Raw genomic sequence first — 112,857 nt, 5'->3', positions numbered from 1 at the left:
AGGAATGGTCGCATCGCGAGGGCGGCGCCAACAAGGCGCAGGCGATCGCCGGCCGGGCGATGGGCGCCTTGTCGCAGTTCAAGGATGCGCTGATCTTCGCGGTGATCCCGCCGGCGGTGCAGGAATTGGGCAATGCCAGCGGCTTCGATCTGCAATTGGTCGACGAGGCGGGGATCGGCCACGAGAAGCTGCTCGCGGCGCGCAACATGCTGCTCGGCATGGCGTCGCAGGACAAGTCGCTGATCGGCGTGCGCCCCAACGCGCTCGACGACGCGCCGCAGCTCAAGATCGAGGTCGATCAGGACAAGGCACGCGCGCTCGGGCTCGACCTGACCGCGGTCAACAACACGATCTCGACCGCCTGGGGCGGTGCCTATGTCAACGACTTCATCGATCGCGGCCGCGTCAAGCGCGTCTATATCCAGGCGGATACCGCCTATCGCCTGAAGCCCGAGGACCTCGGCAACTTCTACGTGCGCAGCGAGACCGGCACGATGGCGCCGTTCACCGCGTTCTCGACGATCGCCTGGGCGCAGGCCCCGGCGCAGCTCACCCGCTATAACGGCCTGCCGTCGATGGAAATCCTCGGCCAGCCGGCACCGGGCGTGTCGTCCGGCGCGGCGATGAAGGCGATCGAGGCGATGCACGCCAAGCTGCCGCCGGGCACCGGGCTCGAATGGACCGGCCTCAGTTACGAGGAACGGTTGTCGGGTGGCCAGGCACCCGCCTTGTACGGCCTGTCGCTGCTGATCGTCTTCCTCTGCCTCGCCGCTCTGTACGAGAGCTGGTCGGTGCCGATCTCGGTCATGCTGGTGGTGCCGTTGGGGATCATCGGCGCGCTGCTCGCGGCGACGCTGACCGGGCTCAACAGCGACATCTATCTGCAGGTCGGCCTGATCACGACGATCGGCGTCTCGGCGAAGAACGCGATCCTGATCGTCGAATTCGCGGAGGAGCGGATCAACGAGGGGATGCGACCCTTCGAGGCGGCGGTGGAGGCGGCCAAATTGCGCCTCCGCCCGATCCTGATGACGTCGCTGGCGTTCATCTTCGGCGTGTTGCCGCTGGCGATCTCGACCGGCGCGGGCGCGGGCGGACAGAATGCGATCGGCCGCGCGGTGGTCGGCGGCATGCTGTCGGCGACGATCCTCGCGATCTTCTTCGTGCCGATGTTCTTCATCGTCGTGCTCCGCCTGTTCGGCCACGACGAACATGGCAAGCGCGGCGAGAAGGACGCGGCGCATGACGATCGTCCCGACGACGACCGGCCGCATGACGACGGCGCACACGGGCCGACGCCCGCGCCGCAGGGAGCCTGAGTGGTGATGACGAGCAAGATCCTCCTCGGCCTGCTGGGCGCGACCGCGCTCGCCGGCTGCAACCTCGCGCCGCATTACGTGCGGCCGGTGGGCGAAGTGCCGGCGGCGTTGCCGCAGGGCGGCGTCTATCCGGCGGCGGCGACCGACGCGCCCGACGTGACCACGATTGGCTGGCGCGATTTCTTCACCGACGAACGGCTGCGCAACACGATCGCGCTGGGGCTGGAGAACAACCGCGACCTGCGCGTCGCGGCGGCCAACGTGCTCCAGGCGCGCGCGCAATATCGCATCCAGCGCGCCGATCTGGTGCCGTCGACCAGCCTGTCGGCGTCGGGCACCTACACCAACAACATCCAGGGTGCGGCGAGCACGCTGGGTGGCGCGGCGAGCGGCGGCACCGGCAGCGGTGGTACGGGCGGCACGGGCGGCACGGGCGGCACGGGCACGGGTGGCACCGGCACCGGCGGCACCGGGACGGGGGGCACGGGATCGAATGCGGGCGGCGGCACCGCGGGCGCGATCGGATCGAGCTCGTCGAACTTCGAATTCTATTCGGTCAACGCCGGTTTCTCGGCGTTCGAGCTCGACCTGTTCGGGCGGGTGCGCAACCTCAACCGCGCGGCGCTCGAGCAATATTTCGCGACCGAGGAGGCGCAGCGGTCGACGCGGATCAGCCTGATCGCGGAAATCGCCAACGCGTGGCTGACGCTGGCGTCGGATCAGGACCAGCTCGCCATCTCGCAGCGGTCGCTGGCCTCGTTCGCGCAATCGCTCGAGCTGACGCGTGCGCAATTCCGCATCGGCGTCGCCTCCGAGCTTGAGGCGCGGCAGGCGGAGACGACCTATCAGGGCGCGCGCAACGATATCGCCGTGCTCAAGACGCGGGTGGCGCAGGACAAGAATGCGCTCGACCTGCTCGTCGGCACGCCGGTGGCGACGCCCTTGCTGCCGCAGGGCCTCGGCAACGGCGATGCGGCGCTGCAGGTGCTGCCGGCGGGTCTCGCCTCGGACGTGCTGCTGCGCCGGCCCGACGTGTTGCAGGCGGAGCATCAGCTCATCGCGCAGAACGCCAATATCGGTGCGGCGCGGGCGGCGCTGTTCCCGCGCATCTCGCTGACCGCGACTTTGGGGACGATCAGCTCCGCGCTCAGCGGATTGTTCGCCGGCGGCAGCTTTACCTACACCGGCGCGCCCTCGGTCTCGCTGCCGCTGTTCGACGGCGGCCGCCTGCGCGGCAACGTCGACCTCGCCCGCGCGCAGCAGCAATCGGCCGTCTCGACCTATGAGAAGACGGTGCAGACCGCGTTCCGCGAGGTCGCCGACGCGCTGGCGCAGCGCGGCACGATCGACGAACAGGTAGCCGCGCAGAGCGCGCGCGTCGAGGCGGCGAACGTCGCGCTGCGGATTTCGGACGCGCGCTACCGGGCGGGCGTCGAATCGTTCCTGACCACGCTCGACTCGCAGCGCACCGCTTATGCAGCGCAGCAACAGCTGGTGACGACGCGGTTGAGCCGCGGCAGCAATCTGGTGGAATTGTACCGGTCGCTGGGCGGCGGACTGGACGTGGACGATCCGCAGGTCCGGCCGACCACCGCCGCGAAGTGAGGTGAGGGGGGCTCCCCCGCCGTGAATGCCGCTTCAGTGTTCCCGCGGAAGCGGGAACACCTACGGCGGGTGGTGCCTGGAACGCCTGCCGTCCGCCCGATCGGGAGCGGCAACATGGCTCGATCGCTGCCGCTCACGGTCAAACCCGATCGGCTCTGCGAGATGTCCGCACAAGTCGGCACAAGCCGGCATAATGCACCAAGGCTGTACCCCGGCGAAGGCCGGGGTCCAGTTGGAAGAGCGGTTGTAAGTTACCGCAAACCTTCACCCAACTGGGCCCCGGCCTTCGCCGGGGTACTGAAGCGCTTCGCAGAACGCTCGCTGCGTCGCGGTGGATCGCTACCCGGCGTGCAAATTGCCGCATACCATCCGCGATCACGCCCCTTGCCGCCAAACCGTCAGGCCGCGCAGGCCTCCGGAACGCGGATCGGCGCGAGGCTGTCGAGGAATTGGCGAGCGCTCGCGTCCCAGGTGAATTGTGCGGCATAGTCCACGCAGGCGCGCCGGCTCCGCGTCAGCGCCGCCGCGATCGCCGTTTCGAGATCGTCGTCGATCGCGCCGACTTCGGCGTCGAGCACATCCACCGGCCCCGGCGCGGGCAGCGCCGCGACGGGGGTGCCGCAGGCGAGCGCCTCGATCATCACCAGCCCGAACGTGTCGGTGCGGCTCGGAAAGACCAGCACGTCGGCGCTGCGATAGGCGGCGGCGAGCGCCTCGCCGAACCGCGGCCCGAGGAAATGCGCATCGGGATAGCGCGCGGCGAGCGCCGCCCGCGCCGGTCCGTCGCCGACCACCACCTTGGTGCCCGCCACCTGCGTCTCGAGGAACGCCTCGATATTCTTCTCGACCGCGACCCGGCCGACGTAAAGCTGGATCGGTCCGGGCAGCGCGGTGATCGCGGGATCGACCGCACCCTCGGCGGAAAACACGGCGAGATCGACGCCGCGTCCCCATCGGCGCAGCCGGGTGAGGCCATGCGCGCGCAATGCGGCATCGACGGAGGGCGTCGAGGTCAGGATCGCGTCGGCGGGGGCGTGGAACCAGCGGATGTAGCGCCAGATCCATTCCGCGCTGACGCCGGTCCGCGCGGCGACATAATCGGGGAATTGCGTGTGATAGGCGGTGGTGAAGCGCAGCCCCTTGGCGAGGCACCAGCGCCGCGCCGCGACGCCGAGCGGCCCTTCGGTCGCGATATGGATCGCATCGGCGTCGAAGGCGCGGATCAGCCGGCCGATGCTGCGCCCGCCGGCGAGTGCCAGGCGGATCTCCGGATAGCTCGGGCAGGGCAGGCTGGCGAAGCGCTCGGGCGAAACGACGAGGAGTTCGTGCCCCTGCGCCTCGACCTCGCGTTTGATCGCGCTGAGCGTGCGGACGACGCCATTGACCTGCGGCTGCCAGGCGTCGGTGACGAGCGCGACCCGCATCAGGCGGCGATCGTCCCGGCGCGGGTCGCGGCGCGCTCCGCCGCGACCCGTGCGGCGATCTCGTCGCCCCACAGCAGCAATTCCATCCGGCCGTCGAAATGCTCGACCAAGGCGGTGCAGCCTTCGACCCAATCGCCGTCGTTATAATAAGCCACGTCGCCGATCTGGCGGATCTCGGCGGTGTGGATATGGCCGCAGACGACGCCGTCGACGCCGCGCGATCCCGCGGCATGCGCCACCACTTCCTCGAAGCGCGAGATGAAGGCGACCGCATTCTTGACCTTGGCCTTGGCGTGCTTCGACAGCGACCAATAGGGCATGCCCAGCCGCCGCCGTCCCGCATTGACCCAGCGGTTGAGGACCATGAGCGCGGTATAGGCGCTGTCGCCGACCAGCGAGAGCCAGCGGTGGGCGAGCGTGATCGCGTCGAATTCGTCGCCGTGCAGCACCAGCAGGCGGCGACCGTCGGCGGTGGTGTGGATTGCCTTGCGGCGGATCTTGACGCCGCCGAAATCCATGCCGGCGAACTGGCGGAACACCTCGTCGTGGTTGCCGGGGATATAGGTGACGCGGGTGCCGCGCTTGGCGCGCTTCATCAGCCGCCAGACGACGTCGTTATGCGCCGCGGGCCAGTAGAATTTCTTCTTGAGCCGCCAGCCGTCGATCATGTCGCCGACCAGATACAATTGCTCGCTGTCGACATGGTCGAGGAAGTCGATCAGCATGTCGGCGTTGCAGCCGCGCGTGCCGAGATGGACGTCGGAAATCCAGATGGTGCGGAAGCGCCGCCGGGCGATGTCCGACCGTTCGGCGACGATCGGCCGCTGCGGCAGAAAGGCAAGAACGTCGGCGCTGCTCACATCTTTGGTGGTCATCATCGGCCCCCGGGGACCCGCTGTCCCCGATGCCGACATGCCAGATGGATGTGACGCTGCGATCACGGCAGCGTGACGATCATGTTGCGATCCGGATCGGACCGAAAGCGTCGGGCGGTCCGGTCAGGCGAGCGTCCCGGCGCCGCCTTGCGCGATTACGGCGGCTTACACCGCCATCGTCGTGCGCAGCACGGTGAGCAGCGCCCAATAGAGGCCGCCGGCGAGCAGCATCGCCGCGGGCAGCGTCATCACCCAGGCGAGCGCCATGTTGCGGATCGTCCGCCATTGCAGCCCGGCGCCGTTCGCCACCGAGGCGCCGGCGACGCCCGAGGACAGGATGTGCGTCGTCGATACCGGCAGGTGACCGAAGCGGTCGGCGAGCAGGATCGTCGCCGCGGTGACCAGCTCGGCCGACATGCCCATGCCGTAGGTGAGATGGGTCTTGCCGATCCGCTCACCGACGGTGACGACGATCCGCCGCCAGCCGACCATCGTGCCGAGCCCCAGCGCGATCGCGACGGTCACCTTGACCCAGAAGGGAATGAAGCGCGTGCCCTTTTCGAGCGCGCCGCTGTAGCTCTTGATGCCTTCGATGTCCTGCGCGGTGAAGCGGCTCTGCGCGCCTTCGTCGGCGACCACCATCTTGCTGGCGTCGAGCACCAGATACATGTCGCCGCGCAGATTGGGCGTCGCCGCGGCGGGCACCTTGTCGAGCGAACCGTAGCTGGCCAGCCGGTCGCCGACGTCGCGCGACAGCGACGACAGCGCGCCATAGACCGCGGGCGTATCGATGTGGCGGGTGGCGAGACCCTTCGTCACCGTCGCGCGTGCGGCGTCGATCGAGCGCGGCTCCGGCCCCGGCTGGCGGGCGAAGATCGCCTCGGCCGAGCGTGCCTGCGCGACGAAGGCGGGCATCGCGCTCTGTGGCACCGTACGGTTCAGCGCGTAGGCGGTGGGGGCGCAGCCGATCAGGATCAGCATGATGAGCCCCATGCCCTTCTGCCCGTCGTTGCTGCCGTGCGCGAAGCTGACCGCCGTGCAGGTGAGGATCAGCGTCGTGCGGATGCCGCGCGGCGGCGGCGCGTCGGTCCGCGGTGCGCTGTAGAGTTTGGGATCGCGCATGAAGCGCTTCATCACCAGCAGCAGCACCAGCGCGCCGGCGAAGCCGATCAGCGGGCTGAACAACAGCCCTGACAATACCTTCTGCGCCTGGCTCCAGTCGACCCCGGAGGTGCCGCCGAGCCCGCGCGACAGCAATTGATTGGCAAGGCCGACACCGAGGATCGAGCCGATCAGCGCATGGCTCGACGAATTGGGCAGGCCGACATACCAGGTGGCGAGGTTCCACAGCACCGCGGCGAGCAGCAACGCGAAGATCATCGCGAACCCGCCCGCCGAGCCGATGTGGAGGATCAGTTCGATCGGCAGCAACGTGACGATCGAATAGGCGACCGCGCCCGACGACAGCAGCACGCCGAGGAAGTTGAAGAAGCCCGACCAGACCACCGCGAGCGGCGCCGGCATGGCGTGCGTGTAGATCACCGTCGCCACCGCATTGGCGGTATCGTGGAAGCCGTTGACGAATTCGAACCCGAGCGCGATCAGCAGCGCCAGCGCGAGGAACAGGAAGACGCCGGTCGCCAGCGTCTCGCCGACCTCGGCGGTATCGGAGATGACGCTGCCCCCGGCATAGCCCAGCGCGCCGACGAGGACGGCGAGGAAGATCCATCGCCCCGCCGGGTGCAGATGCGCATCAAGGCGCGGACCGTGCGAGGAGGTGGGTGCGGACGCGGCGGAAACCGTTGTAGCCATGTCGGCGCGGTGCACCGCGGATGTGACGGGTTCGTGACAAATCGACGCAGCGCATAACCGTCGGCGGCGCCGTCGGGCCGCAAAACCGCGCCGTGGATCGCGGCCATCGCCATCGCCGGTGCCTTAACCGGTGAATTCGCTCGGAAAACCAAAGATGGCTTCGGCCCTACATTCGTGTGACGGATTTTGCGTCACGTCGCGTCGTGTGCCGCCTCCGTCTGCATCCTCGTCAGTGTCGCCGCATTCTCGCTTTTCTCGGGGCGGATATAGATCGAGGACAGCGTCGGGACCGCCTCGCGCAATTGGTCCTCCATCTCCTCGATGATCGTCTCGCCATCGCCCATCGTGACGGTATCGACGAAATCCGCGCTGACCGCGACGAAGATCGCATCCGGTGCGGTGTGAATCGTGCGGACGTGGTTGACGGCGCTCACCGCCGGATGCGCCGCGACGATGCTGCGGACGGTTTCCACGACATGCGGATTGGCCCGCTCGCCGATCAGCAGGCCCTTTGCCTCGCGGGCGAGCAGCATCGCGACCAGCCCGAGGATCAGGCCGATCAGGATCGAGGCGACGCCGTCGATGCGCGGATCGGCGAAGGCATGGCTCGCCCAGACGCCGATGCCGGCGATCACCAACCCGGCGAGTGCGGCGGAATCCTCGAACAGCACGATGAACCCGGCCGGGTCCTTGCTCTGGCGGATCGCGCGCCACCAGCCGCTGTCGCCCTTGGCCTTGGCGAATTCGCGCATCGCGATGAACCAGGATGCGCCCTCCATCGCAAAGGCGATGGCAAGCACGATATAATTGACCAGCGGATCGCGCAGCGGCTCGGGTTCGAGGATATGCAGATAGCCTTCGTAGACCGACACGCCCGCGCCGACCGCGAAGATCAGGATCGCGACGACGAACGCCCAGAAGTATAATTCGCGGCCATAGCCGAAGGGGTGGATGGCGTCGGGCTGCCGCTTGGCGCGATGCTGGCCGTAGAGGAGCAGGATCTGGTTGCCGCTGTCGACGCAGCTATGCACGCCCTCGGTCAGCATCGACGAGGAGCCGGTGATGCCGGCGGCGACGAATTTGGCGACGCCGATCCCGAGATTGGCGGCGAGCGCGCCGTATAGAACGATATTCTCGCGAATCCGCGCGGTCAGCCCCTGAGTCATCCCTGCTCCCTGTCGGCAATGTCGATACCGCAGGGGAGGGTACGCGCGAACGGGTAATGTGGCTCCCGTCACAGGGCAACACGCCAGAACGGGAATGGCCGCCGGTGTACGAAACACCGGCGGCCACCTTTCCTCCCCAGGAAACTCTCGACAATTCCGTTAGCTACAGACGCGAGGCGGCGGCAGGGGTGGCGACGGGCAGGCGAGGTCGTCATGTCCACCGTGCGGACATGTCGCTTCGTCAATGTGTAAGGAATTGACAAAAGGCTTGCCGTACCCGATCCTCGATCGTCTGGAGGGGTGCCGATGGCCGAGCGTAAATTGTTTGCCGGCCATGCGGTGCGCCGGCTCCGGCGACAGGCGGGCCTGACGCAGGCGGCGATGGCCGAGGCTTTGGCGATTTCGTCCAGCTATCTCAACCTCGTCGAGCGCAATCAGCGGCCGTTGTCGGCGACTTTGCTGGTTAAGCTCGCCGAATCCTACGACTTCGATCCGCGCGCGCTTACCGCGGGCGAGCCGGGCGGCGGCGAGGCGGCGATGCGGCGGCGGCTGGCGGACCCGATGTTCGCCGATCTCGAGATCGATCGCAACGAGGTCGGCGAATGGCTTGCCGGCGCCCCCGGTGGCGCCGAAGCGTTCGCGCGCGCCTATGACCGGCTCGGCGCGGGGGGCGGCAGCGGCGTGTCGGACGGCGTCGATCCGGTCGCCGAGGTGCGCCGCGAGATCGAGCGCTGGCGCGGCCATTTCGCCGATCTCGACGGCATCGCGGAGGCGCTGGCGGATGAATTGCGGCTGGGGGCGGGCGACCTTTACGGCGCGATCGCCGAGCGGTTGCGCGTCAAGCATCAGCTCACCATCCGCATCCTGCCGATGGACGTGATGCCCGATCTGTTGCGGCGGCTCGACCTCCACGCCCGCCAGCTCCAGTTGAGCGAGGTGCTCGATCCGGCGTCGCGGACCTTCGCAGCCGCCTATCAGCTCGCGCAGATCGAGGCGCGGGCCGAGATCGACGCGCTCGCCAAGGGCGCGGACTTCGCCGATCGCTCCGCCGAGCGGCTGTTCCGCCGCCATCTCGCCAGCTATTTCGCCGCGGCGGTGATGATGCCCTATGCGCGCTTCCTGCGGGCGTGCGAATCGACGGGCTATGATCTGGAGCTGCTTCAGCGCCGGTTCGGGGCGGGGTTCGAGCAGGTCGCGCATCGGCTGACCACCTTGCATCGTGTCGGCGCGCGGGGGCTGCCGTTCTTCCTGATCCGCATCGATCGCGCCGGGCAATGTTCGAAGCGCTTCTCGGGCGCGAGCGCGTCGCCGCTCGCCGAGGCGGAGGGGCGTTGCCCGTTGTGGCGGCTCCATCACGCCTTCGACCGGCCGGGGAGCCTCGCGGTGCAGCTCGTCGAGCTTGAGGATGGCGCGCGCTGGCTGACGATCGCGCGCACGGTGACGCCGCAGCGCCGCCGTTATGGCGGCGTCCTCGCCGAATTCGCGGTCGGGATCGGTGTCGCGGCGGAGCTGGGCGGGGCGCTGGCGGTCGCGCGGGGCGTCGATCTGAAAGGGGATGCGACGCCGATCGGCCTCGGTTGTCGCGCCTGCCACCGCACGGACTGTCCGCAACGTTCGGCGCCACCGGCGGGGCGGGCGCTGCTGATCAACGAGCGCGATCGTGGGGTCTCGGGCTTCACCTTCGCCGGCGATTGATGAAAGATTGCGTACAAGGCGACAGGGAATGAGCCGCTGATTTGACATCGTGACGCGATCTTCACTGCTAATACCACAGTCCTGCGTGTAAGTTTGAATACAGCTCTCGCATCGAACCCAAGCGAGGATGTGGACATGACCTACCAGCAGCAGATCGGCACCGCGACCCGCCTTATCGGCGGACAGGCGACCTGGGGCGGGATCGACGCCGAAGCGGTCGCGCGCATGCGGCTCCAGAACCGTTTCCGCACCGGGCTGGACATCGCGCGCTACACCGCCGCGATCATGCGCCGCGACATGGCCGCCTATGACGCCGATCCGTCCGCCTACACCCAGTCGCTCGGCTGCTGGCACGGCTTCATCGGCCAGCAGAAGATGATCAGCATCAAGAAGCATTTCGGCACCACCGACCGGCGCTATCTCTATCTGTCGGGCTGGATGGTCGCGGCGCTGCGCAGCGAGTTCGGCCCGCTGCCCGACCAGTCGATGCACGAGAAGACCAAGGTTCCGGCGCTGATCGAGGAACTCTACACCTTCCTCCGGCAGGCCGACGCCCGCGAGCTCAGCCTGTTGTTCCGCGATCTCGATAAGGCGCGCGCCGCCGGCAACGCGGTCGAGGCGCAGCGGCTGACGCAGGCGATCGACGGACACCAGACGCATGTCGTGCCGATCATCGCCGATATCGACGCCGGCTTCGGCAATGCCGAGGCGACCTATCTGCTCGCCAAGACGATGATCGAGGCGGGCGCGTGCGCGCTCCAGATCGAGAATCAGGTCAGCGACGAGAAGCAATGCGGCCATCAGGACGGCAAGGTCACCGTGCCGCACGAGGACTTCCTCGCCAAGGTGCGCGCCTGCCGCTACGCCTTCCTCGAACTCGGCGTCGACGACGGGATCATCGTCACCCGCACCGATTCGCTCGGTGCCGGACTGACCAAGCAGATCGCCTATTCGAAGGCGCCCGGCGATCTCGGCGACCAATATAACGGCTTCCTCGATTGCGAAGAGGTCGATGTCGCCCAGGTCGGCAACGGCGACGTGGTCATCAGCCGAGACGGCAAATTGCTGCGGCCGAAGCGGCTGCCGTCCAACCTGTTCCAGTTCCGCGAGGGGACGGGGGCGGACCGCTGCGTGCTCGATTGCATCACCAGCTTGCAGAACGGCGCCGACCTGTTGTGGATCGAGACCGAGAAGCCGCATATCGAGCAGATCGCGTCGATGGTCGACCGCATCCGCGCGGTCGTCCCCGATGCCAAGCTCGTCTACAACAACAGCCCGAGCTTCAACTGGACGCTCAACTTCCGCCAGCAGGTCTACGATGCCTGGGTTGAGGCGGGGCGCGACGTGTCGGGCTATGACCGTGCGCGGCTGATGTCGGTCGACTATGACGCCACCGACCTCGGCGCCGAGGCGGACGAGCGCATCCGTACCTTCCAGCGGGATGCGGCGGCGAGGGCGGGGATCTTCCACCACCTCATCACGCTGCCGACCTATCATACCGCGGCGCTGTCGACCGATGCGCTCGCCCGGACGTATTTCGGCGAGGCGGGGATGCTCGGCTACGTCGAGGGCGTCCAGCGCCGGGAAATCCGCGAAGGCATCGCCTGCGTGAAGCACCAGAACATGTCCGGCTCCGACATCGGCGACGATCACAAGGACTATTTCGCCGGCGAGGCCGCGCTCAAGGCCGGCGGGGCACACAATACGATGAACCAGTTCGCGGCGTGACGTCCCCGCATGTTGGACGACGTGGACAACATGGACACCTTAATGGAAACGATCGCCTCCCGATCGTTTCCATTTCTTGTATGATGAGAAAGAGCCGGAGCCGGATGTATCAGGACCGCCGGATGTAGGACAGGCTCGGCGCCCGGTTCGCGCAAGTGTGTCAGGCGCCGGCGTTGGTCAGGCGTTCGAGTTGATCCTTGCTGAGCTCCAGTTCCATCGCCGGGAGCAGGTCTTCCAATTGCGCCACCTTGGTCGCGCTGGCGATCGGTGCGGTGACGCCCGGCTGCGCGATCAGCCATGCCAGGGCAATCCGCGCGTGGCTCGCACCGGTTTCCTCCGCGATGCCGTCCATCGCCGCGAGGACGTCGGCGCCCTTGCCGTCGAGCAGCTCGGTCATGCGGCCACCGCGGACGCTCTGGCCGAGGTCGTCCTTGCTGCGGTATTTGCCGGTGAGGAAGCCGGAGGCGAGGCCGTAATAAGGCAGGACGCCGATGTTCTCGGTGACGCAATAATCCTGCAGCTCGCCCTCGAACTTGTGGCGGCTGACGAGGTTATATTCGGGCTGGAGCACGTGATAGCGCGGCAGATCGTGCGCCTTGGCGGCGTCGATCGCCGACTTCAGCCGGGCGGCGTGGAAGTTGGAGGCGCCGATGACGCGGACCTTGCCGGCGTCGACCAGTCTGCCGAAGGCTTCGAGTACCGCCTCCTGCGGCACGCCATCGTCGTCCTGATGCGCGTAATAGAGATCGATGCGGTCGGTGCCGAGTCGCTTGAGCGAGGCTTCGGCGGCGGCGGCGATGCGGGCGGGGGCGAGCTTCTCGCCACCTTCGCCGGGGAGCATGCCGACCTTGGTCGCGATCAGCACCGAATCGCGCTTGCCGCTCGCCTTCAGCCATTCGCCGATCATCGTCTCCGACTCGCCGCCTTGATGGCCGTCGACCCAGGCCGAATAGACGTCGGCGGTATCGATCATCGTGCCGCCGCCGGCGACGAAGGCGTCGAGCACGGCGAAGCTCGCGGCACGGTCGGCGGTCCAGCCGAAGACGTTGCCGCCGAGGACGAGCGGGGCAATGCGGAGATCGGTCGAGCCTAAGCGGCGCAGGGTCATGGCTGGGCGTCCGTGTCGTTGGAGGTGACGGCGTCGAGGTCGATGCTGTTGGCGTCGAGCATCGCGGCGGCGTCGTTGAGCTGAGCGGCTTCGTCGGCGCTGACCGCGCCGGGATCGTCGCCACCGCCGCGCGAACAGGCGGCAAGCAGCGCCAAGGGGAGGACGGCCGCCGCCAGCAGGCGCGGCCGGCGATCGTCCCCCCGCGGCATCAGTTCTTCAGCGAGCGGCCGGCCCGCTCGAGCGCGTTGCCGGTGGCGTCGGCGGCGCGGTCGGCGCCGTTGCTGATCGCATCGCCGGCGCGGTCGAGGTGATCGTCGGCATGGGCGGCGGCGTTGTCGAGATGGTCGCCGGCATTGTCGATGTGGCGCTCGGCCGAACCGAAGGCGCGGTCGGTGGCGGCGTCGACGTCGCTGACCGCGTTGCGGGTCGTCGCCTCGGTGTCGGCGGCGATCGAGTTGGCGGCTTCCGCGGTCTCGTTCTGCGAGTTCTGGCTGCACGCGGCGAGGCCGATTGCCCCAAGAAGCATGGGCGGGGCGGCGAGGATCAGCAGGCGCTTCATCGATAATCTCCCGGTAAGTTCACTAACCTCGCGCAAACGCGGGTCGCGCGCTTCGGGTCCGCGTTGACCGCATATAAAGATATCTTTATATGTTGATGCGACATGACCCTTGCGCTCGATATCTTCCGTGCCTTAGCCGACGCCACGCGGCTGCGCATCTTCTCGCTGCTGCGCACGATGGAGCTGTCGGTGGGCGAGCTGGCGCAGGTGCTGGGGCAGAGCCAGCCGCGGGTCAGCCGGCACGTCAAGATCCTCTGCGACGCCGGCCTGGCCGAACGCCGCAAGGAGGGCAGCTGGGTGTTCGTCGCGCTCGGCCGCGCCGCGGCGACCGGGCCGGTCGCGGTGGCGATCGACCAGTGGCAGAAGAGCGAGCCCGATCATTGGGCGGTCGCCGACGCCGCGCGGCTCGCCGCGGTGCGCGCCGATCGCGCGGCGAGCGCGGCGCAATGGTTCGAAGGCCATGCCGACGAATGGGATGCGATCCGCTCGCTCCATATCGCCGAGAGCGAGGTCGAGGCGGCGATGGCGCAGGTGCTGGGCGATGGCCCGCTCGGCAGCCTGATCGACATCGGCACCGGTACCGGGCGGATGCTCGAATTGTTTGGCGACCAGGCGGAGAGCGCGCTCGGCATCGACCGGTCGTCTGAGATGCTGCGGCTGGCGCGTGCCAAATTGCACGACCGTGCCAATACCGAGCTGCGCCAGGCGGACCTGTACGCGCTGCCGATGGCGGACGGCGCGGCGGATGTCGCGATCCTGCACCACGTGCTGCATTTCGCGCAGCAGCCCGGCGCGGCGATCGCCGAGGCGGCGCGCGTGCTGGGGCAGGGCGGGCGGTTGCTGATCGTCGACTTCGCGCCGCACGATCGCGAGGATTTGCGGACGCGCGACGCGCATACCCGGCTGGGCTTCGCCGACGACCAGATCGCGGGCTGGTTCGGCAATGCCGGGCTCGCGCTCGCACGGACCGAGACGCTGAAGGGCGGCGAACTGACGGTGACATTGTGGCTCGGACGCAAATCGGGTGCGAGCCTGCGTGAGGTGCCTATGACGAAGGTCGGGAAAAAGGTTGGGGCGGCATGACGATTTCGGTGAACCAGCTCGAAGAGGCGCAGATCGCGCTGAAAGCGCCGCTGTATGCGGACGTGGCGGGGGATATCGACGTTTCGTTCGAATTCTTCCCGCCGAAGAACGAGAAGATGGAGGAGCAGCTTTGGGACGCGGTGCGGACGCTGGAGCCGCTCGGCCCGAGCTTCGTGTCGGTGACCTATGGCGCGGGCGGCTCGACGCGCGAGCGGACGCACGCGACGGTGGCGCGCATCCAGCGCGAGACGAGCCTCGCGGCGGCGGCGCATCTGACCTGCGTCGAGGCGACCAAGGCGGAGATCGATTCTGTCGCAGAGGAATATTGGGCGGCGGGCGTGCGCCACATCGTCGCGCTGCGTGGCGATCCGCCCGCGGCCGGTGCCAAATTCGCCAGCCATCCGGGCGGCTATGAGAATGCGGCGGCCTTGGTCGCAGGGCTCAAGCGGCTGCACCCGTTCGAGATTTCGGTGGCGGCCTATCCCGAGCGCCACCCGGATTCGCCCGACATGGCGGCGGATATCGACAATCTGAAGGCGAAGTTCGACGCCGGCGCGACCCGCGCGATCACGCAATTCTTCCACGAACCAGAAACCTTCTTCCGCTATCGCGACCAGGTGGCGGCGGCAGGGATCGATGCCGAGATCGTGCCGGGGATCATGCCGGTGACCAATTTCGCCAGCGTCGTGCGGATGAGCAAGATGTGCGGCACCGAGGTGCCGGCGTGGATGGCGCGGCTGTTCGACGGGCTGGAGGATCATCCGGCTTCGCGGCAGTTGATCGCGGCGACGCTGGCGGCGGAGCTCAGCCGCAAATTGTACGCCGGCGGGGTGAAGTCGCTGCATTTCTATACGCTCAACCGGGCGGAACTGGCGTTTGCGATCTGCCACCTGCTGGGGGTGCGATCGAAGCCGGTGGCGAACGTGGCGGCCGCCTAGCAAATTCCTTCCCGGCACGGGGAGGGGGACCAGCCGCAGGCTGGTGGAGGGGGCTCTCCACCGGCGACACCGTTTGTGGAGAGCCCCCTCCACCCCTCGGCTATCGCCGAGCGGTCCCCCTCCCCGTGCCGGGGAGGAATTGGAAGTGACATGACCATACGCGACACATTCCTCGGCGAAGCCGCCAAGCGTATCCTGATCACCGACGGGGCGTTCGGGACCGAGATCCAGAATTGGAAGCTGTCCGAGGCGGATTATGCCGGCACGCTCGGGCTCACCCACGACCAGAAGGGCAACAACGACATCCTCGCGCTGACCAAGCCGGAGGTGCCGGAGTCGATCCACCGCGCCTATTTCGCGGCGGGGGCGGATATCGCCGAGACCAACACCTTCTCCGCCAACCGGATCAGCCAGGCCGATTACGGCGCCGAGCATCTGGTCCGCGAGATCAACGTCGAGAGCGCGAGGATGGCGCGGCGGGTCGCCGATGAATTCCAGGCGAAGGATGGGCGCCCGCGCTTCGTCGCCGGGGCGATCGGGCCGACCAACAAGACGCTGTCGCTGTCCCCCGACGTCAACGATCCCGGCTATCGCGAGATCGACTTCGACTATCTGAAGGACGTGTATCGCGAGCAGATCGATGCCCTGGTCGAGGGCGGCGCCGACTTCGTCCTGATCGAGACGGTGTTCGACACGCTCAACGCCAAGGCGGGGATCATGGCGGCGCTGGAGGCGGGCGACGCGCTGGGGCGCGACCTGCCGATCATGATGTCGATGACGCTGACCGACCTGTCGGGACGCAATCTGTCGGGCCATACCGTCGAGGCGTTCTGGCATGCGGTGCGCCACGCGCGGCCGCTGACGATCGGGCTCAATTGCTCGTTCGGCGCGGAGCAATTGCGGCCGCACGTGAAGACGCTGAGCGAGATCTGCGACACGCTGATCATGGTCTATCCCAATGCCGGCCTGCCCAACGAACTGGGCGCCTATGACGAACAGCCGGCGACCACCGCTGGGCTGGTCGGCGAATGGGCGAAGGCGGGGCAGGTCAACGTGCTCGGCGGCTGCTGCGGTTCGACGCCGGCGCATATCGCGGCGATCGCCGAGATGGCGCAGGGCGTGACGCCGCGGCCGGTGCCGGTGGCGCCGGTGCGGACGCGGCTGGCGGGACTCGAGCCGTTCACGATGGCGGCATAAAAAGCTCCTCCCCGGAACGGGGAGGGGGACCAGCCGCAGGCTGGTGGAGGGGGCTCTCCACGAACGACAGCGCTGGTGGAGAGCCCCCTCCACCCCTCGGCTACGCCGAGCGGTCCCCCTCCCCGTGCCGGGGAGGAATTGAGAGAAACCGATGACCATTTCCTCCGCCCAGTTCGTCAATATCGGCGAGCGCACCAACGTCACCGGCTCGGCGCGCTTCAAGAAGCTGGTGATGGCCGGCGATTACCCCGCCGCGGTCGCGGTGGCGCTGCAGCAGGTCGAGGCGGGCGCGCAGGTGCTCGACGTCAACATGGACGAGGGCCTGCTCGACGCGCACGAGGCGATGACGACCTTCCTCAAGCTGATCCAGGCCGAACCCGATATTGCGCGCATCCCGGTGATGGTCGATTCGTCCAAGTGGGACGTGATCGAGGCGGGGCTGAAATGCGTCTCCGGCAAGCCGATCGTCAATTCGATCAGCATGAAGGAAGGCGAGGAGGCGTTCCTGCATTATGCGCGCAAGTGCATGGCCTATGGCGCGGCCGTCGTCGTCATGGCGTTCGACGAGGTCGGCCAGGCGGATACCAAGGCGCGCAAGGTCGAGATCTGCTCGCGCGCCTATGAGCTGTTGATGGGGATCGGCTTTCCGCCCGAGGATATCATCTTCGATCCCAACGTCTTCGCGGTCGCGACGGGGATCGAGGAGCATAACAATTACGGCGTCGACTTCATCGAGGCGTGCCGCGAGATCAAGGCGCGCTGCCCGCACGTCCATATCTCGGGCGGCCTGTCGAACCTGTCGTTCAGCTTCCGCGGCAACGAGCCGGTGCGGCGCGCGATGCACTCGATCTTCCTCTATCATGCGATCCCCGCGGGGATGGACATGGCGATCGTCAACGCCGGCCAGCTCGACGTCTACGACACGATCGATCCGGAACTGCGCACCGCCTGCGAGGACGTCATCCTCAACCGCGATCCCGAGGCGGGCGACCGGCTGGTCGCGCTGGCGGAACGGTATCGCGGCACCGATGCGGTGGCGGAGAAAGCGGCGGCGGAATGGCGCTCGCTCCCCGTCACCAAGCGGCTGGAATATGCGCTGGTCAAGGGCATCGACGCGCATGTCGTCGACGATACCGAGGAATGCCGCCAGCAATTCGCGCGCCCGATCGAGGTGATCGAGGGACCGCTGATGGACGGGATGAACGTCGTCGGCGACCTGTTCGGATCGGGCAAGATGTTCCTGCCGCAGGTGGTCAAGAGCGCGCGGGTGATGAAGAAGGCGGTGGCGCATCTGCTGCCGTTCATCGAGGCCGCCAAGGAGCCCGGCGCCAAGGGCAAGGGCAAGATCGTCATGGCGACGGTGAAGGGCGACGTCCATGATATCGGCAAGAATATCGTCGGCGTCGTGCTCCAGTGCAACGGCTTCGACGTGGTCGATCTCGGCGTGATGGTACCGTGGACGAAGATCATCGCGGCGGCGAACGAGAACGACGCCGACATGATCGGCCTGTCGGGCCTCATCACCCCGAGCCTCGACGAGATGGTGACCGTCGCCGAGGAGATGAAGCGCGCCGGCATGACGATGCCGCTGCTGATCGGCGGCGCGACGACGTCGAAGGTGCATACCGCGCTGCGCATCTCGCCCGCCTATGACGGGCCGATCGTCCATGTGCTCGACGCCAGCCGCGCGGTCGGCGTCGCGACCACTTTGGTGTCGGACACGCAGCGCGACGCCTATGTCGCGAGCGTCGCCGAGGATTACGAGAAGGTACGGGTGGCGCGGGCGAGCAAGGGGCAGAACGACCTGCTGCCGCTCGCCGAGGCGCGCAAGCGTGGCTTCGCCGCGGACATGGCGCTGAAGGCGCCGCCGGTCGCCAAACCGGGCATCCACGTGTTCGACGATTGGGACCTTGCCGGCCTGCGCCAGTATATCGACTGGACGCCGTTCTTCCGCGCGTGGGAATTGGCCGGCAATTTCCCGGCGATCCTCACCGACGAGGTGGTCGGCACCAGCGCGACCGGCCTTTACGAGGACGCGCAGGCGATGCTCGATACGATCATCGCGGAGAAATGGCTGACCGCGAAGGGCGTCGCCGGGCTGTGGGCCTGCCATCGCCACGACGACGACGTCTGGGTCCATACCGAGCATCGCGAGTCGCATCGCAGCCCCGACGGCGCGAGCATTCCCGAAGGCTTCCACATCCCCAATCTCGATCGCACGCACGAGGCGAGCGTGCGGCTGCCGTTCCTGCGCCAGCAGATCGCCAAGCGCGAGGGGCGGGCCAATATGTGCCTCGCCGATTTCATCGATCCGGCGGGCGACTGGATGGGCGGCTTCGCGGTCGGCATCCACGGCATCGACGCGCATATCGCGCGCTTCAAGGCGGACCACGACGATTACAACGACATCCTGCTGAAGGCGCTGGCGGATCGCCTCGCGGAGGCGTTCGCCGAGGCGCTGCACGCGCATGTCCGCCGCGACCTGTGGGGCTATGCGCCGGACGAGCAGCTCACCAACGAGGCGCTGGTGCGCGAGCAATATCGCGGCATCCGGCCGGCGCCGGGCTATCCCGCCTGCCCCGAGCACAGCCTCAAGCGGATGCTGTTCGACATGCTCGACGTCGAGGGCAATGCCGGGCTGGAGCTGACCGAGAGCTTCGCGATGCTGCCGACCGCGGCGGTGAGCGGCTTCTACTTCGGCCATGCGCAGTCGGAATATTTCGGCGTCGCGCGGATCGGGCAGGATCAGGTGGCCGATTATGCCGCGCGGCGCGGCGTGGATATCGCGCAGGCGGAGCGCTGGTTGCGGCCGAACCTCGACTAAAGGGCGACTCTCCTCCCGTTAGGCGGAATCGATAACCATCGTCGTAGTCAAATTCCTCCCCCGCCAGGGGGAGGTGGCATGCCGCAGGCATGACGAAGGGGGAGGAAAGCGAAACGTCGGTTCCGTGTCCTCCCCCTCCGTCACGGCTTCGCCGCGCCACCTCCCCCTGGCGGGGGAGGACTTACTATAGTCCACAAGCTGAACGTCGATCCCGTCTCAGAACCCGCGCGTCTTCAGCGCCGGATCGCGCTTGAGCATCGGGGCGACGATCGGGATCGTCATCATCGTGCTCGCCACCGCCATCAGCAGCAGCGCGGTGAACGTCTCGTTGGTGATGATCTTCTTGTCCAACAGGATGTTGACGAAGATGATCATGATCAGCGCCTTGGTCTGGAGCAGCCAGCCGATCGCGCGGGCGTCGCCTTTCGGCCATTTGAGGATGCGGCCGGCGAGATGGATGCCGGCGAGCTTGCCGCCGACCGAGGCGGCGAGCAGCAGCGCGGCGGCGGCGAACACCGCCGAACCGCCCATGCCCCATTGCGTCTTGAGCCCGGTCGAGAGAAAATAGACCGGCATCACCGCGAGCAGGATGGTCTGGCGGAAGCGGTCCATCCGCGCCTCGCCGAACCAATGCGCATCGAGCACCGCGCCCGCCAGGAAGGCGCCGACCATGAAGTGCAGCCCCGCCCAGTCCGCCGCGAAGCCGCACAACGCCAGCCAGATCAGCCCGACGTACCAGCGGTCGTTCTCGCCGAGCGTGCGCAGCAGCTTGCGGATCGCCCAGGTGGCGAGCGCGAAGCCGACGAGGAAGCCGCCCTGCCGCCCGACCCGCTCCCAATCGAGCAGGATCAGCGCGAGCACGCCCCAGATCGCGATATCGTCGAGGCTGGCGTAGCGCAGCACGCGCTGGCCGAGCGGCGCGCGCAGGACGTCGAGCTTCTCCATCAGCAGCACGAGGATCGGCAAGGCGGTGACCGCGCAGGCCATGCCGATGCCGAGCACCACCTGCCATTCGGCGCCCGCCACGCCGCGCCAGCCGGGATAGCGGAGCATGATCAGCGCCGCGACGCTGCCCGCGACCAGCGGCACGCCGAGCGCGAGGCCGGCGGTGACCCCGGTCTCGCGCCGCCGTCGCCACGCCTCGCCGAGGTCGAGTTCGAGCCCCGCGACCCAGACGAACAGCATCACCGACCACCAGGCGATGCCGTTCAGCGCGCCCATCGTCGGCGCGGTGAACACGAAGGCGTAATAGTCCGGGAAGAGCGCGCCGAGCACGCCCGGCCCGAGCAGGATGCCGCCGATGATCTGCACGACGACCAACGGTGCCCAATAATCGGTGCGCCCGACCCGCCAGACCAGCCACGGCAAAGTGAAGATGATGAGGATCGCGAGGAGGAAGACCTCCGTCGGTGACATGGCGTGCATTTCATCCTCCCGCGGCGATCCCCCGATCGCCTTATCGTTACGGCGGCGATAGCCGATCCAAGGTTGGGACCGCAATCATTGCGAAGTCGCGGGTCATTCCGGGACAGGCGGGCGTGCGGATCGCAGCGGCGGCGGCGCGCTTCAGGCGATAGGATGCGGCGATGACCCGCATGATCCTCGCGCTCGCGCTGCTCGCCGCCCCGGCCTCCGCCCAATCGGGCAAGCCGTTCACCATCGCCGAGACCGGGCAGGGCTTCGACGATCTGCAGGCGGCGGTGTCGTCGGTGCGGATGGGGACCGCAACGATCCGCATCGCCCCCGGCGTCTACCGGCAATGCGCGGTGCAGCAGGGCGGCCGCATCACCTTCCAGGCGGTGACGCCGGGCACCGCGATCTTCGAGAAGGAGACGTGCGAGGACAAAGCGGCGCTGGTGCTGCGCGGGCAGGGATCGGTGGTCGATGGGCTGGTGTTCCGCGGCTATCGCGTGGCCGACGGCAATGGCGCGGGCATCCGTACCGAGATGGGCGACCTGACCGTCACCAACGCGATGTTCCTCGACAGTCAGGAGGGCATTTTGGGCGGCGAGCCGACGGGGCAGCGGATCAGCATCGACCGTTCGACCTTCGCGGGGCTCGGCCAGTGCGACGAGGCGGTCAATTGCTCGCATGCGATCTATCTCGCCAATCGCGGGCAGGTGACGATCACCCGCTCGCGCTTCGAACGCGGCACCGGCGGCCATTACGTCAAGCTGCGCGTGCCCAACGTCGTCATCACCGACAACAGCTTCGACGATACCGCCGGGCGGAAGACCAATTACATGATCGACCTGCCCGAGGGCGCGCGCGGGCTGATCGCGCGCAACGGCTTCGTCCAGGGGCGCGGCAAGGAGAATAGCAGCGGGCTGATCGTGGTGGCGGCGGAGGCGAAGACCTATCCGTCGGCAGGGCTGCGCATCGAGGACAATGACGCGCGGCTGGCGCCGGGCGCACCGGGCAATCCGGCGTTCGTCGCCGACCTCAGCCACGAGCGGCTGGCGGTGGGCGCGAACCGGCTGGGGCCGGGAATACGGATGTTCGAGACGCGGTGAGCGTCGGGGGGATCGGTAGCTACTGAAATTCCTCCCCCGCCAGGGGGAGGTGGCAGGCCGAAGGCATGACGGAGGGGGAGGACACGGAACAGACGTGTCACCTACCTCCCCCTCCGTCACGGCTTCGCCGCGCCACCTCCCCCTGGCGGGGGAGGAATTGGACTGAACGTCGATCCGCCCTAGCGGTCGCAGCGCGCGGCGCGGACGATCACCGCGGTCGAGAGCAGGATCGACGACACCAGCGCGCCGACCGACAGCAAGCCGCCCGGCGTCATCGTCAGCTCGGCGCGCAGCCGGCTGCGCTTGCCGATGCGGAGCGCGATCGCGGCGCGCTGGACGGCGGGGCGATGTGGGAGGGCTGGGGGTTCCATGCCGGCTCAACGATCGGCCTGCGGCGGCGTTCAATCGGTACGGGGCAGCCGCCGCGGATCGATCACGACATGGCGGATGCGGGTGCGGTTCCAGGTGTAGCTGACGTGGACCAGACCGTCTCGGGTCTGGATGACCGCGGGATAGGCATAGCCGTCGGGGCGCGGTTTGCTTTCCAGCGTCAGCACGTGATGCCAGCGGATGCCGTCGTCGGAGAGGGCGACGTCGAGCGGATAGCGCGGGCCGTCGCCGGGCCGGTCGGGCCAATGCGCGCTGTGGTTGTAGACGATCAGCTGCCGGCCGTCGGCGAGCGTCACCGCATCGGTGCCGGCATTGGGATTGGGCAGGTCGATCGCGGCGAGCGGCGACCAGCTGCGGCCGTCGTCGCGCGACCAGCTCATCGCCAGTGCTCCCTGCCGCGTGCGCGCGACGAGTTCGAGGCGACGATCGGGAAAGGTAAGGACGCTCGGCTGGATCGCCTCGATCCCCATCGGCGAGGGGATGGCGGGTTCGACCTGCCACGTCCGTCCGGCATCGGCGGAGCGCTCCATGCGGATGAACCAGCGATTGTGTTCGGGCGTGCCCTCCTCGCGGCTGGACGGGGCGAGCCAGGCGCCCCCGGGCGTCACCACCGGCTTGTTCTTGATCGGGCCTAGCGTGCCGTCGGGCAGGCGGCGCGGCGCGCTCCAATGCCGGCCGCCGTCGGTGGAGACGATCACCATCCCCCACCATTCGCGCGGGTTCGGCCCGACCTTGTAGAACAGGTAAAGCGGCTGGCCCGCGGGCTGGAACAGCACCGGGTTCCAAGTCGGGAAGCGCCGGCCGTCGGCGGTGCGGCCGTCGGCGACGCTGACCGGCTTGTGCCAGCCGGACCGGTCGTGGCGGGCGAACCAGATGGTGACGTCGGGCCGGCTCTCGCCGCTGCCGCCGAACCAGGCCGCGGCGATCCCGCCATCCGGAAGCGCGACCAATGTCGAGGCGTGCGCCTGTGGATAGGGCGGCGCGGGATCGATGAACTCGCTGCGCAGGATTGGCGTGGCGGTGACGGTGAGCGAGGCGGCGAGAGCGAGGAGCATGGCGGGGTTTTACGGCGTTCGGCTGCGGGGGCCATGGATTGTCGATGGCGGGTGCGTTTTCGGCCGTCGATTGGGTGGGGCGTGACGAGGTGGGGGTGGGACTCACCTGCCCTTCGACAGGCTCAGGGCGAACGGTTGGGGGCGGCCTGGAAGGTGGCGTGATCCTCTTTAGGTCGCGAATGTCGGTCTGCCCGGCACTTAGCGTACCCCGGCGGAGGCCGGGGCCCAGGTGGGCGGAGGTCTTTGATACCTCACAGCGGCTTTCCCAACTGGGCTCCGGCCTTCGCCGGGATACATCGGTGTTTCGCGGGGCTTCCACCGCAGTCTCCGGGTGCGGCTCACCGCGCGCAGGTGTCTCCTGCGCCGGGGTCGAGGTCGAGGCAGCGGCCGTCGAGGCCCTTGACCGGCAGGCCGATCGTCGCTGCCAGCGTCGGGGCGATGTCGACGGTTTCGACCGACAGCGGTTGTTCGAAGCCGGGCATGGTCCGGCGCCAGAACAGGATCGGGACGCGGCGGTCATAGTCCCAGGGGGAGCCGTGCGTCTCGACATAGCCGGGGCCGGGCGATTCGATCGTGGTGATGCGCGGCTTGAGCAGGACGAGCAGGTCGCCCGACACCTGCGGGTCGAACGAGGCGCGGGCGCGTTCGAGCAGCGTCCACGTCTCCGGCGGCGTGGTGGCGAGCGGCTGGGCGGCGATCTGCGCCTTGGTGAAGGCGGCGGCGACCTGCGGCTGCGCGGCGAAGCGCTTCTGCGCCTCCGCCAGCACGCGGGCGCGGTTGGCGGGCGACAGGCTCTTGGCGAGATAGACGTCGCCCTCGGCGCCGACCAGCACCGGCCCCTTGAGGCCGAGCGCCGCCGATACCGCGGCGTCGACCGCCTTGATCGAGGCGTCGGCGGAGACGTGCGCGTCCATCGGCATCGCATGCTGCTGCTGCCGCTCGGTCATGTCGTGCGCGCCGTGGTCGGCGGTCAGCACCACCTCGTAATCGAGGTTCCAGCTGTCGAGCGCGGCGAAGAAGCTCGCGAGCGTCTGGTCGAGCTGGTCCATCTGGATGCACATCTCGGTACCCTGCGTGCCGAGCGAATGGCCGATGTAGTCGGTCGCGGAGGCGCCGATGTCGATGATGTCGGTGGTCTGGCCCTGGCCCAGCTTCATGTCCTGGATCAGGCCGGCGGCGATCGCGAAGACCGCGGCGTCGCTGGCGGGCGAGGCGCGGAACGCCTTGAGGTCGCCCGCGGCGCGCTCGAACCGGCCCTGGCCGTAGACGGTGCCGGCGACGGTGATCGGCCGGTTGAGCGGCTGGCAGAAGGCGGGGAGCGGCAGCGCCTCCTGCGGCTTGGCGATCAGCGCGGCGACCGCGTCGCGACCGCGCTGCACCGCGCGCGGCACGGCCCGGCCGGCGTAGGTCGCATAGGTCTTGCCGTCCCACCACCAGAGTTCGTCGACCTTGTGGCCGCCCATCATCACCGCGGCGCGATCCTTGCCCGCGACCGAGACGACGCGGGTGGCGGGGCGCGCCGCCTTCATCATCTCGCCGAGCGTCGGCACCTTGAGATGCTTGTCGCTGACGACGTAATTGTTGTGATCGGTGCCGGCGACGGTTTCGTCCTCGGTGCAATAGACGGTCTTGTCCGGCCGGGCGATCGACTGGTCGATCCAGTTGTTCGCGACGATGCCGGTGTGCGTCGGGCGCATGCCGGTGAGGATCGTCGAATGGCCCGGGCAGGTCTCGGTCGCGGCATGGCTCTGATAGCCCGAGGGGAAGACCGCGCCGGTCAGCAGGCGCGCGAAGCCGCCGGTGAAATGGTTGCGATATTGCTGAAACAGATCGGCGGAAAACTGGTCGACCGAGATCGCGACGATCAGCCGCGGCGGCGTGGTCGGCGCCGGTGCCGGGGTGGTCGCCGGAGCGGGTGCTGGCGGCGCGGGGGCGGGGGCCTGCTGGGCGGCGGCGGGGGCTGCGGCTGCGGCGGAGGCGAGCAGGGCGGCGGCGATCAGCGCTTTCATCGGGAACACTCGTTTTACGGGGCCGACACCGCTATGGCGGTGGGCGATGGATCGGGCAACTAGGGTCGGGCGGCGCGCCGCCGATGGAGCGATGCGCGTGCTGTGTTGCGCGCTGATGACGCTGACGGCGATGCTGTGGGCAAATCACGCGCAGGCGGACCTCGCGCCGGCGGGCGGGCCGAAGCATCTCGGCATGCGGCTGGTCGCGGAGAGCGATACGCCGCGGGCCGGTGCGCCGGTGACGCTGGCGATCGACACGCGGCCGGCGCCGGGCTGGCACGGCTATTGGCGCAATCCCGGCGATGCCGGCTTCGCGCCGTCGTTCGCCTGGGACCTGCCGAAGGGCGCGGCGATCGACGGCGAGCCGCAATGGCCGGTGCCGACGACGCTGCTGATCGCCGGGCTGATGAACTACGTCTACGAGGCGCCTTATGCGCCGCTGGTGACGTTGCGGGTACCGGCGGGGCTCGCCCGGGGCACGGCGCTGCCGGTGAAACTGGCGATCAACTATCTCGTCTGCACCAATGCGATCTGCGTGCCCGAGGAGCAGGAGCTCGCCCTCGACCTGACGGTCGGCGACGGCGCGCCGTCACACGGCGCGGATTTCGACCGCTGGCGCAGCGCGATCCCTAAGCCGCTCGACGCGGCGGGGACGTATCAGCTCAAGGACGGCAAGCTCGTCATCGCGGTGCCGTTGCCGGCGGCGGCGAAGGTGGAGAATGCCGCTTTCTTCCCGTTCGGGCCGGACATGGTGAAATATGCCGCGCCGCAGACGGTGACGCGCGACGGCGACCGGCTGCTGATCGCCACCGAGGGCGCGCCAAAGGGGCGGATCGCCGGCGTGCTGCGCATCGGCCCGGACCTTGGCCTCAGCATCCACGCCGATGCCGGGACGGTGGCGCAGGCGAGCGACCGCAGCGGCTGGGCGGCGGCGCTGCTCGCCTTCGCGGGCGCGGTGCTCGGCGGGCTGATCCTCAACGTCATGCCCTGCGTGTTCCCGATCCTCAGCCTCAAGGCGCTGCATCTGGCGCGTGGCGGCGAGGACGAGCGGGCGGCGCGGATCGATGCGCTCGGCTATATGCTGGGTGCGGTGCTGATGTGCGTCGCGCTCGGCGGGTTGATCCTCGGGTTGCGCGCCGGCGGGTCGGTGGTCGGCTGGGCGTTCCAGTTGCAGGACCCGCGGATCGTCGTGCTGCTGATCGCGCTGACCTTCGCGATCACGCTCAACCTCGCCGGACGGTTCGAGATGCCGGTGCCGCAATTCGCGTCGCATGGCGGAGCGGCGGGGTCGGTGGCGACGGGGGCGCTGGCGGCGTTCGTGGCGACACCGTGTTCGGGTCCGTTCATGGGTGCGGCGCTGGGCGCGGCGCTGGTGCTGCCGTGGCCGGCGGCGCTCGCGGTGTTCGCAGGGCTGGGTCTGGGGCTGGCGCTGCCGTTCCTCGCGATCGGCTTCGTCCCGGCGCTGCGGCGGCGGCTGCCGCGGCCGGGGTTGTGGATGGAGCGGTTCCGGCGCGTGCTGGCGGTGCCGATGGCGCTCACCGTGCTGGCGCTGCTGTGGCTGGCGTGGCGGCAGGCGGGGGCAACGGGGCTGGCGATCGGCATCGCGACGATGGTCGTCACCGGTGTGGTGCTGAGCCTCGGCGGGCGGCGGCAGAAGCGCGGTCATGGCTTCGGCTGGGCGCTGGCGCTGGCGGCCCTGGTGGCGCCGGCGGGGCTGGCGGCGGCGCTGACCGGCGGCGCGGCGAAGCCCGCGGCGGTCGGCGGCGATGCGTTCAGCGAGACGCGGCTCGCGGCGTTGCGCAAGGAGGGGCGGCCGGTGTTCGCCTATTTCACCGCCGACTGGTGCCTGTCGTGCAAGGTCAACGAAGCGTCCTCGATCGACACCGCGGCGACGCGCGCGGCGTTCGCGAGGAACAAGGTCGCGGTACTGGTCGGCGACTGGACCGATGGCGATCCGGCGCTGGGGCGGTTCATCCAGGCGCATAATCGCGCCGGCGTGCCGCTGTATCTCTATTACGCGCCGGGTGCGGCGGAACCCCGCGTCCTGCCGCAGGTGCTGACGCCGGGGATGCTGGCGGCGCTGAAGTAACATGAATCCTCCCCCGCAAGGGGGAGGTGGCGCGCCGAAGGCGTGACGGAGGGGGAGGAAAGGGTGGGAGCCCCGGTATCTAGGCTCCCACCCTTTCCTCCCCCTCCACCATTCGGCTGCGCCGAACGGTCCCCCTCCCCCTGGCGGGGGAGGAATTTAGAGAGTTAATTCCGTCCTAACGCCTCTTGTGCGGCGCGGCGATTCCCCGCAGCATGGAACTTGCATCACATGGAGGGCTTTACCGTTCCGATGGGGAAACGACCGGCGTTCGATGAGATCATGGGGATGGACGGCGACACGCCGCCGCGTTCCGCACTGGCTGCTTTGGGGCAGTGGCTGCAGGATACGCCCGACGACGAGCTGCGCCGGCGGCAGGAGGCGGCGGAGAATACCTTCCGCCAGCTCGGCATCACCTTCGCGGTCTATGGCGACACCGACACGCGCGAACGGATCATTCCGTTCGACATCGTGCCGCGCGTCTTCCTGGCCGACGAATGGTCGCGGCTTTCCGAAGGGCTGGTACAGCGGGTCGAGGCGATCAACGCCTTCCTCGACGACATCTATGGCGAGCGGCGCATCCTCAAGGAGGGCGTGCTGCCCGAGGATCTGATCCTCGGCAATCCGCAATTCCGCCCCGAAATCGCCGGTATGCGGCCGCCGCACGGCATCTGGGCGCATATCTGCGGCATCGATCTGGTGCGCACCGGACCGGACGAATTCTACGTGCTCGAGGACAATGCGCGCACGCCGTCGGGGGTGAGCTACATGCTCGAAAACCGCGAGGCGATGGTGCGACTGTGCCCCGAGCTGTTCCGCGAATATCGCGTCGAGCCGGTCGACAGCTATCCCGACCGGTTGCTCGAGACGATGAAGTCGGTCGCACCGCGCGGCGGCTCGTCGGGGCCGGTTTGTGTGGTGCTGACGCCGGGCCATTATAATTCGGCTTATTACGAACACAGCTTCCTCGCCGATTCGATGGGGATCGAGCTGGTCGAGGCGGCCGATCTGGTGGTCGACGACGATATCGTGTGGATGCGCACGATCGCCGGGCGGGTGCGTGTCGACGTGATCTATCGCCGGGTCGACGACGATTATCTCGATCCCCTGGTCTTCCGCGCCGATTCGATGCTCGGCGTGCCGGGGCTGATCGCGGCCTATGCGGCGGGCAACGTCGCGATCATCAACGCGCCCGGCAACGGCATCGCCGACGACAAGGCGATCTACAGCTATATGCCGGAGATCGTCCGCTTCTATTCGGGCGGCGAGGCCAAGCTGCCCAATGTCGAGACGTGGCGCTGCCGCGAGCCGCAGGCGCTGCAATATGTGCTCGACCATCTCGATGAGGTGGTGGTGAAGCTGGTCGACGGGTCGGGCGGCTATGGCATGCTGGTCGGGCCGACCGCATCGCGCGGCGAGATCGAGGCGTTCCGTGCCGCGCTGATCGCCGAACCGCACCGCTATATCGCGCAGCCGACGCTGGCGCTGTCGACGGTGCCGACGCTGGCGGACAGCGGGCTCAGCCCGCGCCACGTCGACTTCCGCCCGTTCGTGTTGAGCGGATCGAAGGGCGTGCAGGTGGTGCCGGGCGGGCTGACGCGGGTGGCGCTCAAGGAAGGCTCGCTGGTGGTGAATTCGAGCCAGGGCGGCGGCACGAAGGACAGTTTCGTGCTGATGGCGGATGGCCAGCGGCAGACGCAATCGATGGGCGGGATGACGCAGTCGCAGGGGTTCCGGGCATGATGCTCTCGCGGACGGCGTCGTCGCTCTACTGGCTAGGCCGGTATATCGAGCGCGCCGATTTCTTCGCGCGGCTGATCGAGGCGACGGTGCGGCTCGACGTGATGTCGTCGCGGCCGGCGGGGGAGGTGGCGTGGTCGTCCGCGCTCGCCGTCACCGATACCGAGGCCGATTTCGCCGCTTATGGCGGCGAGCTGACGCAGAGCGACGTGGTGCGGTTCCTGACGCTCGACACCAGCCATGGCGGCTCGGTGATCCGCTGCCTCGACCGCGCGCGCAACAACGCCAAGGCGGTGCGTACCGCGCTGAGCCGCGAGGCGTGGACCGCGATCAACCGCGCGTGGCTGGTGTTCGAGAACCGCCACCGGATCGGCGAGACGCAGGCGACGCTGAGCCTGGTCGAGGCGGTGAAGAACGAGACGCGCGGCTTCGAGGGCGCGGTCCACCAGATGCTGCGCAACCAGTCGCACTGGTTCATCCGGCTGGGGCAGGCGGTGGAGCGTGCCGACAACAGCGCACGGCTGCTCGACGTCAAATATCATATCCTGCTGCCCGAGGGCGAGACGGTCGGCGGCGTCGTCGATCGCGACCAGTGGACGACGATCCTGCAGACCGTGTCGGCGGTGACCGCCTATCGCTGGCTCTATTCGGACGGGCTGACGCCGGCGAACGTCATCGACCTGCTGATCGCCAGCCGCGAGCTGCCGCGCAGCCTCGTCGCCTCGTCGGAGATCACCGTCGACATCCTCGGCCTGCTCGCCGAGCGCACCGGCAGCCATGGCGAGGCGGACCGGATGGCGCGGATGCGCGCGGCGCGGCTCGGCCGCACCCGCTCGGGCGAGGTGATCGCCAGCGGGCTGCACCAATATCTCCAGGCGTTCATCCGCGAGAACGGCCAGCTGCACGAGGCGATCGGCCGCCAGTTCCGGTTCGTCTGATGCGCCTGTCGATCGATCACCGTACCGTCTACCGCTTCAGCACCGCGCAGAGCCGGCTGGTGCAGATGCTGCGCATGACGCCCGAGAACAGCCACGACCAGACGGTGGCGCGCTGGCGGATCGACGTCGATTGCGACGCCAAGATGCGGCGCGGGCGCGACGGCTTCGGCAATGCGGTCACGATGCTGTATGCGGAAGGACCGATCGCCGACATCGAGATCGCGGTGCGCGGGGAGGTGCTGACCAGCCATTCCGACGGCGTCGTGCGCGGCGTCAACGAGGTGCTGCCGCCGGCGGTGTTCCTGCGTGCGACCGAGGCGACGCCGCGCGATCCGGCGATCGCCGCCTTCGCCGCCGAGGCGACGGGCGCGGCGGACGGCGCGGTGAGCAAGCTGCACGCGCTCAACCGCGCGGTGAACGCGCGCTTCGCGGTCGATCGCACGCGGCCGGAGCCGGGGCTGAGCGCCGCGGCGGCGTTCGCGCGGCCGGCGGCGACCTCGCGCGACCTCGCCCAGATCTTCACCGTGGCGGCGCGATCGCTCAGCCTGCCCGCGCGCTACGTGTCGGGCTATAGCGTGGTCGAGGGGTCGCTGCGGCCGACGCCGCACGGCTGGGCGGAGGCGCATGTCGACGGGCTCGGCTGGGTCGGCTTCGACCCGTTCACCGGACGCTCGCCGCAGGAGGAAAGCGTGCGGGTCGCCGCGGCGCTCGACGCCTCGGGCGCGGCGCCGGTGGCGGGATCGCGGCTCGGCGAGGGCGAGGAGGAACTCGACGTCGCGGTGACGGTGTCGGCGGCGCAATAGCCGGGCGCCAGCGGCGCTTATCGGTGCTTTAATTCCTCGCTCGCTTTAGCGGGGGAGGGGGACCAGCGAAGCTGGTGGAGGGGGCGTCTCCGCACACGGCACACTCACCGTATCCTCCCCCTCCGTCACCGCTTCGCGGCGCCACCTCCCCCTGGCGGGGGGAGGAATTGCAAGCGAGTTCAGGCCGGCCCCTGCTAAAGTTTCCGGCGCGAAGGCACTGACGCAGGCCAGCTTCGTTGAGGGCGGGAACCATCCCTTCGATGCGAGATACCCCGATGACCGATACCCTGGCCCTGAACCCCGGCAACGGCGGCGAGACGCATCAGCGCACCGATGCCGATCATCCCGTGCTGACCACCAACCACGGCACGCCGATCTCCGACAACCAGAACCAGCTCAAGGCCGGTGCGCGCGGTCCGGTGCTGCTGGAGGACGAGGTCTATCGCGAGAAGATCAATCATTTCGACCACGAGCGCATCCCCGAGCGCATCGTCCACGCGCGCGGGTCTGCGGCGCACGGCTATTTCGAATGCACCGAAAGCCTCGCCGACATCACCGTCGCCGACCTGTTCCAGAAGAAGGGCCAGCGCACCGAGGTGTTCACCCGCTTCTCGACCGTCGCGGGCGGTGCCGGCTCGGTCGACACGCCGCGCGACGTGCGCGGCTTCGCGGTCAAATTCTACACGCGCGAGGGCAATTGGGACCTCGTCGGCAACAACATCCCGGTGTTCTTCATCCAGGACGCGATCAAATTCCCCGATCTGATCCACGCCGCCAAGATGGAGGCCGACCGCGGCTATCCGCAGGCGGCTACCGCGCACGATACCTTCTGGGACTTCATCAGCCTGATGCCCGAATCGACCCATATGATCATGTGGGCGATGTCGGACCGGACGCTGCCGCGCACCTTCGCCAATATGGAGGGGTTCGGCGTCCACACCTTCCGCTTCATCAACAAGGAGGGGAAGAGCACCTTCGTCAAGTTCCACTGGAAGCCGAAGGCGGGCCTCGCGTCGACGATCTGGGACGAGACCGTCAAGGTCGCCGGTGCCGATCCCGACTTCCAGCGCCGCAACCTGTTCGAGAGCATCGATCGCGGCGACTTCCCGACCTGGGAGTTGGGCGTCCAGCTGTTCGACGAGGACTTCGCCAACAGCCAGCCTTATGACGTGCTCGACGCGACCAAGATCATCCCTGAGGAAGTGCTGCCGGTGAAGATCGTCGGGAAGATGGTGCTCGATCGTTATCCCGACAATTTCTTCGCCGAGACCGAGCAGGCGGCGTTCGTACCGAGCCATGTCGTGCCGGGCATCGGCTTCTCCAACGATCCGCTGCTCCAGGGGCGGCTGTTCTCCTACACCGATACGCAATTGTCGCGGCTGGGGTCGGTGAACTTCCACCAACTGCCGATCAACTCGGCCAAGGGTCGCGCCGCGGCGGCGGGCTGCCCGTTCATGAACCAGCAGCGCGACGGTCACATGCAGATGGCGGTGCCCAAGGGCCGGGCCAATTACGAGCCCAACAGCCTCGCCCAGGTCGGCGAGGAAGGCGGCGCGCGCGAGGATGCGGACAAGGGCTACAAAACCTTCCCGTCGGAAGAGCAGGGCCAGAAGCTGCGTATCCGCCCGGAGAGCTTCGCCGATCACTACAGCCAGGCGCGCTTGTTCTTCCGCTCGATGGACCCGGCGGAGCAGGCGCATATGGCCTCTGCCCTGGTGTTCGAACTGTCGAAGGTCGGGCTGGAGCATATCCGCATTGCGATGATGGCCAATCTGCGCAACGTCGACGAGGACCTCGCGGCTCGCGTCGCCGACGGGCTGGCGATGGACCTGCCCGAGGCGTCGCCGACCGCGGCACCGGTGCTCGACATGGAACCGTCGCCGGCGCTGCGGATCATCCGCGGGCCGCTCGAAAGGCATACGCTGGAAGGGCGTTCGGTCGGTATCCTGATCGCCGACGGCAGCGATGCGGCGGCGCTCGCCTCGCTCAAGGCGGCGGTGAAGGAAGCTGGCGGTCGCGCGGTTGTGGTCGCGCCCAAGGTCGGCAAGGTGCCGCTGTCGGATGGATCGTCGGTGGCGGCGGATTCGCAGCTGTTCGGCCAGCCCTCGGCGACGCTCGACGCCTGTGCGGTCATCCTGTCGGAGGCGGCGACCGCCAAGCTCGTCAAGGAAGCCGCCGCGGTGCAATGGGTGATGGACGCCTTCGGGCATCTCAAGGCGATCGGCTTCAACGCCGAGGCCAAGCCGCTGCTCGACAAGGCAGGTGTCGAGGCGGACGAGGGCGTGACCGATCTCGGCGGCTTCGTCGAAGCGGCGAAGCAGCGGTATTGGGACCGCGAATCGAAGGTGCGTACGCTGGCGTGATGTCGCTGCTCCGGGCTCCTGAGTAAGCGGGAGCCCGGCGGGACGAACGCACGTCTGGCAACCACACGTCTATCCCGTCATGCGGGAATTGATCCGGCATCCCGCTTCTTCCCGCCGTTGCGAAGAAGCGGGACCAAGGCTCAAGGCCGGGGTGACGGGGTGGATTTGGGACCAGTCCCGGTTAACCCGATCATAAGCCGGGGCCTCTATCGCCGGTCGCGTGAAGCGCTGGCGAAATTCGATAATCGGACGGGGGTTTTTGGGGCTGGCGTTGCTGGCCGCATCGTCGTGTGCGCCGCATCGCGAGGCCGCAACCGCCGGCGGACAGGCGCAGCCGGTGGCGAACCCGCGGCAGTTGCTGCATGCGCTGGCACTCGATACGCCGGGGCTCGCGGGTTTGCCCGCGACGTTGCGGGCCTCGGTCGGCGATGACGCCGCGCCCGCCTTCGTGCAGGCCGCGCCCGCCTTTCTCGCACAGGCGCAGAGCCAGGACGATGCGGCGCGCGCCGCCGACTGCCTGACCGCAGCGGTCTATTACGAAGCGCGATCCGAGCCGCTCGACGGCCAGCGCGCGGTCGCGCAGGTGGTGCTCAACCGCGTGCGCGATCGCGCCTTTCCCCACAGCGTCTGCGGCGTGGTGTTCCAGGGGTCGCAGCGGCGCACCGGTTGCCAATTCTCCTTCACCTGCGACGGATCGATGGCCTATCGCCGCGATCCCGGCGCCTGGCAACGTGCGCGCGCGGTGGCCGAGGCGGCGCTGGCGGGCAGCGTCTATGCGCCGATCGGGGCGGCGACCTTCTACCACACCAATGCGATCCTGCCGTGGTGGGCGCCCAGCCTCGCCCGCATCGGCGCGGTCGGCGCGCATATCTTCTACCGCTGGCGCGGCGCGATGGAGGGGGCGCTGAGCTTCCGCGCGTCCTATGCCGGGGTCGAGCCGCTGCCGTTGCAACCCGATATCGCCGACGCGGCGGTGCAGACCGCGGCGCTGTATCGCGACAGCGGCGAGGACGGCGGCGTCACCGTGCACCGCGGTCAGGTGGCGGCGATCGTCCGCCCCGACGTGCCGGCCGGCGCTGCGGCCCCGGCAGCGGCCGCGCCGCGGATCACCGTCGCGGCGGGGGTGCGCGTCCATCTCGGCAGCGTCGCGCCGCAGCGCTTCGTCACCGAGGGGGCGACGGTCGGGGAAGAGAGCGACCCGACCTGATCCGTCCGCTCAGGCGGCGGTGAGCGCCGGCTCGCGGGCCGGTGCGGCGACGACATCCTCGTCGGTGAGCAGCCGCCAGCCGTTCGGCCCGAGCACTTCGAGCGGACGGTAGCGCGTCTTGTAGGCCATCCGCGCCGAGCCCTTTACCCAATAACCGAGATAGACGAACGGCAGCCCCGAATCGCGGGCGCGGGCGATATGATCCATGATGATGACGTTGCCGAGTCCGGGCCGTGCCTCCGCACCCTCTTCGTCGGCGGCGAAGAAGCTGTAGATCATCGACAATCCGTCCGCCTGCCGATCGGTGAGGCAGGCGCCGACCAGCTCGCCGCGCGACCCGTCGGTGGTGCGGGTGCGATATTCGACGATCACCGAATTGACCGGCGAATGTTCGATCATGTCGGCGTAATCGTCCTCGTCCATCCCGGCCATGCCGCCGCCGGGGTGGCGCGCGGCGAGATAGCGGCGCAGCAACTGGAATTGCTCATCGGTCGCCCACGGGCGGCATACGGCGATCTCGAGATCGCCGTTCCGGCGCAGCAGCTTGCGCTGGCTCGCATTGGGCGCGAAATCCTGCGTGACGATGCGGACCGAGACGCAGGCGGTGCAGCCCGCGCAGGACGGACGATAGGCGACGCCCTGCGACCGGCGAAAGCCGATACGGCTCAGCGCGTCGTTGAGTTCGCCGGCGTGCGGGCCGCTCAATTCGGTAAAGACCTTGCGCTCCTGACGCCCCGGCAGATAAGGGCAGGGCGCAGGGGTCGTGACGAAAAAGCGCGGAAAACGGAAAGGCGCAGTCACCGCCGGCAATCCCCTGGAACGTGCCACGCGCGATGCGGTGCCGTCGATCTATGAATGCACCGCGGCGCGCTGCAAAGTGGCATTCGGGTCAAAAAAGGTTAATTTTTGGCTAAGTGTGTTGCCGCAACCATAGTCGGCTCCAAAACGGGACGATGTTGCGCTGCAGGAACAAAGTTGGTAACCGGTCGTTCCCGGTATCCATTCCGCTTGGAGTTTTGTTTATGTCGAAGTCTTTCGCTGGTTCGCTCGCCGCCTTGGCGATGATTGCCGCTCCGGTCGCCGCTAGCGCCGCGCCTGCCAACCCCGCAGCGTCGCTGTCGGTCGCCAAGTCGGTCCGCGCCAGCGCGCCGTCGTCGAAGAAGAGCGAACTGGCCGGTGGCGGTCTGCTCGCAGCGCTCATCGTTGCCGGCGTTGTCGCGATCGGCGTCGTCGCTGTCGTGCAGGACGGCGATTCCGACAGCAACTAAGCTGACGGTTCGACCTGATGAGACGGGGGCTGCGCCACGGCGCGGCCCCCGTTTTCGTGTGTGCGGTGGTTTGTGCGCCGCCAGGGGAGGTCGGGGTAGCTTGATCGTTGAGCTTCCACTCTATCCTCCCCCTCCGTCAGCGCTTCGCGCTGCCACCTCCCCCTGGCGGGGGAGGACTTTCAATCGGATATTCTATGATTGGTGCGTCAGGGCGACGGCGAACCCATTCCTCCCCCGCCAGGGGGAGGTGGCGCGGCGAAGCCGTGACGGAGGGGGAGGACAGGGCGGGAGCGTCGTTATTCATCCTCTCCAACCTGTCGCGAGCGCCCAGACGCCGTTACGCCTGCTCGACCATGCTCGTCTCGTAGCCGCCTTCGCGCAGTGCGGCGATCAGGCGGTTGAGGTGGTCGCGGTCGCGCGCCTCGCATTCGATCTCGGTGAACAGGCCCTTGGCCGGTAGCGAGGTGAAGATGCGCTGATGATAGACTTCGATGATGTTGACGCGCTGCGCGTCGAAGATGCGCGCGACGTTGAACAGCGCGCCCGGCTGGTCCTGTAGCCGCACGCGCAGCCGCGCCAGCCGCCCCGAGCGGGCGAGGTCGCGCAGCAGCACGTTGGCGAGCAGCCGCGTATCGATATTGCCGCCGCACAGGATGATGCCGACGGTGCGGCCCCTGAACCGCTCGGGATAGGCCATCAGCGCGGCGAGGCCGGCGGCGCCGGCGCCCTCGACCACGGTCTTCTCGATCTGGAGCAGCAGGCTGACCGCTTCCTCCAGATTGCGTTCGCCGACCAGCACGATGTCGTCGACCAGCTCGGCGACCATCCGCGCGGTGATGCCGCCCGGCTCCTTGACCGCGATCCCCTCGGCGAGCGTATCGCCGGCGCAGGGCAGATCGGTGCCGTTGATCCGGTTGTACATCGAGGGGAACAGCTCGGCCTGCACGCCGACCACCTCGATCGCATGATCCGCGGCGCGCGCGACGATCGACGTGCCCGATATGAGGCCGCCGCCGCCGATCGGGATCAGCAGCGTGTCGAGGCCCGGCACGTCCTCCAGCATCTCGACCGCCGCGGTGCCCTGTCCGGCGATGACGCGCGGGTCGTCGAACGGGTGGACGAAGGTGAAGTCGCATTGCGCCTCGAGCACGCGGGCATGCGCATAAGCGGCGTCGAACGTCTCGCCCTCCAGCACGACGTTGGCCTTGTGGCCCTCGGTCTGCATCACCTTCACCGTCGGCGTGGTGCGCGGCATGACGATCGTCGCGGGGATGCCGAGCCGGTTGGCGTGATAAGCGAGGCCCTGCGCGTGATTGCCCGCCGAGGCGGCGATGACGCCCTTGGCGCGCGCCTCCGGCGACAATTGCAGCAGCGTGTTGAGCGCGCCGCGTTCCTTGTAGGCGGCGGTGAACTGGAGGTTCTCGAACTTGAGATAGACCTTGGCGCCGGTCATTTCGCTCAGCGTCTTGCTGATCAGCGTCGGCGTGCGGACGATCGCGTCGCGGATGCGGGCATGGGCGGCGCGGACGTCATCGATGCTGACGGGCAATGCGGTTGCGGCGGGGTTCGAGGCCATATCGGTCCCGCTAGACCATCTGGTGCGGCGGGGGAACACCGCTTATGCGGGACGGATGCAGGCACGGTTTTTGAACGGACGCGCGCGTCGCCGCGCGATGGCGATGCTACTGGCAGCGGCGGCGATGCTGCCGCTGGCGGCGGGGGCGGACGGCATCGTCGATAACGTCAACGGCCTGACGCTCGACAAGGACGGCAAGGTCGTCCGCTTCCAGGCGATGCTGGTCACCGCCAACGGGCAGGTCGGCAAATTGCTCGGCGCCAAGGACAAGCGCCCCGACAAGCTCGACTGGCGCGTCGACTTCAAGGGCAAGACGTTGCTGCCCGGTATGATCGACGCGCACGGCCATGTCATGGAACTGGGCTTCCGCGCGCTCGAACTCGATCTGTCCGACACCAAGAGCCTCGCCGAGGCGCAGGCGAAGATCGCCGATTACGCCCGCGCCAATCCCGACAAGGCGTGGATCATCGGCGGCGGCTGGAACCAGGAGGCCTGGGGGCTGGGTCGCTTCCCGACCGCGGCGGACCTCGACGCGGCGGTCGGTGACCGGCCGGTGTGGCTGGCGCGCGCCGATGGGCATGCGAGCTGGGGCAACAGCGCCGCGCTGAAGGCGGCGGGCGTCACCGCCAAGAGCGTCTCGCCCGCCGGTGGCCGGATCGAGAAGGGGGCGGGGGGGCAGCCCGCCGGCGTGTTCGTCGACGCCGCGCAAAGCCTCGTCGCCAAGCTGGTGCCGCAGCCGCTCGGCAAGGATCGCAACGCCGCCTTCGTCAAGGCGCAGACCATCCTGCTCAGCTACGGCGTCACCGCCACCGCCGACATGGGGACGAGCATCGAGGATTGGCTGACCTATCGCCGCATCGGCGATCTCGGCGGGCTGCGCGTGCGGATCATGAGCTATGGCATGGGCGTCGACACGACGGTGCAGATCGGCGGCACCGGGCCGACGCCGTGGCTGTACGCGGACAAGCTCAAGCTGGTCGGGGTGAAGCTGTACGCCGACGGCGCCTTGGGGTCGCGCGGGGCGTGGCTGAAGGCGCCCTATGCCGATGCGCCGGGCCAGTCGGGCGCCGGCTTCATGAGCGACACGGTGCTGCGCAATCTGATGAGCCGCGCGGCGATGGACGGCTATCAGGTCGCGGTGCACGCGATCGGCGACCGCGCCAATGCCGAGGTCCTCGATGCGATCGACGAGATGGCGCAGACCTATAAGGGCGACCGCCGCTGGCGCGTCGAACATGCGCAAATCGTCGATCCCCTCGACCTTCCGCGGTTCGGCAAATATGGCACGATCGCCTCGATGCAGCCAACGCACGAGACCAGCGATCGCGTGATGGCGGAGGCGCGGCTGGGGCCGCAGCGGCTGGCGGGGGCCTATGCCTGGGCTTCGATGCTCAAGAACGGCGCGAAGCTGGCGTTCGGATCGGATTATCCGGTCGAGCGGCCCGATCCCTGGGCGGGCTGGGCGGCATCGTTCACGCGGCAGGGCGCCGACAGCCAGCCGTTCGGCGGCTGGCGCCCCGAAGAGGCGGTGACGCGCGAACAGGGCTGGTGGGGCTTCACCGGCGGCGCGGCCTATGCGGGCTTCGCCGAGGATCGCATCGGCCGGCTCGCGCCGGGCATGCAGGCGGACTTCATCATCGTCGACCGCGATCCGCTGCTCGCCTCACCGACCGATCTGCGCGCCACCAAGGTACAGGAGACGTGGGTCGGCGGGTATAAGGTCTGGGAGCGGAAATAGCCGCTCCCCGGGCAGGTCAGAGCGCGGCGCCGCCGGCGTCGATCATCTCGAGCGCATGGGCGAGATGGACCGCGGCGATCTGTGCCGAGAAGGAGGACAGGCCGTCGAGCAATTCGAGCGCGTCGGTGATCAGGAACTTGGCCGTGACGGCGGCCTGATTGGTTGCGGTATCGATCGTCGTCGGCATGAGCTTATCCCCCCTCGGTTGGTAAGCCCTGATTATTATACGATTCTCTAAAGCGGAATTAACGTTTGGGCAGCCACGCTTTCTGATCTCGATCAAGGTTTGCGCCGACGGTGATGGAGCGGGTCGCAACGGGAGCGACCGCAGCGCAACAAAAAGGCTGCGGCATCGGGGATGCCGCAGCTCTTGTTCGCCGGACGTGGAGCAATTGTCAGATCAGGCGACTGCGCCAATTTCCTCTGGTTCGCGAAGCACATAGCCGCGGCCCCAGACCGTCTCGATATAATTTTCGCCTTCGCAGGCGAGACTCAATTTCTTGCGCAGCTTGCAGATGAAGACGTCGATGATCTTCAGCTCGGGCTCGTCCATGCCGCCGTAGAGATGGTTAAGGAACATCTCCTTGGTCAGCGTCGTGCCCTTGCGCAGCGAGAGCAGCTCGAGCATCGCATATTCCTTGCCGGTCAGGTGGACGCGGCTGCCGTCGACTTCGACCGTCTTGGCGTCGAGATTGACCGCGAGCTTGCCGGTACGGATGACCGACTGGCTGTGCCCCTTCGAGCGGCGGACGACGGCGTGGATGCGCGCGATCAGCTCTTCGCGATGGAACGGCTTGGTGACGTAATCGTCCGCGCCGAAGCCGAAGCTGCGCACCTTCGAGTCCATCTCGTTGATCCCCGACAGGATCAGCACCGGCGTCGCGACGCGGGCGACGCGCAGCTTCTTGAGCACGTCATAGCCGTGCATGTCCGGCAGGTTGAGATCGAGCAGGATGATATCGTAATCGTACAGCTTGCCGAGATCCAGGCCCTCTTCGCCCAGATCGGTGGTGTAGACGTTGAAGCCTTCGGTCCCGAGCATCAGCTCGATCGCCTTGGCGGTGGTCGGCTCGTCCTCGATCAACAGCACTCGCATCGCGTCGTCCCCTGCTGGCCATACCCTGAGCACCCCTGCTGCACGGCTCGACCCGATTCATTAACCAAAGAACATCTGAAGGCAAAAGGTTAATTAGGGTTTAATCCCGCGGGGTCTCCGATCACATGGGTTAGTCTTTTTTTACATCCTCGTCGGGATCGGTCGGCGTAAGGTCCGGCCCGAGCAGCGTTTGATGGCGACTGCGCGGAATATCCTCGCCCAATACCTCGCGCAGGTAGAGGCTGCGCACGAGCGTAAAGATTACCACGAGCAGCGCCGCGGAGAAGAACAGGCCGAAGATGCCGAAGATCACGCCGATGCCGATGATCGCGAAGACGGTGATCGCCGGCGGGATCGAGATGACGCGCGCCTGCACGTAGGGCGTGATGAAATTGGTCTGGATCAGCCGCACGACGGCATAAGTGACGAGCGTGCCGATCAGCGGCCCGGTACCCTGCGTCGCGGCGAGGCCCAGTGCCGGGACCATCGCCGCGGTCGGGCCGATATAAGGGATGAACTCCGACAGGCCGGCGAGCAGGCCGAGCGCCGCGGCGGACGGCACGCCCGAGATCCACAGGCCGACGCCGACCAGCACGCCCATGCTGGTCATCAGAATCAGCGACGAGCGCAGCCAGAGCCGCAACGTCGAGCCGACGTCGAACAGCGCATCCTCGATCGCCGGACGCTTGCCGCGCGGGATCAGGAACAGGAATCCGCGCTGGTAGATACCGGGATCGGCGGCGAAGAAGGCGGCGCCGACGAGCAGCAGCAGGCTGTTGAGCAGCAATTCGCCGCCGCCCTGCACCAGCCCGCTGACGTCCTGCGCGGCCTGCGATCCGGCATAGGCCTGTTGCACCGCGTCGACGATCTTGGCGCCGACCGGGCTGCGCGAGGCCCAGGCGGCGAGCTGGTCGAGCAGGCCGGGCAATTGCGTGACGAGCACGTTGACCTGTTCGCGGAACTGCACCCCGAACAGCCAGACGAGGAAGCCGACGATGCCGAAGGCGGTGGCGATGCCCAGCCCGACCGACGCCCTCTCCGGAACGCGCAGATGATCGCGGTAGAGATCGGCGATGGCGTGGATGGCGATCGCGCCGAGCATCGATCCGAAGGCGAGGATGAGCAGATTGCCCGCCTTGAACAAAGCCGCGGCGACCGCGGCGATGACCAGGATGTAGACGATGCGGCGGATGAAGCGGGCGTCGTCCGCATCGGGTGCGAGACGGTTCACGCGCGCGCCCGGCCGGGAGATCGTACGCTGGCGGCAATGGTCACGTCCGTCTCTCCCCCGCGCAACGATTCGGCGCGCCGCAGCGTAACGTATAATCGCACGAAACGGCCGCAAGATCGTCGCGCGGCGCACCCGCCGCCGCGGCACAGCGCGCTCGCGGGGTTTCGCCATCGCGCCGGCGGCTGTACGGAGCGGCCCAACACCATGGCATCGCATGCGTTTGCCAGCGTTCTTCCTCTTACCGAAAGAGCCCGTCATGAAACTCTGCCGCTTCGGCCAGCCCGGCCAGGAACAGCCCGGCCTCGTCGACGATGCCGGTCGCATCCGCGACCTGTCGGGCATCGTCGCCGACATCACCGTCGATGCGATCCCCACGGTGCGTGCCGCCGATGTCGCGGCGCTGCCGGTGGTCGAAGGGACGCCGCGCTACGGCGTGCCGGTCGGGGGCATCGGCAAGATCGTTGCGGTCGGCCTCAACTATCGCGACCATGCGATCGAATCGAACCTGCCGATCCCGACCGAGCCGATGATGTTCATGAAGGCGCTGTCCAGCCTGTCCGGTCCGAACGACGACGTCATGCTGCCCAGGGATTCGACGCACAGCGATTGGGAGGTCGAGCTGGGCGTGATCATCGGCAAGACCTGCCGCTACGTGTCCGAGGATGCGGCGCTCGATCACGTCGCCGGCTATGTGCTCGCCAACGACGTGTCGGAGCGGTTCAACCAGAAGCAGCGCGGCACGCAATGGTCGAAGGGCAAGGGCCACGACACCTTCTGCCCGGTCGGCCCGTGGCTGGTGACCCCCGACGAGATCGGCGACGTCCAGGCGCTCGCCATGCACCTCGACGTCAACGGCGAGCGGATGCAGACCGGCAACACCAGCACGATGATCTTCGATCTCAAACAGCTGATCAGCTACGTCAGCGAATATGTCACCTTGCTGCCCGGCGACCTGCTGATCACCGGCACCCCGCCGGGCGTCGGCGAGGGCAAGAAGCCGCAGTCGATCTACCTCAAGGCCGGCGACGTGATGGAGCTGGCGATCGATTCGCTCGGCACGCAGCGTCAGCAGGTCGTCGCATGGCGCCATCCCGACGACGCGGCACGAGCCTGAACCGGCGGATCGGGCGCGGCACGGTGTGCCGCACCGATCCCACGTCAGGTCCGTCACACCGAACTGGTTCCGGGGTCCCTGCGAAAGTCGGTACGTGACCCATTAAGCATGTACCCCGGCGCAGGCCGGGGTCCAGTTGGGTGAAGGTTTGTGATAATTTACCACAACCTTCCCAACTGGGCCCCGGCCTTCGCCGGGGTACATGAGGTGTTTTTCACAGGCCTCGAACCGGTCCGCGGTGACCGGGAAGGGCCGGGAACACGACGAACCCGCACCGACGTTGTTATGCGATTACCCCGCGGTCACGCGGGATCGTGGCGTTTGTCGTCGGCGTCGGCGATCAACTGCGCGTAGCATCGCGCGAGTTCGAGATGGACGTGGCGACCGTCGGTGTCGCGCGCGCGTTCGGCGAGCTGTCGTTCCTGGCGTTCGCGGCGGACGTAGAATTCGATATCGGCTGACATTTGCATGGCGCGCCTCCCGTTCGAAATCGTCCTCTGCCGCTATGTGTCTGCGCGGCAGAGGATTCGGATATAACGGTTTTCGCGGCATGCCGGATTCAATTGGATCAACCGGGCGACATTATCCTGCGTCGTCGAGCGGCAGGGCGATCGTGCAGAGCATGCCGCGATCGGCGAAATCGAGCGTCACCGCCGCATCGACCTCGTAACGCAGGCTGCGGGTGAGCAGTTCGAGCCCGAAGCCCTCGCCGACGGGCGCCATGACGCCGCCGTCGGGCAGGTCCTCGTGCCACCGGATGTGGAGCTGGCGCACGCCGTCGGTCGCCGCGGTCCACCAGCGGATGTCGAGTCGCCCGTCGTCGCGATGCAGCGCGCCGTGCTGGACGGCATTGTCGGTCAGTTCGTGAAAGGCGATGCCGAGCTGGTCGGCGAGGCGCGGCGGCAACCGCACTTCCGGCCCGCCATAGCCGACGCGGCCGCCGACCTGATGCGCGAGCAGCGCGTCGGCGAGCAGCCCCTCCAGGTCGACGCCCTGGTCGCCGGCGCGCATGATATGGCTCTGCGTCCGCGCGAAGGCGGCAAGGCGGCCGTCGAAATGGCTGCGATATTCCTCCACCGTGTCGCTATTCTCCGCGGTGCGCCGTGCGATCGAGCGGATGATCGCCATCGCGTTGCGGATACGGTGGTGGAGCGCGGCGCGCAGCCGGCTTTCGCCGGCAATCCGCTGGTGCAGGTCGGAAATGTCGATCGCGCTGCCGCGCCAGTCGTCGGTGCCGTCGCCGGCGGGGACGCCCTGCACGCGCAGCCAGCGATAATCGCCCGCAGGGCCCGCGGCGACGCGCAGATCGGCGCTGAACAGCCGCGTCGCGCGCGCGCGCTGCCAGCCGGCGGTCAGCGCGGCATGATCCTCCGGATGGAGGCAGGCGAGCCAGCCGCTTCCCGCGCGCTCCGCCTCGCTCTGCCCGGTCAGCACCGACCAGGCGGCGGCGAAGGCGAGGCTGCCCCCTTCGGCAGTGGCGCGCCAGTCGATCGGGCCGCACATGGCGGGCGGGGCGGCAGCGGCGGTGACGATGGCGGGAGGATTACCCGTTGGCATCCAGATGCCGTCCTTCGTGATCGAGGTGGAGATAGGCCGGATTGAACATCGCGACATCGCACAGCCCGTCAAGATCGAGCGCCTCGAACTCGCGCCCTTTCCAGCGGATCAGATTGCGCGAGCGCAGCTCTTGCACCATCCGGTTGACGTGGACCGGCGTCATCCCCGTCGCTTCGGCGAGGTCGGTCTGCGTCAGCGGGATCTCGCAGCGCGTGCCGTCGACCATGCCGACGGTACGCAGGCGGAAGATCAGCTCGCAGAACAGGTGCGACAGTCGTTCCAGCGCGTCACGCTGGCCGAGGTTGACCGTCCATTCGCGCTGGATGGCCGCGCCGGTCAGGCCGTCCCACCACAAGGCCTGGCTGACCCGCGGACCGAGCGCCGCCAGCGCTTCGATCTGGTCGCGCGCGATCTCGACGTAGCGGACGGGGGTCAGCGCGCCGACCGAATGATCCATCTCGCGCAGGATATAGCCGTGCACGTCGCAGAGATCGCCGGGCAAATGGAAGGCGATGATCTGCCGCCGACCGTCCTCCAGCGTCTTGTAGCGAAACGCCCAGCCGTCGAGGATCAGGTTGACGCCGCGCGGACGGTCGCCTTCGCGGATCAGGTCGCGGCGCTGGCGCACCACGAGCGGCGGTCCCGCGCAGGCCGCGTCGATCGCCGCGCGTTCGTCGTCGGCGAACGCGACATAATGCTGCAACCGGGTGATCAGGCGATTGGCGGATGGCGCGAATGACATGGGGAAACCTGACAGCATTTGTCGCTTCCGCTCGCTTACCCATGTTAACGCCGCCGCCGACTGATTCATTATCCCTTGTTCTACAGGGAGTAGCTCAATGACATCAGCAGCAGCATCACCGCTGGCCGGGCGATCCATACTCATCGTCGAGGATGAATATCTGATCGCGGACGATCTGGCGCGCGAATTGCGCGCGGTCGGCGCGGGGGTGGTCGGGCCGGTCGCCTCGCTGTCGCAGGCGATGCGGCTGCTTGTCGACGCCGGGCCGCTCGACGTCGCGATCCTCGACATCAATCTGCGCGAGACGTTGGTCTATCCGCTGATCGACCAGTTGCTCGCCGCGCAGGTGCGCGTGCTGATCACCAGCGGCTATGACGCCGCGATCATCCCGGATCGCTACCGCACGCTGCCGCGCTGCGACAAGCCGGTGTCGACCGAGCAATTGCGCGAGGCCGCGGAACGGTTGTGGGACGGCGCGACGGTATCGCTGCCGACACCCTGACGGCGGACCCCAGACGGGATCGCCATCGGAATTTTTGGCTTAAAGTCCTCCCCCGCCAGGGCGAGGACTTTGATCGAACGGCCGCATGCCACCGCCATCCCTCCACGAAAAAGGGGCCCGGCATCGCTGCCGAACCCCTCTTGCTCACGTCGATCCGAAGGATCAGTCGCGCGTTTCGGTCAGGAAGGCCGGCGCGAACTCGGGCGCGGGGCCGTCGTCGTTGCCGCCGCCGTTGCGCGGGCCGCGATCGCCGCCCTCGCTGCGGGGACCACGGTCGCCGCCGTCACGGCGCGGACCCCGGCCACCGCCGTCACGCCCGCCGCCATCGCGACGCGGACCACGATCGCCGCCACGGCCACCGCCGTCACGATCGCCGCCGCCGCTGCGCGGGCCGCGCGGACCACGCCCGTCTTCCCTGCCGCCGCCTTCGCGCGGTTCGCGTGCCGGACGCGTGTCCTCCAGCTCGGCGCCGGTTTCCTGATCGACGACGCGCATCGACAGGCGAACCTTGCCGCGCGGATCGATCTCGAGAACCTTGACCTTCACTTCCTGCCCTTCGGACAGGACGTCGGACACCTTCTCGACGCGCTCGTTCTTGATTTCCGAGACGTGGACGAGACCGTCCTTGCCGCCCATGAAGTTCACGAAGGCGCCGAAATCGACGAGGTTGACGACCTTGCCGTCATAGACCTTGCCGACTTCCGCTTCCTCGACGAGGCCCTTGATCCACTTGATCGCGGCATCGATCTGCGCCGGATCGGACGAGGAGACCTTGATGACGCCCTCGTCGTCGATGTCGACCTTGGCGCCGGTCTGCGCGACGATCTCGCGGATCACCTTGCCGCCGGTGCCGATGACTTCGCGGATCTTCGACTTGTCGATCGAGAAGGTCTCGATGCGCGGCGCGTGCGCCGACAGCTCCGAGCGGGTCTCGCCCAGCGCCTTGGCCATTTCGCCGAGGATGTGCGCGCGGCCCTCATGCGCCTGTGCCAGCGCGACCTTCATGATCTCTTCGGTGATGCCGGAGATCTTGATGTCCATCTGCAGCGCGGTGATGCCCTCGCTGGTGCCGGCGACCTTGAAGTCCATGTCGCCGAGGTGATCCTCGTCGCCCAGGATGTCCGACAGGACGGCGAAGTCCTTGCCCTCGAGGATCAGGCCCATCGCGATGCCCGAGACCGGACGCTTCAGCGGCACGCCGGCGTCCATCATCGCCAGGCTGCCGCCGCACACCGTCGCCATCGACGACGAGCCGTTCGACTCGGTGATGTCGCTGGTGACGCGGATCGTGTACGGGAATTCCTCCTTGGTCGGCAGCACCGCGCGCAGCGCGCGCCATGCCAGCTTGCCGTGGCCGACTTCGCGGCGACCCGGCGCACCGAAGCGACCGACTTCACCGACCGAATAGGGCGGGAAGTTATAGTGGAGCATGAAATTCTGGTACGACAGGCCGCCGAGGCCGTCGATCATCTGCTCCGCGTCGCGGGTGCCGAGCGTGGTGGTCGCGATCGTCTGCGTCTCGCCACGGGTGAACAGCGCCGAACCGTGCGCGCGCGGCAGGAAGTGGACTTCCGCCTCGATCGGACGGACCGTCTTGGTGTCGCGGCCGTCGATGCGGCGACCGGTCTTGAGGATCGCGGTGCGGACGATGTCCGCCTCCAGCTTCTTCACCAGCTTGAGGCTGGCGAGATAGGACTGGGGATCGCTGTCCTTGAGGTCGGCCATGCCTTCACGTGCTTTCGCACGGGCTTCGTTGATCGCGGTCTGGCGGGCCTGCTTGTCGGTCAGCTTGTACGCCGCCTCCAGGTCCTTGCCGATCAGTTTCTTGAGCTTGGCTTTGACGCCGGCGCTGTCGTCCTGGGTCTTGAGCTCCCAGGGCTCCTTGGCGGCCTGTTCGGCGAGCTTGATGATCGCGTTGATCACGTCCTGCGACGCGCGATGCGCGAACATCACGGCGCCGAGCATGACGTCTTCCGACAGCTCGTTGGCTTCGGACTCGACCATCATCACCGCGTCGTGCGTCGCCGCGACCATCAGGTCGAGGTCGCCGGTGGCGACTTCGGCGTCGGACGGATTGAGCTGATACTCGCCGTCCTTGTAGCCGACGCGCGCCGCGCCGATCGGGCCCATGAAGGGCACGCCCGACAGCGTCATCGCCGCGGAGGCGGCGATCATCGCCAGCAGATCGGGCTCGTTTTCGCCGTCATAGCTGAGCACCTGCGCGATGCAGTTGATCTCGTTGTAGAAACCCTCGGGGAACAGCGGGCGGATCGGACGATCGATCAGGCGGCTGACGAGCGTCTCACGCTCGGTCGCGCCGCGCTCGCGCTTGAAGAAGCCGCCGGGGATGCGGCCGCTGGCGGAGAACTTCTCCTGATAATGGACGGTCAGCGGGAAGAAATCCTGGCCTTCCTTCACCGACTTCGCCGCGGTGACGGCGCAGAGCACGACCGTCTCGCCGAGCGTCGCGATCACCGCGCCGTCGGCCTGGCGGGCAACCTTGCCCGTTTCGAGGGTCAGCGTCTGGCCGCCCCACTCGATCGATACCTTCTTGGCATTGAACATGTATTTTCCTTCACTCCCCGAGCCAGATGCTGCGGGGGGCCTGTATCGCGGGCTAGCCGGCCCGCGTCGGTATGGAGCGTCTTGTCGCTCCCGTGGATCGGGGCCGAATTGCCCGTCTCCGCTACCCGGCTCATGCCGGTATTCGTGAAACCGTGATGTCCGCCTGTAGCACGGACATATGAAAAGGGCGACCCGAAGGCCGCCCTCATCGTTACTTGCGAAGGCCGAGCTTCGCGATCAGGTCGAGGTACCGCTGACCATCGGTCTTGCGGAGATAGTCGAGCAGCGAGCGCCGCTTGTTGACCATCATCAGCAGCCCGCGGCGCGAATGGTTGTCCTTCTTGTGACCCTTGAAATGCTCGGTCAGGTTCTTGATGCGCTCCGAAAGGATCGCGACCTGGACTTCCGGCGAACCGGTGTCGCCTTCCTGGCGAGCATGTTCCTTGACGACTTCGGCCTTGCGTTCTGCGGTAATGGTCATGTGTCAGTCCTCGACATCATAGGTTGAAGCCACGGACGACGCGGGCCTCTGCGGCCTCGACCTCTATCAGCGCGACCGGGATATCCCCGTCACACGCGAAATATTGGCCATCGTCCTCGGCGATCCCGTTCAGAACGCGCCCCTGGCGGAGCGCCCCTGCCTGATCGGGGGTGAGGGGTAGAGCCGGGATGTCGTCCAGCCCCGCCCTCAACGGCAGGAGTGATTGTTCAAGGCTGCGCGCCATACCGGCCTCAGCCAATTTGTCCAGCGATATCGCGGGGGCGAGGGTGAACGGCCCCGCCTTGGTGCGGCGGAGCATGGTGACGTGCCCCACCGTGCCGAGCGCCAGCGCGACGTCGCGCGCGAGGGAGCGGATATAGGTGCCCTTGGAGACGTGCGCAGTAAGAGTGAATTCATGCAATTCCTCCCCGGTACGGGGAGGGGGACCATCCGCAGGATGGTGGAGGGGGGCTTCCTCCCGCGACACCGTTTGGGGAGGCCCCCCTCCACCATCCGCTGGCGCGGACGGTCCCCCTCCCCGTGCCGGGGAGGAATGGAGGGCGTGGATCGTCACCTGCCGCCCGGCCAGCACCACCTCTTCCCCGGCTCGCGCCAAGTCATAGGCCCGCGCGCCATCGACCTTGAGCGCGGAATAGGCCGGCGGCACCTGCGTGATCGGCCCGGTGAAGCGCGGCAGCACCGCCGCGACCTGTGCCGCGGTCGGCCGCATGTCCGACGTCGCGATCACCACCCCCTCCGCATCCAGCGTATCGGTCTGCTCGCCGAAGCGGATCGTGAAGTCGTAGACCTTGTCGCTGTCGAGCATCCGCCCGGCGAGCTTGGTCGCCTCGCCCACCGCGACCGGCAGCACGCCGGTCGCGAGCGGATCGAGCGTGCCGCCATGGCCGACCTTGAACTTGCCGTAGCCGCCCTGCCGCAGCGCGCGCTTGACCGCGGAGACGACCTGCGTGCTGCCCAGCCCCAAGGGCTTGTCGATGATGATCCAACCGTGCATCGCGCGGCCGTTAGGCGATTGCGGTCGCCAAGGCCAGGAACCAGCCGATCACCGCCTGCGCGGGCGGCCCGACGACGCGCCCGACCAGATCGGCGCCCGGAAACACCATCGGCAGCACGACCAGCACGAGGATCAGCAGCAGGAAGCCGAACCGCCCGATCTTGGCATATTGCGCGGCGAGCGGCCGCGGCAGCAGCCCCTCGACGACGTGGCCGCCATCGAACGGCGGCATCGGCAGCAGGTTGAAGATAGCGAGGAAGACGTTGACGAGCAGGAAATTGACCAGATTGGCGAGCACGAAGGCGGCGACGCCGGCCGGCGCCGCGCCGCCCGCGGTCGCGCCGATGATGCCGATCGCGATCGCGGTCAGCGTCGCGAGCGCGAGGTTCATCCCCGGCCCGGCCAGCGCGACCGCGACCATCCCCCAGCGCGGGTTGCGCAGCCGCTGCGCGATCACCGGCACCGGCTTGGCCCAGCCGAACACCGGCGCACCGGCGATGGCGAGGCCGAGCGGCAGGATCACCGTCCCGACCGGGTCGACGTGACGGATCGGATTGAAGCTCAGCCGCCGCTGCTCCTGCGCAGTGGGATCGCCGAGCCATTTCGCCATCCAGCCGTGCGCGACCTCGTGGAAGACGATCGCGATCACCAGCGGGATGATCCAGACGGCGGTGCGATAGACGATATGCTCGGGGTTCATGCGCGCGATATGGCGTGGGGCAGGGCGGTGCGCCAGTGTGCGGCGCGCTCATCCTCACCCATCGCCGGCAACGCCGTCTCTCCCTCTCCCGGCGGGAGAGGGAAGGGGCCCGCCGCCGCAGGCGGTGGGAAGGGTGAGGACGGCGGCTAGGACCCCAAAGCCTCGCTGAAATGTCGCCGGCATAGAGCGACATAGCGGTCATTGCCGCCGATCTCGGTCTGCGCGCCCTCGGCGATTGCGCGGCCTTGCGCGTCGACGCGCAGGTTCATGATCGCCTTGCGCCCGCACACGCACACCGATTTGATCTCGATGAGCGCGTCGGCGATCGCGAGCAACCGCGCCGACCCCTCGAACAACCGCCCCTGGAAATCGGTGCGCAACCCGTAAGCCAGCACCGGCACGTTGAAGACATCGCAAATCCGCGCCACCTGCGCGACCTGCCCCGCGGAGAGGAATTGCGCCTCGTCGACCAGCACGCAGGCGAGCGGCTCGCGCGCCTGCCGCTCGGCGACGCAGGCGGCAAGATCGGTGGTCGCATCGAACGGCGTCGCCGGCGCCTCCAGCCCGATCCGGCTGGTGATCGTCCCCGCTGCGAAGCGATCGTCCACCGCCGCGGTGAACAGCATCGTGTTCATGCCCCGCTCGCGATAGTTGAAGTCCGCCTGCAAGAGGTTGGTCGACTTGCCCGCGTTCATCGAGGCGTAGTAGAAATAGAGCTTGGCCATCAGAAGCCGCGATACAGCGGATCACGTGGTTCCCGCAAAGGGCCATCAGCCTTGTCGACGCGAACCGACGCGGGGTCGATCCGCCCGGTCCGCACGTCGCCGATCATCCACAATGGCCGCCAGTCGCCGCGTTTGGCGGTCTCGCTGCACGCATCTTGCGAACTGATGGTGACCATCGCTAGCCGATGGCCGTCCTTCGACCAGCGGATGGCATTGGGCAAGACCGAGGATGGCGACAGGCATCGAAACCGTTGCACCGCTTGCTGCCGTGCCGCATTGGTCAGGCGTGGTCGTTCAATGATTGTTCGACCGACGATCTCGAAGATCTTCAACTCGTCCATGAACGAGCCAACATGATGGTTGACCGCAACCCAGTGGGAATCGGGCGACCACATGACGGTAAAGGGCATGTCGTCGGACAGATTGCCCAAGCGTGCCACGATCCTGCCGTTGGCATCCTGCAACTCGATAGGAGGCTGGCGGTCGCGATAGGCCCGCTGGACGATCGCGAGACGACCGTCGGGGGAGGGAGCGCGGCCTGCACAGGTGGCGACGAACTGGTACACGCCCAAGCCGCGCCGGGGGCCCCCAGCTTTGCAGTCGGTCGAGAGCGCACCGATCTGCCCCGATGAGGCGGATGGCCAATACAGCAGGGCAGCACCGATAACGACGGACATCGTGGTCAGACGGCGCATCATGCCTCTTGGTGGTGACCAGGCTTAGCCCGAATAGCGGGAGGGTTATCTCATCACCCACGACGGATATTTCGAACATCTGGCCTGCCCGCCAGCCCATCCTTTGGATGATGTCGGCAGGGATGGTGACGGTGCCATTTTCGTCAATCGTCGCATCATGCGTCATCAGGCAAGACTGATGGCCTCGCGCAGGCGCGTCAATCCTCGCCAGCATCGCCCAGATCGCGCGCCACCTCGGGCTTGCGGAGCAAGGCGTCGATGTGGCTGCCTTCGTCGAAGCTCTCGTCGCCGAGGAACTTGAGCTTGGCGGCATATTTCGTCTGGATGCGATGCGCGACCTCGCGCTGGAGATAGGCGGTGTTGGTGCGCAGCGCCTTCAGCACCTGGTCCTCGTCGCGGCCGAGCAGCGGCTTCACGAACACCGTCGCGTGGCGCAGGTCGGGGGACATGCGCACCTCTGTGATCGAAACCATGTGCTTGGCCAGCGTCTCGTCGTGGACGTCGCCGCGCTGGAGGATCTCCGACAGCACGTGGCGCACCTGCTCGCCGATGCGCAGGGCGCGGACCGATTTATCCTGGGGATCTTTGTTCATGATGCTGTCTCTTGTCCCCCTCGCGGGCGGGAGGGCGGGGGCGAAGGGCGTGCGGCCCCTCGCCCGATGCTGCCTGCGGCAACGCCCCCTCTCCCGATCAGGAGAGGGAGGCGGTTCAGAGGGTCCGTTCGCGCATCTCGACTTCGAACGTTTCGAGGAAGTCGCCCGGCTTGATGTCGACGAAATTCTGCGTGAACGTCACACCGCATTCCAGACCGGCGCGCACTTCGGCGACATCGTCCTTGAAGCGGCGCAGCGACGCGATCTCACCCTGATAGATGATGACGTCGTTGCGCGTGATGCGCGCCTTGAGCGCCTTGCGGATGACGCCGTCGACCACGAGCAGACCGGCCGCCTTGCCGTGCTTGCCCGCCGAGAAGACGTCGCGGATCTCCGCACGGCCGACCACGGTCTCGAACGCTTCCGGCCCGAGCTCGCCCGCCATGCCGGCGCGGATCTCGTCGATCAGGTCGTAGATGACGTCGTAATATTTCAACGCCACCTTCTGCCGCTCGGCGATCTCGCGCGCCTTGGCGTTGGCGCGGACGTTGAAGCCGATGATCGGCGCGCCGCTCGCACCCGCCAGCGTCACGTCGCTCTCGGTGATGCCACCGACGCCCGAGTGCAGCACCCGCGCCTTGATGAGATCGGTCGAGATCTTGTTGATCGACGCGACGATCGCCTCGACCGTACCTTGGGTATCGGCCTTGACCACCAAAGGATATTCGATCGCGGCATTCGCCTTCAGCGCCGAGAACATGCTCTCGAGGCTCGCCGGCGCCGTCGTCGTGCGCTTCTGCGTCAGCACGCTCTGGCGATATTCGGCGACCTCGCGGGCACGCGCCTCGCTCTCGACCACCTGCAACGGATCGCCCGCCGACGGTACGCCGGTCATGCCGAGCACCTCGACCGGCATCGCCGGGCCGGCCTCCTTCACCTGGCGCCCCTTGTCGTCGATCAGCGCGCGGACCTTGCCGCTCTCCGCGCCGATGACGAAGACGTCGCCGACCCGCAGGATGCCGCGGTTGACGAGGATCGTCGCGACCGGACCGCGGCCCTTGTCGAGCTTCGCCTCGATCACCGTGCCCTCGGCCGGACGATCGGGGTTGGCGCGCAGTTCGAGCAGTTCGGCCTGGAGCTGGATCTTCTCGATCAGCGTGTCGAGCCCGGTCTTCTTGAGCGCGGAGACCTCGACGTCCTGGACGTCGCCGCCCATTTCCTCGACCACCACTTCATGTTCGAGCAGACGCTCGCGCACGCGCTGGGCATTGGCCTCGTATTTGTCGATCTTATTGATCGCCACGATCATCGGCACGCCGGCCGCCTTGGTGTGGTTGATCGCCTCGATCGTCTGCGGCATCAGCCCGTCGTCGGCCGCCACCACCAGCACCACGATGTCGGTGACATCGGCGCCGCGGGCACGCATCTGCGTGAACGCCTCGTGGCCCGGCGTGTCGAGGAAGGTGACCTTCGACTTGTCCTTCAGCGTGACCTGATAGGCGCCGATATGCTGCGTGATGCCACCGGCCTCGCCGCGCACCACGTCGGTGCCGCGCAGCGCGTCGAGCAGGCTGGTCTTGCCGTGGTCGACGTGACCCATGATCGTCACCACCGGCGGACGCGGCTTGAGCGATTCGGTCGAATCCTCGCCGGTGTCGAGCGCCAGGTCGATGTCGCTGTCGCTGACACGGACGATATTGTGGCCGAATTCGGTCACCAGCAGCTCGGCAGTGTCCTGATCGATCGTTTGCGTCATCGTAACGGGCATGCCCATCTTGAACAACGTCTTGACCAAATCCGCGCCCTTTTCTGCCATACGGTTGGCGAGTTCCTGAACGGTGATCGCCTCGGGCACCTGGACGTCGCGGATCTGCTTGGCCTGCTGTTCGCGCGGGCCGCCGAAGTGACGCTTCTCCTTTTCACGCGCACGCTTGAGCGCGGCGAGGCTGCGCGAACGCGCGCCGTCGTCGCCGAGCGCGCGGTTGACGGTCAGCTTGCCGCCGCGACGCTCGTCGCCCTTGCGATCACGCTGGGTCGGCCGGCTCGGCGGCGCGTTGCGCGGCGTCGCCTGACCCGAAGGCAGATTGCGCGAGGCAGCGCCGCCGGCACCACCGGCATTGCCCGCCGCGGTCGTCGCGGCAGACGCCGGCGCGGCCGCGGGGGCCGGCGCAGGCTTGGGCTGCGGCTTGGGGATTTCGGGACGCGCGACAGGCGAGAAGCGACGCGGCGCGGGCAGCGACGGATCGCGACCGAAGCCGACGACCGGCGCGGGCGCCGGCGCAGCGGCCGGGGCGGGCGTGGGGGCCGGTGCCGGAGCGGGCGCAGCGGCCTCGATCGGAGCAGGTGCCGGAGTCGGGGCAGGGGCCGGCGTCGGTGCGGCGGCCGGAGCCGGCGCCTCGACCGGGGCCGGCGGCACGACGCGCTCGACCGGGCGGAAGCCACGGCCGGCGGGGGTCGGCACGACCGGCGCGGCGACCTGCGGTGCAGCCGGCACGGGCGCCGGTGCCGCAACAGGTTCCGGCGTCGGCTCGGGGGCTGGCGCCGGAGCCGGGGCAGCCGCGGCGGCTGCCTTTCCGGCGGCGCGGGTGCGCTCGTCCTCCGCGGCCTGCGCACGCGCGGCCTCCTCACGACGGCGCGCATCCTCCAGCGCGTGCATGCGCTGGTCCTCGGCTTCGCGCAGCATGCGGGCCTGGCGCTCCTGCGGCGTCTCGTTCGACGGCGCCGGGCGCGGGACGGGAGCGGGGGCTGGCGCCGGAGCAGGCGCGGCGACGGGCGCCTCGACCTGCGGTTCGGGTGCGGCCTGTGCCTCACCCGGACGGCCGAGAACGCGCCGCTTCTTCGTTTCCACGATCACCGTATTGGACCGGCCGTGGCTGAAGCTTTGCTTCACCTGGCCGGTCTCGACCGTGCGCTTCAGCCCCAAGGGCGCGCGCATGCCAAGTTTCGGCTTATCGTTGTCGGTGTCGCTCACTCAAATTCCTCGTTCACGTCTACGGCCGGTCGCAGCCCGTCGGATACATCCCCCGGAAGTACAGGGGGAAGTCCGGGCGCCGATGCGCCTTGCGAGGCCGTTTCGCAAGACACGGGAGGGGTTTCAGGTCCGATAAAATGCAGCCAGCGGTCGAGCGCATCGCTCACCCGCGCGGCGGCAGCGCGGTCGGTCAAGCCGATGTGTACCACATTCTCGCGGCCCAGCGCCAACGACAATATGGGGCGGGGCATCGGCAAAACCAAGCCCCTCAACGGCGATCCTTCACGGTCCGAGCCGATCCGCCACGCCTGGTCGAGCTTGCGGTTGCCGTCAGTGCCGGCATCCGCCGCATGATAGAGCGCATGAAGCTGCCCCGCGCGCGCCGCCGCCTCGATCTTCTCGGACCCGGTCAGCAGCGTGCCCGAGCGCGATTCGAGCCCGAGCCGGTCGAGCGCATTGCGTTCGAGCGCCGCGGCGATCCGCGCGGGCAGATCGTCGGGAATGACGAGCTCGGCCCCCTTGAAGGCACGCGCGAGCGCGCCACGCAGCTTCTTCTTGGCGATCGCCTCTTCGAGCGCGCCGCGGGTGACGCCGATCCACGCCCCGCGCCCCGGCGCCTTGGCGCGCACGTCGGGCAGCACCTGCCCGTCGGGACCGATCGCCAGCCGGATGAGATTGTCGCGATTGTCGCGATCCTGCGTCAGGATGCACTTGCGAACGGGATCGGTCATGCGACGCCCCCCGCGAAGATAGGGTTCACACCATTAGCCCGACACACCCCGTCACCCCGGACTTGTTCCGGGGCCCACCGGGCGGCAAGCCCTTCGGTGTGGGGATAACGCGCAAGCGGCCACGTCCCCGCGGTTACCCGCGAGTCGCGTCGCCCTTCGCGAACCTGCTGGAGCGCTAGCGGCTCATTGTGAGGGAACCGCATGTGCGTCCTCCCTCGATGGCGCCGTGGCCGCGGGGGCGGCGTCGCGGTCGGCGATCAGCTGGCCGCCGGCGCCGTAATTCTCCGTCGAGACCTCCTCGATCACGATCTGCACCGCGGCCGGGTTCTTGCCCAGCCGCGTGACCAGCGAAGCCGTCACGTCGGCGACGATCCCCGCTTTCTGGTCGCGGGTCGCGCTGCCCGCCAGTCGGATCGAGACGAACGGCATCAGCCTTCCTCCGCCTCGCTCTTGGCATCCGCGCCCGCTTCGGCAGTCTCGGGCGCGGTCTCGGCCGCGGCCGGTGCCTCGTCCTCGGCGAACCAATGCTGGCGTGCGGCCATGATGATCTCGTTGCCCTGTTCGTCGCTCAGGCCGTATTCGGCGAGGATGCCGCCCTTCGGCTCGGGGCGCTTGGGGGCGTCCTCGTTGCGGCGGCGCGGTTCGACGCGCTTCTTCTCGACCAGTTCGTCGGTGGCGAGATCGGCGAGATCGTCGAGCGTCTTGATCCCCGCCTTGCCGAGCGTGACCAGCATCGCTTCGGTCAGATACGGCATGTCGATCAGCGCATCCTCGACGCCGAGCGCGGTGCGCTCCTCGCGGTTGGCGGCCTCGCGGCGGTCGAGCGCTTCCTGCGCACGGCTCTGCAGCTCCTGGCCGAGGTCCTCGTCGAAGCCCTCGATGCCGGCGATCTCGTCGAGCTCGACATAAGCGACCTCTTCCAGCGCGCCGAAGCCTTCGGCGACCAGCAGCTGCGCCAGCGTCTCGTCGACGTCCAGTTCGTTCTGGAACATCTCGGTCCGCTCGGTGAACTCCTTCTGGCGCTTCTCGCTGGCATCCTGTTCGGTGAGGATGTCGATCGCCTTCCCGGTGAGCTGGCTGGCGAGGCGCACGTTCTGGCCGCGGCGGCCGATCGCGAGACTGAGCTGATCGTCGGGAACGACGACCTCGATCCGCTCCTCTTCCTCGTCGATCACGACGCGGCTCACCGAAGCGGGCTGCAACGCGTTGACGACGAAGGTGGCGATATCGGGCGACCAGGGGATGATGTCGATCTTCTCGCCCTGCATCTCCTGAACCACGGCCTGGACGCGGCTGCCCTTCATGCCGACGCAGGCGCCGACCGGATCGATGCTGCTGTCGCGGCTGATGACGCCGATTTTCGCGCGCGACCCAGGATCACGGGCAGCCGCCTGGATGGTGATGATGCCGTCGTAGATCTCGGGCACTTCCTGCGCGAACAGCTTCTTCATGAAGTCGGGGTGCGCGCGGCTGAGGAAGATCTGCGGCCCGCGGTTTTCGCGGCGGACGTTGAGGATCAGCGAGCGGATGCGGTCGTTGACGCGCACCACTTCGCGCGGGATCTGCTGGTCGCGGCGGATGACGCCCTCGGCGCGGCCGAGGTCGACGACGACATGGCCGAACTCGACGCGCTTGACGACGCCGGTGATGATCTCGCCCTGGCGATCCTTGAACTCTTCATACTGGCGCTCGCGCTCGGCGTCGCGGACCTTCTGGAAGATGATCTGCTTGGAGGCCTGCGCCTGGATGCGGCCGAATTCGATCGGCGGCAGCGGATCGACGATATAGTCGCCGACGACCGCGCCCTTCTGGAGCTTCTGCGCCTGGGTGACGTCGACCTGCTTGAAATAATCGTCGACCGCCTCGACCACCTCGACGACGCGCCACAGGCGCAGGTCGCCGGTGTTCGGGTCGAGCTTCGCGCGGATGTCGTTCTCGATGCCGTAACGGGTCTTGGCGGCGCGCTGGATCGCTTCCTCGAGCGCTTCGATGACGATGCTCTTGTCGATCATCTTCTCGGTGGCGACCGAATTGGCGATCGCGATCAGTTCCGCGCGGTTGGCGGTGGCGACGGTGGCCATCTTACTTCTGTCCTTCGCTAAGGGCATGATTGTCGTTGGAGTCGAGATCGGCGTCGTCGGCGATCTCTTCGAATTCGTCGGCGCCTTCGCTCGACAGCGGCGCGGTGGCCGCGAGCAGGCGGTCGGTGATCGTCAGCTTGGCGTCGTGGATCTGGTCGAGCGCGACCGTCATCGGCTGATAGCCGCGCACGTCGATCGTCACCTTGTCGCCGTCAATGCCGACGAGGTCGCCGGTCAGGATCTTGCGGTTGTCGATCTTCTCGACCAGCGTGATCTTTGCCTCATGGCCGGCCCAGCTGGCGTAATCCTGCGGCCGGGTGAGCGGCCGGTCGATGCCGGGCGACGACACTTCGAGCCGATAGGCGTCCGAAATCGGGTCCTTGCCCTCGGCTTCCAGCGCGTCGAGCACGTCCGAGATGCGGCGCGACAGGTCGGCGCAATCGTCGATCGTCAGCTGGCCGGTATCGGGCCGCTCGGCCATCACCTGCAACGTGGGATCGGACTTGCCGCCGAACATCTTCACGCGCACGAGGTCGAAACCCAGCGCGCGGGCTTCCGTTTCGATCAATTGCGTGAGGTGGGCGATGTCCGCCATGCAGGCTCCAGATATGCGTGTCCGCCGCCGCGGAAGGGGTCCTCCGCAGCCTCTTTCACCTGACGATGTTAGAGAAGGCAGGTGTCATATACGCTTTGCGGCGATCGGACACAAGCATCCATCGCCGGCGGTTGCGCGTTTGCCGGCGGTAACCGGGAGAAACATATGCGCTTCAGTCTGCTGGCCACATTGCCGATCGCCCTCATCGCCTGTTCGGGCAACGCGCCCGCGACCGAGGGCAGCGCCCCGCAGGCGGGTGAGACGCCGCCCTCCGCCAAGCCGTTCCGCGAGACGGTGGTCGCCGATTTCGTCTCGCCCTGGGCGCTCGCCTTCCTGCCCGACGAGCGGATCGTGGTGACCGAGAAGGCGGGGCAGATGATCCTGCTGTCGCCCGACGGCAAGCGCCGCCAGACGATCGCGACGCTTCCCGTCGATACGGCGGGGCAGGGCGGGCTGATGGACGTCGTCCCCGCGCCCGATTTCGCGGCGAGCAAGCGGATCTATTTCAGCTATTCGACCAAGGGCGCGGGCGGCAAGGGCGTGGTGCTGGCGCGCGGCCGGCTGCGCGACGACGGCCGCGGCGGTGACCGGCTCGGCGAGATCGAAGCCTTGTTCCAGGCGCGGCCGTTCGTCGAAGGCGACGGCCATTATTCGGGGCGCATCGCCTTCGCCCCCGACGGCCAGTCGCTGTTCTTCACCAACGGCGAGCGGCAGAAATTCACCCCCGCGCAGGACCCGCAGGCGACGCTCGGCAAGGTGCTGCGGCTGACGCTCGACGGCAAGCCGGCGCCGGGCAATCCGCTCGTCGCGAAGGGTTTCGCGCCCGAGGTGTGGAGCTATGGCCATCGTAATTTGCTTGGGCTCGCCTTCGACGGCGAGGGCCGGTTGTGGGAGCAGGAGATGGGGCCGAAGGGCGGCGACGAGGTCAACCTCATCATGCCCGGCCGCAATTACGGCTGGCCCAATGCCTCGAATGGCAGCCATTACGACGGCCGCGACATTCCCGATCACGCGCCGGGCGACGGCTACGAACCGCCCAAGGTGTGGTGGAATCCGGTGATCTCGCCGGGCGGGCTGATGATCTATTCGGGCAAGATGTTCCCGCAATGGCAGGGCGATGCCTTCATCGGCGGCCTGTCGTCGCAGTCTTTGGTCCGCGTCGATCTCGACGGGCAGAATGCGCGGAAAGGCGACCAATGGCCGATGGGCGCGCGTATCCGTGACGTCGATCAGGGGCCGGACGGGGCGATCTGGCTGATCGAGGACGGCGGCAAGTCGCCGGGGCGGTTGATCAAGCTGACGGCGAAATAAATCCTCCCCCGCCAGGGGGAGGTGGCACGGCGAAGCCGTGACGGAGGGGGAGGATACGGTAGACATGCCGTATGCGGAAACGCCCCCCTCCACCACCCGCTGACGCGGGCGGTCCCCCTCCCCCGCTAAAGCGAGGGAGGAATTGAGAAGGAACGATCATGACCAAACCCCTCATCGGCCGCGACACGCGGCTGTGCATGTCGCTGTCAGCGCGGCCGAGCAATTTTGGCACGCGCTTCCACAACCGGCTCTACGAGCTGCTTGGGCTCGACTACGTCTACAAGGCGTTTACCACCACGGACCTGCCCGCCGCGATCGGTGGCATCCGCGCGCTGGGCATCCGCGGCTGCGCGATCTCGATGCCGTTCAAGGAGGCGGTAATCCCGCTGCTCGACGGGCTGGAGGGCTCGGCCGCGGCGATCGACAGCGTCAACACGATCGTCAACGACGACGGCCGGCTGACCGGCCACAACACCGATTATTCGGCGGTGCGCACGTTGGTCGAACAGGCCGGCGTGGCGGCGGGCACGACGGCGATGCTGCGCGGTTCGGGCGGGATGGGCAAGGCGGTGGCGACCGCTTTGCGCGACGCCGGCCTGACCCGCGGCACGATCGTCGCGCGCAACGAGCGGTCGGGGCGCGCGCTCGCCGCGTCGGTCGGCTGGGAGTGGGCGGCCGAGGTGGGCGGCCGCACCGCCGGCCTGATCGCCAACGTCACGCCGCTCGGCATGGAAGGCGCGGATGCGGACGCGCTGGCGTTCGACCGCGACACGATCGCCGCGGCGGAACTGGTGCTCGACGCGGTCGCGCTGCCGCCCGACACGCCGCTGCTGCGCGCCGCGCGCGACGCCGGCAAGCGGGTGATCACCGGCGCCGCGATCGGCACGCTACAGGCGCTCGAGCAATTCGTGCTCTACACCGGCGTCACGCCCACGCCCGAGCAGGTCGCCGAGGCTGAGCGCGTGGCGCGGGGGTAGACGCGCGCCCTTGATCCCTTCGTCATCCTGGTGAAAGCCGGGATGGCGAAGGGGTAGGGTGACGGGCGGCTTGGATCAGTCCCGCACGATCAGATAGTTCATCCGCGCGCTGGCGATCGGTTTGGCGCGGTCGTCCTGCCACGCCACCGCCTCGACGTTGGCGATGCGCGTGCCGAGCCGGGTCACGATCCCCTCGGCGTGCGTCGGCTTGTCGCGGCCGCCGCGCATGAAGTCGACGGTGACGTTGACCGGTTTGATCCGGCCGCCGCCTTCCTCCGCCAGCGCATGCCGTAGCGAGACGATCGCCGCCACTTCGAGCAATCCCGCGATCGCGCCGCCGTGCAGGAACCCAGGCCGCCCGAGCACCGCATCGCGGAACGGCAGCACCAGCGTCGGCGCCGCGCCGTCGCGCGGGGTCAGCGAGATGCCGAGCAATTCGGCATAAGGCGGCAATCCGGTCGGCGGCGTCATGCGCTCGCATCCATCAGCATGAACGTGCCCGCGACGTGCGCGAGCGGATCCTCGGGCGTCTCGTCATAGGCGATGCCGCGCACGAAGGCGATCGAGCGGGTCAGCCGCAGGCATTCACCGCGGCCGATCACCGTCCGCCCCGGCACCGCCGGGCGCAGATAGTCGACACGCAGGTCGAGCGTAGCCTGCGGGGCGAACCGGTCGCGCGCGACCCACACCGCGATGCTCGTCGCCATGTCCATCAACGCGATGATCGGCCCCGACGCGAGCACGCCGCTGTCGGGATCGCCGATCAGCGCGTCTGTATAAGGGAGGGCCAGCTCGACCCAGCCGTCGCCGCGACCATGATAGACGATGCCCAGCGCCCCGGCATGGCCGCCGAACCGGTGCGCCATGAAGGCGTCGATATTGAAGCCGCTCATCCCCCGTCTCTACACGCCATCGGCGGTAGCGCAACGCACGGGGTGGCGGTAGCGTGGCGGGCCAACGGAGAGAGAGCCATGAACGACCGTGTCACCCTCAACGTCGCCGACGGAATCGCCGACGTGCGGCTCGCCCGCGCCGACAAGATGAACGCGATCGACCCGGCGATGTTCGCCGCGATCGGCGCGGCGATCGATGCGCTCGCCGAGCGACGCGACGTGCGCTGCGTCGTGCTGTCGGGCGAGGGCAGGGGCTTTTGCGCCGGGCTCGACATGGCGAGCATGGCACAGGGCGGCTCGGGTGTGTCGGGCGAGCGCAACGCGCAAGGGGCCATCCTGCCGCAGCACGTCACCTGGGGCTGGCGGCAATTGCCGATGCCGGTGATCGCCGCGGTGCATGGCGTCGCCTTCGGTGGCGGCTTCCAGATCATGTCGGGTGCCGATATCCGTATCGCCGCGCCCGACACGCGCTTCGCGATCCGCGAGACGCATTGGGGGCTGGTGCCCGATATGGCGGGTTTTCCGATCTGGCGCGGGCTGGTGCGCGACGACGTGCTGCGCGAGCTGGTCTATACCGCGCGCGAATTCGGCGCGGAGGAAGCGCTGGCGCATGGCTTCGTGACGCGGCTGGCGGCGGACCCGCTCGCCGAGGCGCTGGCGCTGGCGCGGACGATCGTCGGGCGCAGCCCGCACGCGATCCGCGGCGCCAAGCGGCTGCTCAACATGGCGCATGACGCCGACCCGCGCGAGATGCTGGCGGCCGAGACCGACGAGCAGAGGAAGGTGATTGGCAAGCGCAACATGATGGAGGCGGTCGCCGCTAATATGGCGAAGCGGGCGCCGGTGTTCGAGGATTGATCGCGGGCTTTCCGCGCCCACCCTCACCCTTCGGCGCTACGCGCCTTTTCCCTCTCCCGCCGGGAGAGGGCAGAGCTGGCCGCAGCCGGTGATAGGGTGAGGGCGGGAGCGGAACCTCAGCGACGGTCTCGCTTAAAGAACCACCGTCTCGGGCTTCGATTCCTCGATCGCGGCGAGCACCATCCGCTCCCACACCGCCGGGTCGCCCGCCGCCGCCATCTTGCGGTCCGGTTCGCGCAGCGTCCGCAGCACCGCGCGGGCATCGGCGAGATAGTCGCGCCATGCCAGATCGACCTGTTCGCCAGCGCTCTCGGCGTCGCCGCCGGCATTGGCGCTGATCCGTTGTCCGGCGAGCACGCGGGCGATCCGTTCGGGCAGCGGGGTGGTGGACACGTCCATGGCATCATCTCCTCTGCCTTGAACAATGCCCGACATTGCAGCGGGTTGCCACGAATACGAAACCGCCCCGCAGGATCGCTCCCGCGGGGCCGTTTGATTTAGCACTCAGCCGACCCACCCGCTCCCGTTGAGCGGGAAGCCGTGGGAGGCTTAGCGCGCCGCGCCCGAACCCTGGCCGCGACCACCGCCGCCGCCCGAGCGGCCGCCGCGACCACCGCCGCCGCTGCCGCCACCGGCACCGCCGCGCTGACCGCCACGGCTGGCATTGGCATAATTGCGCGTCGCGGTCGGCGCATGCGTGGCGCGCGGGCGCGCCGGCTGGCGCTGGCCGCGCGGCAGGTCGGCGCGCGGCGCCGGATCGGCACCGATCGCCTTGACGCGGGTCGCCTTGATCTCGTTCGACAGGCCGGTGAAATTCTCCGGCAGCGGCCGCACCGCGACCTTCTGGCGGGTCAGCTTCTCGATGTCCTTGAGGTACGGACGCTCGTCATCGGCGCAGAAGGCGACGGCGATGCCGCTCGCGCCGGCGCGCGCGGTGCGGCCGATGCGGTGGACATATTGCTCCGCCACGTTGGGCAGTTCGAAGTTGATGACGTGGCTGACGCCCGAAACGTCGATGCCGCGCGCCGCGATGTCGGTCGCGACCAGCACCTTAGTCTTGCCGTCCTTGAACTCGCCAAGCGCGCGTTCGCGCTGGCCCTGGCTCTTGTTGCCGTGGATCGCGTTCGCCGCGATGCCATTGCCGGCGAGCAGCTTCACGACGCGGTCGGCGCCATGCTTGGTGCGGGTGAAGACCAATGCGCGGTTGATCGTCGGATCCTGCAACACGATCGTCAGCAGCGCCTGCTTCTCCGCCTGGTTGACGAAGGTGACGTATTGATCGACGCGCTCCGCGGTGGTCGAGGCGGGGACGACCGACACCGTCTTCGGCTCGTGCAGGAACTGGTTGGCGAGCTCGCGGATCGCCACCGGCATCGTCGCCGAGAAGAACAGCGTCTGGCGCTTGCGCGGGATCATCCGCACGATCTTCTTGAGCGCGTGGATGAAGCCGAGGTCCATCATCTGGTCGGCTTCGTCGAGGACGAGGATCTCAATCATCGACAGGTTGCACATGCCCTGCTCGACGAGGTCGATCAGCCGGCCCGGCGTGGCGACGAGGATGTCGACGCCGCGGCTGAGGTCCTGGCGGTTCTTGTTGATGCTGGTGCCGCCGAACACGGTCGCGACCGACAGCTTGCTGAACTGGCCGTAACCGCGCGCATTGTCGGCGATCTGGCTGGCGAGTTCGCGAGTGGGGGCGAGGACGAGCATGCGGCAATGCGTCGGCAGCACGCGCTTCTGGTTCTCGGTGAGGCGCTGGATCGACGGCAGCACGAATGCGGCGGTCTTGCCGGTGCCGGTCTGCGCGATGCCGAGCAGATCGCCGCCTTCGAGCAGGATCGGGATCGACTGCGCCTGGATCGGGGTCGGGGTGGTATAGCCTTTGGCTTCGAGCGCGCGGACGAGCGGCTCGGCGAGGCCGAGGTTGGCGAATGACATGGACACGTAGCCTTCAAAACGGGGCCTGACCCGCGCGCCGGACTCCATCATGGAAACGGCTCGCAGGGGGCGGGGGAAACTGACGCCCCGCGTGAATAGGGAAGCCCTGAGCATATCGACCGAGGTGGAGCCGGGGGCGGCAATGCCACCCCGTTCACGCTGCATGACGCCTCGATGGCCGTCCATGTGCGCTGCGTTGCGGCAAAAGTCAAGTCGGGACCGGAACGGCGCCCACTGTGGCCCGCGATCAACACTTTCACCAATTCCCATTCTATAATGGAAGGTTGACCTTTCTGCCGCCTTGACTTGCCCCCGCCCCCCAATAGGCTCCCCGACATTCGTGACCGTGAGAAGATCGGCCGAATAACAGGGGATTAGAATAGATAATGGCTAATACAGCATTGCGCGGCGCGGCCCGTCGCGTCCTTCTCGCATCGTCGGCCCTGATCGCGCTGCCGGGCGCCGCCCAGGCGCAGGCCGCGACCTCCGATCTGTCGATGAGCCTGAAGGGCATCCTGCCGATCGCCGAGCGGCAGGGTGGTTCGGCGCTGTCGACGCCGCCGCAGGCGGACCCCAGCGTCGTCATCTCCAGCCCCGGCACGCCGAGCACGATCCTCGACCAGGGCGTCAACGGCGTCGGCCAGATGATCATCGACCAGAAGAACGGCTTCGTCGGCCTGTGCACCGGCACGCTGATCAACCCCCGCACCGTCGTGTTCGCGGCGCATTGCGTCAACGAGAGCCCGACCGGCACCGCGATGGACCCGTGGAACTACGGCAAGGGCACCGGGCAGCTGCCGATCGGCTTCGGCTTCGAGGCGGACACGATCGCCGGCCAGCGCGCCTGGTTCCGCAGCAATTACAGCACCAGCACCGCCAACCATTTCTACAACGTCAATCAGGTCGTCTATAACGCGCAGTCGCTGAACCTCGGCCTCGCCAACAACTTCCTGCAGGGCGACGTCGCGCTCGCGACCTTCGACACGCCGGCGGCTGATGTGCCGACCTGGACGATGCTGTTCTCGCCGCTGCCCGCGCCCGCGTCGATCGACGACACGACCGGCACCGGTTATCACGTCACGATGACCGGCTACGGCACCAACGGCACCGGCCTGACCGGCGCCAGCGGCGGGATCGATTATCGCCGCCGCGTCGCGGAGAATTACGTCGGCCTGCTCGGCTCGATCGACGATTTCTACTTCGGCCTGTTCGGCGGCAGCGCCGGCCTGCCCGCCAATCTGTACCAGACCGATTTCGACGATCCGACGCGCCGCTATCCCGGCGACTACAATCTGTTCAAGGACGCGGCGCTGCCCAGCGAGGGGACGACGGGTCCCGGCGATTCGGGCGGCCCGCTGATCCTCGACCGGACGTTCAACAAGGCGACGATCATCGGCGTGCTCTCGGGCAGCTACACGTTCAGCGGACAGGTGAGCGGCGGCTACGGCACCACCGCTTTCTACCAGCCGCTGTATCTCTATTGGGATTATATCCTCGCCAACAATCCGTATCGCTACGCCAATACGCTGGCGGGCGACGGCAAGTGGAGCGATCCCAGCCATTGGGTGACGGCGCTCGACCCCTCCTATCAGGTGATCGTCAACGGCCAGCTCGCCAATGGCGTGCCGACCGCGCCGGGCCTCGGCATCGCGCCCGACACGCAAAACAAATTCGGTCAGGTCTGCGATCAGGAGCCGGCGTTCAACTACGACCAATGCTATGACGTGAAGACGGGGATCACCTATGTCGACGGCGAGCCGGTCGCGGCGACGCAGCCGGGCGTGCAGGGCGGCTCCGCGAGCAGCGGCAACGATCAGGCGACCGTCCGCAAGATCGCCGTGGATTCGGCCGGCGCCACCGCTGCCGCCGGCGATGCCAGCGCCGCGGCGCTGCCGGCGGCGACGCTCGCCAACGGTCTGCCGGGCGCGACCAATTTCGTGCCGGGCAACATCGATCCCGATGCCGCCACCAAGCGCAGCGCGCGCTATTACGACGTCACGTTGAGCGCGGCGGGCACGACGACGCTCGACACCGCGGTGACGATCGACCGGTTCAGCGTCGCCGGCACCAATGCGAAGCTGGCGATCACCTCGGCGGGATCGCTGACCAGCCTGATGGCGGTGAACCAATATACCGGCGCGGTGCAGGTCGACGGCACGCTGTCGACGCGTGGCGATTACTTCCTGATGAGCGGCCTGCTCACCGGCAGCGGCCGGATCAACACGCCGTTCCTCACCAGCGCGACCGGCATCGTCGCGCCGGGCACGATGGGGACGATCGGCACGCTGACCATCGGCGGCAACCTGATCCTCGCCTCGGGCAGCACGTTGCTGGTCGACGTCGGCCCCAACGGCACGTCGGACCGCGTCGCGGTGGTGCGCAACGGCACCACCGACGGCATCGCCAGCATCGGCGGCCGCGTCGGCTTCGCGCCGGTCGCCGGCCACATGATCCGCTACAACGATCTCTACACGATCGTCACCGCGGCGGGCGGGGTCGCCGGCACCTTCCAGTCGCCCTCCGCCCTGTCGGCGATCCTGACCCCGCAATTCGTCTATTCGGCGAATGCGGTGCAGGCGCGGATCGTCGCCGGCACCTATGCCAGCGTCGTCGCCGCAACGCCGATCCAGACCGCCTTCGCCGGGCTGCTCGATCGCAACCGCGCGAGCAACTACAACGCGCTGTCGGGCTTGTACGGCATCCTCGATCTTCAGGATGCGGGGACGATCCGTGCGACGCTGGAAGGGCTCGCGCCGCGCACCACGCCGCTCAAATACGGCATGGGCACGGTCGCGACCGAGAATATGTCGCGCTTCTACCGCCAGCATCTCGCCGGGATCGACGCCAGCCAGCCGCTGTCGGGGACGCTGACGATGACCGGTCAGCCGCTGCAATTCGCCGCGCTGATGGCGAGCGACCTGCCGATGACGCAGGCGACCGCGAGCGATACGACCTCGACCACGGTGCGCGAGGGCGTGCTGCCCGAGAACGTCAACGTGTTCATCGCCGGCGGTTACGTCGACGGCGACAGCCGCAGCCTGCGCGACGCCAATCCGTTCGGCGGGCGCGATAACTTCGATGGTTTCTATGTCGTCAGCGGCATCGAGGCCAAGGTGAGCGACACCGGCGTGCTCGGCTTCGGCTTCGGCTATACCAAGCTCGACGGCACCACCGGCGGCGTCGGCCAGTCGGCGCGCGGCGAGCTGTTCCAGGGCACGCTCTTCGCCAAGGCGCAGGGGCCGGGCGGGCAGGTGCTCGACGCGCAGGTCAGCGGCGGCGTGTTCCAGGCGAGCACCCGCCGCACGGTGGCGATCGCCACCGTCGCCTCGACGCTGCGCAGCCGCGACAATGCGCTGGCGGTGTCGGCGGAGGTCGGGCTCGGGCAGATGTTCGACTTCGGCGGCCTGCAGGTCGGGCCGCGGATCGCGGCGCGGGTCAACCACATCGGCTTCACGCCGACGGTGGAGACCGGCGGCGACGGCGCGTTGCGCTTCGACCGCTACAATCTCGACAGCGCACAGGGCCGCGCCGGCCTGCAGCTTGCCGGCGGCGACGTGATCAAGCCGTTCGCCTCGGCCTATTACGTCCACGACTTCAAGGACCAGCCGGGCGTGTTCACCGCCAATTTCATCGGCGGCACCGCACCGGCGGGCTTCCGCCTGTCGAGCCAGGACCAGGATTGGGCCGAGCTGGCGGCTGGCCTCTCCTACGCCACCGACCGCATCGAGCTGTCGGTCAGCGCCGACACCACCGTCGCGCGCAAGGACGTGCGCAACCAGGCCTATCGCGGCGCGATCAAGTTCAAGTTCTGATCGATCCGTAAGCGCGAATAGGGGCCGCTCTCCCGCAGGGGAGGGCGGCCCTTGTCGTTCGCGTCGTTCGGCATTTCGACCAACCTGATCTCCCCGTTCGTCACTCCTCCATTCGGCATCTCCCCCTTCGTCATCCCGGCGAAAGCCGGGACCCATGGTCGCGGTGAACCCGCGTAGGCGCGCATCATGGACGGCGCCGCATCCATGGGTCCCGACTTTCGTCGGGATGACGAAGAGGGGTGGGATGACGAAGAGGGGCGGGATGACGAAGAGGGGTGGGATGACGAAGAAGGGGTGGGATGACGAAGAGGGGTGGGATGACGAAGGAGGGGTGGGATGACGATCTGGTGGGCAGGCGCATCTCGTATCCGCCGATACTTTTCCGTCGCAACCCGGCACGCCAGCCGATACACCGTCGGGCCAACGACATGAGAGGATGCGCCGGATGAAACTCGCCAGTCTGAAGCAGGGCCGTGACGGCAGGCTCGTCGTCGTCTCCACCGACCTCGCCTGGTGCGCCGATGCGACGCATGTCGCGCCGACCTTGCAGGCCGCGCTCGACGATTGGGACCGGCTGCTGCCCGATCTCAAGAACCTCGCCACCGATCTCGACCACGAGGTCATCCCCCGCGAACGCTTCCACGAACATGACGCCGCCTCGCCGCTGCCGCGCGCCTATCAATGGGCGGACGGATCGGCCTATGTGAACCATGTCGCACTCGTCCGGCAGGCGCGCGGTGCCGAGATGCCCGAGACCTTCTGGCACGATCCGCTGATGTATCAGGGCGGCTCGGACGGCTTCCTCGGTCCGCGCGATCCGATCCCGCTTGCCGACGAGGCCTGGGGCTGCGACCTCGAGGCCGAGGTGGTGGTCGTCACCGGCGACGTGCCGCTCGGCGCGAGCCGCGAGGAGGCGCTTGCCGGCATCCGGCTGGTCGGCCTGACCAACGACGTCAGCCTGCGCAACCTCATCCCCGGCGAACTCGCCAAGGGCTTCGGCTTCTTCCAGTCCAAGCCGGCGAGCGCCTTCTCGCCGGTGTTCGTCACCCCGGACGGGTTGGGCGACTGGTGGCGGGACGGCAAGCTGCACCGCAAGCTCCACGTCGATCTCAACGGCCAGCCGTTCGGCCGCGCCGAGGCGGGCGAGGACATGACCTTCGACTTCGGCACGCTGGTCGCGCACGCCGCCAAGACGCGCCGGCTTGGCGCGGGGACGATCGTCGGTTCGGGCACGGTCTCGAACCGCGGCCCCGATGGTGGCCCAGGCCAGACGATCGCGGCGGGCGGCGTCGGCTATTCCTGCCTCGCCGAACTGCGCACCGTCGAGACGATCGCCACCGGCAAGGCGACGACGCCGTTCCTGCGCAAGGGCGACACGGTGCGCATCTGGGCCGAGGACGACCGGCACCACCCGATCTTCGGCGTGATCGAACAGACCGTGGCGTGAGCCAATCCTCCCCGGCACGGGGAGGGGGACCGCCCGCGAAGCGGGTGGTGGAGGGGGCGGGCCGCACGCGTCGCGCTTGTGGACGCCCCCCTCCGTCAGCGCTTTGCGCTGCCACCTCCCCGTGCCGGGGAGGAATGGGGTCTGCCCGGCATATTATCCGTTTCGACCGGTACAGCGGAATCGCTCCGCCCACCGAAAAGCCGCTTGAAATTTAATTACAGCCGCGCAACACGATCCAACAACAGCGCCGACGACCCTCGTCGGACGTGCAGGAGAGAGATGTGGCCAGCGAGTATCCTCGCGCCAATGGGCAGCCGCCCCGGAATCTTCCCGGGCTGACGCTGCACGTGCCGGAACCCAAGTTCCGGCCGGGCGATGCGGTCGACTTCGTCGGCGTCGACGTGCCGCCCGCCGGCGCCGCGCGGCGACCCGATACCGCCGCTTCGGCGCACGATTTCACCGATCTCGCTTATACGCTGGTCCGCGTCCTCGACGAGGACGGCCGCGCGGTCGGCCCGTGGGACCCCAAATTGTCGCCCGACATGCTGCGGCGGATGCTGCGCAACATGGCGCTGCTCCGCGCCTTCGACGAGCGGATGTTCCGCGCGCAGCGGCAGGGCAAGACCAGTTTCTACATGAAGGCGACCGGCGAGGAGGCGGTGGCGATCGCCGCCGCGCAGGCGCTCGATTTCGAGGACATGTGCTTCCCGTCGTACCGCCAGCAGGGGCTGCTCATCGCGCGCGGCTATCCGCTGGTCGAGATGATGAACCAGATCTATTCGAACCGCGGCGACAAGCTCCAGGGCAAGCAGCTGCCGATCATGTATTCGGCGCGCGACCACGGCTTCTTCTCGATCTCGGGCAACCTCACCACGCAATATCCGCAGGCCGTCGGCTGGGCGATGGCGTCCGCCGCCAAGGGCGACACGCGGATCGCCGCGACCTGGTGCGGCGAGGGCTCGACCGCGGAGGGCGACTTCCATTCCGCCTGCACCTTCGCCGCGGTCTATCGCGCGCCGGTGATCTTCAACGTCGTCAACAACCAATGGGCGATCAGCAGCTTTTCGGGGTTCGCCGGCGCCGAGGCGACGACCTTCGCGGCGCGCGCGATCGGCTATGGCATCGCCGGGCTGCGCGTCGACGGCAATGACGCGCTCGCGGTCTATGCCGCGACGCTGTGGGCGGCGGAGCGCGCGCGCACCAACGCCGGGCCGACGCTGATCGAGCATTTCACCTATCGCGCCGAGGGCCATTCGACCTCCGACGATCCGACGCAATATCGCAGCGCCGGCGAACCCACCGCCTGGCCGCTCGGCGACCCCATCGCGCGGCTGAAGCAGCACCTCATCGTCATCGGCGAATGGGACGAGGAGCGCCACGCCGCGCAGGACCGCGAGCTCGCCGAATACGTCAAGGCCGAGCAGAAGGAGGCCGAGAAGAACGGCATCCTCGGCCACGGCCTGCACCAGCCGCTCGATACGCTGTTCGACGGCGTGTTCGAGGAGATGCCGTGGCATTTGCGCGAACAGCAGGCGCAGATGATCGCCGAGGAAGAGGCGAGCGGCCGGCCATGGGCGCGCAAGTGATGGCCGCGCACGCCGTCACCCCGGGCCTGACCCGGGGTCCCGCTGTTTCTTTCCTTCCGCGCACGATAGCGGGACCCCGGGTCGAGCCCGGGGTGACGAGGATTGTGGAATGACCGACATCACCACCCAGCCAGAACCCGCCGCCGACACCGGCACCGCCCGCATGAACATGATCCAGGCGATCAATTCCGCGCTCGACATCTGCATGGCGCGCGATCCCGACGTGCTGGTGATGGGCGAGGACGTCGGCTATTTCGGCGGCGTGTTCCGTGCCACCGCGGGCTTGCAGGCGAAATACGGCAAGACCCGCGTCTTCGACACGCCGATCACCGAAACCGGCATCATCGGCGTCGCGATCGGCATGGGCGCCTACGGCCTGCGCCCGGTCCCCGAGATCCAGTTCGCCGACTACATCTATCCCGCGCTCGACCAGCTCGTGTCCGAGGCGGCGCGGCTGCGCTATCGCTCGGCCGGCGAGTTCATCAGCCCGATGACGGTGCGCTCGCCGTTCGGCGGCGGCATCTTCGGCGGCCAGACGCATTCGCAATCGCCGGAGGGCATCTTCACCCACGTCTCCGGCATCAAGACGGTGATCCCGGCGACGCCCTATGACGCCAAGGGCCTGCTGATCTCGGCGATCGAGGACAACGACCCCGTCCTCTTCTTCGAACCCAAGCGCATCTACAACGGCCCGTTCAACGGCTATTGGGACAAGCCGTCGGAGAATTGGTCGAAACATCCCGCCGGCGAGGTGCCGACCGGCTATTACAAGGTGCCGCTCGGCAAGGCCGCGGTGGTCCGCGAGGGCGAGGCGCTGACCATCCTGTGCTACGGCACGATGGTCCACGTCTGCGCGGCGGTGATCGCCGAGCACGATATCGACGCCGAGATCGTCGACCTGCGCACGCTCGTCCCGCTCGACATCGAGACGATCGAGGCGTCGGTGAAGAAGACCGGCCGCTGCATGATCGTCCACGAGGCGACGCGGACCAGCGGCTTCGGCGCCGAACTGTCGGCGCTGGTGCAGGAGCGCTGCTTCTACCATCTCGAAGCGCCGATCGAGCGCGTCACCGGCTACGACACGCCGTATCCGCACAGCCTCGAATGGGCGTATTTCCCGGGGCCGGTGCGCATCGGCCAGGCCCTCAAGAAGATCATGAAGGACGCATAGGATGGCCCGCTTCACCTTCAAGCTGCCGGACATCGGCGAGGGCATCGCCGAGGCCGAGATCGTCGCCTGGCACGTCGCCGTCGGCGACCGGGTCGAGGAAGACCAGAATATCGCCGACATGATGACCGACAAGGCGACCGTCGAGATGGAATCGCCGGTGTCGGGCGTCGTCGTCGCGCTGGCCGGCGAGGTCGGCGACCAGGTCGCGATCGGCGCCGCGCTGGTGGTGATCGAGACCGAGGAGGCAGGCGGGGACGAGGTGGTCGCCGCGCCGCCGAGTGCCGAGCAGGCGGAGGTCGCCGAACAATATGAGGCGGAGAATCCGGGGGTGGAGGAAATCCTTCCCGGCACGGGGAGGGGGACCGCCGGCGAAGCCGGTGGTGGAGGTGGCGCTCCACAAGCGACCCCGCCCGTAAGGCAAGACGCGAGCGCGCCGCCCGTGGCAGCCCCCCTCCACCATCCTTCGGATGGTCCCCCTCACCGTGCCGGGGAGGAGCCTAAGGCCCTCGCTTCCCCCGCGGTGCGCGCCCGCGCGCGCGATCTCGGCATCGACCTCGCGCAGGTGAAGACCGACGCCGACCGCGTCCGCCATGCCGATCTCGACGCCTTCCTGCGCTACAATGCCGGCCAGGGCTATCAGTCCCCCGGCGCCAGCCGCGCGCGTGCCGACGAGCAGATCCGCGTCATCGGCATGCGCCGCCGCATCGCCGAGAACATGGCCGCGTCGAAGCGCAACATCCCGCACTTCACCTACGTGGACGAGATCGACGTCACCGCGCTCGAGGCGATGCGCGCCGACCTCAACGATCACCGCGGCCAGCGCCCCAAATTGACGCTTCTGCCGCTGCTGATCGTCGCGATCTGCCGCACCCTGCCGCAATTCCCGATGCTGAATGCGCGATACGACGACGAGGCGGGCGTGGTCACGCGCTCGGGCCGCGTCCATCTCGGCATGGCGGCGCAGACCGACGCAGGCCTCACCGTGCCGGTGATCCGCGACGCGCAGGACAGGAACGTCTGGCAACTCGCCACCGAGATCGCCCGCCTCGCCGAGGCGGCGCGTGCCAACAAGCTGAAGCCGGAAGAACTCGGCAACGGCACGATCACCGTCACCTCGCTGGGGCCGCTCGGCGGCATCGCGACGACGCCGGTCATCAACCGCCCCGAAGTGGCGATCATCGGTCCGAACAAGATCGTCGAACGCCCGGTCTTCACCGGCCGCGGTGACGAGATCCGCCGCGCCAAGCTGATGAATTTGTCGATCAGCTGCGACCATCGCGTCGTCGATGGCTGGGATGCGGCGAGCTACGTCCAGGCGCTCAAGACGCAGCTCGAAACGCCGGTCTTATTGTTCGCGGACTGACCGATCGGCGAGGCGGGGGCCGGCATGCTGCCGCGCCTCCGCCCGCGCCAGCCGTTGCTCGACGCGGCGGAGCATCGCGCAATAGCTCCGCCGCTCGTCGGGGGTGAGCGCCGCACCGCGCTGGACGTAGCGGTCCACCCCGATCCATATCCGCGTCAGATCGTCGCGCATGAACGCCGCCGGTCCCGCCGCGATCAGTCCGGCTCGTCGCTGCCGGTCGAGCCGTTCGGCGACCAGCGTCAGCCGGCGTGCGAAATAGGCTTGCTGTTGCACGCCGCGGCTCGCCATCAGGCGTCGCTGCGCGGCATAAGCGGGGATTGACGTCGCGGGCGGGATCGGCACGCCGGTCACCGCGATGGCGCCGGACAGCGCGAGGACGAGAATCTTATGGTTCATGGTCGGTCCGTAACGGACAAAGGTAAAGAGGCCCGCAAGAGCGTGACGGCGCGTGCGCTCTGGCTGGCGGCGGGCCTGATGCTCGCCGCGTGTTCGAACGACGATCGCGCCGCCCGCCGCGCCGCCGCCGGACCGTCCCCCGATCTTGCCGCGCTGCTGCGCGTCGCCAGCGTCGCCGCCGGCGAGCGCCAGTTCGCGCGCTGCGCCGCCTGTCACGCCAGTCGCCGCGGCGCGCCCGACCGCAACGGCCCGACCCTGGCCGGCGTCATCGGCGCGCCGGTCGCCGGGGTCAGCCAGCGCTTCGGCTATACCGCCGCGCTGCAACGCGTCGGCGGCCGCTGGACGCCGGAGCGGCTGGACGCCTGGCTCGCCGATCCCCAGGCTTTCGCGCCCGGCACCTCGATGGGCTTCCCGGGCCTGCCCGACCCACTCGATCGCGCCGACGTGATCGCCTACCTCCAGGCGCAGCGGTAGCGCCGCTGCGCCCATCGGGCGGCTTGAGACAAATCGACATCCAGCACCGCCGCAACCTTGCACCTTCTATCCGTCACCCCGGACTTGATCCGGGGTCCCGCTGCCTTTTACCGGTGCGGATCGGGAAGAAGCGGGACCCCGGGTCGAGCCCGGGGTGACGAAAAGAGGGGCGCGTCGGCGCCCGTCGTCGTCCGGAAAGGAAGGAATCTCGAATGATTCATCCTGGCGTTTGGCCGGCGCTTATTTCATCAGCACCAATTCTTCGGCCATCGTCGGATGCAGCGCCACGGTGTCGTCGAACTGCGCCTTGGTCAGCCCCGCCTTCACCGCGATCGCCGCCGCCTGCAGGATCTCGGGCACGTCCGGCCCGATCATATGCAGACCGACGATCCGCCCGGTTTCGCCGTCGCAGACCATCTTGTAGAGCGCGCGTTCGTTGCGGCCGGCGAGCACGTTCTTCATCGGCCGGAAATCCGATGAATAGACGCGGATCGATCCCAGCTTCTGCTTCGCCTCGCTCTCGGTCATGCCGACGCCCGCCATCGGCGGATGACTGAACACCGCCGCGGGGATGTTAGTGTAATCGACCGTCGTCGGCTTGTCGCCGTAGAAGGTGTCGGCGAACGCCTGGCCCTCGCGGATCGCCACCGGGGTCAGCTGGACGCGGTTGGTGACGTCGCCGACCGCGAAGATGCTGTCGACGCTCGACCGGTTCTGCGCGTCGACGACGATCGCCCCCTTCTCCAGCGTGACGCCCGCCGCTTCCAGCCCGAGCCCCTTGGTATTCGGCACGCGGCCGGTGGCGAACATCACCATGTCGACCGTGACCGGATCGTGGTTCGACATATGGACGGTGAGGCAGCCGTTCGCGCCCTTCTCGATCCCTTCGAAATTGGCGTCGAACTTGAACTCCAGGCCCTTCATCATGCTGATCTGGAGCAGCCGGTCGCGGATCGACAGGTCGTAGCCGCGCAGGATGTCCTGCGTGCGGTTCATGATCGTCACGTGCGCGCCGAGCTGGTGGAAGATGCCGGCGAATTCGTTGGCGATGTAACCCGCACCCGCGATCAGGATGCGCCTGGGGATCGCGTCGAGGTGGAACGCCTCGTTGCTGGTGATGCCGTGCTCCGCGCCGGGGCAATCGGGCACCGCGGGATGCGCGCCGACCGCGACGAGGATGCGTCCCGCGGTCTTCTCGCTGCCGTCGGCGAGGCGCACGCTGTGCGGCCCGGTGACGACCGCGCGCTGGTGGATGATCTCGACGCCATGCGTCTCCAGCGTCTGCGTATAGGCACCGTTGATCCGGTCGACCTCTTCGAGCACGTTGTCGCGCAGCGTCTTCCAGTCGAACGCGCACTGATCCGGCACCTGCCAGCCGAAGCGCTTGGCGTCCTTCAGGTCCTCGGCGAAATGCGCGCCGTAGATCAGCAGTTTCTTGGGCACGCAGCCGCGGATGACGCAGGTGCCGCCGACGCGATATTCCTCGGCGACCGCCACCTTGGCGCCATGCGCCGCGGCGACCCGGCTCGCCCGCGTCCCCCCGGACCCTGCGCCGATGACGAACAGGTCGTAATCATAGTCGGACATCACTTCACTCCGGGAGGGTCAGCGCCGACCGGAGGCCGAGATGCTGGACGAAAGGGTCGAAATCACGATCGCTGTACAACAGCGGAAGACGGTCGAGGATGCAGCGGGTGGCGATCAGCGTGTCGATCGTCTTGCGGATCGTGATGCCGAGGCTGCGCAGATGGCGATAGTGGCGGGCGGCTTCAACGGCGACGCGGTGGTTGCCGATCGTCAGTCGATCGAAGCGGGCGAAGAACCGCATCGCCTCATCCGCGCGGGCCTCGCTTCGTGCGCCCTGCAGCACTTCCATGAGGACGAGGTCGCCGATGCCTAGGAGATCGCCCCGATCGAGATATCCCGTCAATGCTCGCGTCTGGATCGTATCCCGATTGCTCAGCAGGTCGATCCACACACTGGAATCGACGACGATCATCCCCATTCGCGCACCGGATCGTCGGTACGCATCGCCTCAAGATCACCGTCCCAGCCGAGCCCGCGCAATCCCTCCAGCGCTTTGCGTTGGCGCTCGATCTTGACGTAACGGTTCAGGACGAAGTGGACCACGTCACGCTTGGTCCTCAAGCCACTCAACTGGGTGGCTTCCGCCATCAAAGCGTCGTCGATCTCGATATTGGTCCGCATGTGTATGGCTCCGCAGAATCGTACACATAGAAGGCGTGCGCTCGCTCTGCAACGTCACCGCTCCCCCGCCCGCCGCATCGGCATCGCGTCGATCGTCTCCGCCAGCACCTCGGGCGCGATCGGCTCGGCAGACCGTAGTTTCTCGCCGCCGTCCTTGCCGATCAGGATCGCGACGAACCGCCGCGCCGGCAGCCGATAGCGGTTGCGCAGCGCCGCCGCGCGATCATCCGCGCCGCTCACCTGGTCGCCGACGATCGTCACCACAGCAAGATCGCGCTCGCGCGCCGCCGCATCCCATCCCGCCAGCGCGCGCCGTTGCGCCGCCAGCCCCGCATCGTCCCCGCGCGCCGCCGACAGCAGCAACACCCGCCGTTCCCAGCGCATCGCGAAGACGGTGGCGGGAAGGGGCGCGAGCGCGGCGGCGAGCAGGAACGGGATCATCGCGCCTCAACGCGCGACGATCCCGAACGCCCCGCTCACTCCAGCCCGGCGCGCCGGATCAGATCCTCGGTCGAGGCGTCGAACGACTGGCCGCCCTGGTCCGCTGCCTTCGCCATCTCCTTGCCCAGTTCGACGCCGAACTGGTCGAACGAATTGATGCCGAGCAGCACGCCGTTCACGAACACGCGATGCTCGTAGAAGGCGATCAGCGCCCCCAGCGTCCGCGGATCGAGCACGTCGAGCAGCAGGGTCGAAGACGGCCGGTCGCCGCTGTACGAGCGTGCGGGGTCCTCGACCTGCTTGCCCTTCATCAGCGCCGCGCCCTGCGCGAAGGCGTTGAGCAGCAACTGGCGATGATGATCCTCGGCCAACGTATCGCCCGGCTCGATCACCGCGATGAACTCGACCGGCACCAGATGCGTGCCCTGATGCAGCAACTGGAACACCGCATGCTGCGCATCGGTGCCGACCCCGCCCCAGGTGATCGCCGCGGTCGGCCGTCCGACCGGCTGGCCGTCGACGGTGACGCCCTTGCCGTTCGACTCCATCTCGAGCTGCTGGAGATAGCTCGGCAGCAACCGCAGCCGCTCGTCATAGGCGAAGGGCGCGCGCGTCTCGGCGTGGCGCACCTGCGTGTAATAGAGGTCGGCGAACGCCGCCAACGCCGGCGCATTCTCGTGCAGCGCGGTCAGCCGGAAATGCCGGTCCATCGCCGCGGCCCCCTCCAGCAATTCCTCGAACGCCCCCCAGCCGAGCGCGATCGCCGCCGGAAAGCCGATCGACGACCACAAGGAATAGCGCCCGCCGACACCCTCGCCGAACGGCAGGATGCGCGTCTCGTCGACGCCCCATTCCATCGCCTTGTCGGGCGCCGCGGTCAGCGCGATCACCTTGCCATAGGGGTCCTCGACGCCATGTTCGGTCATCCACTGCAGCGCCGATTCGGCGTTGAGCATCGTCTCCTTGGTGGTGAAGGTCTTGGATGCCACCACCAGCAGCGTCGCCGCCGGATCGAAATCCTTGATCGCATCCTCCAGCGCGACGCCGTCGACGTTGGAGACGATCGCGACGTCGTAGCGCGCATCCTCGCGCCCCAGCGCATCGACCAGCAGATGCGGCCCCAGCGCAGATCCGCCGATGCCGATATGCAGCACGTGGCGGATGTCGCCCAATGCGCCACCCTCGATCGCGTCGATCAGCGAGCGCATCCGCTCGTGGAATTTGCGCGCCAGCGCGACGCTCTCGGGATCGCCCTCGCCGCGCTCGGCGGTATGGCCGACCGGGCGGTCCTCGGTGACGTTGACATGCTCGCCGCCGAACAGCGCATCGCGCTTGCCGGCGAGATCCTTGGTCTGCGCCAGCGCGACGAAGGCATCGACGGCCTGCGCGGTCAGATGCGTCTTCGACCAGTCGAAGTGGATGCCCCCCACGTCGAGGCTGAACTTGGAGAGGCGCTCGCTATCCTGCTCGAACAGATCGACCAGCTTGGGGGAGGGGAGGGCTTCGATCGCAGACCAGTCGCTCATGTCGTTTTTCCGTCCTTGGGGGAAGGGATGTTCGTGTCAGCTCCGTATCGAACCTGCGCGGGCGGGCAAGCCCCGGTCGGTCGGAACGACTACTCAGGACGCTCGGGGGACGCTAAGGCTCCCTGACTATGGATCAGACACCGACGCCGGCCCCAGCGGCCACCGCCACGACCGCCAAACCACCGCGTTCGGAGCTGAACGAGACGCTGCGCTTCCTCGTCAAGCTGGCGATCGCGGTGCTGATCCTCCGGAGCTTCCTGTTCGCGCCGTTCTCGATCCCCTCGGAATCGATGCTGCCGCGGCTGCTGATCGGCGACTATCTGTTCGTCACCAAATGGAATTATGGGTATTCGCGCTGGTCGCTGCCGGGCGGGCTGCCGCTCATCCCCGGCCGCATCCTCGGTCGCGACCCGACGCGCGGCGACGTCGTCGTCTTCCGCTCGCCCGAGCCCGACGATCACGACGTCATCAAGCGCGTCATCGGCCTGCCCGGCGACACGATCCAGGTCCGCCGCGGTCAGGTGATCCTCAACGGCAAGCCGATCCCCAAGCAGCGCGTCGCCGATTTCGTGCTGCCGCTCACCGCCAATTTCGATGCGCAGAAATGCGGCGCCAATTTCCAGGACGTCGATGCCGCCGGCGTGCCGATCTGCCGCTATCCGCGCTTCCGCGAGACGCTGCCCAACGGCAAGAGCTATATGGTGCTCGACCAGGCGGACATCCCGCAGGCCGACGATACCGGCCTCTACACCGTGCCCGCCGGCGACGTCTTCCTGATGGGCGACAATCGCGACGACAGCGCCGACAGCCGCTTCCCCGCGCCGATCGGCATGGGCTATATCCCGATGGAGCGGATCGAGGGCAAAGCGGTGGTCACCTTCTTCTCGACCGACGGCAACGCCGCGTGGATCAATCCCGTGAGCTGGTTCACCGCCGCGCGCTGGCAGCGGATCGGAGAGGGCTTCTGAGCACCGCGCTGCCCGAATGGCTGGCCGAGACCTTCGGCCGCCGCCCTGCCGACATCGCTCCCTATCAGCGCGCGCTGACCCACGGCAGCCAGGCGGCCGAGAATTACGAGCGGCTCGAATTCCTCGGCGACCGCGTCCTCGGCCTCGTCATGGCGGAATGGCTGTGGGAGCTGTTCCCCAAGGAGCCCGAGGGGCAATTGTCGAAGCGGCTCAACGCTCTGGTCACCGGCGCGGTCTGCGCCGACGTGGCGCGCGAGCTGGGGGTGCGCGCCCATCTGCGGCTCGGCAAACAGGCCCGCGACGACGGCGCGCACGAGAGCGACAACATCCTCGGCGACGTGATGGAGGCGCTGATCGGCGCCTGGTATCGCGAAACCGGTCTCGACGCCGCCCGCGCCTTCGTCCGCAAGGCGTGGGGCAGCCGCGTCCAGCACGGCGACAAGGCGCCGCAACATCCCAAATCGGCGCTCCAGGAATGGGCCGCCGCCGCCGGCCGGCGCACCCCGGAATATGTCGTCGTCGATCGCTCCGGCCCCCACCATGCGCCGCGCTTCACCGTACAGGTGAGGATCGGCAGCTTCGCGGAGGCGACCGCGACCGGCGCGAACAAGCAGATCGCGGAAACCGCGGCGGCGAAAGCGCTGCTGGAGAAGCTGACCGGCTAACGCCGCCCTCGCATTGGAGGGGGAGGCGTGGGTAGGGCCAAGGCAGGCCCGTCCGGCCGCGATCACCCGCACGGGAATGGGTATCGCCCGCTCCTCCAACATTCCGTAAGGAGCCGTATGACCCAGACCCAACATTGCGGCCTCGTCGCCGTGGTCGGCGCGCCCAATGCGGGCAAGTCGACGCTCGTCAATGCGCTCGTCGGCCAGAAGGTCGCGATCGTCAGCCCCAAGGCGCAGACCACGCGCACCAAATTGCTCGGCGTCGCGATCGAGGACGACGCGCAGATCCTGCTCGTCGACACCCCCGGCATCTTCGAACCGCAGCGCCGGCTCGACCGCGCGATGGTCGCCGCCGCCTGGACCGGCACCGAAGGCGCCGACCTCATCGCGCTCGTCGTCGACGGCAAGGGCGGCATCGGCGGCAAGGTCGAGCGGATCGCCGAGGCGCTGAAGGACCGGCCCGAGCCGAAGATCCTGATCCTCAACAAGGTCGACATCGCCGACAAGCCGCGGCTGCTGCTCCACGCGGAAAAGCTCAACGCGCTGATGCCTTTCGCCGATACCTGGTTTGTCTCGGCCCAGACCGGCGACGGCCTGGCCGAACTCAAGTCGGCGCTCGCCAGGGCGATGCCGGCGGGCCCGTGGCATTATCCCGCGGATCAGGTGTCCGATGCCACCGAGCGCGCGCTCGCCAGCGAAGTGACGCGCGAACAGCTCTACCTCCAGCTCCACGCCGAACTGCCCTATGCCAGCACCGTCGAGACCGAGAAATACAGCGAGCGCGAGGACGGCTCGGTCGAGATCCACCAGCAGATCCTCGTCGAACGCCCGACGCAGCGCGCGATAATCCTCGGCAAGGGCGGCCAAAGGATCAAGGAGATCGGCGCCCGCGCCCGCACCGAACTGGCGAGCATCCTCGGATCGCCGGTCCACCTCTACCTCCACGTCAAGGTCAAGCCCGGCTGGGACGAGGATCGCGAAGTCTATCGCGACCTGGGCCTGGATTGGGTGGAGTGACAAATTCCTCCCCCGCAAGGGGGAGGTGGCACGCCGAAGGCGTGACGGAGGGGGAGGAAAGGGTGGGAGCTTTATTGCAGAGCTTCCGCCCTTTCCTCCCCCTCCACCATTCGGCTGATGCCGAACGGTCCCCCTCCCCCTTGCGGGGGAGGATTGGCTACTGCCCCAAAACCTCCCGCACCCAGTCCGGCACCAGCACCCCCGCCGGCCCCAGCCGCGTCTCGGCGAAGAACCCGCTTCCCGCCGAGCGTTCGAGGTTCAGCTCCAGCGTATCCGCGCCATAGGCGTCGGCGAGTTGCACGAACCCCGCCGCCGGATACACCGCCCCGGACGTGCCGATCGACACGAACAGATCGGCACGTGCCAGCGCCGCCTCGATCCGCTCCATCTGGTACGGCATCTCGCCGAAGAACACGATGTCGGGCCGCAGCGCCGCCGCCCCGCACGTCGCACACCGCGTTCCCGGTGGTAGCGCGTCATGCCACCCGCGCCGCACGCCGCAATGCGCGCACAGGGCGGAGGTCAGCTCGCCATGCATGTGCAGCAACCGCCGCGCGCCCGCACGCTCGTGCAGGTCGTCGACATTCTGCGTCACGATCAGCAATTCGCCCGGCCACGCCGCGTCGAGGTCGGCGAGCGCGCGATGCGCGGCATTGGGTTCGACCCCGGCGAGCGCCGCCCGCCGCAGATCGTAGAAGCGATGCACCAGCACCGGATCGGCGGCGAGCGCTTCGGGCGTGCACACGTCCTCGACGCGATGCCCCTCCCACAGCCCGCCCGGCCCGCGGAAGGTGGCGATCCCCGATTCGGCGGACACGCCTGCCCCGGTCAGCACGACGATGTTGCGGATGTCGGTCATCTCGTTCCAGATAGACGCATCGCCCGGTCCTGCAACGTTTCCGGCGGCAAACGGCGGTCATGTCCGACAGGTCCGCGATAAACGGTAGCGTTAACAAAGGCTTGCGCGTGGCGCTGTCCTACTGCCCGGCCCTGTGCCAAAAGGCCGGCATGACCCAAGCCCCCTCCGTTCTGCGCGACATTGGTGAAGTTAGGAGCCTCGCATGACCGCGATCGGCATCTACGGCAGCAGCGGCCGGATGGGTCGCGCGATCGCCGAACAGATCGCCGCGGCGGGCGCGACGCTCGCCGGCGGAGTCGATGCCGGCGGCGATCCGGCGGTGCTCGCCCGCGTCTCGGACGTGCTGGTCGACTTCTCGACGCCGTCGGCGCTCGCCTCGCACCTCGCCGCTGCGCGCGCGTCGCGCACGCCGCTGGTGATCGGCACCACTGGCCTCACCCAGGCGCAGCACGAGGCGATCGACGCCGCCGCCACCGAGATCGCGGTGCTCCAGACCGGCAACACCTCGCTCGGCGTCACCCTGCTCGCGCAACTGGTCCGCGAGGCCGCGGAACGGCTCGGCACCGACTGGGACATCGAGATCGTCGAGAGCCATCACCGCCACAAGGTCGACGCACCCTCGGGCACCGCGATCCTGCTCGGCGAGGCGGCGGCCGCGGGGCGGGGGACGACCCTGTCCGAGCTGCGCGTCGACGGCCGCGCCGGCCTCACCGGTGCGCGCACCGAGGGGACGATCGGCATGTCGAGCCTGCGCGGCGGCTCGATCATCGGCGATCATACCGTAGTGTTCGCCAGCGAGGGCGAGCGGATCGAGCTGTCGCACCTCGCGCAGGACCGTTCGATCTTCGCCAAGGGCGCGGTACGTGCGGCGCTGTGGATCGCCGGCCAGCCTGCCGGCCGCTATCGGATGGGCGACGTGCTCGGCCTGTGAAGAAGGCGGACGTCTTCGAATTCTACCGCCGGCTGGCGGAGGCGAACCCGCATCCGGAGACGGAGCTCGAATCGGGCAATTCCTACCAGTTGCTCGTCGCGGTGGTGCTGTCCGCGCAGGCGACCGACGCCGGCGTCAACAAGGCGACGCGCCAGCTTTTTGAGGAGGTGAAGACCCCCGAACAGATGGTCGCGCTCGGCCTCGACGATCTCAAGCGGCACATCCGCACGATCGGCCTGTTCAACACCAAGGCCAAGAACGTCATCGCGCTGTCGCAGGCGCTGGTCGCCGAGCACGGCAGCGCGGTGCCTGCCGACCGCGACGCGCTCGAACGCCTGCCCGGCGTCGGCCGCAAGACCGCCAACGTCGTGATGAACGTCGCCTTCGGTGCCGAGACCTTCGCGGTCGACACGCATATCTTCCGCGTCGGCAACCGCACCGGCCTCGCCCGCGGCAAGACCCCGCTCGCGGTCGAGCTGAAGCTGGACAAGGCGACGCCGCAGCCGTTCCGCCTGCACGCGCATCACTGGCTGATCCTGCACGGCCGCTACGTCTGCAAGGCGCGGCGGCCCGAATGCTGGCGCTGCATCGTCGCCGACCTCTGCGCCTTCAAGCCCAAGACACCGCCGCCCAAGGCGGTTGCGGCATAAACCCACTGGCGCCGCCGCCGCGGCTTTGCTAGGCGCCGTCTTCAGGCACCCGTAGCTCAGCTGGATAGAGCGCTGCCCTCCGAAGGCAGAGGCCACTGGTTCGAATCCAGTCGGGTGCACCAGCTATCGCCGTCGACCGCACCGGCGCGCTGCGCATCGCCGAGGAGGGGCGCCCGATGACCTACCAGCATATCCTGGCCGAGTCGCAGGGCGACGTCCGCGTCCTCACCCTCAACCGTCCCGACCGCCTCAATGCCGCGCCGCCGGCATTGTTCGACGAGTTGCGCGACGCGCTCGGCGATCTCGGCGGCGCGCGCGCGGTGCTGATCGCGGGGGCGGGGCGGGCGTTCTGCTCGGGCGCCGATGTTGCCGGCGGGGCGCTCGGCGGCGACGATCCGGGCGAGGCGACCCATGCGGCGCTGACCGACCATTACAATCCGACGATCGCGGCGCTCTTCGACCTCGCGGTGCCGGTGGTCAGCGCGGTGCGTGGCCCCGCCGCGGGCATCGGTTGCAGCCTCGCGCTCGCCGCCGACTTCTGCGTCGCGAGCGAGACCGGCTATTTCCTCCAGGCGTTCGTCAACATCGGCCTGATCCCCGACGGTGGTGCGACCTGGATGCTGCCGCGGCTGATCGGCCGTGCCCGCGCCACCGAGATGATGCTGCTCGGCGAGCGCGTCCCCGCCGCGAAGGCGCTCGATTGGGGGATGATCCACAAGGTCGTCGCCGACGATACGCTCGACGGCGAGGCGCTGGCGCTGGCGACGCGGCTCGCCGCCGGGCCGACGCGCGCGCTCGGGCTGATGCGCCGCGCGCTCGGCCGGGCGCTCGAAAGCGACTATGCCAGCGCGCTCGCTGCCGAGGCGGCGGCGCAGCGCGAGGCGCGGAGTTCGGCGGATTCGCACGAGGGCGGCATCGCCTTCCTCGCAAAGCGCAAGCCGGTCTTCACCGGCCGCTGACGCCGCGCTCATGTGTCGGCGCGGACATCGCCACGACACATATTGCGACACAAAAAGGCTGGACGGCGCAGTGTGTTGACCACACGATACGGCGATGGCCCGTGTTCCCGCCCTGTTGCTCGTCACCGCCGCGCTGGCCGGCTGCACCGTCGGTCCCGATTATCATCCCAAGAGCGCCGCCGATCTCGGCGTGCCCGACGGCTATTCGGTTCCGGCGCAGCAGACGGCGGAGGATCTGACGCGCTGGTGGTCGAATTTCGACGATCCGGTGCTCGGCGCGCTGGTCGAAGACGCGCGGCGCACCAATACCGATGTCGCGCAGGCGATCGCCCGGCTGCGGCAGGCGCGCGAATCGCTGGTGCAGAGCCGTGCCTCGCTGCTGCCGACGCTGTCCGGTTCGGCGGGCTATCAGCGCAACGAGAACCTGCGCGGCGGCGGCCGCTCGTTCACCTTGCCCGACGGTACCGTGGTCGACACCGGCGGCGGCGGCACCAACAGCTTCTCCGCCGGCCTGTCGGCGAGTTACCAGCTCGGCCTGTTCGGCGAGGTGCGCCGCACCGTCGAGGCGACGCGCGCGCAATATGAGGCGAGCGGCTTCGATTATGCCACCACGCTGCTCACCGTCGAGAGCGAGGTGGCGACCAATTACGTGCTCGCCCGCGCCTATCAGGCGCAGCTCGCCAATGCCCGCGCCAGCCTCGCGATCCAGGACGACAATCTGGAGATCGCGGGGTTTCGCGTGCAGGCGGGGCTCGTCTCCTCGGTCGATGTCGAGCAGGCGCGCAGCCAGCGCGCGCAGACCGCCGCCACCGTGCCGCAGATCGAGCAGCAATATGCCGCCGCGGTCGCGCGGCTCGGCGTGCTGACCGGGCAGGCGCCCGGCACGCTGCGGACCGCGCTGGCGGCGGCCAAGCCGATCCCGCGCGGTCCCGCGACGGTCGGCGTCGGCATCCCCGCCGATGCGCTGCGCCGCCGTCCCGACGTGCGCGCGGCGGAACGGTCGCTGGCGTCGGCGACCGCGCAAATCGGCGTCGCCAAGGCGCAGCTCTATCCGGCGCTGGCGATCAGCGGCAATATCAACACCAATGCGACCGGCATCGGCAGCCTCGGCGATGCGATCACCGGCAGCCTGTTCGCCGGGCTGACGCAGGCGATCTTCAACGGCGGCCGGTTGCGCAGCCAGGTGCGGTCAAACGAGGCGGCGGCGGATGCCGCGCTCGCCGCCTATCGCGGCACGGTGCTGACCGCGCTCGAGGATATCGAGAATGCCATCGTCTCGCTCGACGCCGCACGCCAGCGCGAGACGCAGTATCGTATCGCCTATGACGCCGCCAACGCCTCTGCGATCCTGGCGCGCAGCCAGTATCGCAGCGGCCTCACCGATTTTACGACCCTCAACCAGCAGGAGGCGGCGCTGCTCTCCGCGCAGAACGGCCTGACGCAGGCGCGCTCGGATCAGGCGACCGCGCTGGTCGCGCTCTACAATGCGCTCGGCGGTGGCTGGGACCCGAACGTCGTCCCGCAGGCGCCGGAGCGTGCTCCCCAAACCCCCGTGTCAGAGACCCGCTGATGGCCGAACCGATCGACGATTTCCTGGGCGTGAAGCCCGTGCCGGTCTGGCGCCGCTACCTCAAATGGGTGTTCGTCGCGATCGGCGTGGTGCTGCTCGCCTTGCTGCTCAAGAGCTGTTTCGGGCCGAAGCCGGAAGCGGGCTATGCGACGCAGCCGGCCGAGCGCGGCAATTTGACCGTCACCGTCTCGGCGACGGGCAAGCTCGCGCCGACCAATCAGGTGACGGTCGGCTCGCAGCTGTCGGGGCTGGTCACCAAGGTGGTGGTCGACGTCAACGACCGCGTCAGCGCCGGCCAGCCGCTCGCGCTGATCGATCCGCAGCAGATCGAGGATCAGATCCGCCAGCAACAGGCGCAGATCGCCGCCAACCAGGCGCAGGTCAATCAGGCGCAGGCGACCGTCGGCGAGAGCCGCGCGCAGCTCGCCCGGCTGGAAGAGGTCTACAAATTGTCCAACGGCCGGGTGCCGTCGGGCACCGAACTCCAGACCGGCCGCGCCGATTACCAGCGCAGCGTCGCCGCGTTGAAGGTCGCGCAGGCGAACGTCGCCGCGGCGCAGGCGGCGCTGGCGCAGAACCAGACGCAGCGTGCCCGCGCGATCATCCGCTCGCCGGTCAACGGCGTGGTGCTCGCACGGCAGATCGATCCGGGCGCCACCGTCGCCGCCTCGTTCAACACGCCGACGCTGTTCGTCATCGCCGAGGACCTCAGCAAGATGAAGCTCGAGGTGGCGATCGACGAGGCCGACGTCGGCGAGGTCAAGGTCGGGCAGAAGGCCAATTTCACCGTCGACGCCTTTCCCGGCCGCACCTTTCCGGCGACGATCACGCGCGTCGATCTCGGCTCGAACCTGACGGTCAGCTCGGCGAGTTCGACCTCGACGACGACGAGCACGACGTCGGCGACCGGGCAGGTGGTGAGCTATGCCGCCGACCTGACCGTCGCCAATCCGTCGTTGCAGTTGCGGCCGGGGATGACCGCGACCGCCGACATCGTGACTTCGGACAAGCGGAACGTGCTGCTGATCCCCAATGCGGCGCTGCGCTTCAAGCCTGCCGCGGCGGGGGCGGGTGGATCGAGCGGCGGCATCGCGGGATCGCTGACCTTCCGCCCGCGCCGCGACCGGCCGGAGCGGACCGCGACGCTCGGCCGCGGTGCGTCGCAGACGATCTACGTCAGGGATGCCGAGGGCAAGCCGCAGGCGGTGCAGGTGACCACCGGCGACACCAACGGCACGATGACCGAGGTGCTCGGCGGCGCCCTCAAGCCGGGGCAGCAGGTGATCACCGGGCAATTGTCGACCGGCAACGACGGTGCGGCGGCCGGCAAGCGCAGCGGTGGCGGGCAGCGCCGGCAGGGTGGCGCGGGTGGGCAGTAACGCGCCCCCGGCGCGGTGGGGAGGGCATCGTGGCTGACCCGATCATCACGATGCGCGACGTCACCAAGGTCTACGGCACCGGCGCGACGCAGTTCCAGGCGTTGAAGGGCGTCGACCTCGATATCCAGGCGGGCGATTTCGTCGCCGTCATGGGACCGTCGGGATCGGGCAAGTCGACGACGATGAACATCCTCGGCTGCCTCGACGTGCCGTCGGCGGGCACGTTCCTGTTCCGCGGTCATCATGTCGAGACACTCGATCGCGACCAGCGCGCGCTGCTGCGGCGGCGCTATCTCGGCTTCGTCTTCCAGGGGTTCAACCTGCTCAGCCGGACCAGCGCGCTGGAGAATGTCGAGCTGCCGCTGCTCTATCGCGGCGAGGACAAGAAGGCGCGGCGCGAGCTCGGCATGGCGGCGCTCGAAAAGGTCGGGCTCGACCGCTGGTGGGATCATACGCCGGCCGAATTGTCGGGCGGCCAGCAGCAGCGCGTCGCCATCGCCCGCGCGATCGTCACCGAGCCCGACGTGCTGCTCGCCGACGAGCCGACCGGCAACCTCGACAGCGAGCGATCGGTGGAGATCATGGAATTGCTCACCGATCTCAACCGCACCGCCGGCATCACCGTGCTGATGGTGACGCACGAACCCGACATGGCCGCCTTCGCGCGCACCGTCATCCACTTCAAGGACGGGCTGGTCGAGAAGATCGAGGCGCAGCACCGGCAGGGTACGGCGGTGGAGGCCTAGATGCTCGGCACCACGCTCATCCTCGCGCTGCGGTCGATCCGGCGGCATATCCTGCGCTCGTTCCTGACCATCCTCGGCATCGTCATCGGCGTCGGCGCGGTCGTGACGATGGTGACGCTGGGCAAGGCGACCACCGCCGCGGTGCAGCAGCAGATTTCCGCGCTGGGCAGCAACATCCTCCAGATCCGCCCCGGTCAGGGCTTCGGCCGTGGCGGCGGCGGGCCGCAGCCGCCCAATTTCAAGCCCGAGGACGTCGAGGCGATCGCCAACCAGATCGCCGGCGTCACCGCGGTCGCGCCGCAGGCGAGCGCGTCGGCCACCGCGATCTACGAGGGCGCGAACTGGTCGACGACGATCAACGGCACCACCAGCGCCTTCCTCACCGTCCAGCCGTGGCCTTTGGTGTCCGGGCGCTACTGGACGCCGGCCGAGCAGGAGGCTGGCAAGGCGGTGTGTCTGATCGGCAATACCGTGCGCCAGAACCTGTTCAGGGGCGGCGATCCGATCGGCGCGCGCATCCGGCTGGGCAATGTCAGTTGCGACGTGATCGGTGCGCTGAGCACGCGCGGGCAGGGCGGGTTCGGCGATCAGGACGATGTCGTCGTCATGCCGATCAAGACGGTGCAGCGCCGCTTCACCGGCAACCGCGACGTGCGGCTGATGCTGGTCGGCGTCGACACCGATTACCAGACGAGCACCGTCCAGACCGCGATCACCGATTTGCTGCGCGAGCGGCGGCATATCACCGGCGCGCGCGACGACGATTTCAACATCTTCGACACCAAGCAGATTTCCGACACGCTGACCGGCACGACGACGTTGCTGACGCGCATCGTCGCGGCGGTGGCGGCGATCAGCCTCGTCGTCGGCGGCATCGGCATCATGAACATCATGCTGGTGTCGGTGACCGAGCGGACGCGCGAGATCGGCATCCGGCTGGCGATCGGCGCGGTCGCGCGCGAGGTGCTGCTCCAGTTCCTCGTCGAGGCGGTGGCGCTGTCGTGCCTCGGCGGGATCATCGGGCTGGTGATCGCGCAGGGGGTAATCCTGGCGCTGGTGCCGCTGATGCAGGTGCCGTGGACGTTCGATCCGCAGATCAACATCATCGCCTTCGCGATCTCGGCGGTGATCGGGGTGGTGTTCGGCTATTTCCCGGCGCGACGGGCGGCGGCGCTCAATCCGATCGATGCGTTGCGGCATGAATGACGCAGGCGCCGAACATGGACAAGTTGGACACCTTAATGGAAACGATCGCCTCCTATCGTTTCCGTTTCTGTGTTGATGAGAAAGAGCGTTTTTCGGGGCGGGCGATAGCAGAGCGGTGATGTGTAGGACAGATCGGCCGGATTATCTCGGTTGAGCAGTGGGTTGGGTTGCGCTTGGTCCAATCGCGGACGGCGCGGTGGTAGCGGCGGATTCGATATTCAACGTCGAAGCTAATTCCTCCCCCGCCAGGGGGAGGTGGCGCGGCGAAGCCGTGACGGAGCCGTGACGGAGGGGGAGGACACGGAACCGATGTTTCCCTTTCCTCCCCCTCCGTCATGCCTTCGGCATGCCACAGTGCCGGGTCGGTCATGCCCCCGGCATGACCTTGAACGGCCGGGGGCCGTTCAACCCGGCACTCCCTGGCGGGGGAGGAATTTTTTGGGTCAGCCGAACGACTGACGCCCCCGCCGCGTATGGGCTTCCGGTGCGTGGACCAGTTCGCGCAAGCGTTCCAGTTCCTCGGGCGTGTCGACGTCGATCAGTTCCGCCGGGGTCGTGACGACGTGCTTTCCCGCGCGCACCATCTCGCGCGCGCCGGCATCACCCTCCAGCGCGACGAGCGCATCGAACCGGCCCGCGCCGAACACCGCTGGCGGCTTGGGCGCGCGGCCGTCGCTCGACGCGACGATGGCATTCTCGTCGTCGGCGGCGTCGAGCAACTGATAGATGTGCGTCGCGGTGACCCGCGGCATGTCGGCCAGCGCCACCACCACCGCCTTGACGCCGCGCGCGCGCGCGCAGTCGACGCCGAGCGCCAGCGACCGGCTGAGCCCCTGATCGGGGTCGTCATTGCGCACGATCGTGAAGCCATGCGCGGCATAATCGCATTCGGCGCGGCCGACGACGGCGACGCGTTCGCGGAACGGCATGTCTTCCAGCGCGACGGCGACATGCAGCCCGAGCGGCCGGCCGAGGAAGGGCGCGTCGAGCTTGCTGCCGATATCGCCCATTCGCCGCGACCGCCCCGCGGCGAGCAGCACTAGGACGCAATCCTCAACCGCGATCATGGAACGCCCCCACCATCGCCGCGGCGATCGACAGCGCGATCTCGGACGGGCCGATCGCACCGATATCGATGCCGACGGGGGCGTCGATCCGGTCGATCTGCTCCGCGTTCAGACCCGCCGCGGCGAGCCGTTCGCGCCGCGCCGCATGGCTGCGCCGGCTGCCGAGCGCGCCGACATAAGGTGCGTTGCTGGCAAGTGCGGCGATCAGCGCGGGATCGTCGATCTTGATGTCGTGGCTGAGCGTCACGACCGCGGTGGCGGGGCCGGGCTTCAGCGCCTCGATCGCCTCGTCGGGCCAGCGGTCGTCGAGCGTCACGCCGGGGAAGCGCTCCTCGGTGAGGAAGCGCGCGCGCGGGTCGATCACCGTCGTGGCGATGCCGAGCGTGCGCGCCAGTTCGGCGAGCGCCTGCGCGATCTGCACCGCGCCGACGATCAGCAGCCGCCGCGCCGGATCGTAGCGGTTGGCGAAGACCTCTCCGGTCTCCAATGGCTTGAGGTCGCTGTGGCCGGTGGCGAGGTCGGTGGTGACGGTGAGCGCCTCGCCGCGCTCGCGCGCCTCGGCGATGCGGTCGAACAATTCGGGGTCGAAGCCCGTCGCCGACACCGGCTGCACCATCACCGCGATCTCGCCGCCGCAGGGCAGGCCGACCTCCCATGCCGCATCGTCGGCGACGCCGTAGCGCTTGAGCTGAAAGGGGGCGCCGGCGATCACCTCGGCGGCGGTCTGGAGGATGTCGCTCTCGACGCAGCCGCCCGACACCGAGCCTTCGAAGCGGCCGTCGGCGTGGACGAGCATGTGGCTGCCCTTGGGGCGCGGTGCGCTGCCCCAGGTGGAGACCACCGTGGCGAGGGCGAGGGGTTCGTCCCGCCAATGGCGGGCGGCGGTGAGGACGGAATCGTTTTCGGCCATGATCTTATCCTTGAAATCCTCCCCGGCACGGGGAGGGGGACCAGCCGCAGGCTGGTGGAGGGGGGCTTCCACGGGCGATGCCGCAGGTGGAGAGCCCCCTCCACCACGCCCTTTCGGGCGCGGTCCCCCTCCCCGTACCGGGGAGGAATTATACGTCCGGGAATCCTGCCAGCAGCTTATCCAGCGTCGCGGGGAAGTCGCGGACGCGGACGCCGCAGGCGTCGTAGATCGCGTTCGCGACCGCCGCGCCAGCACCGGAGATGCCGAGCTCGCCGACCCCCTTGGCGCCGACCGGGTTGGCGCTGTCGTCGACCTCCTCGATGAAATGCACCTCGATCCGCGGCACGTCGGCGTTCACCGCGACGTGATATTCGCCGAAGTCGGGATTGACGAAATGGCCGTTGCGCGTGTCGACCACCGCTTCCTCGCCGAGCGCGTAGGACAGGCCCCAGACCATGCCGCCGATGAGCTGGTTCGCCGCTGTCTTGGAATTGAGCACGCGGCCGACGTCGAACACGCCGAGCATCCGCCGCACGCGGACCTCGCCGGTGATCGCATTGACCGCGACCTCGACGAAATGCGCGCCGTGGCTCGCCTGGCTGGTCGCCTGCGTCTCGGCGCCGGGGCCGGTCTTGCCGGTGGCGACGATCGGTTCGCCGTGGAGTAGGTCGGCGAGCGCGACGCTGCGCCCGCCCGCGACGACGCAGCCGTCGTGCAGCGTCAGTTCCTCAGGGGATGCGTTCATGCGCAATGCGAGCGCGGCGATGATGTCCTCGCACGCCAGCACCACCGCCGAACAGGCGCTGCCGGCGCCGAACGATCCGCCCGAGCCGGCGCTGGCGGGCAGGTCGCTGTCGCCGATGGTCACCGCGACCGATGCCACCGGCAGGCCGAGCATCTCGCCCGCGGTCTGCGCGAGGATCGTATAGGTGCCGGTGCCGATGTCGGTCATGTCGCAGGCGACCGTCGCATGGCCGTCGGCGCCGAGCGTCACCCGCGCCTCCGCCTTGACGGTGAAATTGCCGCGCAGCGCCGCCGCCATGCCGTGGCCGATAAGCCAGTCGCCCTCGCGGCGCTTGCGTCGCGCCGCCCAGCCGAAGCGGCGGGCGCCCTCGTCGTAGCAATCGAGCATCCGCCGCGTCGAGAAACGCTTGCCGTTGACCGGATCGACCGCGGGCTCGTTGCGGCGGCGCAGCTCGATGGGATCGAGGCCGAGCTGGCCGGCGAGTTCGTCCATCGCGCATTCGACCGCGAAGGTGCCGATCGCCTCGCCCGGCGCGCGTACCGCGCCGGTGGCGGGCAGATCGACGCGGACGAGATCGGTGCGGAAGCGCCGCGCCTCGCCGGCATAGAGCGGCAGCGAGCCGAACGGGATCGGTTCGAGGAAGCTGGCGTCGTCGTTCTGCGCGGCGACGCCCTCATGTGCGAAGGCGGTGATGCGGCCGTCGGCGGTGGCGCCGATGCGGACGCGCTGCGTCGTCGCCGAGCGATGGTGGACGAGATAGGCGGTCTGCGCGCGCGGCAGCGCGATCTTGACCGGGCGACCGATCTTTTCGGCGGCGATCGCGGCGAGGATCACCTCCGGCCCGACCCCGGTCTTGCCGCCGAAGCCGCCGCCCACGTAAGGCGCGAGGACGCGGACGTCCTCCCTGGCGAGGCCGAGCGCCTTGGCGATCGTGCCGCGCGCGCCGCCGATCACCTGGTTGCTGGTCCGCACCAGCAGCTTGCCGTCGGCCCAGGCGACGGTGCTGGCATGCGGTTCGAGCGCGGCGGGGAAATGCACCGGCGTCGTATAGCTGCGGTCGATCACCACCGGCGCGGCGGCGAGCGCGGCGTCGAGATCGCCGATGTCGACCGGCTTCAGGAAACCGATGCCGTGGTCGCGCTGGACGGGCTGCGCATCGTGGTCGAAGCGGTTGCTGCCGGGTTCGGCGTGGACGACGACCAGCGCGGCGGCGTCGCGCGCGATCGTCTGGTCTTCCGCCACGACGATCGCGACGGGCTGGCCGTAATGGAAGATGGTGTCGGTGTTGCTGTGCGCCTGCGCCTGCGAATTGCTGCCGCCGGTCACCATCCTGGGGTCGCCGTGGATCACCGCGAGCACGCCGGGCAGCGCCTCGGCGGCGGCGGTGTCGACGCCGGTGATGCGGCCGCTGCCGAGCGGTGCGCCGACGATCGCGGCATAGACGGTGCCGGGCTCCGCGCCTTCATAGGCGTAGGTGGCGGTGCCGCTGACTTTCACCGGCCCTTCGATCCGCGGCACCGGCGCGCCGAGCAGGCCCTGTCGCGCCTGCGCCAGCCCGGCGGGCCGGTAGGCGCGATCCATCGTCATCTCGTTCATCGCGTCGATCCTCTAGCCCCGAACGGGTGATGTAGGATGCGGGGGAGGCGGGGTGAAGGGAGGGATGGAGGGCTGGGCCATCCCCCATTACCCGTCACCCCGGCCTCGGGCCAGGGTGACGGGGGTGCGTCACACCGCCGGCAGGCCCGCCAGCAGCTTGTCGAGCGTCAGCGGGAAATCGCGGACGCGAACGCCGGTGGCGTTGTACAGCGCATTGCCGATCGCGCCGGCCGCGCCGCAGATGCCGACCTCGCCGAGGCCCTTGGCGTGCAGCGGATTGGCCTCGATATCGCGTTCGTACAGGAATTCGACCTCGAGCTGCGGCACGTCGGCATTCACCGGCAGGTGATATTCGCCGAGATCGCGGTTAACGATCTTGCCGTTGCGCGGGTCGTGGACCAGCTCCTCGGTCAGCGCGCAGCCGATGCCGAAGGTCATGCCGCCGAGGCATTGCGAGCGCGCCGTCTTCTCGTTGAGGATACGCCCCGCCGCGAAGACGCCGAGCATCCGCTTCACCCGCACCTCGCCGGTGACGACGTTGACCGCGACCTCAGCGAAATGCGCGCCGTAGCTTGCCTGGTTGAACGTCTTTTCCTGCTTGCCGGGCGAGATTTCGCCGGTCGCTTCCATGCCTTCGCCGACGAGTTCGGCGAGCGGCACGCTGCGATTGTCGGCGATCACGCGGCCGTCCTTCAGCGTCATCGCGCCTTCGTCGACGCCCATCGCCTTGGCGATCTGGCCGCGCAGCGCCTCGCAGGCGAGATAGACCGACGAGCCCGACGAGCTCGCGCCCCACGACCCGCCCGAGCCGGCGCCCGGCGGCGCATCGGTGTCGCCGAGATGGACGATGACGTCCTCGAGCGGCAGGCCGAGGATCTCGGCGGCGATCTGGCCGAGGATCGTATAGGTGCCGGTGCCGATATCGGTCATGTCGGTTTCGACATGCGCCTTGCCCTGGCCGTCGATCGACACCTTGGCGGCCGATTTGAGCAACTGGTTCGAGCGCGCCGCGGAGGCGACGCCGATGCCGTACAGCCAGTCGCCGCGCCGGTCGGTGCCGGCGGGCTTGCGCCGCGACCAGCCGAACGATTCGGCGCCGCGCTCCAGACAGGGGATCAACGCGCGCGACGAGTACGGGATCTTCTTTTCCGGGTCCTGCTCGGGCTCGTTGCGGCGGCGCAGTTCGATCGGGTCGATCCCCATCTTCTCCGCCAGTTCGTCCATCGCGCCTTCCAGCGCGATCAGGCCGACCGCCTCGCCGGGCGCGCGCATCGATCCCGCCAGCATCCAGTCGAGCCGGACGATGTCATGCGTGATCAACCGATTCTCGCCGTCGTAGAGGAAGTGCGTCGAGACGCCGGCGGGCTCGAAATAATCCTCGCCGGGCAGGTTCGACACGAGGGTTTCGTGGCCGATCGCGGTCAGCTTGCCCTCGGCGGTCGCGCCGAGGCGCATCCGCTGTTCGGTGTTGGAGCGGCGCACGGTCGCGTCGAACACCTGCTGGCGCGCCATCACCGCCTTGACCGGCCGGTTGAGGCGCTTGGCGGCGATCGCCGCGGCGACGCTCTCGGGCGCGATGCCCAGCTTCGAGCCGAAGCCGCCGCCGACATAAGCGGCGACGATCCGCACCTTGTCCGCCGAGACGCCGAGCGCCTTGGCGAGCTGCTGCTTGTCCGACGAGGGCATCTGGTACGAGCCGTACAGCGTCAGCGCGCCGTCTTCCCACACCGCGAGGCTGGCGTGGGGCTCCATCGCCGCCGAATTCTGGCTCGGCGTCGTATAGGTGACGTCGACCGCGAACGCGGCCTCGCCCATCGCCTTGTCGACGTCGCCCTGCTTGTGGTGCGGCGGGATCTGCTGCGCGCTCGGCTTCTCCGCCTCTTCGCGATGCGCGAGGAAGCTGTAGCGGCCCTCGGCGGGGGCATAATCGACCGTGATGCGCAGCGCCGCGTCGCGGGCCGCCTCGTAGCTTTCGGCGACGACGATCGCGATGATCTCGCCGTGATAGGCGACGTTCTCGACACCCTGCGTCGGAGCGCTGGTCTCGCCGCCCTGCTGCGGGTTGCGGATGAAGCTCGCATAATCGGTGATGACGTCGATCACGCCGGGCATCGCCTTGGCGCCCTCCGCGTCGAGATGCTTGATCTTGCCCGCGCCGACCGTGGCGCGCACCAGATAGCCGTAGGCGACGTTGTCGAGCGCATATTCCGCCGCATAGGTCGCCTTGCCCGACACCTTCTTGGGGCCGTCGACGCGGTCGAGCGGCTTGCCGATCACGTCCTGCACGCCGCGGTCGAGCAGGCTGTCGGGGTGCGCCTTGTTCATCGTGAGCGCGTTGGTGTCGCCCTTGCCGAAACCGAACATACTCATTCTCCCGTAAGGTCGCGCAGCGTGGCGATCAGGACCCGGCGCGTCAGCGGGATCTTGAAGTCGTTCGAGCCATAGCCCTTGGCATCGGCGAGCAGGATGTCGGCGGCTTCGTTGAACACCGCGTCGGACGGCGCCTTGCCGACCAGCGCGGCTTCCATCGCCGGGTTGCGCCAGGGCATCGGGCCAAGGCCGCCGAAGGCGAGCGCCGCCGTGGCGATCTTGCCGTCCTCGACGCTGACCACGCCGGCCACCGAGACGAGCGCGAAGGCGTAGGACGCGCGGTCGCGCACCTTGCGATAGGTCTGCTTGCCCTTGGGCGGAGCGGGCAGCTCGACGTGGGTGATCAGCTCGCCGGGTTCGAGCACGGTTTCGATGTTCGGCGTGTCGCCGGGCAGGCGGTAGAAATCGTGGATCGAGATCCGGCGCTTGTCACCGTCCGCCTTGAGCGTGATGATCGTCGCGTCGAGCGCGCGCATCGCCACCGGCATGTCGCCGGGGTGCGTCGCGATGCAATGGTCGGACGTGCCGAGCACCGCGAGCACGCGGTTGAACCCGCCGACCGCCGAACAGCCGGTGCCGGGCTCGCGCTTGTTGCACGGCGTCGCAGTGTCGTAGAAATAATAGCAGCGCGTGCGCTGGAGCAGATTGCCGCCGGTCGTCGCCTTGTTGCGCAACTGGCCCGAGGCTCCGGCGAGGAGCGCGCGGCTGAGCACTTCGTACTTCTCGATGACGCGCGGATCGGCGGCAAGGTCGGAATTCGGCACCAAAGCGCCGATCGTCAACCCGCCGTCCTCGCGCTCCTCGATCTCGCCGAGCGGCAGCCGGCTGATGTCGACGAGCTTCTCGGGGGTCTCGACCTGCAATTTCATCAGGTCGAGCAGGTTGGTGCCGCCCGCGATGAACTTGGCGCCGGAGACGTGCGCGTCGCGCACCGCGGTCTCGGCGTCGTCCGCCTTGGCATAAGTGAAGGTCTTCATGCGCCGGCTCCCACCTTCTGGCGAAGGGCGATATCGACCGTCCCGTCGGCCTCGGCGACCTCGCGGATCGCATCGACGATATTGGGATAGGCGGCGCAGCGGCAGATGTTGCCGCTCATCCGCTCCGAAATCTCGTCGTCGTTGAAGCGCGGCGTGTCGAGATCGCCGGTGACGTGGCTCGGCCAGCCCTTGCGGACCTCGTCGAGCATGCCGACCGCCGAACAGATCTGCCCCGGCGTGCAATAGCCGCATTGATAGCCGTCGTGCCGGACGAACGCCGATTGCAACGGATGCAGGTCCTCGGGCGTGCCGAGCCCCTCGATCGTCGTGATCTCGTCGTCCTGATGCATCACCGCGAGGCTGAGGCACGAGTTGATGCGGCGGCCGTTGACCAGCATCGTGCAGGCGCCGCACTGGCCGTGGTCGCAGCCCTTCTTGCTGCCGGTCAGGCCGAGGTGCTCGCGGCACAGATCGAGCAGCGAGGTACGGATATCCGGTTCGGCCTCGAAGGATTGGCCGTTGATCGTGAAATGCATGCGCTGCCTCGCAGGAATCGGGGAGTCATATCCGTGAAGGATTATGCCCCTAACGCGCTTCATCATGATGGTTTCCGGTTTGCGAATCGCTCTCACTGCCACATTGCTGGCGTCGGCCCCCTCGAACGGGCAGGATCGGCGGATGCCGACCGCTTTCCCCACCCCGATCGTCATCGCGCATCGCGGCGCGAGTGGCTCGCGTCCCGAACATACGCTGGCGTCGTACGAGCTGGCGATCGCGCAGGGCGCGGACTTCATCGAGCCCGATCTGGTGCCGACCAAGGACGACGTGCTCGTCGCGCGGCACGAGAATGCGATCGCCGAGACGACCGACGTGGCGGCGCATCCCGAATTCGCCGACCGCCGCACGACCAAGACGATCGACGGCCAGACGATCACCGGCTGGTTCGTCGAGGATTTCACGCTCGCCGAGCTGAAGACGCTGCGCGCGCGCGAACGACTGCCCAAGTTGCGCGCCGGCAATGCCGCCTATGACGGGCAGTTCGCCATCCCGACGCTTGCGGAGATCATCGACCTCGCCAAGCGGCGGACGCGGGAGACGGGGCGGACGATCGGCATCTATCCCGAGACCAAGCACCCGACCTATTTCGCGCGCATCGGCCACCCGACCGACGCGCCGCTGGTGGCGGCGCTGCGCCAGGCGGGGTGGGACCGTGCGGACGCGCCGGTGTTCATCCAGTCGTTCGAGGTCAAGAACCTCCAGCACCTGCATACGATCACCAAGGTGCGGCTGATCCAGCTGATGGCGGGCGAGGGCGGCCCGGCCGACGGCGCCGCGCCGAGCTATGCGGCGATGCTGACCCCGGCGGGGCTCAAGCAGGTCGCGACCTATGCTTATGGCCTGGGGCCGGACAAGGGGCAGTTGTGGCAGGGCGACGTGCCCACCAGCGTGGTCGCCGACGCGCATGCCGCCGGGCTCAAGGTGCATCCCTGGACCTATCGGGCGGAAAACGTCTTCCTGCCCGCGCGCTTCCGTCGCGGCGACGATCCCGCGACGCACGGCGATGTCGCCGGCGAAATCCGCCGCGCGCTCGGCCTTGGCATCGACGGATTCTTCACGGATTATCCGCTAATCGGCGTCGAAACCCGCCGTGCGGTCAAGGATCATCCGTAACATGCGTATCGCGTTCGTCGTTCTTCTCCCCCTGACGCTGGCGACCGGGGGCTGCGTCAGCACCGCGGCGTCGATCGTCAAGGCACCGTTCCAGGTCGCCGGCAAGGCGGTGGACTGGACCACCACCAGCCAGTCCGAGGCGGACCGCAACTACGGCCGCAAGATGCGCAAGCAGGAGGCCAAGGAAGGCCGCGAACGCAAGAAGGCGGCGGAGCAATGCCGCAGGCATCCGGACGATCAGGATGCCTGCCGCTATTCGGGGTATCGCGCGGGGTATTAAGGAGGGGGCGTCGTCGTCCGCTCTCTTTCTGTCATCCCCGCGGAGGCGGGGATCCATAAACGCTGGCGCTGGTGGGTCTCACGAAGGTCCGCGCGTATAGATCCGCGCCTGCGCGGGAATGACGAACGTGGGGGAGGGGTGGTGGCCCCGATAATCTTGGACGGATCAGGTAGCGCAGACACCCTCCCACCTTCGTCATCCCGGCGAACGCCGGGACCCATGGTTGCGGGACGTCGGCGGCGGCGCGACCCATCGGCCGCCCGTATCCGTGGGTCCCGACTTTCGTCGGGATGACGAAGGGGGGCTCCGGATGACGAGGGGGGCTCCTATCCCCGCTCTCGCGACGGCGACCCCGTCACCTATCCTGCACCACCGCATCCTGCGCCAGCGCGCCGGCGATCGCGATCAGCACCTCGGGATGGATGTGGACGCCGAGATGGCCGCTGCTCACCTCAATCGCTTCGGCGCTGGGGTCGTGGCAGATGAAGCCATTGACGAAGCCGTCGCTGCGGCTCCAGATCGCGGTGCAGGGGACGGGCAGCGGCGCGGCGATCGCCTGGCTGCGCGCGATCACCGCGGGGTCGTCGACGCGCTCGCCGGTCGCCCATTCGAACGCGCGCCAGACGTTGGTCGCGCGGCCGCCGCCGGCATAAGGCGAGCTTACCGTGATCACCTTGGCGACCAGCTCGGGGCGGCGGTGCGCGACCAGCCGCGCCATGATCCCGCCGAGGCTCACCCCGACCAAAGTCACCGGCCCCGCCTCGGCGCACAAGGCCTCGACGCGCGCGAGCAGCCGCTCCGCCTCGATACCGACGCTCTTGACGCCGAGATTGCGGCCCAGCCCCCAGCCTTCGGCACGATAGCCGAGCCGGGTGAGGAAATCGCGCAGCACGACGCTCGATCCGTCGGCGTCGAACAGCCCGGGCAGCACCATCACCGCGCCGCCGCGCCCCGCGGGCACCGCCGCCAGCGCGGCGGCATAGCGCCAGCGCGTCGCCAGCATCCAGGCGACGCGCGGCACCTCGCTCGCCGCCAGCGCCTTGGGCGGCGGCGGCGGCGCGAGGAAATCGGCGCCGAAGCGCGCATGCGCGGGGGGCTCGGCGCGCCAGCGCGCGATCCCCGCCTGCAACCGCTCTAGAACCATGCCATCACCGTCACCGGGAACGGCGTCCACCGTCCGACCCGTATGCCGGCCTGGCGCAGCGCGTCGCCCGCCCAAGCGTTGCAGGTCTGCACCGCGCTGTAATGGCCGCGCGCCGCATAGAAGACATCGTTGGCGTCATAGCCGCGATAGCGTGTCCGCCGCGGTGCGATGCTCGCACGGATATAGCTGGCTAGGCGGCGATATTCTTCCGGGCGCAGCAATAGGCTGCGCACGTCGCCGCCGCGCGGCGCGGGTACGTGTTCGACGTGCATCAAGGTCGCGTCGCTGCCGCGGGCCGCGGCCAGCAGCGTGCCGGGCCTGACGTCCGCCCAGGTCGCGGTTTCGAGGTAGAAGGCCTTGTCGCCCCAGCCGATTGCAAGATGGTCATATCCTCCGTAACGCGGATCGGCGAGGTCCGCTCCCGGCGCCCAGTCGCGCCAGTCGACGCCCGCCGCCACTTTCGGCACCACCAGCCCGACGTGGATGCCGTTCGACTCGATATAGACGCGGATGCCCTGCGCCGGCGGTCGCCACCCCGCATGCGCCGGAATCGCCCCGCCGACCAGTCCCGCCGCCGCATAGCCGCCGGCGAGCAGCGCGAGCAGCGCCGCCGCCCGTCCGATCCACCGCCATCCGACCCATCTCCACGTGATCGCCAGGACCTGATGTCGTATCATCCGAAACCTTATGCTAGTCTGACGCCATGGCCGATGAATCGCACATGACCGAAACGCCCCCCACCGCCGCCGACTGGACGATCGCCCAGGACTGGGAGCATTATACCGCGGAGGAGCATGCGACCTGGGATACCCTGTTCGCGCGCCAATCCCAACTGCTGCCGGGGCGCGCCTCCGACGCCTATCTGCGCGGGCTCGACGTGCTCAAGCTGTCCAAGCCGGGCATTCCGGATTTCGCCGAATTGTCCGAGCGGCTGATGAAGCTGACCGGCTGGCAGGTGGTCGCGGTACCGGGGCTGGTGCCGGACGACGTGTTCTTCGACCATATGGCCAACCGCCGCTTCGTCGCGGGCAATTTCATCCGTCGCCCCGACCAGCTCGACTATCTGCAGGAGCCCGACGTCTTCCACGACGTGTTCGGCCACGTGCCGATGCTCGCCGATCCGGTGTTCGCCGATTACCTCGAAGCCTATGGCCGCGGCGGGCAGCGCGCGCTGGGGCTCGACGCGCTGAAATATCTCGGGCGGCTCTACTGGTACACGGTCGAGTTCGGGTTGATCCAGGAGGGCGACGACCTGCGCATCTACGGCTCGGGCATCGTGTCGAGCTTCGCCGAAAGCCGCTTCGCGCTCGACGATCCGAGCCCCAACCGCATCGCCTTCGACATCGCCCGCGTCATGCGCACCGAATATCGCATCGACGATTTCCAGCAGAATTATTTCGTCATCCCGAGCTTCGAGGAGCTGTTGCGGGTGACGGTAGAGACCGATTTCGCGCCCCTGTACGAAGAGCTGAAGGCGCAGGAGGACATTCCGGTCGCGGCGATCGTCGCGGGCGACCGCGTGCTGACCCAGGGCACGCAGCATTACGCGCGGAGCAAGGCGCGGGGGTGACGGGTCTGGGCGCACATCGCGGCCAGTAAAGCCACGACCTCAACCGTTCGCGGCTTCAGCGGGGGGGCTACAGATCCAGCGCCCAGCCGTCGCGGCCCTTGGGGTCGAACGGGGCGGTGGGGACGTAGCGCTCGGCGCCCGCGCGCAGCCGCAGCACCGTCCAGTCGCCGCGGCGGTCGATCGCCTCCAGCGTGCAGCCGCATGCCGCATAGGCGGCAACCACCGTCTCGCGCTGCGTCTCCAGCAACCCGGCGAGCACGATCACCGCATCGGGCGCGGCGATCGCCGCCAGTTCGGGCGCCATCGATACCAGCGGTCCGGCGAGGATGTTGGCGATGACCAGATCATAGGGCGCCGCGGCATCGATGTCCGGATGGCGCGCGCCGTCGGCGACGAACAGCGCGACGCCCGCGATGTCGTTGCGCGCGGCATTCTCGCGCGTCACGTCGATCGCCACCGGATCGATATCGGTCGCGACCACCGTCGCCCCGGGCCACAGATCGACCGCGGCGAAGGCGAGCAGCCCCGTCCCGGTGCCGACGTCGATCACCTTGGCGAAGTCGCGCCCGGCGCTCGCCAGCGCATCGAGCATCGCGAGGCAGCCGCTGGTCGTGCCGTGATGCCCCGTCCCGAACGCCTGTCCCGCCTCGATCAGGAAGGCGCGGCCGCCCGCGGGCGGCGCGACCGGATACGCGCTGGTGTGGACGACGAACCGCCCCTCGCGGATCGGCTCCAGCCCGGCCTGGCTCATCGCCACCCAATCCTGGTCGGAGAGGCGCTCGACCACCGGGTCGTGGCCGCTCGCGCTCGGCACCAAGGCGTGTAGCGTCGCGAGCGTCGCCGCATCGGGTTCCTGCTCCAGATAGGCGTCGAGCCGCCAGCGCTCGACATCGTCCTCGACCTCTTCGGTGGTCATCAGCACCGCGTCGATCGTCAGGTCCGACGCGCCGTCGATCGCCTCCGCCTCGGCGCGGGTGCAGGGCAGGCTGACCTTCCAGCTCGTGCCGGTCGCTTCAGCGGACATAGCTCGCCCCGTTCACGTCGAGCACCGCGCCGGTCATCGACGGCGGCGCCTCCAGCGCGCAGAAGCGGGCGACCGCCGCCACCTCCTCGGGGTCGGCGACCTTGCCGAGCGGGATGTCGGCGAGCAGCTTATCGCCGCCGCGGCTGGCGAGATAGTCGTCGGCCATGCCGGTCATCGTGAAGCCGGGGCAGATCGCGAAGGCGAGGATGCCCTTCTTCGCATAGCCGCGCGCGATCGTCTTGGTCATCGCGACCATGCCCGCCTTGGCGGCGGCATAATGCCAATGCGCCGGGCTGTCGCCGCGATAGGCGGCGCGGCTGGCGATGTTGACGATGCGGCCGCCGGTGCCCGTTTCCTGCCAGTAGCGCACCGCGAGCCGGCAGAGTTCGGCTGAAGCGGTGAGGTTGATGCGCAGCGTCCGCTCCCAATCGGCGACCCATTCGTCATGGTCGCGGGTCAGCGGATTGGCTTCGAAGACGCCGGCGTTGTTGATCAGCACGTCGATCGTGCCGGCTTGGGCGAGCGCGGCGTCCCATAACGCCTGCGGGGCGGCGGGATCGGCGAAGTCGGCGGCGATGCCGCTGCGCGTGCCGTGTCCGATCACCTCGGCGCCGCCGGCGGTGAGGGTGTCGAGGATCGCCGCGCCGATGCCGCGGCTCGATCCGGTGAGAAGGATAGCCATGCCGCGGCTTTAGGCGGCGGGGGAGGGGGCGGCAACCGGGGGGGCTGCGTTGGACAACTCCCCCGCGGTCACCCCACGCTGGCCGAGAAGCTGTCCGCGGATTGCTGCAACTGCCCCAGCCGGTCGCCGACCTCGCCAAAGCCTTCGCCGAGCGAATCGATCTCGCTGGCGACGGATTGCGTGTCGGCGCGGATCGCGGCGATCGTGCTCGACATCGAATCGGCGGCGAGCGCGGTTTCGTCGACCGCGGCGGTGATTGCGGTGACGGTGTGCGCCTGTGCCGCCATCGCGTCGCGGATGCGGTCCGCGGACTCCTGCACCTCGGAGACGGTCGCCTTGATCGAGGCGTTGGTCGCCACCGTCGTGCGCGTCGCATGCTGGATCGCGGCGATCTTGGCGGCGATGTCGTCGGTGGCGCGCGCGGTCTGGTTGGCGAGGCTCTTCACCTCCTGCGCCACCACCGCGAAGCCGCGGCCGGCGTCGCCCGCACGCGCCGCCTCGATCGTCGCGTTGAGCGCAAGCAGATTGGTCTGCCCGGCGATCGCGCGGATCAGACCGAGGATCGATTCGATTGATTGCGCGTGGTCGCTGAGCAGGCCGCTCGCCCGCACCGCCTCGCCGGCATGTTCGCTGGCGCGCAGCGCGATGCCGGCGGCCGAATCGACCTCGATCCGGGCATCCTCGATCGCGCGGATCAGTCCGGCGGCGGTCTGTGCCGCCTCGCGCATCGCAACCGCCGATTCCTCGGCGGCGGCGGCGACCTCGCTCGCCTTGCCGAGCACTTCGCGCGTCGAGGCGGAGGCGGCGCTGGCCTGGACGCGGATGCGCGCGCCGAGCGTCGCCGCGCCCTCGATCGAGGTGGCGATGCTCTCGCGGAACGCGGCCGAGCGCGTCTGGCGCTCCTGCCGCGCCGCCTCGGCGCGCAGCGTCGCGAGCCGCCCGGTCATCAGATCCGATTCGACCAGCGCAATGCGCTGCACCGCATCGCACAGGCGCAGCAGCCGCTTGGTGTCGCCCTCGCAATGCCGCTCGATCGTCTGCACGGTGAAGCTGTGCGATTGGGCCAGCGCCGCCTGCAGGCTGGGCAGCGGGATGCCCGATTGTTCCGACCGTTCGGCATGGGTGATGGCGATCTCGCCCCATGTCTCGTCGAACGGCGCATTGTATTTGAGGAAGGCGTAATGCGCGCTCTCGCGCACCCGCCGGTCGAGCCTTTCGGGGGTGAACAGCGATCGCAAGTGCTGCGCGGCGGGCAGCGACAGATAATGATCCCAGAAACGGCTGGAAATCTCGCGGTAATCGTCGGGCCGCAGCAGCGCCGAAATTTGGCGGCACGCCGAAGCGAGCGTTCCGTCCCAGTCATATTCGCCGAGATGCTCGACGATGCTGCGCCGCGCCTGCAGCGTCTCGCCCGTGATCTGATGCCGGCGGATCGGAGCGGACACCATATCAGGCGGCGACCTTGGCGACGAACTCGCCGGCGCTGGTCTTGAGCGAATTGAGCTGGCCGTCGAGCCGGTCGAAGCCGCGGCCGACATCGTCGATTTCCGCCGCCACCGTCTCGGTATCGGTGCGGATCGCGGCGATCGTGCTCGACATCGAATCGGCGGCGAGCGCGGTCTCGTCGACCGCGGCGGTGATCGCGGTGACGGTCTGCGCTTGCGCCTCCATCGCATAGCGGATGCGGTCGGCGCTCTCCTGCACCTCCGCGACGGTCGTCTTGATGCTGGCGTTGGTCTCGACCGTCGAGCGCGTCGCCGACTGGATCGAGGCGATCTTGGCGGCGATGTCGTCGGTGGCGCGCGCGGTCTGGTTGGCGAGGCTCTTCACCTCCTGCGCCACCACCGCGAAGCCGCGCCCGGCGTCGCCGGCGCGTGCCGCCTCGATCGTCGCGTTGAGCGCGAGCAGATTGGTCTGGCCGGCGATGTCGCGGATCAGGCTGAGGATCGATTCGATCGACTTGGCGTGATCGCTCAACGTCTCCGACATGCCGACCGCGTTGGTCGCCTGTACGCTGGCGCGGCTGGCGATCTCGGCGGCGGCCTCGACCTCGGTGCGGGCATCCTCGATCGCGCGGATCAGGCCGGCGGCGGTCTGCGCCGCCTCGCGCATCGCGACGGCGGATTGTTCGGCGGCGGCGGCGACCTCGCTCGCCTTGCCGAGCATGCCGCGCGCCGATCCCGAGCTGCGCTGCGCCTGGTCGCGCAGCGAACGGCCTTCGTCGGTAGCGGTCTCGACCGCGGTGGCGATGCCCTCGCGGAATTCGGAGGCGAGCCCCTCGCGGGCGATGCGGGCGCCGTGTTCGGCATAGCCGGCGAACAGTTCGACGGTCAGCTCGGTCTCCATGCCGAACAGCCGCATCAGCGCATCGACCAACGCCCCCTGACGCGAATCGTCGGCGGGCACGCGGGCCAGCAACGCGCGCAGCGCGGCACGGTCGCTGGCGCAGGACATCGCCAGCACCTCCATCGTCGAGACGCCGGCGGCATAAGCGGCGGCGACCGAGCGTTCGAGCGATTCGACCCAGGCGAGCCCGTCGAGGTGGCAGCAGCGGTTGCGCAGATAGGTGATGCCGGCGACGATGCGGCGTTCGTTCTCCAGCGGCGTCCATTCGGCGGCACCGGGGTGCGCGCGCCGCCAATGCGCCCAATAGGCCTCGACGATCGTCGGCGCGTCGGGTTCGATGATCGTCCACAATTCCGCCGCGCGCGGGATCAGCGTATTCTCGCCGCCGTCGAAGGCGACGATGCGGCTGCGCAGGTCGATCGCGGCGGCGATGCTGGCCGGCTTGGGAAGGGCAATGTCGGGCAAGAGCGTCTCCGGCGATCAGCGGGGGCGTGAACGATATTGTCCGAATTAGACTTCACTGGTTAATGTGCGGTTAGAGGCGTGCGCCGGTCAGCGGCGCCAAACCGCTGCGCGCAGGGTCCGGCGACGGCGGCGGATGCGGCCGCTATGGGTTGCATCGCAGCACGCCAGGCCTAATAGGCAGTCATTCGATTTTGCCCGAGGACCGTTCATGGCATCCCGCACTCCGGCGCGTCCGCGCAGCCCGCATCTCTTTTCGGGCTTCCTGAAGCTCCACTACAGCTGGGGACCGCATATGCTGGTCTCCATCCTCCACCGCGCCACCGGTTCGGGCATGGCGACGGTCGGCACCGTGCTGCTCGTCTGGTGGCTCGCCGCGATCGCGTCCGGGGCGGAAGCCTATGCGACGTTCCGCAACGTCTTCACCACCGATGCCGGCAATCTCAACGTCATCGGCTGGGTGGTCTTCGTCGGCATCACTTATGCCTTCTTCACGCACGCGCTCAACGGCGTCCGCCACCTCGTCATGGATGCGGGCGCGGCGTTCGAATTGAAGCGCAACAAGATGTTCAGCCTGATCGTGATCGCCGGCGGCTTCGTGCTGACCGCGGCCTTCTGGCTCTACCTGGGGATGAAGTGATGGGTTCGGGTACGCATATCGGCCGCGTGCGCGGTCTCGGCAGCGCCAAGGAAGGCGCGCACCATTGGTGGCGCCAGCGCGTCACCGCCGGCTCGAACCTGTTCCTGACGCTCTGGTTCGTCTTCGCGATCCTGCGCATGCCCGGCTACGATTACGCCAGCGTGCATAGCTGGCTGCAGAACAGCTGGGCGGCGGTGCCGATGCTGCTGCTGATCGTTTCGGTCTTCTATCACTTCCGCCTGGGCCTTCAGGTGGTGATCGAGGATTACCAGCACGAGCAGAAGCGCGTCGCCGCGATCCTGCTGCTCAACTTCTTCACGGTCGCCACCGCGGCGACCGCCATTTTCGCGATCCTCAAGGTCGCCTTCGGAGCCGCCGCATAATGTCGGACGCCTATAAGATCATCGACCATAGCTACGACGCGGTCGTCGTCGGCGCGGGCGGCTCTGGCCTGCGCGCGGTGATGGAATGCGCGCAGAACGGCCTCAAGACCGCCTGCATCACCAAGGTGTTCCCGACCCGCAGCCACACCGTCGCGGCGCAGGGCGGCATCGCCGCCAGCCTCGGCAACATGGGTCCCGATCACTGGACCTGGCATATGTTCGACACCGTCAAGGGTTCCGACTGGCTCGGCGACCAGGACGCGATCGAATATATGGTCCGCGAGGCACCCGCCGCGGTCTACGAGCTGGAACATGCCGGCATGCCGTTCAGCCGGACCGACGAGGGCCGCATCTATCAGCGCCCGTTCGGCGGCATGATGCAGAACATGGGCGAAGGCCCGCCGGCGCAGCGCACCTGCGCCGCCGCGGACCGTACCGGCCATGCGATGCTGCACACGCTCTACCAGCAGAGCCTGCGCTACGACGCGGACTTCTACGTCGAATATTTCGCGCTCGATCTCATCATGGAGAACGGCCAGTGCCGCGGCGTCGTCGCGCTGTGCATGGAAGACGGCAGCATCCACCGCTTCCGTGCGCACAACACCGTGCTCGCGACCGGCGGCTACGGCCGCTGCTATTTCTCGGCGACCTCGGCGCACACCTGCACCGGCGACGGCGGCGGCATGGTGCTGCGCGCCGGCCTGCCGTTGCAGGACATGGAGTTCGTCCAGTTCCATCCGACCGGCATCTACGGGGCGGGCGTGCTGATCACCGAGGGTGCGCGCGGCGAGGGCGGCTATCTCACCAATTCCGAGGGCGAGCGCTTCATGGAGCGCTACGCGCCGTCGGCGAAGGACCTCGCCAGCCGCGACGTCGTGTCGCGCTCGATGGCGATGGAGATGCGTGAGGGGCGCGGCGTCGGCAAGAATGGCGACCATATCTTCCTGCACCTCGATCACATCGATCCCGCGGTGCTGCACGAGCGGCTGCCCGGCATCACCGAGACCGGCAAGATCTTCGCCGGCGTCGACCTGACCCGCCAGCCGCTGCCCGTTACGCCGACGGTCCATTACAACATGGGCGGCATCCCGACCAACTTCCACGGCGAGGTCGTCCACCTCAAGGACGGCAATCCCGACACCGTCGTGCCCGGCCTGTTCGCGGTCGGCGAGGCGGCGTGCGTCTCGGTCCACGGCGCCAACCGGCTCGGCTCGAACTCGCTGATCGATCTCGTCGTGTTCGGCCGCGCCACCGGCAAGCGCATCGCCGACATCTGCAAGCCCAACGGCACGCACAATCCGCTGCCCAAGGGTTCGGAGGAGCTGTCGCTGACCCGTCTCGACAAGTTCCGCAACGCCACCGGCAGCATCCCGACCGCGGAGATCCGCGGCCAGATGCAGCGGACGATGCAGAAGCATTGCGCGGTGTTCCGCGACAACGCCCTGCTCACCGAGGGCCAGGCGCTGATGAAGAACATCTACGGCCAGATCGCCGACGTGTCGGTCAACGACCGCAGCCTGATCTGGAATACCGACCTCATCGAGACGCTCGAACTCGACAATCTCGCGGCGCAGGCGGTCGTGACGATCGATTCGGCGGCGAACCGCAAGGAATCGCGCGGCGCCCACGTCAACGAGGATTATCCGGATCGCGACGACGGCGAGTGGATGAAGCACACGATCACCAGCTTCACCGGCTGGGGCGGCGTCGGCGGCGGCACCGCGATCGATTACCGCCCGGTGCACGATTACACGCTCACCGACGACATCGATTATATCAAGCCGAAGAAGCGCGTGTATTGAGGCGCCTGGCCTGATCTAGCGCATAATCTCATCTATCTCGGCCCCGGTGGTCCCGCTCATGGGACCACCGGGGCCGATTCGCATGTTGGATCGGCCATCGCGGCCTGCCCGTTCATGTCACTGGCGCGGCTCGCCTTTTCGCTGCCTCACAAAGTCCGCTGTCCTATTTGGAAAAGCCATGGTCCGCCTTTGCCTCGCAACGGCAAGGGAGTGCGCCATGACGATCCGGACCCTCATCGACCAGCTGATCGACCGCGAAGGCGGTTACGTCGATCATCCCGCCGACCGCGGCGGCGCGACGCGCTGGGGGATCACCGCCGCCGTCGCCCGCGCCAACGGCTATCAGGGCGCGATCCGCGACCTGCCGCAGGCGGTGGCGGCGGACATCTACGAGCGGGTTTATTGGCATGCGCCCGGCTTCGATCAGGTCGCGACGCGCGCGCCGGCGCTGGCGGCGGAATTGTTCGATACCGGCGTCAACATGGGGACGGCGACCGCGATCGGCTTTCTCCAGCGCGCGCTCAACGCGCTCAACCGCGATGCGCGCGACTATCCCGATCTTGCGCTCGACCGCGCGATCGGCGCGCGGACGCTCGCCGCGCTCGACGCGTTTCTCGCCCATCGCGGCCGTGGCGGCGAGGCGGTGCTGGTCAAGGCGGTCGATGCGCTGCAGGGCGAACGCTATCTCTCGCTCGCCGAGCGCCGCCCCGCCGACGAGGCGTTCCTGTACGGCTGGCTGGCGGGACGCGTCGCATGACCGCCGCGACGCCGCCCGATCGCTGGGTGACGCGGGCGCGGCCGGCGTTCCTCTACGTGATGTACGCGCTGCTGCTCTGGTCGATCCCGATGGGGATCGTCGCGGCGATCCGTCCTGATGTCGCGGCGGCGATGGCGCGGGGGATGGGGGCGTATCTCTCGGCGATTCCCGAACCGCTCTACGCGCTCTTCGGAACGGGCTATCTCGGCTACACCGCGGCGCGGACGTGGGGGAAGATGCGGGGCGTGGACAGGTGAGTGTGTGCGGAGGCGCATCCGCTCGCACGCTTCGTCATCCTGACGAAAGTCGGGATGACGATGGGGTGGGGCGCGCTTCGCGGCTTAGCGACCCCAAGTGATCGCATGGTTGCCCCGACGCAACGGCACCCTACATCGCCCACCATGAGCGATCCCCATTCCATGCCCGTCTGGCATGGCACCACCATCCTGTCGGTCCGTCGTAACGGCAAGGTCGTCGTCATCGGCGACGGCCAGGTCTCGATGGGCCAGACCGTGATGAAGCCCAACGCCAAGAAGGTCCGCCGCCTCGGCGCCGACGGCCAGGTGATCGGCGGCTTCGCCGGCGCCACCGCCGACGCCTTCACGCTGTTCGAGCGGCTGGAGGCCAAGCTGGAACGCCATCAGGGCAAGTTGATGCGCGCCGCGGTCGAACTGGCCAAGGACTGGCGCACCGACAAATATCTCCGCAATCTCGAAGCGATGATGATCGTCGCCGACAAGGACGTGACGCTGATCCTCACCGGCAACGGCGACGTGCTCGAACCCGAAAACGGCGTGGCGGCGATCGGCTCGGGCGGCAATTACGCGCTCGCCGCGGCGCGCGCGCTGGTCGATTACGAGGCCGATGCCGAGACCGTCTGCCGCAAGGCGATGGCGATCGCCGCCGAGGTCTGCGTCTACACCAACGATCGCACGACGATCGAGGTGATGGACAGCACCACCTGATCCGTCGCCGTTCGGACCCCCGACTTTCCCTGACCCTTCCTTGATCCCGGGCCGTTACCCCGGCCTCGGGCAACCCGGCAGACCATGAACCAGAACCTCACCCCCAAGGCGATCGTCGCCGCCCTCGACGCCCATATCATCGGCCAGCGCGACGCCAAGCGTGCGGTCGCGGTGGCGATGCGCAACCGCTGGCGCCGCCAGCAGCTGTCCGCCGATCTGCGCGACGAGGTGACGCCCAAGAACATCCTGATGATCGGGCCGACGGGCTGCGGCAAGACCGAGATCAGCCGCCGGCTGGCGAAGCTCGCCGACGCGCCCTTCGTCAAGGTCGAGGCGACCAAGTTCACCGAGGTCGGCTATGTCGGCCGCGACGTCGAACAGATCGCGCGCGACCTGGTCGAGGAAGCGATCCGGCTGGAGAAGGAACGCCGCCGCGTCGCGGTGAAGGACAAGGCCGAGGAGGCGGCGGTGAAGCGCCTGCTCGACGCGCTGGTCGGCAAGGATTCGAGCGCGGCAACGCGCGAGAGCTTCAAGCAGCGCTTCGCGGACGGCCATCTCGACGCGACCGAGATCGAGATCGAGCTGGAACAGGCCGCCGCCACCCCGTTCGAGGTGCCCGGTGCCGGGCCGCAAATGATCAATCTGTCGGAAATGATGAAGTCGTTCGGCGGCGGTCAGCCGCTGAAGCGCCGCAAGCTGTCGGTGCGCGCGGCCTGGGACAAGCTCGTCGAGGAAGAGGCGGACAAGCGCCTCGACCAGGACGAGGTCAGCCGCACCGCGCTCGCCGATGCCGAGGCGAACGGCATCGTCTTCCTCGACGAGATCGACAAGATCGCGGTGAGCGACGTGCGCGGCGGCTCGGTCAGCCGCGAGGGCGTGCAGCGCGACCTGCTGCCGCTGATCGAGGGCACGACGGTGGCGACCAAATACGGGCCGATGAAGACCGACCATATCCTCTTCATCGCCAGCGGCGCGTTCCACGTCGCCAAGCCCAGCGACCTGCTGCCCGAGCTGCAGGGCCGCCTGCCGATCCGCGTCGAGCTGAAAGGGCTGACCGAAGAGGATTTCATCGCGATCCTGTCGGACACCAAGGCGTCGCTGCCGCTGCAATACAAGGCGCTGCTCGCCACCGAAGGCGCCGAGGTGAGCTTCACCGAGGACGGCATCGCCGCGATCGCGCGCATCGCCGCCGAGGTGAACGGCCAGGTCGAGAATATCGGCGCGCGGCGGTTGCAGACGGTGATGGAGAAGCTGCTGGAAGAGGTGAGCTTCGATGCCGAGGACCGCACCGATGCGGTGACGGTCGATGCTGCCTATGTCGACAAGCAGCTCGCGGGGATCGCGCGCAATACCGACCTCAGCCGGTTCGTGCTGTAATCGGCACGGCCACGGACGCGATCGTTCGTGGCCGAGCCAGTCGAAGCACATCGAGGCGCGACGCCCTTCATCATGCGTCGAGCGACCGGTGTGAACGCTATTTCTTCACCCGCACGTACGGCGTGAACTCGGTGAACCGGCAATAGCCTGACGGGATCGTCATCCCCGGCGTGATCACCCGGAACCGGTCGTTCTTGCACAATTGTCCGCCATAGACGTCGATCACCAATGTCGTCAGCGGCGCCAGCGACGGGCAGGCGCCGACCGGGCCGGTCTTCCACACGCGTGCGCCCTGCGTGTAGAGGATGGTGTGCGCGTCGACGAT

General features: G+C 68.3%; 103 protein-coding genes, 1 tRNA gene and 1 pseudogene (2 of these 105 running past the window's edge). 49 read left to right on the top strand and 56 right to left on the bottom strand.

The window, feature by feature from the left end; translation table 11 throughout:
* Both ACLBWH_RS10205 and ACLBWH_RS10200 read left to right on the top strand, forming a co-directional pair.
* Positions 1-1,319, top strand: partial view of an efflux RND transporter permease subunit gene (locus tag ACLBWH_RS10205; protein WP_322850105.1) — the 3' end only. Its footprint begins 1,900 nt before the window's first position; only the last 1,319 of its 3,219 coding nucleotides appear in the window; its start codon lies off the left edge, out of view; it ends in the stop codon at positions 1,317-1,319.
* Between the two features lie 6 nt (positions 1,320-1,325).
* Entirely contained in the window at positions 1,326-2,924 is a 1,599-nt protein-coding gene (locus ACLBWH_RS10200) for an efflux transporter outer membrane subunit (protein WP_447798597.1), read from the top strand.
* 398 nt (positions 2,925-3,322) lie between these two features.
* Here ACLBWH_RS10200 and ACLBWH_RS10195 read toward each other — a convergent pair whose 3' ends face one another.
* The 4 genes from ACLBWH_RS10195 to ACLBWH_RS10180 all read right to left on the bottom strand — a co-directional run bounded on the left by ACLBWH_RS10195 (position 3,323) and on the right by ACLBWH_RS10180 (position 8,201).
* Positions 3,323-4,348 (bottom strand): glycosyltransferase family 4 protein, encoded by a 1,026-nt coding sequence (locus ACLBWH_RS10195; protein ID WP_322850103.1) that lies wholly within the window; start codon positions 4,346-4,348, stop codon positions 3,323-3,325.
* The gene (locus ACLBWH_RS10190; RefSeq protein WP_447798595.1) at positions 4,348-5,223 is read right to left on the bottom strand and encodes a UDP-2,3-diacylglucosamine diphosphatase; all 876 of its coding nucleotides are present in this window, start codon (positions 5,221-5,223) and stop codon (positions 4,348-4,350) included. The genes ACLBWH_RS10195 and ACLBWH_RS10190 overlap by 1 nt, the downstream gene beginning before the upstream one ends.
* Positions 5,224-5,388: 165 nt before the next feature.
* Entirely contained in the window at positions 5,389-7,035 is a 1,647-nt protein-coding gene (locus ACLBWH_RS10185; RefSeq protein WP_447798593.1) for an inorganic phosphate transporter, read from the bottom strand.
* Positions 7,036-7,226: 191 nt separating this feature from the next.
* On the bottom strand, positions 7,227-8,201 hold the full coding sequence (locus ACLBWH_RS10180; protein WP_447798592.1) for a cation diffusion facilitator family transporter: 975 nt from the start codon (positions 8,199-8,201) through the stop codon (positions 7,227-7,229).
* 306 nt (positions 8,202-8,507) lie between these two features.
* On the opposite strand from ACLBWH_RS10180, the gene ACLBWH_RS10175 reads away from it, so the two are divergent.
* On the top strand, positions 8,508-9,896 hold the full coding sequence (locus ACLBWH_RS10175) for a helix-turn-helix domain-containing protein (protein WP_322850099.1): 1,389 nt from the start codon (positions 8,508-8,510) through the stop codon (positions 9,894-9,896).
* Between the two features lie 135 nt (positions 9,897-10,031).
* Positions 10,032-11,624 (top strand): isocitrate lyase, encoded by a 1,593-nt coding sequence (locus tag ACLBWH_RS10170; RefSeq protein WP_447798589.1) that lies wholly within the window; start codon positions 10,032-10,034, stop codon positions 11,622-11,624.
* Between the two features lie 160 nt (positions 11,625-11,784).
* Here ACLBWH_RS10170 and ACLBWH_RS10165 read toward each other — a convergent pair whose 3' ends face one another.
* From ACLBWH_RS10165 to ACLBWH_RS10155, 3 genes are read right to left on the bottom strand one after another with little or no spacing between them, the layout of a single operon-like run.
* Positions 11,785-12,732, bottom strand: coding sequence for an aldo/keto reductase (locus tag ACLBWH_RS10165; RefSeq protein ID WP_447798588.1), 948 nt, complete (start codon positions 12,730-12,732; stop codon positions 11,785-11,787).
* A complete protein-coding gene (locus ACLBWH_RS10160) occupies positions 12,729-12,941 on the bottom strand; it encodes a hypothetical protein (RefSeq protein WP_322850096.1) in 213 nt (70 codons plus the stop codon). Before ACLBWH_RS10160 ends, ACLBWH_RS10165 begins: the two co-directional genes overlap by 4 nt.
* A complete protein-coding gene (locus ACLBWH_RS10155) occupies positions 12,941-13,291 on the bottom strand; it encodes a hypothetical protein (RefSeq protein ID WP_322850095.1) in 351 nt (116 codons plus the stop codon). Before ACLBWH_RS10155 ends, ACLBWH_RS10160 begins: the two co-directional genes overlap by 1 nt.
* Before the next feature lie 102 nt (positions 13,292-13,393).
* On the opposite strand from ACLBWH_RS10155, the gene ACLBWH_RS10150 reads away from it, so the two are divergent.
* The 4 genes from ACLBWH_RS10150 to metH all read left to right on the top strand — a co-directional run bounded on the left by ACLBWH_RS10150 (position 13,394) and on the right by metH (position 19,333).
* On the top strand, positions 13,394-14,374 hold the full coding sequence (locus tag ACLBWH_RS10150; RefSeq protein ID WP_447798587.1) for an ArsR/SmtB family transcription factor: 981 nt from the start codon (positions 13,394-13,396) through the stop codon (positions 14,372-14,374).
* Positions 14,371-15,312 carry a methylenetetrahydrofolate reductase [NAD(P)H] gene (metF, locus tag ACLBWH_RS10145; protein WP_447798585.1) on the top strand — a complete coding sequence of 314 codons (942 nt, stop codon included), beginning with the start codon at positions 14,371-14,373 and terminating at the stop codon, positions 15,310-15,312. The genes ACLBWH_RS10150 and metF overlap by 4 nt, the downstream gene beginning before the upstream one ends.
* A gap of 150 nt (positions 15,313-15,462) precedes the next feature.
* On the top strand, positions 15,463-16,509 hold the full coding sequence (locus tag ACLBWH_RS10140; protein ID WP_447798583.1) for a homocysteine S-methyltransferase family protein: 1,047 nt from the start codon (positions 15,463-15,465) through the stop codon (positions 16,507-16,509).
* A gap of 151 nt (positions 16,510-16,660) precedes the next feature.
* Positions 16,661-19,333, top strand: a complete 2,673-nt coding sequence (gene metH, locus ACLBWH_RS10135; RefSeq protein ID WP_447798581.1) for a methionine synthase — start codon at positions 16,661-16,663, stop codon at positions 19,331-19,333.
* Positions 19,334-19,549: 216 nt separating this feature from the next.
* Here the strand turns inward: metH and ACLBWH_RS10130 are convergent, their stop codons facing one another.
* Entirely contained in the window at positions 19,550-20,758 is a 1,209-nt protein-coding gene (locus ACLBWH_RS10130) for a cation:proton antiporter (protein ID WP_322850089.1), read from the bottom strand.
* A 161-nt stretch (positions 20,759-20,919) separates the two neighbouring features.
* Here ACLBWH_RS10130 and ACLBWH_RS10125 point away from each other — a divergent pair, with 161 nt between their 5' ends.
* Positions 20,920-21,846, top strand: a complete 927-nt coding sequence (locus tag ACLBWH_RS10125; protein ID WP_322850088.1) for a right-handed parallel beta-helix repeat-containing protein — start codon at positions 20,920-20,922, stop codon at positions 21,844-21,846.
* 179 nt (positions 21,847-22,025) lie between these two features.
* On the opposite strand, the gene ACLBWH_RS10120 is transcribed toward ACLBWH_RS10125, so the two are convergent.
* The 3 genes from ACLBWH_RS10120 to ACLBWH_RS10110 all read right to left on the bottom strand — a co-directional run bounded on the left by ACLBWH_RS10120 (position 22,026) and on the right by ACLBWH_RS10110 (position 25,300).
* The gene (locus ACLBWH_RS10120; RefSeq protein ID WP_447798578.1) at positions 22,026-22,217 is read right to left on the bottom strand and encodes a hypothetical protein; all 192 of its coding nucleotides are present in this window, start codon (positions 22,215-22,217) and stop codon (positions 22,026-22,028) included.
* A 30-nt stretch (positions 22,218-22,247) separates the two neighbouring features.
* Positions 22,248-23,291 carry a sialidase family protein gene (locus ACLBWH_RS10115; protein WP_447798576.1) on the bottom strand — a complete coding sequence of 348 codons (1,044 nt, stop codon included), beginning with the start codon at positions 23,289-23,291 and terminating at the stop codon, positions 22,248-22,250.
* Between the two features lie 338 nt (positions 23,292-23,629).
* Positions 23,630-25,300 carry an alkaline phosphatase family protein gene (locus ACLBWH_RS10110; protein ID WP_447798574.1) on the bottom strand — a complete coding sequence of 557 codons (1,671 nt, stop codon included), beginning with the start codon at positions 25,298-25,300 and terminating at the stop codon, positions 23,630-23,632.
* Between the two features lie 91 nt (positions 25,301-25,391).
* On the opposite strand from ACLBWH_RS10110, the gene ACLBWH_RS10105 reads away from it, so the two are divergent.
* The 6 genes from ACLBWH_RS10105 to ACLBWH_RS10080 all read left to right on the top strand — a co-directional run bounded on the left by ACLBWH_RS10105 (position 25,392) and on the right by ACLBWH_RS10080 (position 34,437).
* The gene (locus ACLBWH_RS10105) at positions 25,392-27,389 is read left to right on the top strand and encodes a protein-disulfide reductase DsbD family protein (RefSeq protein WP_447798822.1); all 1,998 of its coding nucleotides are present in this window, start codon (positions 25,392-25,394) and stop codon (positions 27,387-27,389) included.
* Positions 27,390-27,638: 249 nt separating this feature from the next.
* Positions 27,639-29,129, top strand: a complete 1,491-nt coding sequence (locus ACLBWH_RS10100; protein WP_322850083.1) for a circularly permuted type 2 ATP-grasp protein — start codon at positions 27,639-27,641, stop codon at positions 29,127-29,129.
* Positions 29,129-30,064 carry an alpha-E domain-containing protein gene (locus tag ACLBWH_RS10095; RefSeq protein WP_322850275.1) on the top strand — a complete coding sequence of 312 codons (936 nt, stop codon included), beginning with the start codon at positions 29,129-29,131 and terminating at the stop codon, positions 30,062-30,064. Before ACLBWH_RS10100 ends, ACLBWH_RS10095 begins: the two co-directional genes overlap by 1 nt.
* Positions 30,064-30,867, top strand: coding sequence for a transglutaminase family protein (locus ACLBWH_RS10090; RefSeq protein WP_447798572.1), 804 nt, complete (start codon positions 30,064-30,066; stop codon positions 30,865-30,867). The genes ACLBWH_RS10095 and ACLBWH_RS10090 overlap by 1 nt, the downstream gene beginning before the upstream one ends.
* A gap of 275 nt (positions 30,868-31,142) precedes the next feature.
* Positions 31,143-33,230, top strand: a complete 2,088-nt coding sequence (locus ACLBWH_RS10085) for a catalase (RefSeq protein WP_447798570.1) — start codon at positions 31,143-31,145, stop codon at positions 33,228-33,230.
* A 220-nt stretch (positions 33,231-33,450) separates the two neighbouring features.
* On the top strand, positions 33,451-34,437 hold the full coding sequence (locus ACLBWH_RS10080) for a cell wall hydrolase (protein WP_447798569.1): 987 nt from the start codon (positions 33,451-33,453) through the stop codon (positions 34,435-34,437).
* A 9-nt stretch (positions 34,438-34,446) separates the two neighbouring features.
* On the opposite strand, the gene ACLBWH_RS10075 is transcribed toward ACLBWH_RS10080, so the two are convergent.
* Positions 34,447-35,238 (bottom strand): arginyltransferase, encoded by a 792-nt coding sequence (locus ACLBWH_RS10075; RefSeq protein ID WP_322850079.1) that lies wholly within the window; start codon positions 35,236-35,238, stop codon positions 34,447-34,449.
* 221 nt (positions 35,239-35,459) lie between these two features.
* Between ACLBWH_RS10075 and ACLBWH_RS10070 the strand changes: the two genes are divergently transcribed.
* Entirely contained in the window at positions 35,460-35,705 is a 246-nt protein-coding gene (locus ACLBWH_RS10070) for a hypothetical protein (RefSeq protein ID WP_038663159.1), read from the top strand.
* A gap of 337 nt (positions 35,706-36,042) precedes the next feature.
* Here ACLBWH_RS10070 and ACLBWH_RS10065 read toward each other — a convergent pair whose 3' ends face one another.
* On the bottom strand, positions 36,043-37,281 hold the full coding sequence (locus ACLBWH_RS10065; RefSeq protein ID WP_322850078.1) for a threonine ammonia-lyase: 1,239 nt from the start codon (positions 37,279-37,281) through the stop codon (positions 36,043-36,045).
* A 55-nt stretch (positions 37,282-37,336) separates the two neighbouring features.
* Here ACLBWH_RS10065 and ACLBWH_RS10060 point away from each other — a divergent pair, with 55 nt between their 5' ends.
* A complete protein-coding gene (locus tag ACLBWH_RS10060) occupies positions 37,337-39,019 on the top strand; it encodes an amidohydrolase (RefSeq protein WP_322850077.1) in 1,683 nt (560 codons plus the stop codon).
* 16 nt (positions 39,020-39,035) lie between these two features.
* On the opposite strand, the gene ACLBWH_RS10055 is transcribed toward ACLBWH_RS10060, so the two are convergent.
* The 3 genes from ACLBWH_RS10055 to ACLBWH_RS10045 all read right to left on the bottom strand — a co-directional run bounded on the left by ACLBWH_RS10055 (position 39,036) and on the right by ACLBWH_RS10045 (position 41,346).
* Positions 39,036-39,206 carry a hypothetical protein gene (locus tag ACLBWH_RS10055; RefSeq protein ID WP_322850076.1) on the bottom strand — a complete coding sequence of 57 codons (171 nt, stop codon included), beginning with the start codon at positions 39,204-39,206 and terminating at the stop codon, positions 39,036-39,038.
* A gap of 213 nt (positions 39,207-39,419) precedes the next feature.
* Positions 39,420-40,115, bottom strand: a complete 696-nt coding sequence (gene ctrA / locus ACLBWH_RS10050; RefSeq protein WP_038663154.1) for a response regulator transcription factor CtrA — start codon at positions 40,113-40,115, stop codon at positions 39,420-39,422.
* 130 nt (positions 40,116-40,245) lie between these two features.
* Positions 40,246-41,346: an AI-2E family transporter gene (locus ACLBWH_RS10045; RefSeq protein ID WP_447798566.1), complete on the bottom strand. Its 1,101-nt coding sequence runs from the start codon at positions 41,344-41,346 to the stop codon at positions 40,246-40,248.
* Positions 41,347-41,602: 256 nt separating this feature from the next.
* On the opposite strand from ACLBWH_RS10045, the gene ACLBWH_RS10040 reads away from it, so the two are divergent.
* Entirely contained in the window at positions 41,603-42,460 is an 858-nt protein-coding gene (locus ACLBWH_RS10040; RefSeq protein ID WP_322850074.1) for a fumarylacetoacetate hydrolase family protein, read from the top strand.
* Positions 42,461-42,762: 302 nt separating this feature from the next.
* Here ACLBWH_RS10040 and ACLBWH_RS10035 read toward each other — a convergent pair whose 3' ends face one another.
* The 3 genes from ACLBWH_RS10035 to ACLBWH_RS10025 all read right to left on the bottom strand — a co-directional run bounded on the left by ACLBWH_RS10035 (position 42,763) and on the right by ACLBWH_RS10025 (position 44,759).
* On the bottom strand, positions 42,763-42,924 hold the full coding sequence (locus ACLBWH_RS10035) for a hypothetical protein (protein ID WP_447798564.1): 162 nt from the start codon (positions 42,922-42,924) through the stop codon (positions 42,763-42,765).
* A 118-nt stretch (positions 42,925-43,042) separates the two neighbouring features.
* Positions 43,043-44,017 (bottom strand): sensor histidine kinase, encoded by a 975-nt coding sequence (locus tag ACLBWH_RS10030; protein ID WP_447798562.1) that lies wholly within the window; start codon positions 44,015-44,017, stop codon positions 43,043-43,045.
* Positions 44,004-44,759, bottom strand: coding sequence for a Crp/Fnr family transcriptional regulator (locus ACLBWH_RS10025; protein WP_447798560.1), 756 nt, complete (start codon positions 44,757-44,759; stop codon positions 44,004-44,006). The genes ACLBWH_RS10030 and ACLBWH_RS10025 overlap by 14 nt, the downstream gene beginning before the upstream one ends.
* A gap of 97 nt (positions 44,760-44,856) precedes the next feature.
* On the opposite strand from ACLBWH_RS10025, the gene ACLBWH_RS10020 reads away from it, so the two are divergent.
* Positions 44,857-45,261, top strand: coding sequence for a response regulator (locus ACLBWH_RS10020; RefSeq protein WP_447798558.1), 405 nt, complete (start codon positions 44,857-44,859; stop codon positions 45,259-45,261).
* A 162-nt stretch (positions 45,262-45,423) separates the two neighbouring features.
* On the opposite strand, the gene pnp is transcribed toward ACLBWH_RS10020, so the two are convergent.
* The 13 genes and pseudogenes from pnp to rimP form a co-directional block, all read right to left on the bottom strand.
* On the bottom strand, positions 45,424-47,826 hold the full coding sequence (gene pnp, locus ACLBWH_RS10015; protein ID WP_322850069.1) for a polyribonucleotide nucleotidyltransferase: 2,403 nt from the start codon (positions 47,824-47,826) through the stop codon (positions 45,424-45,426).
* A 211-nt stretch (positions 47,827-48,037) separates the two neighbouring features.
* On the bottom strand, positions 48,038-48,307 hold the full coding sequence (gene rpsO / locus ACLBWH_RS10010) for a 30S ribosomal protein S15 (protein ID WP_038663138.1): 270 nt from the start codon (positions 48,305-48,307) through the stop codon (positions 48,038-48,040).
* A 16-nt stretch (positions 48,308-48,323) separates the two neighbouring features.
* A complete protein-coding gene (truB, locus tag ACLBWH_RS10005; RefSeq protein ID WP_322850068.1) occupies positions 48,324-49,322 on the bottom strand; it encodes a tRNA pseudouridine(55) synthase TruB in 999 nt (332 codons plus the stop codon).
* 10 nt (positions 49,323-49,332) lie between these two features.
* A complete protein-coding gene (locus ACLBWH_RS10000; protein ID WP_322850067.1) occupies positions 49,333-50,022 on the bottom strand; it encodes a site-2 protease family protein in 690 nt (229 codons plus the stop codon).
* Between the two features lie 146 nt (positions 50,023-50,168).
* A complete protein-coding gene (locus ACLBWH_RS09995) occupies positions 50,169-50,747 on the bottom strand; it encodes a thymidine kinase (protein ID WP_322850066.1) in 579 nt (192 codons plus the stop codon).
* Complete coding sequence (locus ACLBWH_RS09990; protein WP_447798555.1) at positions 50,747-51,442, bottom strand: hypothetical protein; 696 nt, start codon at positions 51,440-51,442, stop codon at positions 50,747-50,749. The genes ACLBWH_RS09995 and ACLBWH_RS09990 overlap by 1 nt, the downstream gene beginning before the upstream one ends.
* Positions 51,443-51,494: 52 nt before the next feature.
* A pseudogene (locus ACLBWH_RS09985) lies at positions 51,495-51,608 on the bottom strand (AbrB/MazE/SpoVT family DNA-binding domain-containing protein); the annotation flags it as partial.
* 31 nt (positions 51,609-51,639) lie between these two features.
* A complete protein-coding gene (gene rbfA / locus ACLBWH_RS09980) occupies positions 51,640-52,035 on the bottom strand; it encodes a 30S ribosome-binding factor RbfA (RefSeq protein WP_322850063.1) in 396 nt (131 codons plus the stop codon).
* Between the two features lie 115 nt (positions 52,036-52,150).
* Positions 52,151-55,006 carry a translation initiation factor IF-2 gene (infB, locus tag ACLBWH_RS09975; RefSeq protein ID WP_447798552.1) on the bottom strand — a complete coding sequence of 952 codons (2,856 nt, stop codon included), beginning with the start codon at positions 55,004-55,006 and terminating at the stop codon, positions 52,151-52,153.
* Complete coding sequence (locus tag ACLBWH_RS09970) at positions 55,003-55,737, bottom strand: DUF448 domain-containing protein (RefSeq protein WP_447798551.1); 735 nt, start codon at positions 55,735-55,737, stop codon at positions 55,003-55,005. The genes infB and ACLBWH_RS09970 overlap by 4 nt, the downstream gene beginning before the upstream one ends.
* 183 nt (positions 55,738-55,920) lie before the next feature.
* A complete protein-coding gene (locus tag ACLBWH_RS09965) occupies positions 55,921-56,166 on the bottom strand; it encodes a tautomerase family protein (protein ID WP_322850060.1) in 246 nt (81 codons plus the stop codon).
* The gene (gene nusA / locus ACLBWH_RS09960; RefSeq protein WP_447798549.1) at positions 56,166-57,818 is read right to left on the bottom strand and encodes a transcription termination factor NusA; all 1,653 of its coding nucleotides are present in this window, start codon (positions 57,816-57,818) and stop codon (positions 56,166-56,168) included. Before nusA ends, ACLBWH_RS09965 begins: the two co-directional genes overlap by 1 nt.
* Position 57,819: 1 nt before the next feature.
* Positions 57,820-58,413: a ribosome maturation protein RimP gene (gene rimP / locus ACLBWH_RS09955; protein ID WP_447798547.1), complete on the bottom strand. Its 594-nt coding sequence runs from the start codon at positions 58,411-58,413 to the stop codon at positions 57,820-57,822.
* 165 nt (positions 58,414-58,578) lie between these two features.
* Between rimP and ACLBWH_RS09950 the strand changes: the two genes are divergently transcribed.
* Together ACLBWH_RS09950 and ACLBWH_RS09945 are read left to right on the top strand one after the other, a co-directional pair.
* Complete coding sequence (locus ACLBWH_RS09950) at positions 58,579-59,724, top strand: PQQ-dependent sugar dehydrogenase (RefSeq protein ID WP_447798545.1); 1,146 nt, start codon at positions 58,579-58,581, stop codon at positions 59,722-59,724.
* Between the two features lie 158 nt (positions 59,725-59,882).
* A complete protein-coding gene (locus ACLBWH_RS09945; protein WP_447798543.1) occupies positions 59,883-60,701 on the top strand; it encodes a shikimate 5-dehydrogenase in 819 nt (272 codons plus the stop codon).
* A 75-nt stretch (positions 60,702-60,776) separates the two neighbouring features.
* Here ACLBWH_RS09945 and ACLBWH_RS09940 read toward each other — a convergent pair whose 3' ends face one another.
* Positions 60,777-61,172 (bottom strand): PaaI family thioesterase, encoded by a 396-nt coding sequence (locus tag ACLBWH_RS09940; protein WP_447798541.1) that lies wholly within the window; start codon positions 61,170-61,172, stop codon positions 60,777-60,779.
* The gene (locus ACLBWH_RS09935) at positions 61,169-61,594 is read right to left on the bottom strand and encodes a PaaI family thioesterase (RefSeq protein ID WP_447798540.1); all 426 of its coding nucleotides are present in this window, start codon (positions 61,592-61,594) and stop codon (positions 61,169-61,171) included. Before ACLBWH_RS09935 ends, ACLBWH_RS09940 begins: the two co-directional genes overlap by 4 nt.
* 78 nt (positions 61,595-61,672) lie before the next feature.
* On the opposite strand from ACLBWH_RS09935, the gene ACLBWH_RS09930 reads away from it, so the two are divergent.
* Entirely contained in the window at positions 61,673-62,452 is a 780-nt protein-coding gene (locus ACLBWH_RS09930) for a crotonase/enoyl-CoA hydratase family protein (RefSeq protein ID WP_447798539.1), read from the top strand.
* A 132-nt stretch (positions 62,453-62,584) separates the two neighbouring features.
* Here the strand turns inward: ACLBWH_RS09930 and ACLBWH_RS09925 are convergent, their stop codons facing one another.
* Entirely contained in the window at positions 62,585-62,851 is a 267-nt protein-coding gene (locus ACLBWH_RS09925; protein WP_038663103.1) for a hypothetical protein, read from the bottom strand.
* A gap of 150 nt (positions 62,852-63,001) precedes the next feature.
* Positions 63,002-64,390 (bottom strand): DEAD/DEAH box helicase, encoded by a 1,389-nt coding sequence (locus ACLBWH_RS09920; protein ID WP_447798537.1) that lies wholly within the window; start codon positions 64,388-64,390, stop codon positions 63,002-63,004.
* Between the two features lie 386 nt (positions 64,391-64,776).
* Between ACLBWH_RS09920 and ACLBWH_RS09915 the strand changes: the two genes are divergently transcribed.
* The 5 genes from ACLBWH_RS09915 to ACLBWH_RS09895 all read left to right on the top strand — a co-directional run bounded on the left by ACLBWH_RS09915 (position 64,777) and on the right by ACLBWH_RS09895 (position 73,769).
* Entirely contained in the window at positions 64,777-68,202 is a 3,426-nt protein-coding gene (locus ACLBWH_RS09915) for an autotransporter domain-containing protein (RefSeq protein ID WP_447798535.1), read from the top strand.
* A 445-nt stretch (positions 68,203-68,647) separates the two neighbouring features.
* Positions 68,648-69,649, top strand: a complete 1,002-nt coding sequence (locus tag ACLBWH_RS09910) for a fumarylacetoacetate hydrolase family protein (RefSeq protein ID WP_447798533.1) — start codon at positions 68,648-68,650, stop codon at positions 69,647-69,649.
* Positions 69,650-69,930: 281 nt separating this feature from the next.
* Positions 69,931-71,235: a thiamine pyrophosphate-dependent enzyme gene (locus ACLBWH_RS09905; protein ID WP_322850283.1), complete on the top strand. Its 1,305-nt coding sequence runs from the start codon at positions 69,931-69,933 to the stop codon at positions 71,233-71,235.
* A gap of 163 nt (positions 71,236-71,398) precedes the next feature.
* A complete protein-coding gene (locus tag ACLBWH_RS09900) occupies positions 71,399-72,406 on the top strand; it encodes an alpha-ketoacid dehydrogenase subunit beta (protein ID WP_322850456.1) in 1,008 nt (335 codons plus the stop codon).
* A 1-nt stretch (position 72,407) separates the two neighbouring features.
* Entirely contained in the window at positions 72,408-73,769 is a 1,362-nt protein-coding gene (locus ACLBWH_RS09895) for a dihydrolipoamide acetyltransferase family protein (RefSeq protein WP_447798531.1), read from the top strand.
* Here ACLBWH_RS09895 and ACLBWH_RS09890 read toward each other — a convergent pair.
* A complete protein-coding gene (locus ACLBWH_RS09890; protein WP_447798529.1) occupies positions 73,752-74,165 on the bottom strand; it encodes a hypothetical protein in 414 nt (137 codons plus the stop codon). The two genes, ACLBWH_RS09895 and ACLBWH_RS09890, sit on opposite strands and share 18 nt — an antisense overlap.
* Before the next feature lie 42 nt (positions 74,166-74,207).
* Between ACLBWH_RS09890 and ACLBWH_RS09885 the strand changes: the two genes are divergently transcribed.
* Positions 74,208-74,639 (top strand): c-type cytochrome, encoded by a 432-nt coding sequence (locus tag ACLBWH_RS09885; protein WP_447798528.1) that lies wholly within the window; start codon positions 74,208-74,210, stop codon positions 74,637-74,639.
* A gap of 240 nt (positions 74,640-74,879) precedes the next feature.
* On the opposite strand, the gene gorA is transcribed toward ACLBWH_RS09885, so the two are convergent.
* The 5 genes from gorA to pgi are packed head-to-tail and all read right to left on the bottom strand — an operon-like array spanning position 74,880 to position 78,814.
* Positions 74,880-76,226 carry a glutathione-disulfide reductase gene (gene gorA, locus ACLBWH_RS09880; RefSeq protein WP_322850286.1) on the bottom strand — a complete coding sequence of 449 codons (1,347 nt, stop codon included), beginning with the start codon at positions 76,224-76,226 and terminating at the stop codon, positions 74,880-74,882.
* Between the two features lie 4 nt (positions 76,227-76,230).
* Entirely contained in the window at positions 76,231-76,644 is a 414-nt protein-coding gene (gene vapC / locus ACLBWH_RS09875; RefSeq protein WP_447798525.1) for a type II toxin-antitoxin system VapC family toxin, read from the bottom strand.
* The gene (locus tag ACLBWH_RS09870) at positions 76,635-76,847 is read right to left on the bottom strand and encodes a type II toxin-antitoxin system VapB family antitoxin (protein ID WP_322850288.1); all 213 of its coding nucleotides are present in this window, start codon (positions 76,845-76,847) and stop codon (positions 76,635-76,637) included. The genes vapC and ACLBWH_RS09870 overlap by 10 nt, the downstream gene beginning before the upstream one ends.
* Positions 76,848-76,901: 54 nt before the next feature.
* Positions 76,902-77,288: a DUF4174 domain-containing protein gene (locus ACLBWH_RS09865; protein WP_447798523.1), complete on the bottom strand. Its 387-nt coding sequence runs from the start codon at positions 77,286-77,288 to the stop codon at positions 76,902-76,904.
* A 35-nt stretch (positions 77,289-77,323) separates the two neighbouring features.
* Positions 77,324-78,814: a glucose-6-phosphate isomerase gene (pgi, locus tag ACLBWH_RS09860; protein WP_447798521.1), complete on the bottom strand. Its 1,491-nt coding sequence runs from the start codon at positions 78,812-78,814 to the stop codon at positions 77,324-77,326.
* Positions 78,815-78,942: 128 nt separating this feature from the next.
* On the opposite strand from pgi, the gene lepB reads away from it, so the two are divergent.
* From lepB to era, 3 genes are all read left to right on the top strand, one after another.
* Positions 78,943-79,782: a signal peptidase I gene (gene lepB / locus ACLBWH_RS09855; protein ID WP_322850291.1), complete on the top strand. Its 840-nt coding sequence runs from the start codon at positions 78,943-78,945 to the stop codon at positions 79,780-79,782.
* Positions 79,779-80,447: a ribonuclease III gene (gene rnc / locus ACLBWH_RS09850; protein ID WP_447798819.1), complete on the top strand. Its 669-nt coding sequence runs from the start codon at positions 79,779-79,781 to the stop codon at positions 80,445-80,447. Before lepB ends, rnc begins: the two co-directional genes overlap by 4 nt.
* Before the next feature lie 117 nt (positions 80,448-80,564).
* Positions 80,565-81,464: a GTPase Era gene (era, locus tag ACLBWH_RS09845; RefSeq protein WP_447798519.1), complete on the top strand. Its 900-nt coding sequence runs from the start codon at positions 80,565-80,567 to the stop codon at positions 81,462-81,464.
* Positions 81,465-81,621: 157 nt separating this feature from the next.
* Here the strand turns inward: era and ACLBWH_RS09840 are convergent, their stop codons facing one another.
* On the bottom strand, positions 81,622-82,323 hold the full coding sequence (locus ACLBWH_RS09840; RefSeq protein ID WP_447798518.1) for an NAD-dependent deacylase: 702 nt from the start codon (positions 82,321-82,323) through the stop codon (positions 81,622-81,624).
* A 202-nt stretch (positions 82,324-82,525) separates the two neighbouring features.
* Here ACLBWH_RS09840 and dapB point away from each other — a divergent pair, with 202 nt between their 5' ends.
* The 8 genes from dapB (at position 82,526) to ACLBWH_RS09800 (ending at position 89,764) form a co-directional block, all read left to right on the top strand.
* The gene (gene dapB, locus ACLBWH_RS09835; protein ID WP_322850294.1) at positions 82,526-83,254 is read left to right on the top strand and encodes a 4-hydroxy-tetrahydrodipicolinate reductase; all 729 of its coding nucleotides are present in this window, start codon (positions 82,526-82,528) and stop codon (positions 83,252-83,254) included.
* Positions 83,251-83,904 carry an endonuclease III gene (gene nth, locus ACLBWH_RS09830; protein ID WP_447798516.1) on the top strand — a complete coding sequence of 218 codons (654 nt, stop codon included), beginning with the start codon at positions 83,251-83,253 and terminating at the stop codon, positions 83,902-83,904. Before dapB ends, nth begins: the two co-directional genes overlap by 4 nt.
* 45 nt (positions 83,905-83,949) lie before the next feature.
* Positions 83,950-84,026, top strand: a tRNA-Arg gene (locus tag ACLBWH_RS09825).
* A 54-nt stretch (positions 84,027-84,080) separates the two neighbouring features.
* On the top strand, positions 84,081-84,863 hold the full coding sequence (locus ACLBWH_RS09820; protein ID WP_447798514.1) for an enoyl-CoA hydratase-related protein: 783 nt from the start codon (positions 84,081-84,083) through the stop codon (positions 84,861-84,863).
* A gap of 94 nt (positions 84,864-84,957) precedes the next feature.
* A complete protein-coding gene (locus ACLBWH_RS09815; RefSeq protein ID WP_447798512.1) occupies positions 84,958-86,433 on the top strand; it encodes an efflux transporter outer membrane subunit in 1,476 nt (491 codons plus the stop codon).
* Entirely contained in the window at positions 86,433-87,812 is a 1,380-nt protein-coding gene (locus ACLBWH_RS09810) for an efflux RND transporter periplasmic adaptor subunit (protein ID WP_447798511.1), read from the top strand. Before ACLBWH_RS09815 ends, ACLBWH_RS09810 begins: the two co-directional genes overlap by 1 nt.
* Before the next feature lie 26 nt (positions 87,813-87,838).
* Positions 87,839-88,558 carry an ABC transporter ATP-binding protein gene (locus ACLBWH_RS09805; RefSeq protein ID WP_447798817.1) on the top strand — a complete coding sequence of 240 codons (720 nt, stop codon included), beginning with the start codon at positions 87,839-87,841 and terminating at the stop codon, positions 88,556-88,558.
* Positions 88,559-89,764 carry an ABC transporter permease gene (locus tag ACLBWH_RS09800; protein ID WP_322850299.1) on the top strand — a complete coding sequence of 402 codons (1,206 nt, stop codon included), beginning with the start codon at positions 88,559-88,561 and terminating at the stop codon, positions 89,762-89,764. It begins immediately after the preceding gene.
* A gap of 443 nt (positions 89,765-90,207) precedes the next feature.
* Here ACLBWH_RS09800 and ACLBWH_RS09795 read toward each other — a convergent pair whose 3' ends face one another.
* The 6 genes from ACLBWH_RS09795 to ACLBWH_RS09770 form a co-directional block, all read right to left on the bottom strand.
* On the bottom strand, positions 90,208-90,831 hold the full coding sequence (locus ACLBWH_RS09795) for a nucleotidyltransferase family protein (protein WP_447798508.1): 624 nt from the start codon (positions 90,829-90,831) through the stop codon (positions 90,208-90,210).
* Positions 90,818-91,741, bottom strand: coding sequence for an XdhC family protein (locus ACLBWH_RS09790; RefSeq protein WP_447798507.1), 924 nt, complete (start codon positions 91,739-91,741; stop codon positions 90,818-90,820). The genes ACLBWH_RS09795 and ACLBWH_RS09790 overlap by 14 nt, the downstream gene beginning before the upstream one ends.
* Before the next feature lie 148 nt (positions 91,742-91,889).
* Positions 91,890-94,082: a molybdopterin cofactor-binding domain-containing protein gene (locus tag ACLBWH_RS09785; protein WP_447798505.1), complete on the bottom strand. Its 2,193-nt coding sequence runs from the start codon at positions 94,080-94,082 to the stop codon at positions 91,890-91,892.
* A gap of 129 nt (positions 94,083-94,211) precedes the next feature.
* A complete protein-coding gene (locus tag ACLBWH_RS09780) occupies positions 94,212-96,446 on the bottom strand; it encodes a xanthine dehydrogenase family protein molybdopterin-binding subunit (protein ID WP_447798815.1) in 2,235 nt (744 codons plus the stop codon).
* Positions 96,447-96,448: 2 nt separating this feature from the next.
* Entirely contained in the window at positions 96,449-97,429 is a 981-nt protein-coding gene (locus ACLBWH_RS09775; protein WP_447798503.1) for an FAD binding domain-containing protein, read from the bottom strand.
* Positions 97,426-97,965 carry a 2Fe-2S iron-sulfur cluster-binding protein gene (locus tag ACLBWH_RS09770; protein ID WP_322850304.1) on the bottom strand — a complete coding sequence of 180 codons (540 nt, stop codon included), beginning with the start codon at positions 97,963-97,965 and terminating at the stop codon, positions 97,426-97,428. Before ACLBWH_RS09770 ends, ACLBWH_RS09775 begins: the two co-directional genes overlap by 4 nt.
* A 142-nt stretch (positions 97,966-98,107) precedes the next feature.
* On the opposite strand from ACLBWH_RS09770, the gene ACLBWH_RS09765 reads away from it, so the two are divergent.
* Positions 98,108-99,100: a glycerophosphodiester phosphodiesterase gene (locus tag ACLBWH_RS09765; RefSeq protein WP_447798501.1), complete on the top strand. Its 993-nt coding sequence runs from the start codon at positions 98,108-98,110 to the stop codon at positions 99,098-99,100.
* A 1-nt stretch (position 99,101) separates the two neighbouring features.
* A complete protein-coding gene (locus ACLBWH_RS09760; RefSeq protein ID WP_447798499.1) occupies positions 99,102-99,380 on the top strand; it encodes a hypothetical protein in 279 nt (92 codons plus the stop codon).
* A 355-nt stretch (positions 99,381-99,735) separates the two neighbouring features.
* Here the strand turns inward: ACLBWH_RS09760 and ACLBWH_RS09755 are convergent, their stop codons facing one another.
* Positions 99,736-100,524, bottom strand: a complete 789-nt coding sequence (locus ACLBWH_RS09755; RefSeq protein WP_447798497.1) for an esterase/lipase family protein — start codon at positions 100,522-100,524, stop codon at positions 99,736-99,738.
* Entirely contained in the window at positions 100,515-101,201 is a 687-nt protein-coding gene (locus ACLBWH_RS09750) for a TIGR02117 family protein (protein WP_447798496.1), read from the bottom strand. Before ACLBWH_RS09750 ends, ACLBWH_RS09755 begins: the two co-directional genes overlap by 10 nt.
* Before the next feature lie 44 nt (positions 101,202-101,245).
* Here ACLBWH_RS09750 and phhA point away from each other — a divergent pair, with 44 nt between their 5' ends.
* Positions 101,246-102,094, top strand: coding sequence for a phenylalanine 4-monooxygenase (phhA, locus tag ACLBWH_RS09745; RefSeq protein ID WP_416222432.1), 849 nt, complete (start codon positions 101,246-101,248; stop codon positions 102,092-102,094).
* A 67-nt stretch (positions 102,095-102,161) separates the two neighbouring features.
* On the opposite strand, the gene ACLBWH_RS09740 is transcribed toward phhA, so the two are convergent.
* The 4 genes from ACLBWH_RS09740 to ACLBWH_RS09725 form a co-directional block, all read right to left on the bottom strand.
* Positions 102,162-103,118, bottom strand: coding sequence for a 50S ribosomal protein L11 methyltransferase (locus ACLBWH_RS09740; protein ID WP_447798494.1), 957 nt, complete (start codon positions 103,116-103,118; stop codon positions 102,162-102,164).
* The gene (locus ACLBWH_RS09735) at positions 103,108-103,800 is read right to left on the bottom strand and encodes an SDR family NAD(P)-dependent oxidoreductase (RefSeq protein ID WP_447798492.1); all 693 of its coding nucleotides are present in this window, start codon (positions 103,798-103,800) and stop codon (positions 103,108-103,110) included. The genes ACLBWH_RS09740 and ACLBWH_RS09735 overlap by 11 nt, the downstream gene beginning before the upstream one ends.
* Before the next feature lie 68 nt (positions 103,801-103,868).
* The gene (locus ACLBWH_RS09730) at positions 103,869-105,248 is read right to left on the bottom strand and encodes a methyl-accepting chemotaxis protein (protein WP_447798490.1); all 1,380 of its coding nucleotides are present in this window, start codon (positions 105,246-105,248) and stop codon (positions 103,869-103,871) included.
* A 1-nt stretch (position 105,249) separates the two neighbouring features.
* Positions 105,250-106,611: a methyl-accepting chemotaxis protein gene (locus ACLBWH_RS09725; protein ID WP_322850313.1), complete on the bottom strand. Its 1,362-nt coding sequence runs from the start codon at positions 106,609-106,611 to the stop codon at positions 105,250-105,252.
* A gap of 208 nt (positions 106,612-106,819) precedes the next feature.
* Between ACLBWH_RS09725 and sdhC the strand changes: the two genes are divergently transcribed.
* The 7 genes from sdhC (at position 106,820) to hslU (ending at position 112,532) form a co-directional block, all read left to right on the top strand.
* Positions 106,820-107,248, top strand: a complete 429-nt coding sequence (gene sdhC / locus ACLBWH_RS09720; RefSeq protein ID WP_447798488.1) for a succinate dehydrogenase, cytochrome b556 subunit — start codon at positions 106,820-106,822, stop codon at positions 107,246-107,248.
* Positions 107,248-107,631, top strand: coding sequence for a succinate dehydrogenase, hydrophobic membrane anchor protein (gene sdhD, locus ACLBWH_RS09715; protein WP_322850315.1), 384 nt, complete (start codon positions 107,248-107,250; stop codon positions 107,629-107,631). Before sdhC ends, sdhD begins: the two co-directional genes overlap by 1 nt.
* On the top strand, positions 107,631-109,433 hold the full coding sequence (gene sdhA, locus ACLBWH_RS09710) for a succinate dehydrogenase flavoprotein subunit (RefSeq protein WP_447798486.1): 1,803 nt from the start codon (positions 107,631-107,633) through the stop codon (positions 109,431-109,433). The genes sdhD and sdhA overlap by 1 nt, the downstream gene beginning before the upstream one ends.
* Before the next feature lie 217 nt (positions 109,434-109,650).
* Complete coding sequence (locus tag ACLBWH_RS09705; protein ID WP_447798484.1) at positions 109,651-110,190, top strand: glycoside hydrolase family 108 protein; 540 nt, start codon at positions 109,651-109,653, stop codon at positions 110,188-110,190.
* The gene (locus tag ACLBWH_RS09700) at positions 110,187-110,447 is read left to right on the top strand and encodes a 3TM-type holin (protein WP_447798483.1); all 261 of its coding nucleotides are present in this window, start codon (positions 110,187-110,189) and stop codon (positions 110,445-110,447) included. Before ACLBWH_RS09705 ends, ACLBWH_RS09700 begins: the two co-directional genes overlap by 4 nt.
* Positions 110,448-110,609: 162 nt before the next feature.
* The gene (gene hslV / locus ACLBWH_RS09695) at positions 110,610-111,155 is read left to right on the top strand and encodes an ATP-dependent protease subunit HslV (protein WP_322850318.1); all 546 of its coding nucleotides are present in this window, start codon (positions 110,610-110,612) and stop codon (positions 111,153-111,155) included.
* Between the two features lie 84 nt (positions 111,156-111,239).
* Positions 111,240-112,532 carry an ATP-dependent protease ATPase subunit HslU gene (hslU, locus tag ACLBWH_RS09690; protein ID WP_447798481.1) on the top strand — a complete coding sequence of 431 codons (1,293 nt, stop codon included), beginning with the start codon at positions 111,240-111,242 and terminating at the stop codon, positions 112,530-112,532.
* A 97-nt stretch (positions 112,533-112,629) separates the two neighbouring features.
* On the opposite strand, the gene ACLBWH_RS09685 is transcribed toward hslU, so the two are convergent.
* Positions 112,630-112,857, bottom strand: the 3' portion of a protein-coding gene (locus ACLBWH_RS09685) for a hypothetical protein (RefSeq protein ID WP_447798479.1). It continues 129 nt past the right edge of the window; 228 of the gene's 357 nt are visible here — the last part of the coding sequence; its start codon lies off the right edge, out of view; it ends in the stop codon at positions 112,630-112,632.

The organism is Sphingomonas sp. M6A6_1c (assembly GCF_053345135.1).
This window is presented reverse-complemented; position numbering and strand designations above follow the sequence as displayed.

Coding starts and splice junctions, on each gene's coding strand:
- ACLBWH_RS10200 (WP_447798597.1), top strand. CDS start 1,326: ATGACGAGCAAGATCCTCCTCGGCCTGCTGGGCGCGACCGCGCTCGCC.
- ACLBWH_RS10195 (WP_322850103.1), bottom strand. CDS start 4,348: ATGCGGGTCGCGCTCGTCACCGACGCCTGGCAGCCGCAGGTCAATGGC.
- ACLBWH_RS10190 (WP_447798595.1), bottom strand. CDS start 5,223: ATGACCACCAAAGATGTGAGCAGCGCCGACGTTCTTGCCTTTCTGCCG.
- ACLBWH_RS10185 (WP_447798593.1), bottom strand. CDS start 7,035: ATGGCTACAACGGTTTCCGCCGCGTCCGCACCCACCTCCTCGCACGGT.
- ACLBWH_RS10180 (WP_447798592.1), bottom strand. CDS start 8,201: ATGACTCAGGGGCTGACCGCGCGGATTCGCGAGAATATCGTTCTATAC.
- ACLBWH_RS10175 (WP_322850099.1), top strand. CDS start 8,508: ATGGCCGAGCGTAAATTGTTTGCCGGCCATGCGGTGCGCCGGCTCCGG.
- ACLBWH_RS10170 (WP_447798589.1), top strand. CDS start 10,032: ATGACCTACCAGCAGCAGATCGGCACCGCGACCCGCCTTATCGGCGGA.
- ACLBWH_RS10165 (WP_447798588.1), bottom strand. CDS start 12,732: ATGACCCTGCGCCGCTTAGGCTCGACCGATCTCCGCATTGCCCCGCTC.
- ACLBWH_RS10160 (WP_322850096.1), bottom strand. CDS start 12,941: ATGCCGCGGGGGGACGATCGCCGGCCGCGCCTGCTGGCGGCGGCCGTC.
- ACLBWH_RS10155 (WP_322850095.1), bottom strand. CDS start 13,291: ATGAAGCGCCTGCTGATCCTCGCCGCCCCGCCCATGCTTCTTGGGGCA.
- ACLBWH_RS10150 (WP_447798587.1), top strand. CDS start 13,394: ATGACCCTTGCGCTCGATATCTTCCGTGCCTTAGCCGACGCCACGCGG.
- metF (WP_447798585.1), top strand. CDS start 14,371: ATGACGATTTCGGTGAACCAGCTCGAAGAGGCGCAGATCGCGCTGAAA.
- ACLBWH_RS10140 (WP_447798583.1), top strand. CDS start 15,463: ATGACCATACGCGACACATTCCTCGGCGAAGCCGCCAAGCGTATCCTG.
- metH (WP_447798581.1), top strand. CDS start 16,661: ATGACCATTTCCTCCGCCCAGTTCGTCAATATCGGCGAGCGCACCAAC.
- ACLBWH_RS10130 (WP_322850089.1), bottom strand. CDS start 20,758: ATGCACGCCATGTCACCGACGGAGGTCTTCCTCCTCGCGATCCTCATC.
- ACLBWH_RS10125 (WP_322850088.1), top strand. CDS start 20,920: ATGACCCGCATGATCCTCGCGCTCGCGCTGCTCGCCGCCCCGGCCTCC.
- ACLBWH_RS10120 (WP_447798578.1), bottom strand. CDS start 22,217: ATGGAACCCCCAGCCCTCCCACATCGCCCCGCCGTCCAGCGCGCCGCG.
- ACLBWH_RS10115 (WP_447798576.1), bottom strand. CDS start 23,291: ATGCTCCTCGCTCTCGCCGCCTCGCTCACCGTCACCGCCACGCCAATC.
- ACLBWH_RS10110 (WP_447798574.1), bottom strand. CDS start 25,300: ATGAAAGCGCTGATCGCCGCCGCCCTGCTCGCCTCCGCCGCAGCCGCA.
- ACLBWH_RS10105 (WP_447798822.1), top strand. CDS start 25,392: ATGCGCGTGCTGTGTTGCGCGCTGATGACGCTGACGGCGATGCTGTGG.
- ACLBWH_RS10100 (WP_322850083.1), top strand. CDS start 27,639: ATGGGGAAACGACCGGCGTTCGATGAGATCATGGGGATGGACGGCGAC.
- ACLBWH_RS10095 (WP_322850275.1), top strand. CDS start 29,129: ATGCTCTCGCGGACGGCGTCGTCGCTCTACTGGCTAGGCCGGTATATC.
- ACLBWH_RS10090 (WP_447798572.1), top strand. CDS start 30,064: ATGCGCCTGTCGATCGATCACCGTACCGTCTACCGCTTCAGCACCGCG.
- ACLBWH_RS10085 (WP_447798570.1), top strand. CDS start 31,143: ATGACCGATACCCTGGCCCTGAACCCCGGCAACGGCGGCGAGACGCAT.
- ACLBWH_RS10070 (WP_038663159.1), top strand. CDS start 35,460: ATGTCGAAGTCTTTCGCTGGTTCGCTCGCCGCCTTGGCGATGATTGCC.
- ACLBWH_RS10065 (WP_322850078.1), bottom strand. CDS start 37,281: ATGGCCTCGAACCCCGCCGCAACCGCATTGCCCGTCAGCATCGATGAC.
- ACLBWH_RS10060 (WP_322850077.1), top strand. CDS start 37,337: ATGCAGGCACGGTTTTTGAACGGACGCGCGCGTCGCCGCGCGATGGCG.
- ACLBWH_RS10055 (WP_322850076.1), bottom strand. CDS start 39,206: ATGCCGACGACGATCGATACCGCAACCAATCAGGCCGCCGTCACGGCC.
- ctrA (WP_038663154.1), bottom strand. CDS start 40,115: ATGCGAGTGCTGTTGATCGAGGACGAGCCGACCACCGCCAAGGCGATC.
- ACLBWH_RS10040 (WP_322850074.1), top strand. CDS start 41,603: ATGAAACTCTGCCGCTTCGGCCAGCCCGGCCAGGAACAGCCCGGCCTC.
- ACLBWH_RS10035 (WP_447798564.1), bottom strand. CDS start 42,924: ATGTCAGCCGATATCGAATTCTACGTCCGCCGCGAACGCCAGGAACGA.
- ACLBWH_RS10030 (WP_447798562.1), bottom strand. CDS start 44,017: ATGCCAACGGGTAATCCTCCCGCCATCGTCACCGCCGCTGCCGCCCCG.
- ACLBWH_RS10025 (WP_447798560.1), bottom strand. CDS start 44,759: ATGTCATTCGCGCCATCCGCCAATCGCCTGATCACCCGGTTGCAGCAT.
- ACLBWH_RS10020 (WP_447798558.1), top strand. CDS start 44,857: ATGACATCAGCAGCAGCATCACCGCTGGCCGGGCGATCCATACTCATC.
- pnp (WP_322850069.1), bottom strand. CDS start 47,826: ATGTTCAATGCCAAGAAGGTATCGATCGAGTGGGGCGGCCAGACGCTG.
- rpsO (WP_038663138.1), bottom strand. CDS start 48,307: ATGACCATTACCGCAGAACGCAAGGCCGAAGTCGTCAAGGAACATGCT.
- truB (WP_322850068.1), bottom strand. CDS start 49,322: ATGCACGGTTGGATCATCATCGACAAGCCCTTGGGGCTGGGCAGCACG.
- ACLBWH_RS10000 (WP_322850067.1), bottom strand. CDS start 50,022: ATGAACCCCGAGCATATCGTCTATCGCACCGCCGTCTGGATCATCCCG.
- ACLBWH_RS09995 (WP_322850066.1), bottom strand. CDS start 50,747: ATGGCCAAGCTCTATTTCTACTACGCCTCGATGAACGCGGGCAAGTCG.
- ACLBWH_RS09990 (WP_447798555.1), bottom strand. CDS start 51,442: ATGCGCCGTCTGACCACGATGTCCGTCGTTATCGGTGCTGCCCTGCTG.
- rbfA (WP_322850063.1), bottom strand. CDS start 52,035: ATGAACAAAGATCCCCAGGATAAATCGGTCCGCGCCCTGCGCATCGGC.
- ACLBWH_RS09970 (WP_447798551.1), bottom strand. CDS start 55,737: ATGACCGATCCCGTTCGCAAGTGCATCCTGACGCAGGATCGCGACAAT.
- ACLBWH_RS09965 (WP_322850060.1), bottom strand. CDS start 56,166: ATGCCGTTCGTCTCGATCCGACTGGCGGGCAGCGCGACCCGCGACCAG.
- nusA (WP_447798549.1), bottom strand. CDS start 57,818: ATGGCCACCGTCGCCACCGCCAACCGCGCGGAACTGATCGCGATCGCC.
- rimP (WP_447798547.1), bottom strand. CDS start 58,413: ATGGCGGACATCGCCCACCTCACGCAATTGATCGAAACGGAAGCCCGC.
- ACLBWH_RS09950 (WP_447798545.1), top strand. CDS start 58,579: ATGCGCTTCAGTCTGCTGGCCACATTGCCGATCGCCCTCATCGCCTGT.
- ACLBWH_RS09945 (WP_447798543.1), top strand. CDS start 59,883: ATGACCAAACCCCTCATCGGCCGCGACACGCGGCTGTGCATGTCGCTG.
- ACLBWH_RS09940 (WP_447798541.1), bottom strand. CDS start 61,172: ATGACGCCGCCGACCGGATTGCCGCCTTATGCCGAATTGCTCGGCATC.
- ACLBWH_RS09935 (WP_447798540.1), bottom strand. CDS start 61,594: ATGAGCGGCTTCAATATCGACGCCTTCATGGCGCACCGGTTCGGCGGC.
- ACLBWH_RS09930 (WP_447798539.1), top strand. CDS start 61,673: ATGAACGACCGTGTCACCCTCAACGTCGCCGACGGAATCGCCGACGTG.
- ACLBWH_RS09925 (WP_038663103.1), bottom strand. CDS start 62,851: ATGGACGTGTCCACCACCCCGCTGCCCGAACGGATCGCCCGCGTGCTC.
- ACLBWH_RS09920 (WP_447798537.1), bottom strand. CDS start 64,390: ATGTCATTCGCCAACCTCGGCCTCGCCGAGCCGCTCGTCCGCGCGCTC.
- ACLBWH_RS09915 (WP_447798535.1), top strand. CDS start 64,777: ATGGCTAATACAGCATTGCGCGGCGCGGCCCGTCGCGTCCTTCTCGCA.
- ACLBWH_RS09910 (WP_447798533.1), top strand. CDS start 68,648: ATGAAACTCGCCAGTCTGAAGCAGGGCCGTGACGGCAGGCTCGTCGTC.
- ACLBWH_RS09900 (WP_322850456.1), top strand. CDS start 71,399: ATGAACATGATCCAGGCGATCAATTCCGCGCTCGACATCTGCATGGCG.
- ACLBWH_RS09895 (WP_447798531.1), top strand. CDS start 72,408: ATGGCCCGCTTCACCTTCAAGCTGCCGGACATCGGCGAGGGCATCGCC.
- ACLBWH_RS09890 (WP_447798529.1), bottom strand. CDS start 74,165: ATGAACCATAAGATTCTCGTCCTCGCGCTGTCCGGCGCCATCGCGGTG.
- gorA (WP_322850286.1), bottom strand. CDS start 76,226: ATGTCCGACTATGATTACGACCTGTTCGTCATCGGCGCAGGGTCCGGG.
- vapC (WP_447798525.1), bottom strand. CDS start 76,644: ATGGGGATGATCGTCGTCGATTCCAGTGTGTGGATCGACCTGCTGAGC.
- ACLBWH_RS09870 (WP_322850288.1), bottom strand. CDS start 76,847: ATGCGGACCAATATCGAGATCGACGACGCTTTGATGGCGGAAGCCACC.
- ACLBWH_RS09865 (WP_447798523.1), bottom strand. CDS start 77,288: ATGATCCCGTTCCTGCTCGCCGCCGCGCTCGCGCCCCTTCCCGCCACC.
- pgi (WP_447798521.1), bottom strand. CDS start 78,814: ATGAGCGACTGGTCTGCGATCGAAGCCCTCCCCTCCCCCAAGCTGGTC.
- lepB (WP_322850291.1), top strand. CDS start 78,943: ATGGATCAGACACCGACGCCGGCCCCAGCGGCCACCGCCACGACCGCC.
- era (WP_447798519.1), top strand. CDS start 80,565: ATGACCCAGACCCAACATTGCGGCCTCGTCGCCGTGGTCGGCGCGCCC.
- ACLBWH_RS09840 (WP_447798518.1), bottom strand. CDS start 82,323: ATGACCGACATCCGCAACATCGTCGTGCTGACCGGGGCAGGCGTGTCC.
- dapB (WP_322850294.1), top strand. CDS start 82,526: ATGACCGCGATCGGCATCTACGGCAGCAGCGGCCGGATGGGTCGCGCG.
- ACLBWH_RS09820 (WP_447798514.1), top strand. CDS start 84,081: ATGACCTACCAGCATATCCTGGCCGAGTCGCAGGGCGACGTCCGCGTC.
- ACLBWH_RS09815 (WP_447798512.1), top strand. CDS start 84,958: ATGGCCCGTGTTCCCGCCCTGTTGCTCGTCACCGCCGCGCTGGCCGGC.
- ACLBWH_RS09810 (WP_447798511.1), top strand. CDS start 86,433: ATGGCCGAACCGATCGACGATTTCCTGGGCGTGAAGCCCGTGCCGGTC.
- ACLBWH_RS09800 (WP_322850299.1), top strand. CDS start 88,559: ATGCTCGGCACCACGCTCATCCTCGCGCTGCGGTCGATCCGGCGGCAT.
- ACLBWH_RS09795 (WP_447798508.1), bottom strand. CDS start 90,831: ATGATCGCGGTTGAGGATTGCGTCCTAGTGCTGCTCGCCGCGGGGCGG.
- ACLBWH_RS09790 (WP_447798507.1), bottom strand. CDS start 91,741: ATGGCCGAAAACGATTCCGTCCTCACCGCCGCCCGCCATTGGCGGGAC.
- ACLBWH_RS09785 (WP_447798505.1), bottom strand. CDS start 94,082: ATGAACGAGATGACGATGGATCGCGCCTACCGGCCCGCCGGGCTGGCG.
- ACLBWH_RS09780 (WP_447798815.1), bottom strand. CDS start 96,446: ATGTTCGGTTTCGGCAAGGGCGACACCAACGCGCTCACGATGAACAAG.
- ACLBWH_RS09775 (WP_447798503.1), bottom strand. CDS start 97,429: ATGAAGACCTTCACTTATGCCAAGGCGGACGACGCCGAGACCGCGGTG.
- ACLBWH_RS09770 (WP_322850304.1), bottom strand. CDS start 97,965: ATGCATTTCACGATCAACGGCCAATCCTTCGAGGCCGAACCGGATATC.
- ACLBWH_RS09765 (WP_447798501.1), top strand. CDS start 98,108: ATGCCGACCGCTTTCCCCACCCCGATCGTCATCGCGCATCGCGGCGCG.
- ACLBWH_RS09760 (WP_447798499.1), top strand. CDS start 99,102: ATGCGTATCGCGTTCGTCGTTCTTCTCCCCCTGACGCTGGCGACCGGG.
- ACLBWH_RS09755 (WP_447798497.1), bottom strand. CDS start 100,524: ATGGTTCTAGAGCGGTTGCAGGCGGGGATCGCGCGCTGGCGCGCCGAG.
- ACLBWH_RS09750 (WP_447798496.1), bottom strand. CDS start 101,201: ATGATACGACATCAGGTCCTGGCGATCACGTGGAGATGGGTCGGATGG.
- phhA (WP_416222432.1), top strand. CDS start 101,246: ATGACCGAAACGCCCCCCACCGCCGCCGACTGGACGATCGCCCAGGAC.
- ACLBWH_RS09740 (WP_447798494.1), bottom strand. CDS start 103,118: ATGTCCGCTGAAGCGACCGGCACGAGCTGGAAGGTCAGCCTGCCCTGC.
- ACLBWH_RS09735 (WP_447798492.1), bottom strand. CDS start 103,800: ATGGCTATCCTTCTCACCGGATCGAGCCGCGGCATCGGCGCGGCGATC.
- ACLBWH_RS09730 (WP_447798490.1), bottom strand. CDS start 105,248: ATGGTGTCCGCTCCGATCCGCCGGCATCAGATCACGGGCGAGACGCTG.
- sdhC (WP_447798488.1), top strand. CDS start 106,820: ATGGCATCCCGCACTCCGGCGCGTCCGCGCAGCCCGCATCTCTTTTCG.
- sdhD (WP_322850315.1), top strand. CDS start 107,248: ATGGGTTCGGGTACGCATATCGGCCGCGTGCGCGGTCTCGGCAGCGCC.
- sdhA (WP_447798486.1), top strand. CDS start 107,631: ATGTCGGACGCCTATAAGATCATCGACCATAGCTACGACGCGGTCGTC.
- ACLBWH_RS09705 (WP_447798484.1), top strand. CDS start 109,651: ATGACGATCCGGACCCTCATCGACCAGCTGATCGACCGCGAAGGCGGT.
- ACLBWH_RS09700 (WP_447798483.1), top strand. CDS start 110,187: ATGACCGCCGCGACGCCGCCCGATCGCTGGGTGACGCGGGCGCGGCCG.
- hslV (WP_322850318.1), top strand. CDS start 110,610: ATGCCCGTCTGGCATGGCACCACCATCCTGTCGGTCCGTCGTAACGGC.
- hslU (WP_447798481.1), top strand. CDS start 111,240: ATGAACCAGAACCTCACCCCCAAGGCGATCGTCGCCGCCCTCGACGCC.